This is a genomic window from Actinomyces gaoshouyii (genome assembly GCF_002072175.1).
Taxonomy (GTDB): domain Bacteria; phylum Actinomycetota; class Actinomycetes; order Actinomycetales; family Actinomycetaceae; genus Actinomyces; species Actinomyces gaoshouyii.
Genome location: NZ_MVIV01000003.1, coordinates 57,672 through 173,014, shown reverse-complemented (window position 1 = coordinate 173,014; position 115,343 = coordinate 57,672). Strand labels below are relative to the sequence as shown.

84 protein-coding genes, 2 tRNA genes and 3 pseudogenes (2 of these 89 cut by a window edge) are annotated in these 115,343 nt (G+C 70.5%); 46 read left to right on the top strand and 43 right to left on the bottom strand.

The window, feature by feature from the left end; all coding sequences use genetic code 11:
- Window positions 1-1,884: the 3' portion of a transcription termination factor Rho gene (gene rho, locus B1H50_RS04055; protein ID WP_080462502.1), read on the top strand. Its footprint begins 72 nt before the window's first position; 1,884 of the gene's 1,956 nt are visible here — the last part of the coding sequence; the start codon falls outside the window, past its left edge; its stop codon occupies window positions 1,882-1,884.
- Between the two features lie 152 nt (window positions 1,885-2,036).
- Here the strand turns inward: rho and B1H50_RS04050 are convergent, their stop codons facing one another.
- Window positions 2,037-2,243, bottom strand: a complete 207-nt coding sequence (locus B1H50_RS04050) for a hypothetical protein (protein ID WP_125898868.1) — start codon at window positions 2,241-2,243, stop codon at window positions 2,037-2,039.
- A 731-nt stretch (window positions 2,244-2,974) separates the two neighbouring features.
- Here B1H50_RS04050 and rpmE point away from each other — a divergent pair.
- From rpmE to prmC, 3 genes are all read left to right on the top strand, one after another.
- A complete protein-coding gene (gene rpmE / locus B1H50_RS04045) occupies window positions 2,975-3,187 on the top strand; it encodes a 50S ribosomal protein L31 (RefSeq protein ID WP_080462500.1) in 213 nt (70 codons plus the stop codon).
- 114 nt (window positions 3,188-3,301) lie between these two features.
- On the top strand, window positions 3,302-4,402 hold the full coding sequence (gene prfA, locus B1H50_RS04040; protein ID WP_080462499.1) for a peptide chain release factor 1: 1,101 nt from the start codon (window positions 3,302-3,304) through the stop codon (window positions 4,400-4,402).
- Window positions 4,403-4,494: 92 nt separating this feature from the next.
- Window positions 4,495-5,370 carry a peptide chain release factor N(5)-glutamine methyltransferase gene (prmC, locus tag B1H50_RS04035; RefSeq protein ID WP_080462498.1) on the top strand — a complete coding sequence of 292 codons (876 nt, stop codon included), beginning with the start codon at window positions 4,495-4,497 and terminating at the stop codon, window positions 5,368-5,370.
- 159 nt (window positions 5,371-5,529) lie between these two features.
- Here the strand turns inward: prmC and B1H50_RS04030 are convergent, their stop codons facing one another.
- The gene (locus tag B1H50_RS04030) at window positions 5,530-6,267 is read right to left on the bottom strand and encodes a formylglycine-generating enzyme family protein (RefSeq protein ID WP_229657946.1); all 738 of its coding nucleotides are present in this window, start codon (window positions 6,265-6,267) and stop codon (window positions 5,530-5,532) included.
- A gap of 267 nt (window positions 6,268-6,534) precedes the next feature.
- Between B1H50_RS04030 and B1H50_RS04025 the strand changes: the two genes are divergently transcribed.
- Window positions 6,535-7,281 (top strand): NAD(P)H-binding protein, encoded by a 747-nt coding sequence (locus tag B1H50_RS04025; protein ID WP_080462497.1) that lies wholly within the window; start codon window positions 6,535-6,537, stop codon window positions 7,279-7,281.
- A 42-nt stretch (window positions 7,282-7,323) separates the two neighbouring features.
- Here B1H50_RS04025 and B1H50_RS09810 read toward each other — a convergent pair whose 3' ends face one another.
- From B1H50_RS09810 to B1H50_RS04015, 3 genes are all read right to left on the bottom strand, one after another.
- Window positions 7,324-7,995 (bottom strand): fructosamine kinase family protein, encoded by a 672-nt coding sequence (locus tag B1H50_RS09810; protein ID WP_308421836.1) that lies wholly within the window; start codon window positions 7,993-7,995, stop codon window positions 7,324-7,326.
- Window positions 7,992-8,261 (bottom strand): hypothetical protein, encoded by a 270-nt coding sequence (locus B1H50_RS10100; protein WP_095532475.1) that lies wholly within the window; start codon window positions 8,259-8,261, stop codon window positions 7,992-7,994. The genes B1H50_RS09810 and B1H50_RS10100 overlap by 4 nt, the downstream gene beginning before the upstream one ends.
- Window positions 8,262-8,397: 136 nt before the next feature.
- Window positions 8,398-8,631 carry a YlcI/YnfO family protein gene (locus tag B1H50_RS04015; protein WP_080462496.1) on the bottom strand — a complete coding sequence of 78 codons (234 nt, stop codon included), beginning with the start codon at window positions 8,629-8,631 and terminating at the stop codon, window positions 8,398-8,400.
- 102 nt (window positions 8,632-8,733) lie between these two features.
- Between B1H50_RS04015 and B1H50_RS09715 the strand changes: the two genes are divergently transcribed.
- From B1H50_RS09715 to B1H50_RS04005, 3 genes are all read left to right on the top strand, one after another.
- Window positions 8,734-8,874 carry a hypothetical protein gene (locus B1H50_RS09715; protein ID WP_158082823.1) on the top strand — a complete coding sequence of 47 codons (141 nt, stop codon included), beginning with the start codon at window positions 8,734-8,736 and terminating at the stop codon, window positions 8,872-8,874.
- Between the two features lie 324 nt (window positions 8,875-9,198).
- Window positions 9,199-9,552, top strand: a complete 354-nt coding sequence (locus B1H50_RS09710; protein WP_080462495.1) for a hypothetical protein — start codon at window positions 9,199-9,201, stop codon at window positions 9,550-9,552.
- A gap of 197 nt (window positions 9,553-9,749) precedes the next feature.
- On the top strand, window positions 9,750-12,677 hold the full coding sequence (locus tag B1H50_RS04005; protein ID WP_229657945.1) for a UvrD-helicase domain-containing protein: 2,928 nt from the start codon (window positions 9,750-9,752) through the stop codon (window positions 12,675-12,677).
- A 118-nt stretch (window positions 12,678-12,795) separates the two neighbouring features.
- On the opposite strand, the gene B1H50_RS04000 is transcribed toward B1H50_RS04005, so the two are convergent.
- Complete coding sequence (locus B1H50_RS04000; protein ID WP_080462494.1) at window positions 12,796-13,713, bottom strand: cation diffusion facilitator family transporter; 918 nt, start codon at window positions 13,711-13,713, stop codon at window positions 12,796-12,798.
- A gap of 280 nt (window positions 13,714-13,993) precedes the next feature.
- Here B1H50_RS04000 and B1H50_RS03995 point away from each other — a divergent pair, with 280 nt between their 5' ends.
- Genes B1H50_RS03995 through B1H50_RS03985 form a run of 3 tightly spaced genes read left to right on the top strand, consistent with a single transcriptional unit; the run spans window position 13,994 to window position 17,227 of the window.
- Complete coding sequence (locus tag B1H50_RS03995; protein ID WP_080462493.1) at window positions 13,994-15,274, top strand: ABC transporter substrate-binding protein; 1,281 nt, start codon at window positions 13,994-13,996, stop codon at window positions 15,272-15,274.
- A 58-nt stretch (window positions 15,275-15,332) separates the two neighbouring features.
- Complete coding sequence (locus B1H50_RS03990; RefSeq protein ID WP_080462492.1) at window positions 15,333-16,355, top strand: carbohydrate ABC transporter permease; 1,023 nt, start codon at window positions 15,333-15,335, stop codon at window positions 16,353-16,355.
- Window positions 16,352-17,227, top strand: coding sequence for a carbohydrate ABC transporter permease (locus B1H50_RS03985; protein ID WP_080462491.1), 876 nt, complete (start codon window positions 16,352-16,354; stop codon window positions 17,225-17,227). The genes B1H50_RS03990 and B1H50_RS03985 overlap by 4 nt, the downstream gene beginning before the upstream one ends.
- Before the next feature lie 135 nt (window positions 17,228-17,362).
- Here B1H50_RS03985 and B1H50_RS03980 read toward each other — a convergent pair whose 3' ends face one another.
- Complete coding sequence (locus B1H50_RS03980; RefSeq protein WP_080462490.1) at window positions 17,363-18,040, bottom strand: sugar O-acetyltransferase; 678 nt, start codon at window positions 18,038-18,040, stop codon at window positions 17,363-17,365.
- A 230-nt stretch (window positions 18,041-18,270) separates the two neighbouring features.
- Between B1H50_RS03980 and B1H50_RS03975 the strand changes: the two genes are divergently transcribed.
- Window positions 18,271-20,127, top strand: coding sequence for an alpha-glucosidase (locus tag B1H50_RS03975; protein WP_080462489.1), 1,857 nt, complete (start codon window positions 18,271-18,273; stop codon window positions 20,125-20,127).
- 62 nt (window positions 20,128-20,189) lie between these two features.
- Here the strand turns inward: B1H50_RS03975 and B1H50_RS03970 are convergent, their stop codons facing one another.
- The gene (locus tag B1H50_RS03970; protein ID WP_268237221.1) at window positions 20,190-22,592 is read right to left on the bottom strand and encodes a 6-phosphofructokinase; all 2,403 of its coding nucleotides are present in this window, start codon (window positions 22,590-22,592) and stop codon (window positions 20,190-20,192) included.
- 275 nt (window positions 22,593-22,867) lie between these two features.
- Between B1H50_RS03970 and sucC the strand changes: the two genes are divergently transcribed.
- The 4 genes from sucC (at window position 22,868) to ettA (ending at window position 28,897) form a co-directional block, all read left to right on the top strand.
- Entirely contained in the window at window positions 22,868-24,124 is a 1,257-nt protein-coding gene (gene sucC / locus B1H50_RS03965; RefSeq protein WP_080462488.1) for an ADP-forming succinate--CoA ligase subunit beta, read from the top strand.
- Window positions 24,125-24,127: 3 nt separating this feature from the next.
- The gene (gene sucD / locus B1H50_RS03960) at window positions 24,128-25,060 is read left to right on the top strand and encodes a succinate--CoA ligase subunit alpha (RefSeq protein WP_080462487.1); all 933 of its coding nucleotides are present in this window, start codon (window positions 24,128-24,130) and stop codon (window positions 25,058-25,060) included.
- Complete coding sequence (purN, locus tag B1H50_RS09925; protein ID WP_229657944.1) at window positions 25,057-27,033, top strand: phosphoribosylglycinamide formyltransferase; 1,977 nt, start codon at window positions 25,057-25,059, stop codon at window positions 27,031-27,033. Before sucD ends, purN begins: the two co-directional genes overlap by 4 nt.
- 181 nt (window positions 27,034-27,214) lie before the next feature.
- Complete coding sequence (gene ettA / locus B1H50_RS03950) at window positions 27,215-28,897, top strand: energy-dependent translational throttle protein EttA (RefSeq protein ID WP_080462486.1); 1,683 nt, start codon at window positions 27,215-27,217, stop codon at window positions 28,895-28,897.
- Window positions 28,898-29,077: 180 nt separating this feature from the next.
- On the opposite strand, the gene B1H50_RS03945 is transcribed toward ettA, so the two are convergent.
- Window positions 29,078-30,034: an acyl-CoA thioesterase gene (locus tag B1H50_RS03945; protein ID WP_080462485.1), complete on the bottom strand. Its 957-nt coding sequence runs from the start codon at window positions 30,032-30,034 to the stop codon at window positions 29,078-29,080.
- Window positions 30,031-31,728 carry a phosphoenolpyruvate--protein phosphotransferase gene (ptsP, locus tag B1H50_RS03940; RefSeq protein ID WP_080462484.1) on the bottom strand — a complete coding sequence of 566 codons (1,698 nt, stop codon included), beginning with the start codon at window positions 31,726-31,728 and terminating at the stop codon, window positions 30,031-30,033. Before ptsP ends, B1H50_RS03945 begins: the two co-directional genes overlap by 4 nt.
- Before the next feature lie 237 nt (window positions 31,729-31,965).
- Between ptsP and B1H50_RS03935 the strand changes: the two are divergent.
- Together B1H50_RS03935 and malQ are read left to right on the top strand one after the other, a co-directional pair.
- Window positions 31,966-32,223: pseudogene (locus tag B1H50_RS03935) on the top strand (glucose PTS transporter subunit EIIB); the annotation flags it as partial.
- A gap of 248 nt (window positions 32,224-32,471) precedes the next feature.
- Window positions 32,472-34,658, top strand: a complete 2,187-nt coding sequence (gene malQ / locus B1H50_RS03930) for a 4-alpha-glucanotransferase (RefSeq protein ID WP_080462482.1) — start codon at window positions 32,472-32,474, stop codon at window positions 34,656-34,658.
- Window positions 34,659-34,739: 81 nt separating this feature from the next.
- Here malQ and B1H50_RS03925 read toward each other — a convergent pair whose 3' ends face one another.
- From B1H50_RS03925 to B1H50_RS03895, 7 genes are all read right to left on the bottom strand, one after another.
- On the bottom strand, window positions 34,740-35,198 hold the full coding sequence (locus B1H50_RS03925; protein WP_080462481.1) for a PTS sugar transporter subunit IIA: 459 nt from the start codon (window positions 35,196-35,198) through the stop codon (window positions 34,740-34,742).
- Entirely contained in the window at window positions 35,195-35,476 is a 282-nt protein-coding gene (locus B1H50_RS03920; RefSeq protein ID WP_268237223.1) for a glucose PTS transporter subunit EIIB, read from the bottom strand. Before B1H50_RS03920 ends, B1H50_RS03925 begins: the two co-directional genes overlap by 4 nt.
- A 71-nt stretch (window positions 35,477-35,547) precedes the next feature.
- Complete coding sequence (locus B1H50_RS03915; protein WP_080462479.1) at window positions 35,548-36,357, bottom strand: GntR family transcriptional regulator; 810 nt, start codon at window positions 36,355-36,357, stop codon at window positions 35,548-35,550.
- 119 nt (window positions 36,358-36,476) lie between these two features.
- On the bottom strand, window positions 36,477-39,056 hold the full coding sequence (pepN, locus tag B1H50_RS03910; protein WP_080462478.1) for an aminopeptidase N: 2,580 nt from the start codon (window positions 39,054-39,056) through the stop codon (window positions 36,477-36,479).
- A 123-nt stretch (window positions 39,057-39,179) separates the two neighbouring features.
- Window positions 39,180-40,265 (bottom strand): LCP family protein, encoded by a 1,086-nt coding sequence (locus B1H50_RS03905; RefSeq protein WP_229657943.1) that lies wholly within the window; start codon window positions 40,263-40,265, stop codon window positions 39,180-39,182.
- Window positions 40,266-40,285: 20 nt separating this feature from the next.
- Complete coding sequence (locus B1H50_RS03900) at window positions 40,286-41,290, bottom strand: LPXTG cell wall anchor domain-containing protein (protein WP_080462477.1); 1,005 nt, start codon at window positions 41,288-41,290, stop codon at window positions 40,286-40,288.
- Window positions 41,291-41,579: 289 nt separating this feature from the next.
- Window positions 41,580-43,700 carry a M13 family metallopeptidase gene (locus tag B1H50_RS03895; protein ID WP_080462476.1) on the bottom strand — a complete coding sequence of 707 codons (2,121 nt, stop codon included), beginning with the start codon at window positions 43,698-43,700 and terminating at the stop codon, window positions 41,580-41,582.
- Window positions 43,701-43,792: 92 nt separating this feature from the next.
- Between B1H50_RS03895 and B1H50_RS03890 the strand changes: the two genes are divergently transcribed.
- The 3 genes from B1H50_RS03890 to B1H50_RS03880 are packed head-to-tail and all read left to right on the top strand — an operon-like array spanning window position 43,793 to window position 46,485.
- Window positions 43,793-44,254, top strand: a complete 462-nt coding sequence (locus tag B1H50_RS03890; protein WP_080462475.1) for a ribose-5-phosphate isomerase — start codon at window positions 43,793-43,795, stop codon at window positions 44,252-44,254.
- Between the two features lie 52 nt (window positions 44,255-44,306).
- A complete protein-coding gene (locus B1H50_RS03885) occupies window positions 44,307-45,416 on the top strand; it encodes a glycerate kinase (protein ID WP_080462474.1) in 1,110 nt (369 codons plus the stop codon).
- Between the two features lie 58 nt (window positions 45,417-45,474).
- Entirely contained in the window at window positions 45,475-46,485 is a 1,011-nt protein-coding gene (locus B1H50_RS03880; RefSeq protein WP_080462473.1) for an Fpg/Nei family DNA glycosylase, read from the top strand.
- A 60-nt stretch (window positions 46,486-46,545) separates the two neighbouring features.
- On the opposite strand, the gene epsC is transcribed toward B1H50_RS03880, so the two are convergent.
- The 3 genes from epsC to B1H50_RS03865 form a co-directional block, all read right to left on the bottom strand.
- The gene (gene epsC, locus B1H50_RS03875) at window positions 46,546-47,121 is read right to left on the bottom strand and encodes a serine O-acetyltransferase EpsC (protein WP_080462472.1); all 576 of its coding nucleotides are present in this window, start codon (window positions 47,119-47,121) and stop codon (window positions 46,546-46,548) included.
- 153 nt (window positions 47,122-47,274) lie between these two features.
- Window positions 47,275-48,210: a cysteine synthase A gene (gene cysK / locus B1H50_RS03870; RefSeq protein WP_080462471.1), complete on the bottom strand. Its 936-nt coding sequence runs from the start codon at window positions 48,208-48,210 to the stop codon at window positions 47,275-47,277.
- Window positions 48,211-48,640: 430 nt separating this feature from the next.
- Window positions 48,641-49,372 (bottom strand): IMPACT family protein, encoded by a 732-nt coding sequence (locus B1H50_RS03865; protein WP_080462470.1) that lies wholly within the window; start codon window positions 49,370-49,372, stop codon window positions 48,641-48,643.
- 241 nt (window positions 49,373-49,613) lie between these two features.
- Between B1H50_RS03865 and rpmF the strand changes: the two genes are divergently transcribed.
- The 7 genes from rpmF to B1H50_RS10075 all read left to right on the top strand — a co-directional run bounded on the left by rpmF (window position 49,614) and on the right by B1H50_RS10075 (window position 54,909).
- Window positions 49,614-49,778, top strand: coding sequence for a 50S ribosomal protein L32 (rpmF, locus tag B1H50_RS03860; protein WP_073451189.1), 165 nt, complete (start codon window positions 49,614-49,616; stop codon window positions 49,776-49,778).
- Window positions 49,779-49,814: 36 nt separating this feature from the next.
- Window positions 49,815-49,885: transfer RNA gene (locus tag B1H50_RS03855), tRNA-Gly, on the top strand.
- Between the two features lie 53 nt (window positions 49,886-49,938).
- A tRNA-Pro gene (locus tag B1H50_RS03850) sits at window positions 49,939-50,012 on the top strand.
- Between the two features lie 615 nt (window positions 50,013-50,627).
- Window positions 50,628-51,050, top strand: a complete 423-nt coding sequence (locus B1H50_RS03845; protein WP_080462469.1) for an Hsp20/alpha crystallin family protein — start codon at window positions 50,628-50,630, stop codon at window positions 51,048-51,050.
- A 207-nt stretch (window positions 51,051-51,257) separates the two neighbouring features.
- Window positions 51,258-51,416: a nitroreductase family protein gene (locus tag B1H50_RS03840; RefSeq protein WP_229657941.1), complete on the top strand. Its 159-nt coding sequence runs from the start codon at window positions 51,258-51,260 to the stop codon at window positions 51,414-51,416.
- A 68-nt stretch (window positions 51,417-51,484) separates the two neighbouring features.
- Entirely contained in the window at window positions 51,485-54,751 is a 3,267-nt protein-coding gene (locus tag B1H50_RS03835; protein WP_080462595.1) for a DEAD/DEAH box helicase, read from the top strand.
- Window positions 54,752-54,786: 35 nt separating this feature from the next.
- Window positions 54,787-54,909 (top strand): hypothetical protein, encoded by a 123-nt coding sequence (locus B1H50_RS10075; protein ID WP_268237220.1) that lies wholly within the window; start codon window positions 54,787-54,789, stop codon window positions 54,907-54,909.
- Between the two features lie 85 nt (window positions 54,910-54,994).
- On the opposite strand, the gene B1H50_RS03825 is transcribed toward B1H50_RS10075, so the two are convergent.
- Genes B1H50_RS03825 through B1H50_RS03815 form a run of 3 tightly spaced genes read right to left on the bottom strand, consistent with a single transcriptional unit; the run spans window position 54,995 to window position 64,286 of the window.
- Window positions 54,995-55,264: a ribbon-helix-helix domain-containing protein gene (locus tag B1H50_RS03825; RefSeq protein ID WP_080462467.1), complete on the bottom strand. Its 270-nt coding sequence runs from the start codon at window positions 55,262-55,264 to the stop codon at window positions 54,995-54,997.
- 51 nt (window positions 55,265-55,315) lie between these two features.
- Window positions 55,316-57,811 carry a 3'-5' exonuclease gene (locus B1H50_RS03820; RefSeq protein WP_080462466.1) on the bottom strand — a complete coding sequence of 832 codons (2,496 nt, stop codon included), beginning with the start codon at window positions 57,809-57,811 and terminating at the stop codon, window positions 55,316-55,318.
- 1 nt (window position 57,812) lies between these two features.
- The gene (locus tag B1H50_RS03815; protein ID WP_080462465.1) at window positions 57,813-64,286 is read right to left on the bottom strand and encodes a DEAD/DEAH box helicase; all 6,474 of its coding nucleotides are present in this window, start codon (window positions 64,284-64,286) and stop codon (window positions 57,813-57,815) included.
- Window positions 64,287-64,391: 105 nt separating this feature from the next.
- Here B1H50_RS03815 and B1H50_RS03810 point away from each other — a divergent pair, with 105 nt between their 5' ends.
- Complete coding sequence (locus B1H50_RS03810) at window positions 64,392-65,411, top strand: ATP-binding protein (RefSeq protein WP_080462464.1); 1,020 nt, start codon at window positions 64,392-64,394, stop codon at window positions 65,409-65,411.
- A 105-nt stretch (window positions 65,412-65,516) separates the two neighbouring features.
- Here the strand turns inward: B1H50_RS03810 and B1H50_RS03805 are convergent, their stop codons facing one another.
- Window positions 65,517-67,031 carry an ATP-binding protein gene (locus B1H50_RS03805; RefSeq protein WP_229657940.1) on the bottom strand — a complete coding sequence of 505 codons (1,515 nt, stop codon included), beginning with the start codon at window positions 67,029-67,031 and terminating at the stop codon, window positions 65,517-65,519.
- Between the two features lie 314 nt (window positions 67,032-67,345).
- Here B1H50_RS03805 and B1H50_RS09920 point away from each other — a divergent pair.
- A pseudogene (locus B1H50_RS09920) lies at window positions 67,346-68,141 on the top strand (transposase); the annotation flags it as partial.
- 84 nt (window positions 68,142-68,225) lie between these two features.
- The gene (locus tag B1H50_RS09700; RefSeq protein ID WP_158082821.1) at window positions 68,226-68,381 is read left to right on the top strand and encodes a hypothetical protein; all 156 of its coding nucleotides are present in this window, start codon (window positions 68,226-68,228) and stop codon (window positions 68,379-68,381) included.
- Window positions 68,382-68,551: 170 nt separating this feature from the next.
- On the opposite strand, the gene B1H50_RS03795 is transcribed toward B1H50_RS09700, so the two are convergent.
- Genes B1H50_RS03795 through B1H50_RS10070 form a run of 4 tightly spaced genes read right to left on the bottom strand, consistent with a single transcriptional unit; the run spans window position 68,552 to window position 78,210 of the window.
- Window positions 68,552-70,273 (bottom strand): ATP-dependent nuclease, encoded by a 1,722-nt coding sequence (locus B1H50_RS03795; RefSeq protein ID WP_080462594.1) that lies wholly within the window; start codon window positions 70,271-70,273, stop codon window positions 68,552-68,554.
- The gene (locus B1H50_RS03790) at window positions 70,222-75,042 is read right to left on the bottom strand and encodes a class I SAM-dependent DNA methyltransferase (RefSeq protein WP_229657939.1); all 4,821 of its coding nucleotides are present in this window, start codon (window positions 75,040-75,042) and stop codon (window positions 70,222-70,224) included. Before B1H50_RS03790 ends, B1H50_RS03795 begins: the two co-directional genes overlap by 52 nt.
- Window positions 75,042-75,578 carry a hypothetical protein gene (locus B1H50_RS09915; protein ID WP_229657966.1) on the bottom strand — a complete coding sequence of 179 codons (537 nt, stop codon included), beginning with the start codon at window positions 75,576-75,578 and terminating at the stop codon, window positions 75,042-75,044. Before B1H50_RS09915 ends, B1H50_RS03790 begins: the two co-directional genes overlap by 1 nt.
- 52 nt (window positions 75,579-75,630) lie before the next feature.
- A complete protein-coding gene (locus B1H50_RS10070) occupies window positions 75,631-78,210 on the bottom strand; it encodes a helicase-related protein (protein ID WP_268237219.1) in 2,580 nt (859 codons plus the stop codon).
- Window positions 78,211-78,375: 165 nt separating this feature from the next.
- On the opposite strand from B1H50_RS10070, the gene B1H50_RS03780 reads away from it, so the two are divergent.
- The gene (locus B1H50_RS03780; RefSeq protein WP_143231758.1) at window positions 78,376-79,821 is read left to right on the top strand and encodes a L,D-transpeptidase family protein; all 1,446 of its coding nucleotides are present in this window, start codon (window positions 78,376-78,378) and stop codon (window positions 79,819-79,821) included.
- A 178-nt stretch (window positions 79,822-79,999) separates the two neighbouring features.
- Complete coding sequence (gene tig, locus B1H50_RS03775) at window positions 80,000-81,427, top strand: trigger factor (RefSeq protein ID WP_080462460.1); 1,428 nt, start codon at window positions 80,000-80,002, stop codon at window positions 81,425-81,427.
- Window positions 81,428-81,636: 209 nt separating this feature from the next.
- Here the strand turns inward: tig and B1H50_RS03770 are convergent, their stop codons facing one another.
- Together B1H50_RS03770 and B1H50_RS03765 are read right to left on the bottom strand one after the other, a co-directional pair.
- The gene (locus tag B1H50_RS03770) at window positions 81,637-81,978 is read right to left on the bottom strand and encodes a cupin domain-containing protein (RefSeq protein ID WP_080462459.1); all 342 of its coding nucleotides are present in this window, start codon (window positions 81,976-81,978) and stop codon (window positions 81,637-81,639) included.
- Window positions 81,979-82,057: 79 nt separating this feature from the next.
- On the bottom strand, window positions 82,058-82,819 hold the full coding sequence (locus tag B1H50_RS03765) for a class I SAM-dependent methyltransferase (protein ID WP_080462458.1): 762 nt from the start codon (window positions 82,817-82,819) through the stop codon (window positions 82,058-82,060).
- Window positions 82,820-83,100: 281 nt separating this feature from the next.
- Here B1H50_RS03765 and B1H50_RS03760 point away from each other — a divergent pair, with 281 nt between their 5' ends.
- On the top strand, window positions 83,101-83,742 hold the full coding sequence (locus B1H50_RS03760) for an ATP-dependent Clp protease proteolytic subunit (RefSeq protein WP_080462457.1): 642 nt from the start codon (window positions 83,101-83,103) through the stop codon (window positions 83,740-83,742).
- Window position 83,743: 1 nt separating this feature from the next.
- Window positions 83,744-84,433, top strand: a complete 690-nt coding sequence (locus B1H50_RS03755; protein ID WP_080462456.1) for an ATP-dependent Clp protease proteolytic subunit — start codon at window positions 83,744-83,746, stop codon at window positions 84,431-84,433.
- A 233-nt stretch (window positions 84,434-84,666) separates the two neighbouring features.
- Here B1H50_RS03755 and B1H50_RS03750 read toward each other — a convergent pair whose 3' ends face one another.
- Both B1H50_RS03750 and B1H50_RS03745 read right to left on the bottom strand, forming a co-directional pair.
- Window positions 84,667-85,059, bottom strand: coding sequence for a type II toxin-antitoxin system VapC family toxin (locus B1H50_RS03750; RefSeq protein WP_080462455.1), 393 nt, complete (start codon window positions 85,057-85,059; stop codon window positions 84,667-84,669).
- A gap of 46 nt (window positions 85,060-85,105) precedes the next feature.
- A complete protein-coding gene (locus B1H50_RS03745) occupies window positions 85,106-85,333 on the bottom strand; it encodes a FitA-like ribbon-helix-helix domain-containing protein (protein WP_080462454.1) in 228 nt (75 codons plus the stop codon).
- A 223-nt stretch (window positions 85,334-85,556) separates the two neighbouring features.
- Between B1H50_RS03745 and clpX the strand changes: the two genes are divergently transcribed.
- Together clpX and B1H50_RS03735 are read left to right on the top strand one after the other, a co-directional pair.
- Window positions 85,557-86,858, top strand: coding sequence for an ATP-dependent Clp protease ATP-binding subunit ClpX (gene clpX / locus B1H50_RS03740; RefSeq protein ID WP_080462453.1), 1,302 nt, complete (start codon window positions 85,557-85,559; stop codon window positions 86,856-86,858).
- A complete protein-coding gene (locus B1H50_RS03735; RefSeq protein WP_080462452.1) occupies window positions 86,855-87,181 on the top strand; it encodes a chorismate mutase in 327 nt (108 codons plus the stop codon). Before clpX ends, B1H50_RS03735 begins: the two co-directional genes overlap by 4 nt.
- Window positions 87,182-87,219: 38 nt before the next feature.
- On the opposite strand, the gene B1H50_RS03730 is transcribed toward B1H50_RS03735, so the two are convergent.
- The 4 genes from B1H50_RS03730 to proC form a co-directional block, all read right to left on the bottom strand.
- A complete protein-coding gene (locus tag B1H50_RS03730; RefSeq protein WP_080462451.1) occupies window positions 87,220-89,103 on the bottom strand; it encodes an AMP-dependent synthetase/ligase in 1,884 nt (627 codons plus the stop codon).
- Window positions 89,104-89,226: 123 nt separating this feature from the next.
- On the bottom strand, window positions 89,227-91,065 hold the full coding sequence (locus tag B1H50_RS03725; RefSeq protein WP_229657956.1) for an AMP-dependent synthetase/ligase: 1,839 nt from the start codon (window positions 91,063-91,065) through the stop codon (window positions 89,227-89,229).
- Between the two features lie 101 nt (window positions 91,066-91,166).
- Window positions 91,167-93,968: a valine--tRNA ligase gene (gene valS, locus B1H50_RS03720; protein WP_080462449.1), complete on the bottom strand. Its 2,802-nt coding sequence runs from the start codon at window positions 93,966-93,968 to the stop codon at window positions 91,167-91,169.
- A 193-nt stretch (window positions 93,969-94,161) separates the two neighbouring features.
- Entirely contained in the window at window positions 94,162-94,986 is an 825-nt protein-coding gene (gene proC, locus B1H50_RS03715; RefSeq protein ID WP_080462448.1) for a pyrroline-5-carboxylate reductase, read from the bottom strand.
- A 129-nt stretch (window positions 94,987-95,115) separates the two neighbouring features.
- Between proC and B1H50_RS03710 the strand changes: the two genes are divergently transcribed.
- On the top strand, window positions 95,116-95,940 hold the full coding sequence (locus B1H50_RS03710; RefSeq protein ID WP_080462593.1) for an SDR family oxidoreductase: 825 nt from the start codon (window positions 95,116-95,118) through the stop codon (window positions 95,938-95,940).
- 664 nt (window positions 95,941-96,604) lie between these two features.
- Window positions 96,605-97,156: a hypothetical protein gene (locus tag B1H50_RS09615; RefSeq protein WP_143231757.1), complete on the top strand. Its 552-nt coding sequence runs from the start codon at window positions 96,605-96,607 to the stop codon at window positions 97,154-97,156.
- 158 nt (window positions 97,157-97,314) lie between these two features.
- On the opposite strand, the gene B1H50_RS03705 is transcribed toward B1H50_RS09615, so the two are convergent.
- The 7 genes and pseudogenes from B1H50_RS03705 to B1H50_RS03675 all read right to left on the bottom strand — a co-directional run bounded on the left by B1H50_RS03705 (window position 97,315) and on the right by B1H50_RS03675 (window position 104,706).
- Entirely contained in the window at window positions 97,315-98,037 is a 723-nt protein-coding gene (locus tag B1H50_RS03705) for a sirohydrochlorin chelatase (RefSeq protein WP_080462447.1), read from the bottom strand.
- Window positions 98,034-98,996, bottom strand: coding sequence for a sulfite exporter TauE/SafE family protein (locus B1H50_RS03700; protein WP_080462446.1), 963 nt, complete (start codon window positions 98,994-98,996; stop codon window positions 98,034-98,036). The genes B1H50_RS03705 and B1H50_RS03700 overlap by 4 nt, the downstream gene beginning before the upstream one ends.
- Before the next feature lie 51 nt (window positions 98,997-99,047).
- Window positions 99,048-99,863 carry a uroporphyrinogen-III C-methyltransferase gene (gene cobA, locus B1H50_RS03695; protein WP_080462445.1) on the bottom strand — a complete coding sequence of 272 codons (816 nt, stop codon included), beginning with the start codon at window positions 99,861-99,863 and terminating at the stop codon, window positions 99,048-99,050.
- Window positions 99,860-101,218 (bottom strand): sulfate adenylyltransferase subunit 1, encoded by a 1,359-nt coding sequence (locus B1H50_RS03690; protein WP_080462444.1) that lies wholly within the window; start codon window positions 101,216-101,218, stop codon window positions 99,860-99,862. The genes cobA and B1H50_RS03690 overlap by 4 nt, the downstream gene beginning before the upstream one ends.
- 54 nt (window positions 101,219-101,272) lie before the next feature.
- A pseudogene (gene cysD / locus B1H50_RS03685) lies at window positions 101,273-102,206 on the bottom strand (sulfate adenylyltransferase subunit CysD).
- On the bottom strand, window positions 102,188-102,991 hold the full coding sequence (locus B1H50_RS03680) for a phosphoadenylyl-sulfate reductase (protein WP_080462443.1): 804 nt from the start codon (window positions 102,989-102,991) through the stop codon (window positions 102,188-102,190). The pseudogene cysD and the gene B1H50_RS03680 overlap by 19 nt, the downstream one beginning before the upstream one ends.
- Entirely contained in the window at window positions 102,988-104,706 is a 1,719-nt protein-coding gene (locus B1H50_RS03675) for a nitrite/sulfite reductase (protein ID WP_080462442.1), read from the bottom strand. The genes B1H50_RS03680 and B1H50_RS03675 overlap by 4 nt, the downstream gene beginning before the upstream one ends.
- Window positions 104,707-105,492: 786 nt before the next feature.
- Between B1H50_RS03675 and ileS the strand changes: the two genes are divergently transcribed.
- The 7 genes from ileS to B1H50_RS03640 form a co-directional block, all read left to right on the top strand.
- Entirely contained in the window at window positions 105,493-108,861 is a 3,369-nt protein-coding gene (gene ileS, locus B1H50_RS03670; RefSeq protein WP_080462441.1) for an isoleucine--tRNA ligase, read from the top strand.
- 558 nt (window positions 108,862-109,419) lie between these two features.
- Window positions 109,420-110,169, top strand: coding sequence for a glycosyltransferase family 2 protein (locus tag B1H50_RS03665; protein ID WP_233129474.1), 750 nt, complete (start codon window positions 109,420-109,422; stop codon window positions 110,167-110,169).
- Window positions 110,169-111,338 carry a glycosyltransferase family 4 protein gene (locus tag B1H50_RS03660; protein ID WP_080462439.1) on the top strand — a complete coding sequence of 390 codons (1,170 nt, stop codon included), beginning with the start codon at window positions 110,169-110,171 and terminating at the stop codon, window positions 111,336-111,338. Before B1H50_RS03665 ends, B1H50_RS03660 begins: the two co-directional genes overlap by 1 nt.
- 56 nt (window positions 111,339-111,394) lie before the next feature.
- Window positions 111,395-112,546, top strand: coding sequence for a glycosyltransferase (locus tag B1H50_RS03655; RefSeq protein WP_080462438.1), 1,152 nt, complete (start codon window positions 111,395-111,397; stop codon window positions 112,544-112,546).
- Entirely contained in the window at window positions 112,530-113,870 is a 1,341-nt protein-coding gene (locus B1H50_RS03650; protein WP_143231756.1) for an O-antigen ligase family protein, read from the top strand. The genes B1H50_RS03655 and B1H50_RS03650 overlap by 17 nt, the downstream gene beginning before the upstream one ends.
- A complete protein-coding gene (locus tag B1H50_RS03645) occupies window positions 113,867-114,466 on the top strand; it encodes an acyltransferase (RefSeq protein ID WP_080462436.1) in 600 nt (199 codons plus the stop codon). Before B1H50_RS03650 ends, B1H50_RS03645 begins: the two co-directional genes overlap by 4 nt.
- Window positions 114,463-115,343, top strand: the 5' portion of a protein-coding gene (locus B1H50_RS03640; protein WP_080462435.1) for a lipopolysaccharide biosynthesis protein. Its footprint extends 598 nt past the window's final position; the window shows 881 of its 1,479 coding nt (coding positions 1-881); its start codon is at window positions 114,463-114,465; its stop codon lies off the right edge, out of view. Before B1H50_RS03645 ends, B1H50_RS03640 begins: the two co-directional genes overlap by 4 nt.

Here is a 115,343-nt window from a genome sequence, read left to right as displayed (position 1 = left end):
ATGGGCCTCAAGGGCACCTCCCGTATGCGCAAGAGCGAGCTCATCGCTGCGATCCGCGACGGCGATCCCTCAACGTCGCGAGGATCGACCGCGCCCGGCGCCAAGGACGGTGCGGCCCCTGCTCCCGAGCCCGCCGGTGCCCCCGCCCAGACTCCCGCGCCCACTGAGGCCCCCGCGCAGGGCGCCTCCCGCCCGCGCCGTCGTCGCGCCACAGCCGCCGCCGGTGCCCCGAGCGATGTCCCCGCATCCCTCGAGCTCGACCTCCCCGCCCGATCGGAGCACGGTGAGGATGCCCCCGCTCAGGGCTCCGACAGTGGGTTCCGTCCTCGTCGCGAGCGCACCGACCGTTCTGACCGGTCCGAGGAGGGCGTGCGCCGCCGCCGCCGCGCCGAGCGCGACTACCGCCCCGCCGACGCCCCCGATTCCCCCGAGGACCACCTCGACGCCAAGGCCGCCCTCATGCGGGACCTGGCCGACGTCACCGGCACTGCTGCCGTCGAGCCCGCTGAGCGCGGCCGCCGCGACGATCGCCCTGAGCGCGAGGGCCGCGATGGGGAGGACGAGGGCCGCCCCGGGCGCCGTCGTCGGGGCCGCAAGCGCGGCCGCGACCGCTACGACGACGAGGGGGACAACCGCAACCAGCAGCAGGGCAGGCAGCGCGCCCCCCGCGAGGACGAGGTCCTGCTCCCCGTGGCCGGCATCCTCGACGCCTCCGACCCCAACCACGCCTACCTGCGCACCTCCGGCTACCTGCCCGGCCCGAAGGATGTCTACGTCTCAGCCGCCCAGGTCAAGGAGCACGGCCTGCGCCCGGGCGACGCCGTCTCGGGCTGGGTCCGCGAGGGCGGCGAGTCGGCTCAGTTCGCGGGTGGTCACGGCGGGCGCCAGAATCGGCGGCAGAACCGTGCGGGTCGCGTCAAGTACAACCCCCTGGTCTCCGTGGAGACGATCAACGGCATGGACTCCGAGCGATCCAAGCGCCGCCCGGAGTTCGCCAAGCTGACCCCCCTCTACCCGCAGGAGCAACTGCGCCTGGAGACCACGCCGAAGGCCGTCACACCGCGCGTGATCGATCTCGTCTCCCCGATCGGGAAGGGCCAGCGCGGGCTCATTGTCTCCCCGCCCAAGGCCGGTAAGACGATCGTCCTCCAGCAGATCGCCAACGCCATCGCGGTGAACAACCCGGAGGCCCACCTCATGGTCGTGCTCGTCGATGAGCGCCCCGAGGAGGTCACCGACATGCAGCGCACGGTCAAGGGCGAGGTCATCGCCTCCACCTTCGACCGCCCCGCCTCGGATCACACGATCGTCGCCGAGCTGGCCATCGAGCGCGCCAAGCGCCTTGTGGAGCTCGGGCAGGACGTCGTCGTGCTCCTGGACTCCATCACCCGCCTGGGCCGCGCCTACAACCTCGCCGCCCCCGTCTCCGGGCGCATCCTGTCCGGTGGTGTGGACGCCGCGGCGCTCTACCCGCCCAAGCGCTTCTTCGGCGCCGCGCGCAATGTTGAGAACGGCGGGAGCCTGACGATCCTGGCCACTGCCCTGGTGGAGACCGGCTCGAAGATGGACGAGGTCATCTTCGAGGAGTTCAAGGGCACCGGAAACATGGAGCTCAAGCTCTCCCGCCAGCTCGCCGATAAGCGCATCTTCCCGGCCGTGGATGTGGCCGCCTCGGGCACGCGCCGCGAGGAGCTGCTCATCGACCCGGCCCAGCTGAAGATCATGTGGCGCCTGCGCCGCCTCTTCGCGGGCCTGGAGCAGCAGCAGGCCCTCGAGCTCGTGCTCTCCAAGCTCAAGGACACCCAGTCCAACGCCGAGTTCCTCATGGTCATCTCCAAGACGACGCCGTCGGGCACCTCCCTGGCGGACGCCGACGACGAGTGACGCACTGACGAGTCCCCCCGGCGATGGCGTGCGCGGATGGGCCGGCAGCCTCGACATGGAGGCTGCCGGCCCATCCGCGCACGCGCCATGCGGGCGCCGCGCTCGGGCATCGCGGAGGGAGCTCGGATACGAACCGTCCCGTGGGCCTTGCCTCACCGCTTCTCAACGCGCTGCGAGGGGGGTGCCGGTGTCCGGGGATCATCCCGTAGCGCGAAGGAGGGTGGGAGCCTCACCCCCTCGGCGGCGAGGTGGCGCCGTAGGGCGATCTCGCCACCGAGGATCACGATGACGCCCGCCACTCTGATGATGATGTTGACGACCCCCGCGGTCCCGAGCTTGGCCAGCTCACTCAGGTTCATGAGGAACGCGATGCAAACGCCCAGCGTGAACGGGAATCGAGATCGCAGGAACCACCTCAGTAGCATCCGTTCCTCCCGTATTCGACTTCAGTCGGGTACAGCCAATAGTGAATCTTGATGCGATTTCCATGGTCGTAATAACTGGAAGCCGCAGCGGCCCAGCTCCCCTCGATAAAGCTACCTACCGTTGCGACGCTCACTCCCATTGCTGTTGCGAGCGGCCGGCAAGACATAATCCCTCCCGAGATGAAGCGCCTCTGCTCACACCTTATATTATACGACCGACCTGCGGATTCATCAAGGGGTGCGGAGGGAGGTCGAGAAGCGAGACTCTGTCGAGCGGTTCCAAGGAAAAGTCCCAATGGCGTTGTGGTGATAGTGGAGATGTGGTTAGGGGGCGATGGGGCCTTCCCGAGGATCGCTTGGCCGTCTACCGCGCGCTCACCACGAAGCGGCGTCAAAGGCGGCGGGCGACGCGGATGCGGATGAGCGCCGCCCTGAACGCGATCAGCTGCCGGATCGCCCGCCCGGCGCACCGGGGACCCGGCCATGGACGAGCATGGTCAACCGCCCGAGAGGAGCGTTGCAGAACCGTCGGCTCCGGGTGCCCGGCGTCACTGGCCGCCGCGTTGTGCCGCCGGGGCTCGCGGCGGCATAATCGCTCACGGCCTCCGGTTCACCTCCGCGCCCGCGGGGGACCCGGGACCCTCTGATCGCTGAAGGAGATTCCTATGAAGCAGGGCATCCACCCCGATTACGTGGACACCACGGTCACCTGCACCTGCGGCAACACCTTCGAGACCCGCTCCACCGTCACCTCCGGTGAGATCCGCGTCGATGTGTGCTCCGCCTGCCACCCGTTCTACACGGGCAAGCAGAAGATCCTCGACACCGGCGGCCGCGTCGCCCGCTTCGAGGCCCGCTACGGCAAGCGCAAGAAGTAAGCATCCTGACCGGCGCCGGCGCCCGGCTCCCCGAGAGCCCGGCGCCGGCGCTGCCGCATTCCAGCAACCGCCACCAGGCCGGCCCGTCAGCGCGAGCCCCACGAGAGGACCACTATGAGCGAGGACTTCAGCGCCGTCGAGCCGCTGCTCGCCGAGTACGCCCAGTTGGAGGCGGAGATGGCCGGGCCGGCCGCGGCCGATCCCGCCGTCATGCGGCGCCTCGGGCGGCGCTACGCCGAGCTCGGGCGGATCGTCGCAGCGCACCGCGCCTGGGCGGGCGCGCGGGCTGACCTGGACGATGCCGTCGAGCTCGCCGCCGCAGACCCCGACTTCGCCACCGAGATCGCCGATGAGCTGCCCGCGCTGGAGGTTGGAGAGGCCGAGGCCGCCGACCGCCTGCGCCAGGTCCTCGTTCCCCGCGACCCCGATGACGCCCGCGACGTCATCATCGAGGTCAAGGCCGGTGAGGGCGGGGAGGAATCCGCTCTCTTCGCCGCCGACCTCGCCCGCATGTACACCCGCTACGCCGAGCGCATGGGGTGGAGCGTCACCATCATGGACGCCACCGACTCCGAGCTCGGCGGCTACAAGGACGTGCGCCTGGCTGTCAAGGCGCGCGGCGCCGTCGAGCCAGCCGACGGGGTATGGGCCCGCCTGAAGTACGAGGGCGGCGTCCACCGCGTCCAGCGCGTCCCCGTCACTGAGAGTCAGGGCCGCATCCATACCTCCGCTGCCGGCGTGCTCGTCATGCCCGAGTCCGATGACCCCGGTGAGCTCGAGATCGACCCCGCCGATCTGCGCATCGACGTCTTCCGCTCCTCCGGCCCCGGCGGTCAGTCCGTCAACACCACCGACTCCGCCGTGCGCCTGACCCACCTGCCCACCGGCATCGTCGTGTCCATGCAGAACGAGAAGTCCCAGTTGCAGAACAAGGAGGCGGCGCTGCGGGTCTTGCGCTCGCGACTGCTCGCCGAGCGCGCCGCCGCGGCCGCCGCCGAGGCCGCTGAGGCCCGCCGCTCCCAGGTGCGCACCGTGGACCGCTCCGAGCGCATCCGCACCTACAACTTCCCCGAGAACCGCATCGCCGACCACCGTACCGGCTACAAGGCCTACAACCTCGACGCCGTCCTCGACGGCGACCTGGGGCCTGTCATCGCCTCGGCGATCGCCATGGACGAGGCCGAGCGCCTGGCAGTCGTCGGGGACCGGGAGTGAAAGGCAGCTCGGGGGGCGGCTCGGGGGCGGGGGGCCCCCTCAACTGGTCGCAGGCTCCTTCACGCCTGCGGGGCGAATCCCCCCAGGAGCCGTTGGACCGCTTCCGGTTCCGCCGCTTGGTCCGCGAGGCGGGCCGGAGGCTGGAGGAGGCGGGGGTGAGCTCGCCGGAGCATGACGCCCGCCTCCTGGCCGAGCACGTGGTGGGGACCCCACTGGTCATGTGCGAGGGGGCCGACGGCGGGCAGGTCGCGCACTACCTGAGCCTCATCGAGCAGCGGGCGGCCCGCGTGCCGCTCCAGCACCTCACGGGCGTCATGTGGTTCCGAGGGCTGGAGCTGGAGTGCCGACCGGGCGTGTTTATCGTCCGCCCCGAGACCGAGGTCGTGGCCGGCGCCGCCATCGAGGCGGCTCGGCACATGAGCGCCGACGGCGTCGCCGCGCCCCTCGTCGTGGACCTGTGCACCGGCAGCGGGGCCATCGCGCTCGCCGTCGCCGCCGAGGTGCCGCGCTCGCGCGTCGTCGCTGTCGAGGTGGCCGACGACGCCGTGGACCTGGCACGCGACAACTGCGAGCGCCACGCACCCGGGCGGGTACGACTCGTCCAGGCTGACGCCGCCGCCCCCACCACGCTCGCCGAGCTCGACGGGCAGGTCGACGTCGTCGTCTCCAACCCGCCGTACGTGCCCGACGGCGCGCTCGAGGATGCCGAGACCGCGGACCACGACCCCCACCGCGCGCTCTTCGGTGGGGGAGGGGACGGCCTTGCGCTGCCCACCGCGCTCGTGCGCCGGGCCGTGGCGCTGCTGCGGCCCGCGGGCGTGCTCGTCATGGAGCACGACGCCGGGCAGGGGGCCGCGCTGCGGGCGGCCGCCCTCGGTGCCGGCTTCACCGAGGCGGTCACCGGCCAGGACCTCGCCGGTCGCGACCGCTACCTACGGGCCGTCACCGAGCGAGCCTCACGGGCTTGAACCGTCCCTTCGGTGCCTCCGACCCCGCGGCTGTTCGACTCGGTCGCGCGGGGCGATGCCGGTCAACAGTCGGCCATCGACATCCTCGTTGACCTTGAGAGTGCCATGTCCGGCAGGCGGAACATCGTCAGATCCACCTCCCGCCGTTGGTCCTGTCAATCATCTGGCCGCCAGCGCGCGCAGCGGCGTCCAACCCGCGGGTAACGGACCGCCGATGGAGGCCCTGGCACGATCCTGGTCCGCTGACCATCCCTGCGCTTCATCCACACCACTCGTGCCGACAGGGCCTTGCGCGAGCCTCAGCCCCGTGCCGTCGACGACGGCGTCGGGTGCACTGCCCCGGCGCGCTGAAGCCCTGACGCTCCACGGAGGGTCCGCCCAGCTTCCGCCGCGGAAAACCATGTAGTCGCCATAGCGGCCGGGGTCAAGATAGTCCCAGCACCACTCCCACACATTGCCGAGCATGTCGTACATGCCGAAGGCGTTGGGTTGCTTCTGCCTCACGGGTTGCGGCTCGTCGACGTTATCGAGCGAGGTCCACGCGATCTTCCGCAGGTCTCCGTAATGAGCGCCGGTCGTTCCCGCGCGGCATGCATACTCCCACTCGGCCTCGGTCGGCAGCCTGAACCCGTTCGCCCGCACACTCCAGTGCACCTGTTGATCGTTAATGGCGTATGTGGGTTGCAGACCATGGGCAGCGGACAATCGGTTGCACAGTCGAATGGCTTCCAGCCAGGTCACGCTGCTGACTGGCCGGTCAACCCCGTCTGAAACAAGCGCGGAGCAGGAGATGGCGAAGGACTCCAGAGTGACAGTGCGGCGGGTGCCGCGACGCGCATCGTGGAGCTCAACGGCTCCATGGGGAAGGCGCCGCATCTCACCTATCGTGTATCCCACGGCTGGATCCTACTGCTCGCCTCCTGGACGTGGGGCAAGGTCCCTCAGTCCTGTGCCAGCAGGCGACCAGGAGTGCACGTCAGTTCCACGTCCTCGCCCAAGTCGCCGCGCCGAAGCAGACCGGCCCTGGCATCGGGGTACCGGTGGGCCCTGGCTGATTCCGCGGCCACCGGGCAGACTTCTTGCGCAGCGGACGACGGCTGACCCGCGTGATCGATCAGTACCGCCGTCGCTACCCAGCCGAACCCTTCTGAACGGAGCTGCCACATGACCACTGTCCTGGTGATCGGATCAACCGGAAAAGTCGGACGCGTCGTCGTCGACGAGGCCCTCCAACGCGGCCACACCGTCAAGGCCCAGACCCGCAACGCCCAGCGGGCGCGCCGATCCCTGCCTGACGGCGCCGAGATCGTCGAGGCGGCGCCCGCCGACGCCGACGCGCTGCGTCCGCTCGTCGCGGACGTGGACGCCGTCATCCTCACCCACGGCGGCGACAGTGACGGCGAGAACAACTTCTACGCCGTCATCCCGGCGCTGCTGGAGGCGCTCGGGGACTGCGACACCCACATCAGCCTCATGACGGCGATGAACACAAGCCACTCCGCCGGCGCCAGCGCCAGCAACTACGAGTTCGTGGAGTGGAAGCGCCGCGCCGAGCGGCTCGTGCGCGCCTCCGGCCACCCCTACACAATCGTGCGCCCCGGCTGGTTCGACTACCAGGGTCCCGCCGACCACCAGATCGACCTGCGGCAGGGCGACCTGGTCACCGGGCAGCCCGGAGTCGACCGGCGCCACATCGCCCAGGTGCTCCTGGAGGGAGCGCTCAATCCCTCCGGCGCCCGTCGCACCGTGGAGGTCTTCAGCAGGGCCGGAGCCCCCGTCACCGACTTCGAGGCCCTGTTCGCCGCGACGCGCGCGGACGAGGCCGGCGGCCTCGACGGCGTGCTCGACACCAACAACGTGCCGCTGGCCCAGGAGCCGCAGCGCGTCCAGGACGACCTCGCCCGACGCTGAGCGCCGGCGCTGAGCAATGGCGCCGGCACTCAGCCCTGGACGTCAGGCGTAGCGGCGTGCGAGTGCGGCCGCCTGGGGCCCGTAGTCGCCGCCGAAGAGGAAGACGTGGATCATGAGCATGTGCAGCTGGTGCAGCCCCACCCTCTCCCGCCAGCCGTCGGCCAGGGCGGAGACCTCGTCGTAACCGGCGTAGATCTGGTCCAGGTGCGGCTGGCTGAAGACCCCCAGCGCCGCCAGGTCCGTCTCGGCGTGGGCACCGTGCGCCATCGGGTCGATGAGCACGCCGACGACGTCGAGCCCCCGTTGCGCGCCAGCGCCCGGGCGCTCACCGACCTCACCGCACGGTCCGCGACCCGCTGAGGCGGGCGCCCAGGAGGCCACCTGGACGGCTGGCGCCCACAGGACGTTGCCGGTCCACAGGTCCCCGTGGGTGCGGGCGACGGCGATCCGCTGCCCGCGCTGCTCGGCCCGGCGGCGGGTGAGCTCGGGCTGCGGGGCATCGAAGTCGCCTTCGGCCAGGCGCGCATAAACCCGCTCAATGAGCCCGGCCTCGTTGTGGGGAGCGAACCCGCATCCCGCCCCGGGCCGATGTAGGGCGCGATGCGGTCCTCGGCGTAGAACACGCCCCAGGGGCGGGGCTCGTCCCGCGGTGCCTCGGGGGCGTGCGGGCGCAGGCGGATGTCGGAGCGCCCCATGCGGGTGCTCCTGTCTCAACCGGGAGGGGCCGCCCCGAAGGCAGGCGCACCGGCGGCGTGCGTGACCGCCAGTGCCCGCCCGAAAGCCCTGGCCGCGCCGGGTGTCACCCGCCCAGCGCTCAGACGGGGCTCCTCGATCCAGCCGTCGCCGACCCTGACCGGCACGACGTGCGCACCGCCGTCGGGCATGGCCTCGGCCGGCCAGTCAAGACACTGCGCCTCCAGGCGGGTGGCCCCGGCGAAGGAGTCGGGCTTGCGGACGACGGCGTCGGACCGGCTGCTCATGGGGGCAAGCCTCGCACGGGTGCGGGTGCGTCGGGTTGCTGTCAGGTCAGATGCGTCCTGGGAGGGAGATGTCGAGATCGAAGGCGAGGATGAGAGCCTGGGCGAGTGCCGGTTCCTTATCGATGGTGAGAAAGGCTCAGTCCTCGACATGAGTGGTCCTGGCGGTGCACTCGACGAGGTTGTCCAGGTCGTCCTGTGGGCCGATCTCCGTGAGGATGCGCGCGTCCTCGGCCGCGGCTCGCTCTCGGCGCTCGCGCTCGAGCGCCTGGATGACCACGGCGGCTCGACTCGGTGCCTCACCCCGGGCGACAGCCTCGTCGAGGAATGAGACGACGTCATCAGGCAGTCGGACAGCGATCTGAATGGTCATGATATGAGTCAATCCGGTTGAATCCTAGAGCGGGATGCGGTCGCCCGCGCCGGGCCGTTCCATCCAAGATGAGCTCCGACCCGCCTATGTAGCGTTCTGCCCGTGGCACTGACAATCGGCATGCTCAACATCTCGCGTGGAGACGGGCAATCGCATGATTTCAAGGCTTTGCTTCTCGCAGCCGACGTCGATTCTGGAAAACGATGGAATCATGCAGAACTGGATGGGTGCGTCGCGTTCTGAGCGTGCTGAGACGCGATCCGGGTCGGGCTCACGCCCACCAGGGGCGCGAATTCCCGACGCATATGGGCCTGATCGGCGTAGCCCGCCTCGGCCGCCGCTCAAGCGGCCGATGAAGCCTTGGTCAAGGAGCTCCTCGAGGTCCTCGAGTCCCTGGGAACCCGGGCGCGCGAGCACCTGTGACCCGGGCCCGTCGCGGCGAGTCAGCGCGCGCCGCAGGTGACGTCTTGGCATCAATGATGGCCGCGGGCGCACGAGCGGGCCGGCGGGGCTCGGACGGCCGTAGGATGCTGCTACCCTATATTCCCTGAATCGAAGGATCCCAGAATGAGCAAGCCTTCCCGTCTTGCCGCCGGTGGTGCCGCCGCCATCCTCTCCCTCGGCCTCATGGCCGCTCCGAGCATCGCTGCCCCGTCCGCGGAGCCCTCCGCCTCGGCGACGCCGAGCGCCTCCACCGTCCCCAGCGCGACCCCCGCGGCCACTGCCACTCAAGCGGCCACGTCCGCCACAGCCGTCGCCTCGGCCCTGAGCCCCACCGCCAGCGCCGGTGTCCCGGCCGGCTCCGCCGCTTCCCAGTCCGGTTCCCTGGCCAGGACGGGCGCTTCCACGATCCTCGGCATCCTCGCCATCGGGCTCGTGACAGCCGGCATCGTCCTGCGGGCCGCCTCCCGCCGCGCCTGAGCGCGGCGACCCGGTTGACCATCGCCGCTCATCCCTGATCAGTCGGCTCTCGTCGGGGGCGGGGCCATCACGGCCCCACCCCCGCAGCCTCGCCGCCGTCGACGACGGAGCGCCGAGCACCGCCGTGGCCCTGAGAGGCCGACCGCGGCGGGCGCGCCCGATTCATGCCAGTGCCCTGGCCTAGGCTAGTGCCCACGATGAGCTACGCGACGAACACCCTCTTCTCCGGCCTGGCTATGCCCGGCGCCACGGCGGGTCCCGGGCGGGGCCCCCGCCCCCCGGCCGAGGCCGCCCTGCCCTCCCTCACCCCCAGCGCCTCGGGCTGGGACGGCTGGGATGGCGATGCCTCCTGGGTCGGCGTCGAACCCCCTGACGACGCCGCGCCGGACCCCGAGGAGGCCATCCCTCCGGAGGATGCCGACGCCGTCGCCCCCACCTGGGAGGATCGCCAGGCCGAGATCACCGACCTCGTCGCCCGCGCCCAGGCGGGCGCCGAGGACGCCCGCGCGGCCGCTGAGGGCGGGCTCACCTCCGCTTCCCGCGCCCGGGGCGCCCGGGCCTGGGACTCCCCCCTCGCCGTCGGAAGCCCGGACGGGCTCATCGCGGGCCTCAACCCCGCCCAGGCGGCCGCTGTTACCCACGCCGGCGCCCCTCTGCTCATCATTGCCGGCGCCGGGAGCGGCAAGACCCGCGTCCTGACCCACCGCATCGCCCACCTGCTGGCCACCGGCCGGGCCCGCCCCGGCGAGATCCTCGCGATCACCTTCACCAACAAGGCCGCGGCTGAGATGCGCGAGCGGGTCACCGCGCTCGTCGGACCCGCCGGAGGGCGCATGTGGGTCTCCACCTTCCACTCCGCCTGCGTGCGCATCCTGCGCCGCGAGCACGAGGCCGCCGGCCTGCGCTCCACCTTCTCCATCTACGACGCCGCCGACTCCACGCGGCTGGTCACCCTCATCGTGCGCGAGCTGGGCATCGACCCCAAGCGCTTCACCCCCAAGGCCTTCGCCCACCGCATCTCCGACCTCAAGAACGAGCTCGTCACCCCCGCGGAGTACGCGGAGAAGGCGGTGACCACCAATCCCTTCGAGCGCTATCTCGCCGAGGTCTACACCGCCTACGCCTCGCGCCTGGCCGCCGCCAACGCCCTGGACTTCGACGACCTCATCATGCGCACGGTCCAGCTGTTCCAGGCCAAGCCCGCGGTGGCGGAGATGTACCGGCGCCGTTTCCGCCACATCCTCGTCGACGAGTACCAGGACACCAATCACGCCCAGTACGTCCTCGTGCGCGAGCTCGTCGGCGGCCCCGGCACCTCCGGGGAGGGCTCGGCGCTCCCGCCGGCCGAGCTGACCGTCGTGGGGGACTCCGACCAGTCCATCTACGCCTTCCGCGGCGCCACCATCCGCAACATCGAGGAGTTCGAGCAGGACTACCCGTCCGCCCGCACCATCCTGCTGGAGCAGAACTACCGCTCCACCCAGAACATCCTCGACGCCGCCAACGCCGTCATCTCGCGCAACACCGGGCGCCGCCCCAAGAATCTCTTCACCGACTCCGGCCCCGGCGCCCCCATCACCGGCTACGTGGCCGACTCCGAGCACGACGAGGCCCGCTGGATCTCCTCCGAGATCGACCGCCTCGCCGACGAGCACGGGGTGAGGCCCCGGGACATCGCGGTCTTCTACCGCACCAACGCCCAGTCCCGCGCCCTGGAGGAGGTCTTCATCCGTGCCGGCCAGCCCTACAAGGTCATCGGCGGCACTCGCTTTTACGAGCGACGCGAGATCAAGGACGCCATCGCCTACCTGCGCGCCGTGGACAACCCGGACGACGACGTCTCCCTGCGCCGCATCCTCAACGTCCCCAAGCGCGGGCTGGGGGAGAAGGCCGAGGCAGCTCTCGCCGAGCACGGCGCCCGCCATCACGTGTCCTTCTCCGACGCCATCGCCGACGCGGCCGGAGCGCCCCGCCCGGGCCAGAGCGAGACCGAGGCGCAGGGAGCCCCGGAGGTCGAGGGTCTGGCCACCCGCGCCCGAGCCCAGGTCACCCGCTTCCACGAGCTCCTCGAGGGCCTGCGCCATCAGCAGGCCTCGGGCGATGGCGTCGCCGATGTCCTCGACTCCGCCCTCGACGCCTCCGGATACCTCGCCGAGCTGCGCGCCTCCGACGATCCCCAGGACGCCACCCGCGTGGAGAACCTCGCCGAGCTCCACTCCGTGGCCGCCGATTTCCAGGCCGCGAATCCCGAGGGGAGCCTCGCCGACTTCCTGGAGCGCGTCAGCCTCGTCGCCGATTCCGACCAGCTTCCCTCCGCCGGGGGCGCCGTCGGCGAGGAGGAGGCGGCGCAGGCCCATGAGGCCGCCGAGGCCGGCCAGATCACCCTCATGACTGTCCACACCGCCAAGGGCCTGGAGTTCCCGGTCGTCTTCGTCACCGGCATGGAGGACGGCACCTTCCCGCACTCCCGGGCCCTGGCCGAGGACTCCGAGCTCGCCGAGGAGCGGCGCCTGGCCTACGTTGCCCTCACCCGCGCGCGTGAGCGGCTCTACGTCACCCGCGCCGCCGTGCGCTCCGCCTGGGGGCAGGCCACCGCCATGCCCGCCTCCCGCTTCCTCGACGACATCCCGCCCGAGACCATGGACTGGAAGCGCCTGGCATCCTCCATGGAAGCCCTGCGCGGGGGCGGCACCGGCTGGGGGAGCAGTTGGGGGGATGAGGGGAGCGGCCGCAGGGGCTCCCGCTCTCGAGGCTCCTGGCACTCCGACGACGACGATTTCGCGCCCCCGATCGGTGCCCGTCCCGCGCGTACCGGCAAGATCGGGCGCGTGGAGACCGCCAAGGACCGGGCCGCCAAGCGCGCCGCCGCGAAGAAGGGATCCGCTCCGGTCCGCCTGGATGGCAGCGGGAGGTCCTCGGGCAGTGGCGGGGAGGAGGAACTGCCCGCGGCCGTCCAGGGCCTGCGCGTGGGAGACAGCGTGCGCCACGACTCCTACGGCGTCGGCACCGTGGTCGCCCTGGAGGGCAAGGGGCGTTCGAAGGTCGCCCGCGTCGAGTTCACCATTGACGGCGCCCGCGCCGTCAAGCGCCTCATGCTGCGCCTGGCGCCCCTGGCCAAGGCCTGATCGGATCCCCATCCCGCCTCTGCTCATGGCTCACCGCCGGGGCCGCCCGGTTCGCGCCGAGTCGGAGCAGCGAGCCGCCGAGGGGCGGCCCTTCCCATCGCGGCCCGGGGCGCGCGGCTCAGGCGCGGCGGATGTCGGGCTCGAGGAAGATCGTGGCGCTCAGACCCGGTAGTGCCTCGCGCACCCGTGCCTCGGCGGCGTCGATCGACTCTGCGATCTCCATGCCCGTCGCCTCGGTGGGCACGGCCACCTTGGCCGCCACGAGGAGGGTCTCAGGCCCCGTGTGGATGGTGCGCAGGTAGACCACGGAGTCCAGGGCCCCGCCAGGGATCGCCGCGAGGATGGCGTCGCGGTGCTCGGGCGCCGCCGACTCCCCCAGCAGCAGGGAGGACATCTCGAGAGCCAGGAACAGGGCGATGACGACGAGCAGCAGGCCGATGGATGCCGATCCGATCGCATCCCACCGCCCGTCACCGGTCAGCAGCGTCATCGACACGCCCCCCAGGGCGAGGACGAGGCCGACCAGCGCGCCGATGTCCTCCAGGAGGACCAGGGGGACCTCCGGGGAGCGGGAATCGCGGATGTAGCCGAGCAGGCTGCGCCTCCCGCGGGCGGCGTGCGCCTCGTGCAGCGCGGTGCGCAGGCTGAAGCTCTCCAGGCCGATCGACACCACGAGGACGGCCACCGGCACCCAGAGCCAGGAGTCGATGGCGTGCGGATGACTGAACTTCTCCCAGGCTTCGTACAGGGCGAACAGGCCGCCCAGGGTGAACAGGACGATCGAGACGATGAACGCCGCGAGGTAGCGGGAGCGCCCGTAGCCGAACTGGTGCTGCTCATCGGCCTGCCGCTTGGCCCGCCTGCCGCCGAGGAGGAGGATCGCCTGATTGCCGGAGTCCGCCAGGGAGTGGACCGACTCGGCGAGCATCGACGATGAGCCGGTGAGCAGCCAGGCGACGGCCTTGGTGACGGCGATGCCGACGTTGGCGGCCAGCGCCGCGATGATCGCCTTGCCGCCAGAATGGTCGTGGGCCATGGGGCCTCCTTGGATCGAGTGGGCGCGCCGCCGAGCGCGCATCACGGCGAGGCTACCGCGAGCGAGGGTCGGAACTGCCGTCATCCCACGTGAGAGGGGCCGCCATCAGCATGAACATCGGATGTCTGTTGAGTTGAAGATCACAGACAGGTCGCTTGCAAGGTGACGGAAGTCGCTTGCCGACCGATCTACTGTTGCCTGGGTCATAGTCGTCGATGTCTGTGGCCGATGCGCGGGCGCTCGCAGCCCGCCACCGATGAGGTTCAAGGAGGAGGCTCATATGACGAGCTCGCTACCCCGCCGCCGATTCATCCAGGGTTCCGCCCTGGCGGCGGCCGGCGCCGCCGTCGCGGCCTGCAGCGGAGGAGCAGGTGCCAGCACTGAGATCACCGGGACCGGGCCGATCACCTGGGTCCAGGGCAAGGACAACTCCGGTGGGATGGTCAAGAAGCGGATCGATCAGTGGAACGTCGAGAACCCGGGCGAGGAGGTTACGCTCATCGAGCTCTCCTCCGAGGCGGACCAGCAGCGCCAGTCCATGATCAACAACGCCCAGACGAAGTCCGACGCCTACGACGTCATCTCCGTGGACCTCGTGTGGATCGCCGAGTTCGCCGCCCACCGCTGGATCATTGAGCTGCCTCAGGAGCAGCTCGCCAGCCCCGATGTCATCGAGTCGGTGTGGGACACCGGAATCTACCGGGACAGGCTCTTCGCGATGCCCTTCGCCACCGACTCCTCGATGATGTACTACCGCAAGGACTTCCTCGCCGAGGCCGGGATCAAGGAGCCGCCCAAGGACTGGGAGGGGATCAAGAAGGCGATCGACGCCGTGCGCGCGCTGCCCGGGCGCTCGTCCATCGGGGGCTTCGGCGGCCAGTACGCCAAGTACGAGGGCCTGACCTGCTGCTCATCGGAGTTCATCAACACCGCCGGGGGCTCCTTCTACGACGACCAGGGGCAGGTCACGATCAACTCCCCCGAGGCCGTCGCCGGGCTCCAGAACCTCATGGACGCCTTCACCGACCGCTACATCCCCAAGGAGTCCCTGGAGTGGAAGGAGGAGGACGGCCGCAACGCCTTCGAGTCCGGCGAGCTCCTCTTCTACCGGCAGTGGGCCTACCAGTACAAGAACGACATGGAGTCCCTGGGCGAGGACAAGTTCGCCGTCGCGCCCCTGCCGATGATCGACGGCAAGAAGTTCGTGCCCACCCTCGGCGGCCACAACTGCGCGATCTCCGCCTACTCGAAGAACAAGGCCACCGCGCTGAGATTCATCCAGTGGTTCACCTCCCTGGACTCCGAGCGCTACGCGCTGGAGACCCAGACGCTGGCGCCCATCGTCGGCTCCCTCTACGAGGACCCCGCGCAGCTGGAGACCTTCCCCTTCCTGCCGACGCTCAGGGAGTCCCTCGACTCCGCCAGGAGCCGCCCCAAGGCCGTCTACTACGGCGATGTCACCGCCGCGATCCAGGACGCCTTCTACCCGGCGATCACGGGCGCGACCACCGCGCAGGCCGCGATCTCCGGTCTGGAGGCGACGCTCAAGAGCCTGTCCTGAGCGCCCGGCGGCGATCCACTAGTCGTACAAAGTCCTCAGAAGGAAACGAGAAGAGCCTATGAGCACGGATATGCAGGCGGCGCTCAAGCACCGCTCCCAGGCGAGCCGGGCGCAATCGCGCCTCGCCTGGCTCCTCATCACCCCGACGATCCTCATCCTGGGCGTTGTCATCGTCATCCCCGTCATCCAATCCCTGTACCAGTCCTTCTTCGCCCCGCCCGAGCTGAACAAGTCGACGGGTTTCTTCGATGAGGCCGAGCGCTTCGTCGGGTTCGAGAACTACACCAGGATCTTCACCGGCTCCGGGGACCGGTTCTGGAATGCGGTCTACAACACCACCCTGTTCGGAGTCGTCACCGTCGTCCTGGAGACCCTCCTGGGCGTGGCCATGGCGATCATCATGCACAGGGCCATGAGGGGGCGCGGCATCGTGCGCGCCTCGATCCTCGTGCCCTGGGCCATCCCGACCGCCGTGTCCTCCATCCTGTGGGCCTGGATCTTCAACCAGAACGGCGTCGCCAACGCCATCCTCGGCCATCACATCATGTGGGCGTCCGGCGACCTGACGGCGAAGATGGCCATCATCATCACCGACGTGTGGAAGACCGCCCCCTACATCGGACTGCTCACGCTCGCCGGCCTCCAGGTCATCCCCGACGAGGTCTACGAGGCCGCCAAGATCGACGGCGCCACCACCTGGCAGCGCTTCACCCGCATCACACTGCCGCTGGTCAAGCCCGCCCTGGCCGTGGCCATCCTCTTCCGCGCGCTGGATGCCCTGAGGATGTTCGACCTGCCCTACATCCTCATCGGGCCGCGCAAGGAGAGCGTGGAGACCATCTCAATGCTCGTCCAGGACGAGGCCTCCAACCTGCGTTACGGCTCGGGCGCGGTCTACGCGCTCATCCTCTTCCTCTACGTCTTCGCCTTCGCCCTTGCCTTCACCAAGATCACCCACGCCGACCTGGGTACGGGACCGGAGAAGAGACGCAGGAGGAAGAGGAGCGATGGAAGGCTCCCAGCTTCGGCCTTCCTGCCCAAGCGCGCCGCATCCGCCTCGGCCGACAGGAGTGACTCATGAGCGCCTCAGCATCACCGACGCCCGCGATCGAGCGGCCGAGCAAGAAGCATTCCTGGGGGGAGATCGCCTCGACCTTCGGCATCATCCTCATCGTCATCTACTGCCTGGCGCCCTTCTACTGGATGCTCGTCTCCTCCCTGCGCCCGGACACCGAGATCTTCGACAACTCCTGGTGGCCCACCCACCCCTCCCTGGAGAACTACAAATCGGTCTTCTCCTCGGGGAACTACTTCGGGCAGGGTTTGCTCAACTCGCTCATCGTGTCCGTCGTCGTCACGATCGTCGCACTGGCCGTGGCCACGTTCGCCTCCTACGCCCTGGCCCGCCTGGACTTCCGGGGCAAGGGAATGCTCCTCATCGTCGTGCTGGCGACCTCCATGTTCCCCCTCGTGGCGATCATGGTGCCGCTGCTGAAGAATTTCACCGACTGGGGCTGGATCAACACCTACCAGGCGATGATCGTCCCCGACCTCTCCTTCTCACTGCCCCTGGCGGTGTGGAACCTGACGAGCTTCTTCCGCCAGATGCCCCAGGAGCTCGAGCAGTCCGCCATGGTGGACGGCTGCACCCCTGGCCAGGCCTTCCGCAAGGTCATCCTGCCGATCGCGGCCCCGGGCATCTTCACCACCGCGATCATCATCTTCATCGGCGCGTGGAACGAGTTCCTCGTGGCCGTCACGATGATCAACAGGCCGACCATGCAGCCCGCCACGGTGCTGCTGTCCAAGTTCACCGGTGACTCGCAGTTCAACACGCCCTTCGGCTCCCAGATGGCCGCCGGCGTCATCATGACGATCCCGCTGATCATCATGGTGCTGCTCTTCCAGCGTCGCATCGTCGCCGGCCTGGCCGCGGGCGGCCTCAAGCAGTGAGCGAGTGACCCCGGCCAAAACGACGTCCGGCCCGCCCGCCCGCTGGCGGAGGCGGGCCGGACGGCTACCCGGGCCCATCACTCGTGCCCGGCCCGGCGGCTCTCGACGGCGCCGCCCGCGGCGCAGCGGGGGACCTCAGCGGCGCGGCGCGAAGGTGGAGTCGTCGAGGGAGCGGATGACGCGCGCGGGATTGCCCACCGCCAGCGAGTAGGGCGGCAGGTCCCGGGTGACGACGGCTCCCGCCCCCACCACGCAGCCCTCGCCGATCGTCACGCCCGGGCAGACGATGACGCCGCCGCCCAGCCACACGTTGTCCCCGATGCTGATCGGGTCGGCCGACTCCAGGCCCGCCCTGCGGGCCGTCGGCTCCAGGGGGTGGACCGGGGTGAGCAGCTGGACGCCCGGACCGATCTGGCAATGCGCGCCGATGCGGATCTCGGCGACGTCGAGGGCCACGAGCCCGTAGTTCGCGAAGGTTCCCTCGCCGACCGTGATCCGGTCGCCGTAGTCCACGCGCACCGGCGGCCGCAGCGTGCAGCCGGGGCCCAGATGCGGGATCGCCGCGCGCAGGTGCTCCTCGGCCCCCGGCTCGCCGAGGTTGAAGGCCTCCTCGTAGAGGTGGAGGGCGCGGCGCGCGGCCGCGGAGATGCGGGAGTTCTCCGGATCATCGGCCACATACCAGTCCCCGGCGATCATGCGCTCGCGGTTGGAGCGGTCGTCCCCGGCGAGGAAGGGGGCGGCCTCGGGGAAGCGCTCGGAAGTCCCGGCGCGGTCGGGGGCGCCGGTCGGCGCGGTGCTCTGGGTGTCCGGCATGGGTCCGAGCCTAGCGAACGGCGGCCCGGTCCCACCTGGGCGGGCGAGGGCGGAGCCGCGAAGGATGTCTGGAAGACCATCGTCCGCCCCTCGGCGATGAATTCCGCGTTGAGATTCCCCGAGCACAGGCAGCCCCGCGATCGACGGCGAGCGGGGAGCGATGCGGCGCTCACGCCGGCCCACTGCCCGAAACGCTGCGCCTCGGCACTGATCACGGCAGAATCGCCTCCATGAGATTCCCCCCGATCGTCACCTCCCCACGGCATGTCGGCATGGACGCCGACTGGTGGCGCCACGCCGTCGTCTACCAGGTCTACCCCCGCTCCTTCCAGGACACCAATGGCGACGGCGTCGGGGACATCCCCGGAATCACCGAGCGCCTGGACTACCTCGACGCCCTGGGCGTCGACGTCGTCTGGCTCAGCCCCGTCTACCGCTCCCCGCAGGATGACAACGGCTACGACATCTCCGACTACTATGACATCGACCCGGCCTTCGGCGCGCTGGCCGACCTCGACGCGCTCATCGCCGGCCTGCACTCCCGCGGGATGAGGCTCGTCATGGACCTCGTCGTCAACCACACGAGCGACGAGCACCCCTGGTTCGTCGACTCCCGCAGCGCAGTCGGCTCAGCCAAGCGCGACTGGTACATCTGGCGGCCGCCCCGCCAGGTGCCGGGGCTGGATCCCGGCCGGCCCGGCACCGAGCCCACCAACTGGGGATCCTTCTTCTCAGGGCCCGCCTGGGAGTGGGATGAGGAGACGGGTGAGTTCTACCTGCACCTGTTCTCACGCAAGCAGCCGGACCTCAACTGGGAGAACCCCGAGGTGCGCCGCGCCGTCCACGACATGATGACCTGGTGGCTCGACCGCGGTGTCGACGGCTTCCGCATGGACGTCATCAACCTCATCTCCAAGACCTACCCGCTGGCCGATGGGGCCCAGGGGCCGGGCGACCTGTTCGGGGACGGATTCCACGCCGTCGCCAACGGACCGAGGATCCACGAGTTCCTCGCCGAGATGAACCGCGAGGTCCTCGCCCCGCGCCCCGGCCGCATCATCACCGTGGGGGAGACCCCCGGGGTGCGCCCGTCCGACGGGCCCCTGTACACGGGCCCCGATCGGGGCGAGCTCGATATGGTGTTCCAGTTCGAGCACGTGGGGCTCGCCGACGGCCCCGGCGGGAAGTTCGACCCGATCCCCGTGGACCATGTGGCGCTCAAGGCCAACCTCGCCTCCTGGCAGGACGCCCTCGCCCCGCAGGCCGACCCGGATGGCTCGCTGACGGAGCGCGGTTGGAACTCGAACTATTGGGATAATCACGACCAGCCCCGCGCCGTCTCCCGCTTCGGGGACAACCATCATCATCTTCGGGCGATGAGCGCCAAGACCCTGGCCTCCATCCTGCACATGCACCGCGGCACGCCCTACATCTACCAGGGCGAGGAGCTGGGCATGACGAACACCGTCTTCCCGGACATCTCCTCCTTCCGCGACCTGGAGTCCCTCAACCACTACCGGGAGCGCGTCGCCGCGGGGGACGACCCCGGCGCCGTCGTCAACAGCCTGCGCACGAACTCCCGCGACAACGCCCGCACACCCGTGCAGTGGGAGCCGCGCCCCGGCGCTGGATTCACCACGGGGACGCCATGGATCCCCATCGCCCCCAATGCCGACGAGGTCAACGCCGCCAGCCAGGTAGGGGTCCCCGGCAGTGTCTTCGAGCACCACCGGGCGCTCATCTCCCTGCGGCACGCCGAGCCCGCGATGGCGCTGGGCACCTTCCGGCTCCTCGACGCCACCAGCCCCGACACCTGGATCATTCTGCGCTCGTGGAAGGGCGTCGACGGCGCCGCGCGTCAGCTCCTCCTCCTGGCCGCCTACGGGCGCACACCTCTGGACCTGACCGAGGGGGGCGCCCTGCGGGCGCGGCTCGCGGCGGAGGGCCTCGACCTGGGCGAGTGGGCCGACGCCGAGCGCGTGCTCTTCGCCTCCCTGCCCGCGGATCAGGCCGGCGTCCTGGGCCGGGGAGCTCCCGACCGCCTGGAGGCATGGGACTCCCTCATCCTGCGCCGCACCGGTCGCTGAGGAGATCCGCCCCGCGAAGCGAGGGCTCGGCCCGCAGATACCGCGGAGGAACGGCCCGGCCCTCAGTCCTCGGCGGTGGCCGCGGCGTCCACGGCCTCGCCGAAGTCGGGGACATCGGCCATGGACAGCGGGCCGAGGTCCGAGGAGACCAGGTCCAGGGCCGGGCGCATCCCCAGCCACCACTGATGGCGGGGACGGCGGTTGGCCATGTCCAGGTCATCCTCCATGCGCTCCAGGCGGTGGTGGGTGATGCGCCCACCGGTCAGGCCCACGTAACTGGAGTGGTCCGTGCCCTTCACGAGCTGGTCGGCGAGCAGGTCCAGGGCATGCGCGACGAGCTTGGTGGCCATGAGGCGGTCGAAGGCCGTGGGGTCACCGCCCTGCTGGAGGTGCCCGATGACGGCCTCGCGCACGTCGTACAGGCCCACGCCCTCGGCGGCGAAGATCTTGGCCAGCACATCCGTGGTGTAGTACTCGCTGGCCCGCTCATTGCGGATGAGCAGGTGGAGCTTCCGACCGTTCTTGAAGGCCTCCACCATCCGCCTGGAGTCCTCCGCCAGGCGCGCCAGCCCGATGCCGCCCTCGTGGAGGTAGACGCCCTCGGCGCCCGTGGCCAGGCCGCTCATGAAGGACAGGTATCCGCACTTGCGGCCCATCACCTCCGCCACGAAGCAGCGGTGCGAGGCCGCCGCCGATTGCTTGATCGAGTCCAGGGCGCTGATCGTCGCGTTGAGCGCCGTGTCCGTGCCGATCGACAGCTCGGAGCCGGGCAGGTTGTTGTCGATCGACGCCGGGACGCACAGGATGGGGATCTGGAACGCGGGGTAGCGGCCCTTCTCCGTGACCAGGCGGTGCGCGGCCAGGTAGGCGTTGTAGCCGCCGATGACGAGCAGGGCGTCGATCTCATGCTTCTCGATGGCCCGGCCCAGGGCGTAGAGCTGCTCGACCTCGGGGACCTCCCGGCGCGTGCCGAGCTCGGCCCCGCCGTCGCCGACCCAGCCCTCGACGCCGTCCCAGCTGAGCTCGCGCACCTCGCCGTCGAGAAGGCCCGGGAAACCACCCGTCACGCCCAGCATGGTGAAGCCGTGGTCCAGGCCGAGGCGGACTGCGGCGCGGGCCGCCGTGTTCATTCCCGGAGCGAGCCCGCCGGCATGGATGATGGCCACCCTCCTGCTGGGGGCGGCCCCGGCGGCGGTGGGCTCGGGGGGAGTGGACATGGTCTCGAAGATCCGCAGCATCTCGCCGAAACTGCGCCCCCGGGCGGCCACGGCGCCCTCCCAGTCCCCGGCCGCTACCAGGTCCTTGACCGCGCGCGTGGCCTCGACCTGCTCCATCATCGGCACCGAGCGGATGCGGTTGTGCCGCTCGACGACGATCACCGGTACCGTCTCCGGGCAGGCCTGAAGGACCTCGCGCGCCGCCTGGCATCCCAGCAGGGTGGACATCCAGCGGTCGTAGGCGCTGGGCTTGCCGCCTCGCTGGACGTGCCCGAGGATCGTCACCCGGGCGTCCTCGCCGAGGCGCTCGGACAGGACCCGCTTGACGTCGTCGGCCGTGATCCGATTGCCGGAGCGGTCAGTGGCCCCCTCGGCGATGATGACCATGGACTCGCGCCGCCCGGCCCGCCGGCCCTTGGCGAGCTTGGCGCACATGTCCTCCTCCCAGCCCTCGGCCGGCGGGATCTCGGGCACGAGCACGTAGTCGCAGCCGCCGGCCACCGCCGCCATGAGCGCCAGGTAGCCGCAGTGGCGGCCCATGACCTCCACCACGAAGGTGCGCTGGTGGGAGGCAGCGGTGGAGGAGATGTCGTCGATGGCTTCCAGGATGCGGTGCAGGGCCGAATCGGTGCCGATCGTCATGTCCGCGCCGACGAGGTCGTTGTCGATCGAGCCGACGATCCCCGCCACCATGAGCGCCGGATGCGCCTGGGCCGTCCGGGCGGTGATGCGCCCGGTCTCAACGAGCTCGGCCACCAGGCCCGGCCAGTTCTTCCGGAACTCGTTGGTGCCGGTCAGGGAGCCGTCCCCGCCGATCACGATGAGCCGGTTGATGCCGTGCTCCAGGAGATTGGCGGCGGCGTCGAGCTGCCCGGAGCGCTCGCGGAACTCCGCGGAGCGGGCCGTGCCGATGATCGTCCCGCCCCGGTGGAGGATCGCGCCCACGGAGTCCCATTCCAGGGGGCGGATCCCCTCGCCCCCAGCGACGGCCCCGGCCCACCCCTCCATGACGGCGAAGGGCTGGGCGCCCAGGCGCAGCAGCGTGCGCACGGCGGCCCGCACCGCGGCGTTCATGCCCTGGGCGTCGCCGCCCGAGGTGAGCACACCGACCCGGATCGGCTCCCCGGCTGGGCTGGTGGGCGCCGCGCCATCGGCCGTATCGCAGGCCAAGGAGGCGAAGGCGTCGATCACGGCCTCCTGGGAGGCGCTGGACAGCGGGTGCGGAGCGGTGTTGCCTGCGGCGGTCATGGGACTCCCTCTCATGCGGTCCGGCTGCGGCCCGGTCCTGTCCGGCCCAGTCCGGTCGGCTCCTATTGTGTCCCGCCCGAGGGGCCCGCGTCACACCGATGACGCGGCGTTCTCATCGCCGGGACGCGAGCCGTTCGCCAACCCGCCCCCAAGACTCGCGGTCGATCCTCAGCCGCGGCGCCCCGCCCCGCGATACCCTCGGCCCAGGGCCCGCCGGGCCCTGGGCGGGCCAGCGCCCGATGAGAGCCGACACCCGCGTGAAAGGACACAGCCTCATGGACCTCTATGAGTACCAGGCCCGGGACCTCTTCCGCCGCCACGGCGTCCCCGTCCTGCCCGGCATCATCGCCACCACCCCCGAGGAGGCGCGCGCCGCCGCCCAGGACCTTCTCGACGGCGGGGCCGGGCTGCTCGTCGTCAAGGCCCAGGTCAAGACCGGTGGGCGCGGCAAGGCCGGTGGTGTCAAGCTCGCCCGCAGCGCTGAGGAGGCCGCTGAGCGCGCCGCCGCCATCCTCGGCATGAGCATCAAGGGGCACACCGTGCGCTCCGTCCTCATCTCCGAGGGGGCCGACATCGCCGAGGAGTACTACTTCGCGATCCTTCTGGACCGCGCCGAGCGCGGCTACCTGGCGATGTGCTCGCGCGAGGGCGGCATGGACATCGAAGCCCTCGCCGCTGAGCGCCCCGAGGCCTTGGCCCGCGTCCCCATCGACCCCCTGGCCGGCCTGACCGCCGAGGCCGCGCGACGGATCGTGGCCGCCGCGGGCTTCGAGCCCGGGCGGACCGCCGACGGAGTCGCCGCCGTCATCGAGCGCCTCTGGGAGGCGCTGGTGACCGAGGACGCCACCCTCGTGGAGGTCAACCCCCTCGTTCTGGCCGATGACGGGCGGATCATCGCCCTGGACGGCAAGGTGACCCTCGACGACAATGCCCGCTTCCGCCACCGGGACCACGAGGGCCTCGCCGACGCCTCCTCGGTGGATCCCCTCGAGGCCCGCGCCAAGGAGGCCGGACTCAACTACGTGCGCCTGAGCGGCGAGGTCGGCGTCCTGGGCAACGGCGCGGGCCTGGTCATGTCCACGCTCGACATCGTCGCCGGGGCGGGGGAGAGACACGGGGGCATGCGTCCCGCCAATTTCCTCGACCTGGGCGGCGGCTCATCGGCCCGGGCCATGGCCGACGCCCTGAGTATCGTGGCCTCCGACGCGCAGGTGCAGGCCATCCTCGTCAACGTCTTCGGCGGCATCACCTCCTGCGACACCGTCGCCGAGGGCATCGTGGCCGCGATGGGCGCCCTTACCGGACCCGCCAAGCCCATCGTGGTGCGCCTGGACGGCAACAGCGCCGAGCTCGGCCGCCGCATCCTCCACCAGGCCGATCTGCCCGGTGTCACCATCGTGGAGACCATGGAAGGCGCCGCCGACGCCGTCACCGCCATCGCCGAGCAGGTCGCGCGCGGCGCGCTGGAGGGGCGGCGGGTCCCGTCCCTCCCCGTCCCGCCCACCGCTGCCCCGACCCCCCAGGAGGCCTGAGCCATGAGCGTTTTCCTCACCGACTCCGACCGCGTCGTCGTCCAGGGGATGACCGGATCGGAGGGCCGCAAGCACACCCGGCGCATGCTCTGCGCCGGCACGCGGGTCGTTGCCGGCGTCAACCCCCGCAAGGCGGGCACCGCAGTCGCCTTCGACGTCGAGCCTATCGGGCCGGGCGCCGGCGGCGTGCCCACCGGGACCGTGGAGGTCCCCGTCCATGGCAGCGTCGCCGAGGCCAGGGCGGCCACCGGGGCAGAGGTCTCCGTGGTCTTCGTGCCGCCGGCATTCGCCAAGGACGCCGTCATCGAGGCCGTCGACGCCGGGATGCGCCTCATCGTCGTCATCACCGAGGGCATCCCCGTGGCCGACGCCGTCGCCCTGCGCGCCCACGCCGCTGCCCACGGGGCGCGCGTCATCGGCCCCAACTGCCCCGGCATCATCTCGCCCGGCCGCTCCAACGTGGGCATCACCCCGCCGGACATCACCGGCCCGGGCCCCATCGGACTGGTCTCCAAGTCCGGGACCCTCACCTACCAGCTCATGCACGAGCTGCGCGACCTCGGCTTCACCACCTGCATCGGCATCGGGGGGGACCCCGTCATCGGCACCACACATATCGACGCTCTCGCCGCCTTCGAGGCCGACCCCGACACCGAGCTCATCGTCATGATCGGCGAGATCGGTGGCGACGCCGAGGAGCGCGCCGCCACCTACATCGCCGAGCACGTGACCAAGCCAGTGGTCGCCTACGTCGCCGGCTTCACCGCCCCCGAGGGCAAGACCATGGGCCACGCGGGCGCCATCGTCTCCGGCTCCGCAGGCACCGCCGCCGCCAAGAAGGAGGCCCTCGAAGCCGTGGGAGTCGCCGTGGGCCGCACCCCGAGCCAGACCGCGGAGCTCGTGCGCCGCATCCACCGCGATCTCGCGCGCGCGTGAGCGGGCCCGCCCAGCGCCGGCCGGCGCCGCGCCGACGCGCCGCCCTGCCCGACGACTGGCCCTTCGCGCTGCGCGCGGGGATCGAGGCCGTCCTGCTGGCCTGGTTCCTCGTCGTCGGCGCGACCACCGCCGTCATGATGACCTCGGCCCCGATAAGCGCCGCCACCGCTCTGACTCTGGGCTCCACGATCCGCACGGGCACAGGCCTGTGGGCCCTCGGCCTGGGCGGGCGCCTCGGCGACGCCGGGGGCCCCAGCGGTGCCCTCGGCCTGCCGCTCCTGGGCGTCACCATCCTCCAGGCGCTGCTCCTGCGCTCCTCCGCCCGGCGGGCCCGCCTCTCCGGCCCGGCGGCCGGGGGCGTGGCCGTCGCCTCCGCGGCCCTGACCGGGGCCGTCCTCCTGCTGCTGTCCGCGCCCGGCGGCGGGGCCTGGCCGGCCCTGCCGGGACTCATGGTCCTGGCGACGGCCGTCATCGGCGTCCGGCTCCACTGCCGGGGGCGGGGCATCCCGGCCCTGGAGCGCTCGTGGCGCGCTCGCCCCGACTGGGTGGGCCCAGCGCTGGGCCTGGCACGCGACTGCTCGATCGGACTGCTCGGGCTCTCCCTCGCGGCCCTCCTGGCGGCCGTCGTCGCCGGGGCGGGGAGGATCTCGCTCCTCCACGACTCCATCGCCGGGGGCGGCATCATCTCCTCGGCCGGACTCGTCCTCTTCCAGGCAGCCTGGGTCCCCACGGGGCTCATCTGGGCGATGTCCTGGGTGCTCGGCCCCGGTTTCAGCGTGGGGAGCGGGACTCTCTTCGCCCCCAGCGCGATCATCGCCGACACGGTGCCGTCCCTGCCGATCCTCGGCGCCCTCCCCGCCGGCACCTGGGGGCCCGCTCGCTTCCTGCCTTTTCTCATCGTCCTGGGTGCGATCGCCGTCGGCTGGCGCCACCGGGGCGAGCTGACCTCCCTGAGCCTCGGAGGGGCCCTCGCCGCCGCTGCCGGCGGGACGTTTCTCCTCTCCATCGGGGTGGCTGCCCTATGCCTGGGCGCCACCGGTCCCATCGGGCCCGCGCGCATGGCGCACGCCGGCCCGACGACCTCCTCCGTCATCATCCTGTGCCTGATCGAGGTCGGCCTCGGACTGCTCACCGCCGCCCTCATGCTCCACCCCTGGACCCACCGGATGACGCGGCGCGGCGTGAGCGCGGCCAGTCAGGCGGCCGGGAGCACGGCCCAGGGCCTGCGCGAGCGGCGCGCCGCCCATAGCGTCCGCAGCGCCCGCAGTCCCCAGGAGGCCGACGACGCCGTCTCGGGGGATCCGTGGGAGGACGAGCCGGAGGATGCTTCCGGGGGCCAGTTCCAGTCCGCCTCCGCCCCCAGCCCCGAGGACGGCGGGGCCCCGGGGGAGGAGGGCGCTGAGCCCGCCGCACTCGTCGTGCTCGTCTCGGGGACGGGCTCGAACCTCGCCGCCCTCATCGAGGCCTGTGAGGACCCCGCCTACGGTGCCGAGGTCGTCGGCGTCGTCGCGGACAAGGAGTGCGCGGGGCTGGAGCGCGCTCGCGCGGCGGGCATCCCCGCCGAGGTCGTCGCCCTGACCGATTACCCGGACCGCGTCGCCTGGGACGAGGCCCTGGCCCGTTCGGTGGGCGGCTATGCGCCGGACCTCGTTGTCTGCGCCGGGTTCATGCGCCTGCTGGGGGACGCCTTCCTCGCCCGCTTCGGCGGGCGCGTCCTCAACACCCACCCCTCGCTCCTGCCCGACTTCCCGGGCGCCCACGCCGTGCGCGACGCCCTGGCCGCCGAGGCCACGCGGGCCGGAGCCACCCTGTTCTGGGTCGACGCCGGCGTGGACACCGGGGAGATCATCGCCCAGGTGGAGGTCCCTGTCCTGGCCGATGACGACGAGGCCGCGCTCACCGAGCGCATCAAGGCCGTCGAGACTCCTCAGCTCGTTGCGCAGATCCACCTGCTCGTCGCCACCGGGCGCTGAGGAGCCCGGCCCATCAGAGTTCCGCGTGCGCGGGGTCATGCGCCGCGTCGTCGCCGATGGGCTGCGACTGCTCTAGGCTGGGCCACGGCGCGCGTCGTCGGCCCCGGAGGACCACCGGCGGGCCCATCACGAGCGCGAGCCCACCAGACCTCCCCGTATTCGACGAAAGGCGCACCGCACAGTGGCTGAGTACATCTATCAGATGATCAAGGCGCGCAAGGCCCATGGAGACAAGGTCATCCTCGACGACGTCACCATGGCCTTCCTGCCCGGTGCCAAGATCGGCATGGTCGGTCCCAACGGCGCCGGCAAGTCCTCGATCCTCAAGATCATGGCCGGCATCGACCAGCCCTCCAACGGCGAGGCGCGGCTCAGCCCCGGCTACAGCGTCGGCATCCTCATGCAGGAGCCGCCCCTCAACGAGGACAAGACCGTCCTGGGCAACGTCGAGGAGGGCGTGGCCGAGATCAAGGGCAAGCTCGACCGTTTCAACGAGATCTCCGCCGCCATGGCGGACCCGGACGCCGACTTCGACGCCCTCATGGAGGAGATGGGCAAGCTCCAGACGGAGATCGACGCCGCGAACGCCTGGGACCTCGACTCCCAGCTCGAGCAGGCCATGGACGCCCTGCGCTGCCCGCCGCCGAACGCCGAGGTCAAGCACCTCTCCGGTGGTGAGCGCCGCCGAGTCGCCCTGTGCAAGCTCCTCCTGGAGGCCCCCGACCTACTCCTCCTCGACGAGCCCACCAACCACCTCGACGCCGAGTCCGTCCTGTGGCTGGAGCAGCACCTGAGCACCTACAAGGGCGCCGTCATCGCGGTCACCCACGACCGCTACTTCCTCGACCACGTCGCCCAGTGGATCGCGGAGGTCGACCGCGGGCACCTCTACCCCTACGAGGGCAACTACTCCACCTACCTGGAGACCAAGGAGAAGCGCCTGGAGGTCCAGGGCAAGAAGGACGCCAAGCTCGCCAAGCGCCTCAAGGACGAGCTGGAGTGGGTGCGCTCCTCCGCCAAGGGCCGCCAGGCCAAGTCCAAGGCCCGCCTGGCCCGCTACGAGGAGATGGCCGCTGAGGCCGAGCGCACCCGCAAGCTCGACTTCGAGGAGATCCAGATCCCGCCGGGCCCGCGCCTGGGCAACCAGGTCCTCGAGGCCAGCCACCTGAGCAAGGGATTCGACGGGCGCACCCTCATCGACGACCTGTCCTTCACGCTGCCGCGCAATGGCATCGTGGGCATCGTGGGCCCCAACGGCGTCGGCAAGACCACGCTGTTCAAGACCATCGTGGGGCTGGAGGAGCTCGACGGCGGCAGCCTCAAGATCGGCCAGACCGTCAAGCTGTCCTACGTGGACCAGTCCCGCGCCGGCATCGACCCCGCCAAGACCCTCTGGGAGGTCGTCTCCGACGGCCTGGACTACATCCAGGTCGGGGGCGTGGAGATGCCGTCCCGCGCCTACGTGGCCTCCTTCGGCTTCAAGGGCGCGGACCAGCAGAAGCCCGCGGGAGTGCTCTCCGGTGGCGAGCGCAACCGCCTGAACCTGGCGCTGACCCTCAAGCAGGGAGGCAACCTCATCCTCCTGGACGAGCCCACGAACGACCTCGACGTCGAGACCCTGGGCTCCTTGGAGAACGCGCTGCTGGAGTTCCCCGGCTGCGCCGTCGTCATCACCCACGACCGCTGGTTCCTCGACCGAGTTGCGACCCACATCCTGGCCTGGGAGGGCACGGAGGAGAACCCGGCGAGCTGGTACTGGTTCGAGGGCAACTTCGCCTCCTACGAGGAGAACAAGGTCGCGCGCCTGGGCGCCGAGGCCGCCCGCCCCCACCGCGTCACCTACCGCAAGCTCACACGCGACTGAGCCGAGCGACGCCGAGCTTGCTCGAGCGTCCGAGGCGATTGAGCGTGTCGGAGGCCGTAGGTCGAGCACACGCGATTGAGCCGAGCGACGCCGAGCTTGCTCGAGCGTCCGAGGCGATTGAGTGGTGTTGCAGGCCGTAGGCCGATCACACGCGACTGGGGCGACCCGCGCGCTGAGGGCTCAGACGTCGAAGCGGACGGCCCAGTCGCCGCTGCCGCGCGAGGTGGCCGTGGGCATGCGGATCATGCCCTCCTGGGCGATCGTGGAGACCAGGCGGCCGGCGGAGTCGAAGACCTCCGCCCGCGCCACCGCGCGCCCGCCCTGCGAGGTGGGGGAGTCCTGGACGAACAGCAGCCAGTCCGAGGCATCGACATCCCGGTGGAACCACTGGGCGTGGTCGAGCGTGGCCAGGCTCATCCCCTCGCTGCGCCAGCTCAGCCCCTGGCTGCGCAGCGCCGGCTCCAGCATCACCTGGTCGCACACGTAGGTCAGCAGCGCCCGGTGCACCGTCTGCGAGGCCTTGGCCGGGATGCGCCCGCGCGAGCGCAGCCAGAGACGCTGCCTGTTGGTGACCTCGGCGCCCGGACCGAGGTAGATGTTCCCCTCCACATGGCGGATGTCGAAGGGAGCGGTGCGCCCGAGGAACTTGGCCGCCGGGTCGTCCAGCGTCCGGAAGATCTCCAGTGCGCTCACCAACTCCTCGGGGCCGGGCACCGACGGCGCGGCGACCTGGGCCTGCGAGCCCTCCTGATCGATCTGGAAGGAGGCGATCATGGCCAGGATCGCCCGGCCCGCCTGTAGGGCGGTGGTGCGGCGCTGGGAGAAGGAGCGCCCGTCGTGGAGGCGCTCCACCTCGTAGACCACGGGCTGCTTGGGATCCCCGCCCCGCATGAAGTACGCGTGGAGCGAGTGCGGCAGGCGCGGCTCCAGGGCCTCGTCGGCCGCCTCCGGAAGGGTGGCGGCGGCCGCCAGGAGCCCCTGGGCGATGACCTGCCCGCCGTAGATGCGCCCGGAGAGGTGGGGGAGGGAGTCGCCGAGGAACGAGTCGGTCCCGTCACCCTCCGCCAGTGCCAGGATGCGGGTGAGGGAGCCGAGCGGCTCCTCGCTGGCGGAGGGGACGGGATACGGCGTCGTCACAGGCCGAGTTCCTCCAGGATCGGCAGCTTGGCGCGCACGGCCGCGCGCGCGTCTTCGGCGGTGGCCGAGTCGATGGCGAGGCGCGCCAACTCCTGGCACTCCTCGAAGGTCACCGACTTCATGACGGCGTCCACGTCCGGCAGGGCGCGCGCGGTCATGGACAGGCTCGCCACGCCGAGGCCCACGAGGACGGTGGCCAGGGCCGGGTCCGCGGCGGCCTCGCCGCACACGCCCACTGGGCGCCCGTGCGGGGCCGCGCCGTCGCAGGCCTGCTTGATGAGCCGCAGCACGGCCGGCTGCCAGGCGGTGGACAGGTCCGCCAGGGAGGACAGGAGACGGTCCGCCGCCATGACGTACTGGGTGAGGTCATTGGTGCCCACCGAGGCGAAGTCGGCGTACTCGAAGAGCTTGTCCGCCATGAGGGCGGCCGAGGGGACCTCGATCATCATGCCGGCCGTCTTGAGGCCGTAGGAGCGCGCCTTGTCCGTGAAGGCCTTGGCCTCCTCGGCGGTGGAGATCATGGGGGCCATGACCCACACCTTGGCGTCCGTGGCCGCCTCGGCCTTGGCCAGCGCCTCGAGCTGATGCTCGAGCACATCGGGGTCGCGGCGGGCGGTCCGGTAGGCGCGCACGCCGAGGGCGGGGTTGGCCTCCGTCGCGTCGGTGAGGAAGGGCAGGGGCTTGTCGGCGCCCGCGTCCAGGGTCCGCACGACGACCTTCTTGCCGGGGAAGGCGGCCAGGACGCCGGTGTAGGCCTCCACCTGAGCCTCGATGGTGGGCTCATCGGGCTGGTCGAGGAAGCAGAACTCCGTGCGGAACAGGCCCACGCCCATGGCTCCCGCCTCAGCGGCGCTGCGGGCGCCGGCGGCGTCGCCCACATTGGCGAGCAGCTGGACCTCCCGGCCGTCCTTCGTGGCGCCGTCGCCGTTGAAGACGCGCACCCGGCTGGCGAGCTCCTTGGCCCGGCGCAGCGCTCCCTCGTCGGGGTTGAGCGTGATGACGCCCTTCGTGCCGTCCACCAGGACGATGTCCCCATCATGGAGCTGGTCGACGACCTCGGCGCCGGTGCCCACGATGGCGGGCATGCCCAGGGCCCGGGCGAGGATGGCCGTGTGCGAGGTGGGGCCGCCCTCGGAGGTGATGAAGGCGATGACCTTCTCCGGGTCCAGCAGGGCGGTGTCCGCCGGTGCCAGGTCCTCGGCCACCAGGATGAAGGGCTCGGGCAGCATCGGGATGCCGGGCATGGGGGAGTCGGTCAGGACGGCGACGATGCGGTCGCGCACGTCGGCGACGTCGCGCGTGCGCTCAGCCATGTAGCCGCCGAGCGACGCGAGCATCGAGGCGAGGGTGCCGGCGGCCTCCCAGACGGCCCGCTCGGGCACGAGCCTGCGCTCGCGGACCATGGCCTGCGCGGAGGAGGTGAGGGTGGGGTCGGCGGCCATCTGCGCCGTCGTCTCCAGGAGGGTGCGGCCCTCGCCCTTGGCCTGGGCGGCGGAGAGCTCCAGGCCCTTCTTGACGGTCTGAGCCGCGGCCTCGATCCGCTCGCACTCCTTGTCGAGGTCGCGGGAGGCGTCGATCAGCGCGAGCTCGGGCTCGGGGATGCCCGGTGCCATGCGGGCAACGGGCCCGGCGACGAGGCCGGGGCTCACGCCGATACCGGACAGGGAAGTGGGAGATGCATCGGACAGCGCCATGAGTGCTCCTCGTCAGTGATGGAGGCGGTCGTAGGGCCCATTGTGCACGCCTGGGGGCGCTTTCGGGAGGGAAACCGGAGTATGAATCACGATTGGCACACGACTCCGCCCATAAGGGAGCCCAGCGCTCCAGGGAAGTGATGGAGGACACATGATGGCGAGCCGTGCCCGGTTGCGGCGGGGGCGGCCTGATAATTAGATCTCGGATCACTCTCGCGCCGGTGGGCGCGGGGGCAGTGCATGAAGACGAGCGAAGGAGTAGCGATGAGCGCGACTGCGGAGAGCATTGTCGCCGGCCTCGGTGGCAGCGAGAACATCATGGTCCTCGAGCCCTGCATCACCCGGCTCAGGGTCGAGGTCGTCGATCAGGGGAAGGTCGATGAGGAGGCCCTGAGGGCCGCAGGGGCCTTCGGCGTGGTCCGCTCCGGCTCCGTCGTGCAGGTCGTCGTCGGCCCGACGGCGGACGCCCTCGCCGATGAGATAGCGGCCCTCTGAGCCGCACTCCCATGCCGCCCATCCGCTGTCGCCCCTGCGGGCGCGACTCGCCGACGGGCGGCTTTGGCGCTCCGGCCCAGACTATGCAAGGCTTGCAGCAACACGCGGACCCCATCCTGTTCCTACGACCGCGACTGACTACGGCGTCACCCCGGCGGGAGGGTCCGTATCCGATCAATCCCGAGCGCGACGGCATCGTACGAGCGCTCCCGGCGTGAGAGCGCTCACGAGAACAGGCGGCACTGCCCATGACTGAGTCGACCCCCGTTGGAACCGCCCCTGACGAGCCCGCGGACGAGGACCTCAAGCGCCTCGCGGAGATGCACGGCGTGTCCACCGAGTACTGGGATTACCACGGCAACCGCGCCGCCCCCGGCCGCGCCACCCTCGTGGCGGTCCTCGCCGCACTCGGAGTGGCGGCCGCGACCGATGCCCAGATCAAGGCATCCCTGGCCGACGCCGAGCTCGCGCCCTGGAGGCGCATCCTCCCCCCGACCGTCGTGCGCCGCCAGGGATGGGAGGCCCCCGTGGCGGTCCACGTCCCCGACGGCGCGACGGTCACCGTGCGCGTCGAACTCGAGTCCGGGGGCTCCGTCGAGCTGGAGCAGGCCGAGGACTGGGAGCGCCCCCGGGAGGTCGACGGCGTCCTCACCGGCCGCGCCTCCTTCCGCATCCCCGGGGACCTGCCGCTGGGCTGGCATACCCTCGTGGCCGAGATCGAGGCCGTCGAGGGCCGCCCCGCCACCACCGCCACGGCGGCGCTGGCGATGACCCCGGACCGCCTGGAACTCCCCGCGAGCCTGGGCGAGCGAGGCTGGGGCGTCATGGCGCAGCTCTACTCGGCGCGCTCGGCCGACTCCTGGGGCATCGGGGACGCGGACGATCTCACCGAGCTCGCCTCCTTCTTCGGCGACGAGGGCGCTGACTTCCTGCTCATCAACCCCCTGCACGCGGCCGAGCCCTCGGGGGAGATGACGCCGTCGCCCTACCTCCCGGTCACCCGGCGCTTCGTCAACCCGATCTACATCCGGCCCGAGGCGATCCCGGAGATGACCCGACTGTCCGGGCCGCGCCGCTCTCTCATCCAGTGGTCCCTGGAGGAGCTCGCAGCGACCAACCGCACCGTCGCCCCGATCGATCGGGACACCATCTGGAAGCTCAAGCGCGATGCCCTCGAGGTCGTCTTCTCCGCGGGGCGCTCGCGCTCCCGGCGCCGGGACTTCGAGCGCTTCCGCGCCGAGGCCGGCGAGGGCCTGGAGCGTTTCGCCCTGTGGTGCGCGCTCACCGAGGAGCACGGTGAGATGGCCGACTGGCCCGAGAACCTCAAGGACCCCTCATCCGCCTTCGTGGCCGATGAAGCCCGCGCCCTGACCGATCGCATCGACTTCTACGCCTGGCTCCAGTGGATCGTCGATGAGCAGCTGGCCCGGGCCCAGGAGCAGGCCAAGGCCTCCGGCATGGCACTGGGGATCATGGACGACCTCGCCGTGGGCGTCCATGCCCGGGGCGCGGATGTCTGGTCCGAGCCCGAGGCCTTCGCCTCCGGCATCGAGGTGGGCGCCCCGCCGGACATGTACAACCAGTTGGGGCAGAACTGGTCTCAGCCGCCGTGGAGCCCCGTCTACCTGGCGGAGACCGCCTTCCAGCCACTGCGGGACATGGTGCGCACGGTCCTGCGTCATGCCGGCGCGCTGCGCGTCGACCATATCATCGGCCTGTTCCGCCTGTGGTGGATCCCCGAGGGCATGGGCGCCGCCTCCGGCGCCTACGTGCGCTACGACCACGAGGCGATGGTCGGCGTGGTCCTGTTGGAGGCCTACCGGGCCGGCGCCGTCATCATCGGCGAGGACCTGGGGACCGTGGAGCCCTGGGCCCGCGACTACCTGGCCAGCCGCGGCGTGCTGGGCACCTCCGTGCTCTGGTTCGAGAAGCAGGGCGATGGCTGGCCGCTCCAGCCGCAGGACTACCGGCGCCTCGCGCTGTCCACGGTCAACACCCACGATCTGCCGCCCACCGCGGGGTATCTCGCCGACGAGCACGTCACCCTGCGCGAGCGCCTCGGCCTGCTGGCGGACCCGGTCGAGCAGGTGCGCGCCGAGGCGGGCGCGGAGCGCGACCGGATGATCGAGCGCCTGCGCGAGCATCGCCTGCTGGGCGCCAACCCCTCCGAGCGCGAGATCGTCGAGGCCCTCCACCGGTACATCGCGCGCACTGCCTCGGCTCTCATCGGCGTCGCCCTCGTGGACTGTGTCGGCGAGCGCAGGACGCAGAACCAGCCGGGCACGGACCAGGAGTACCCGAACTGGAGGATCCCCCTGGCGGATAGCTCGGGCGAGCCGGTCCTCATCGAGGACTTGCCGGGCAATGCGCGGCTGGCGAGCCTGTTCCAGGCGATCCGCCAGGAGATGGGCCAGCGCCGCACGCCCCGGGACTGAACGCTGTGAGTGCGAGGCGGGGCCCCGGCCGATCCGACCGGGGCCCCGCCTCGTTGGTCTCTGGGGACGCCGACCGTCCGCCTAGGACCAGGCGATGAGCGCGTTGCCGGGGGCGACGGCGGTGCCGGGGGCGGTGAGGGCGAGGTCGGCCTCGCCGGCGTCGAGGGCGATGATCGGGACGACCGGGTTGAACCCATCCCCCTCGATCCGGGCCGGGCTCCAGGTGATGATCGGGTCGCCCGCGCGGACCCTCGCCCCCTCCTCCCGATGGACGGTGAATCCCCTGCCCTCCAGGCCCAGGGTGTCCAAGCCCAGGTGGACGAGCACGCTCCTGCCGTCATCGGCGGCGATGACGAAGGCGTGCGGGTGGATCTTGGCCACGCGCCCGGGGATCGGCGCCAGCGTGACGACCTGTCCGGGGGCGCGGGGCGGATCGACGGCGATCCCCGGCCCGATCAGCCGGCCGGAGAAGACCGGGTCCGGGACATCCTCGAGGGCGATGACGGTCCCGGAAAGGGGAGAGAGGACCTCCAGGGTCATCGGAGGTCCTCAATCTGCTCGTAGAGCGCGTCCGCGGTGGGTCCGATGATGACCTGAACGACGTCGCCGACGGTGACGACGCCGTGGGCGCCGGCGGCCCTGAGCGCGGCCTCGTCGACAGCGGAGACGCTCTCCAGCTCGCAGCGCAACCGGGTGATGCAGGGCTCGATCTCGACGATGTTGTCGAAGCCGCCGAGGGCGTCGACGATCTGGCGTGCCTGGGACATGGTTGCTCCTCCTGGATGCGGTGGACGCGGCTGCGGTGCGCTGCCGGATATAGGGGCTGGATGTGAACAATACCGCTGATTGAGAGCGTGATCACTCCCGCTTCACCGGATGGGGGCGCCGTTCACCCGGTGGAGCGGGCGCTCCGCGGCGCTCGGGTCGTGGGCGAGCGGCGCGCCGCCGCGGGCTGAGGGGCCGCGACAGGCACCCACAGGGTGTAGCGGTCCGCGCGGTACAGCGAGCGGGAGTAGTCCACAGCGACGTCGTTGTGGAAGGCTCGGCGGGTGATGCCGAGGGCCGGTGCGCCCTCGGGCACGCCCAGGAGAATCGCCTCCTCCGAGGAGACGACATGCCCCTGGATGACGTCCTCGCCCCAATCCGGCTCCAGGCCGGCCTCCCCCAGGCGCCGGTAGACGGAGAAGTCGAGCGCTCCTTCGAGCAGGTCGGGCAGCAGCGAGGCGGTCAGCCAGTTCTCCTCGATCGCTATCGGGGTCGAGTCCGCCGTGCGCAGGCGCCTCAAGTGGTGCACCTCATCCCCTGTGGAGATCTCGAGGGCCTGGGCCACCTGAGGGGTGGCACGCGTGGTCTCAGCGGTCAGGAAGACGGATCCCGGCTCCATGCCGCGCCGGCGCATCTCATCGGTGAAGGAGGACAGGCGAAGTTGGAGGTCGAGCTTGGGCTGGGACACGAAGGTCCCCCGGCCCTGGTGGCGCTCCAGGGCGCCGTCGACGACGAGGGTGTCGATCGCCTGGCGCACCGTCATCCGGGACACGGAGAAGGTTTCGCACAACTCCCTCTCGGAGGGGATGAGCGAGCCCGGCTCGAGGCCATCGGCGATGAGGGCGAGGAGGTGGTCCCTCACGACGACGTACTTTGCAGGGGCGCGGGCGCCTGAGCGCGCGCGGCGGCTCGATGGGGAAGATGACGTGGTCATGGCGCTCTCGGGAAGGGGGCCAGGGGCGGGTCCCATTGTGCCCTGCCCCGTGACGACAATGTGCGCTCTTGGACGGGCGAGAGCCGCGAGGGGCCGTGAGAGGCCACGGCCCCTCGGGCTCAAATCGCCGATTGCGCCGCCTGGGCGCGGACCGCCCGGCGAGCGTCGTCGAGGTTCTCCGCCACGATCCGGCGCAGCGCGGCCGGGGCGTCGGCGTGGGCGTCCAGCCAGCCCTCGAGCGCCCCGATTGGATCGGCACCCGGAAGGCCGACGGTCGCGCAGGACCACAGCCCCTCCAGCAGGGCCTCGGCCATGTGGAAGGTCCGCGATGACCAGACGGACTCGATGGCGGCCACGTACTCCTCGACGAAGGGCACCATGAGCTCGGGGGCGCGCTCAACGCGGCCGAATCCGGCCAGCGCCTGGCGCTGCGTCTCATTGGGCATCGAGGAGTCCTCCACGAGCGCCCGCCAGGCCGCCGCCTTCGCCTCGGCGGTGGGGATCGAGGCGCGGGCGCCGGCCGCCCGCTCGCGGCCCGTGGTCGTGCGGTCATGGGCCTCCTCGGCGGCGATCTCTGCCTCGCCGGCGCGGCCGGCCGCCACCAGACCGGTGAGGAGCTCCCAGCGCATATCGGCGTCCACCGCCAGTCCCGGCAGGGCGGCGGAGCCATCGAGCCAGCCGGCGACGGCGTCGATCTGCTCCTCGCTCACGGCGTGAGCGGCCACGGCGCGCACGAGCTGGAGCTGGCGGTCGCTGCCCGGCTCGGCGCCGCGGGCCAGGGCCAGCAGGGCGGCGGCCGCCTCGGGGGCGGCCTCGCGGCGCGCTGCGGGGGGCAGGTAGAGGGCAAGGCAGGTGCCGATCCGCGCCAGGAGGCCCTGAACCACGCTCGAGTGGGGCTCCACCTTCAGCGCCTCCAGGGCGGCGCAGAGGTAGTGGGAGGCGGGCAGCTCGCCGTCGCGCACCATGTCCCAGGCCGAGGCCAGGACGAGCGAGCGAGCCAGCGAATCGGTGAAGTCGCCGATCCCCTCCAGCGCGGCGGACAGGGAGGCCTCGTCGAGGCGGTGCTTGGCATAGGTGAGGTCGTCGTCGTTGACGAGCAGGACCTCGGGGCGGGGCAGGCCGACCAGGCCCGGCACCGGCGTGCGCGCGCCGGCGATGTCCAGCTCGACGCGCTCGACCCGCGCCAGCGCGCCGGAGTCATCGTGGCTGTAGGCGCCGATCGCCAAGCGGTGCGGGCGAAGCGTCGCCGGTGAGCCCTCCGGGATCTCCTGGACGACGGCGGCGGAGGCGATGCGGCCCGCCTCATCCGTGGTGGTCTCCAAGCGCAGAGCCGTTACCCCGGCCTCCTGCAGCCACACCCGCGTCCAGGCCCCGAGATCCCGCCCGGAGACGGCTTCGAGCTCGCTCAGCAGGTCGGCCAGCGTCGCGTTGCCGAAGGCGTGCGCCTCCAGGTAGCGGGCGATGCCCGCGAAGAACCGCTCGCGGCCCACATAGGCCACGAGGGCGGTGAGCACCGAGGCGCCCTTGGCGTAGGTGATGCCGTCGAAGTTCACCTCGACGTCGTGAAGATCCCTGATCTCGGCGGCGATCGGGTGGGTGGAGGAGAGCTGGTCCTGGTTGTAGGCCCAGGCCTTCTCCAAGGTCTGGAAGGTGGTCCAGGCGTCGGTGAAGCGCGTCGTCTCGGCCGTGGCCAGGGTGGAGGTGTACTCGGCGAAGGACTCGTTGAGCCACAGGTCGTTCCACCACTCCATGGTCACCAGGTCCCCGAACCACATGTGTGCCAGCTCGTGGAGGATCGTCACCGCGCGCCGCTCGACGCGGGCCTCCACCGGGCGGGAGCGGAAGACGTAGTCGTCCCGGTGGGTGACGATCCCGGCGTTCTCCATGGCGCCGGCGTTGAACTCGGGGACGAAGACCTGGTCGTACTTCGGGAAGGCGTAGGGCGTGCCGAACAGCTCCTCGTAGAAGGCGAAGCCGCCCTTGGTCAGCGCCAGGATCTCGTCGGCGTCGAGGTGCTCGGCCAGCGAGGCGCGGCAGTACACGCCCAGCGGCACCACGCGGCCGTCGTCAGCGCGGTACTCATCGCTGGCCCCCACGTACGGCCCGGCGACGATCGCCGTGATGTAGGAGCTCATGCGCTCGCTCGGCGCGAAGGAGAAGACCCGCGCCCCAGCGCCCGCGGGGCTCGGCGCGGGGGTGGGGGAGTTGGAGAAGACGGTCCAGCCATCGGGCACCGTGACGGTGAAGGTGAAGGAGGCCTTGAGATCGGGCTGCTCGAAGACCGCGAAGACGCGCCGGGAGTCGGGCACCTCGAACTGCGTGTAGAGGTAGGTGGCGCCATCGGCGGGGTCGGTGAAGCGGTGCAGGCCCTCACCGGTGCGCATGTAGGCGCAGTCGGCGGCGACGACGAGCTCGTTGGACTCCGCCAGCCCCTCCAGGGCGATCCGGGAGTCCGCGTAGACCTCGGCCGGGTCGAGAGCGGTCCCGTTGAGGCGGACCTCGCGCACCCGCGGGGCGATGAGGTCGATGAAGGTCGAGGAGCCCGGCGTCGCGCGGAACCGTGCGGTGGTCACCGATCGGAAGGTCGCCTGGTCGGGGTCCGCCGCCCCGGACAGGTCCAGGACGACGTCGTAGCTCTCGGCGGTCACGAGCGAGGCGCGCTCGCGGGCCTCGGCGCGGGTCAGGTTGATTCCGGGCATCTGCGCTCCTGTCATCATGGCGGGGCTCGCTCGCCCCGCGGGGCTTCGCCCGATCCTCTCATCGCCGCGCCGGCGCGGCCCCCTCATGCGCGGCGCGTGAACAGCGCTGGGTCGCCCGGGGCGTCAGGGCGCGCAGGTGCCGGGGGCGTAGCCCCGGGCCGAGAGCGCGGAGTAGGTCTCCGGCGTGGGCAGCGCGATGAAGCCGCCGCTCTGGGTGGGGGCCGGGACGGTGGTGACCTCCACCGCCCGGGAGTCCTGGGCGCCCTCGACCCCGTCGGCCAGGTCCCAGCCGAGCCGGGCGAGATCGATCAGCCCCGTGCCCTCGTCGGTGGTGAGGGCGCCGGCCACGGCGTGCGCCAGGGAGCGCGCGCCCCACGGGGTTGAGGCCTCCTGGGCGAGGGCCGTGATGAGGGCGCTCATGACGAGGCCGGTGGATTCGCTGCGGCGCTGGGCCCCCTCGGCCTCGCTCAGGGCGGTCCACTGCCCGTCGCGCAGAATCTGCGGGTGGCGGGAGCGCACGAGCGCAAGGGCGTCGATCCCGCTGAGGGTGTGCGCGCCGGAGGCGGGGATGTCGAGCCCCGCCATCTCGTCGCGGACGGGCTCGGGGATGTCGAGCGTGAGCCCGCCGACGGCGTCGACGAGGCTCGCGAAGCCCCCCATATCGACGGTCACCAGGTGCGCGGTGGGCACGCCCAGGGCGGAGCACAGCAGGTCGACGGTGCTCTGCGGGCCCTGGAGGTAGGAGGTCGTCAGGCGCTCGCGCTGAAGGCCGCCGGCGGTCAGGGTGAGGTCGCGGGGCAGGACGATCGCGCGTGGGATCCCGGGGCCGGGCTGGAGGAGGACGACGACGTCGGCCCGAGCGCCCGACCGATCCTCGGAGGCGTCCCCGTAGCGGTCCGGCCCGCCCGGCACGCTGAGCCGGGAGTCGGTGCCGATGATGAGCCAGGTCTCGCCCTGGTAGGGGACGGTGGCGTCGCCCTCGGCCAGGGCGCTCGCGGGGCGGGGCATCGCGACGGGCACGTGCCTGATGCGGTGGGCGAGGAGCCCGAGGTCGCCGAGCGCCAGGGCGAGGACGAGCACGAGGCCGGCGATGAGAATGGTCAGGGCGCGATGAGCACGGGCGGAACGGCGCGCCCGGGCCCCGAACGCGATGAGCGCTTTCGGGGCCCGGGCGGGCGCGGGGTCAGGAGCGGCGGGTGAGCTGCTCACTCGACCGACCCGATGAGGCGTCAGGCGCGACGATGACGGGCCGCCAGGAGCAGGCCGCCGGCGGTGGCGAGGCTGCCGCCGATGATGATGAAGGTCATCGCGTCAGCACCGGTGCTGGCCAGGTCCTCCTTGCCCTCCTTCGCGGGGGCGGTGTTCTGCGCCGCGGCGGGAGTAGCGGTGTTCTGCGCCGCGGCGGGAGCAGGGGCGTTCTGCGCCGCGGCCGGGGCGGCCGGGGCGGCCGGGGCAGCAGTGGCAGTGGCGTCGGGGGAGCCCATGAGCTCGCTGCCGTCCTTGCCCTCGTAGGAGAACACGCCGCCGGAGACGGCCACCTTGCGCTCGAGAGTGCCGCCCTCGCCGTAGCGGGAGCCCTCGACGACGGCGTCGTAGGAGCCGTCGGCGATGCCGGTCGGGGCCGGGAAGGAGGCGGCGATCCTGCCCTCGGCGTCGGCGGTCATGGTGGCCAGGGTGGCCACGACGTCGCCGTTGCCGTCCCTGAGGGTCAGCGTGACGGTCTCATCGGGGGTGAAGCCGGAGCCGGAGAACTCGAAGCTCTGGGCGTCGCCGTCGTCCTTGAGGGTCAGCGCGGCCTCGGCCTTGGTGGCGTCCAGGATGAGGCGCTGGGCGGTGATCGTGCCATCGTCCTTGCCGTACTGGACGCACTGGGCCGCGAGGACCCAGGGCTCGGTGGTCGGGGCGACGCCGACCTGCCCCACGGCGTCGGCCAGGTCGATGGTGCCGGACCAGGTGCTGTTACCGGGCGCGACGTTGATGGTGGTGGGGGTCGCGGCCTTGATGTTGTCGTCCGAGTCGCCTTGGGCGAGGGTCACCAGGACGGTGGCGGGGTTCTCGGCGGTGCTGGCGCAGCCGGTGCCGCTGACGGGGAAGGCGGTGCTGGCGGGGTCGGCGGTGTCGGCGACGTCGTCGCTGAACGCGAAGTCGGGCTCGTCGGCGGTCGCGGTGGTGGTGACGGCGCCGGCGGCGAGAAGGGCCGCGGCGGTGATGGCGAAGGGGCGTCCAAGACGCATCTGTGTCCTCCTTGAGGTCGGGGTGCGCCATGGGGCGCCTGGGGACGGTCACGATCTTGCACCGATCCGATTGCGGTCGCAAGGGCGCATCGCCCGTATGACGAGCCCGTTTCACGTCCCGGGGGCTTGCGCGCCGTACACGGTCCCGTCCGTTCCGACGACCGCCCATGGCCCGCAATGGCGCTCATTGGCGGTGACCGGCCGGCTCCCAGGAATCATCGGAGCCCATGGGACGCGACGGGGGCGGTGGGGAGTGCTCCCCGCCGCCCCCTGTCGGTGAGCCGCGGTCTTACCAAATGGACACGCGCTGCTCCGGGTCGAGCCACATGCCGTCGCCGGGGGACACGTCGAAGGCCTCGTAGAAGGCGTCGACATTGCTGGCGATCCCGTTGCAGCGGAACTCTGCCGGCGAGTGCGGGTCGATCGTCAGCAGCAGCTCGGCGTAATCGTCGCGGTTCTTCGTCCGCCAGATCCTCGCCCACGAGTAGAAGAAGCGCTGAAGGCCCGTCAGGCCGTCGATGACGGGTGCCCCCTCGAAGCCCTCGATGCCGGCGCGGGCCAGGGCCAGACGGTAGGCCTTGAGGGCGATGCCCACGCCCCCGAGGTCGCCGATGTTCTCCCCGATCGTCAGCGCGCCGTTGACATGGGGGATGTCGTCGGCAGGGGTGCCGGCCTGCTCGTGCCTGGCGGCGACGGCGGCCGGGATCAGGGCGTCGTACTGGGAGATGAGCGCGGAGGTGCGCGCGGAGAAGGCCTGACGGTCCTCGGGAGTCCACCAGTCGGCGACCTTCCCCGTGCCGTCGAAGGTCGAGCCCTGGTCGTCGAAGCCATGGCCGATCTCATGGCCGATGACGGCGCCGATGCCCGCGTAGTTGACGGCGTCATCGGCCCCGGGGTCGAAGAACGGGGGCTGGAGGATCGCGGCGGGGAAGACGATCTCGTTCATCGCCGGGTTGTAATAGGCGTTGACGGTCTGCGGGGTCATATGCCACTCGGCGCGGTCGATCGGCTCGCCCAGCTTGCGCAGGGCCCGGGCGTTCTCGTAGGCCTCCACCGAGCGGATGGAGGCCAGCAGATCCCCGGGGGTGATGTCGACGGCGGAGTAGTCCCGCCAGGTGTCCGGATACCCGATCTTGGGGGTGAACTGGTCGAGCTTGGCCAGGGCGCGCTCGCGGGTGGCCGGGCTCATCCACTCCAGGGAGGAGATGGAGTCCCGGTAGGCCTCGATGAGGTCGGCCACGAGCCGCTCCATGGCGGCCTTGTGCTCGGGTGGGAAGTGCTCAGCCACGTAGATCTCGCCCAGAGCCTCCCCGAGGCTCGACTCGACCAGGCCCACGCCGCGCTTCCAGCGCGGCCGCAGCTCATCGGTGCCCTGCAGGGTCCTGCCGTAGAAGTCGAAGCTGGCGCTCACGAAGTCGCTGGACAGCAGCGTGGCCCGGCTCTGGACGATATGCCAGCAGGCCCACGCCCGCAGGTCCTCCACGGGGGTGGACTGCCAGCAGCCGGCCATATGGGTGAGGTAGTCGGGCTGGTTGACGATCGTCTCGTCCAGGTAGGTGGTCCCCTCCACCCCCGCCGCGGCGGCGGCCGCCCGCGCGCCCTCGCGCCAGGCCTCCCAGGGGAAGGCGGGGGAGGAGCCCACGATCTGCTCCCAGGTCATCGGGTTGTTCGTCCTGTCGATATCCCGGCAGGCCACGCGGTCCCAGTGGCCCTTGGCCAGGGAGGTCTCGAGGGCCATGATCCGCTCGGCCAGGTCCTGCGCGAGCGCGCCGAGGCGCTCGGGCAGCCCGGCGAGCTCCAGCATCCTGGCCACGTGCGCGACATAGGCGGTGCGCAGGGCCTGGCGTCCCTCCTCGCGGTAGTAGGACTCATCGGGCAGGCCGAGGCCGGCCTGGTCCATCCAGGTGGTGTAGCGGTCCGGATCATTGATGTCGTTGTAGACGCCGGCGTCGATGGGTCCGGTGAAGTGCGCGCCCGCCCCCAGGGCCCGCGCGAGGGCCTCCTTGGTGGGGGCCTCCAGGACGGGGGCGAGCTCGGGGGTCAGGGGCGCTGCGCCCAAGGCCTCGATGCGCTCCTCATCCATGAAGGTCGCGAACAGGGCCCCGATCTTGCCCGCCGACGTGGTGGGGCGGGGCTGGGCCGCCTCCTCGCCCGCCGCGGCGTCGCGCAGGATCTCGTGGCAGGCCTCCTCGGCGGCGTCGCGAAGGAGCGTGAAGGAGCCCGTGCCCGGGCGGTCGGCGGGGATCTCGGCGGAGGCGAGCCAGGAGCCGTTGGCGTACCGGAACAGGTCGTCCTGCGGGCGCAGTCCGGCGTCGACGGCGTCGAGCTCGAGGACTCCCGCGCGGACACGGCCGGCATCGGGTGATTCAGGGGCGCTGGCTGTGCTGCCTGTGCTGGCTGTGGTGGTCATGCGCCCAACCTAACCCGGGGTCCATGCCGCTTCGCACATCTGTGGGCCGGCGGGGGTGGGCGCGCGCCGCGGCGCTGGGGCAGAATCGACCCATGCGCATCCATATCGCCACGGACCACGCCGCCTACGAGATCAAAGAGGCCCTCGTCGCTCACCTTCAGGATGCCGGCCATGAGGTCATCGACCACGGCGCCTTCTCCTACGACCCCGACGACGACTACCCCGCCTTCTGCCTGGCGGCGGCCCAGGCCGTCGTCGACGAGCCCGGCAGTCTCGGAGTGGTGCTGGGCGGCAGTGGGAACGGCGAGCAGATGGCCGCCAACCTCGTCGACGGCGCGCGCTGCGCCCTGGCCTGGAACCTGGAGACGGCGCGTCTGACCCGCGCCCACAATGACGCGAATATGGTGAGCGTGGGCGGGCGCATGCATTCGCTGGACGAGGCCCTGGCGATCGTCGACGCCTTCATCGCCGAGCCCTTCAGCGGGGCGGCGCGCCACCAGCGCCGCATCGACCAGCTGGCCGCCTACGAGGCGGCGCGCTGCGGGCGCGCCTGAGGCGAGCGCGGGGCGAGCCATTGACTGAGGAGAACATGAGAGGGGAGCGGCGATGCGGATCGTGCTCGCACCGGACTCATTCAAGGAGAACATGACGGCCCTCCGGGCCGCCAGGGCCATGGACGAGGGCGTGCGCGACGCCGTCCCCGGGGCCCGCACCGTCCTGATGCCCATGTCCGACGGCGGGGAGGGGTTCGTCGACGCGGTCGCCGCGTCCTGGGGCGCCGACATGATCAGCGCGCCCAGCGCCGACGCGCTCGGGCGCCCCATCGAGGCCGTCTACGGCCTGGCCGGCGACCGCGCCGTCATGGACGTCGCCGGCAGCGCCGGGCTGGAGCGAGTCGCCCCGGGCGAGCGGGACGTCCTGCGCTCCAGCACGCGCGGCCTGGGCATGCTCATGGCGCACGCACTGGAGGGCGGCGCCCGCACCCTCGTCATCGGCCTGGGCGGGTCGGCGACGAACGACGGCGGGCTGGGCATGCTCACCGAGCTCGGCGTCCGCCTCCTCGACGCCTCGGACGAGCCGGTCGGTCCTGAGCCGGCGCGGATGGGGCGCATCGAGCGCATCGATCTCGCGGGCCTGTCCGCCGCCGCCTGCGGGGCGACCATCCTCGTGGCCTGCGACGTCACCAACCCGCTGACCGGACCGAATGGCGCGACGGCGGTGTTCGGGCCCCAGAAGGGCGTCAGCGCCGACATGGTGGGAATCCTCGACGCCCGCCTCGCCCGGCTCGCCGAGCTCACCGGCACGCGGGCCGAGGCGGCGCAGCCGGGGGCCGGGGCGGCCGGGGGGCTCGGCTTCGCGCTGAGCGCCTTCCTCGGCGCGCGCATGCGCCCCGGTGTCGAGCTCGTCGCCGAGGCCATCGGGCTGCGCGACGCGATCGAGCGGGCCGACCTCGTCCTGACGGGGGAGGGCTCCGTCGACGAGCAGACCCTCAATGGCAAGACGCCCGCGGGCGTGGCCCGCCTGGCCCGGGAGGCGGGCGCGCCGTGCGTCGTCTTTGCCGGACGGATCAAGCCCGGCGCGGAGATCCTCCTCGACCACGGCGTGCGCGACCTCGTCAAGGTGGGGTCCCCCGACGAGCCGCTGGCCCAAGCCCTGGCCCGAGGCCCGCAGAACATGCGCGAGGCGGTCGCCGGCTACCTGCGGGCTCGCCTCTGACGCCCGCCCTTCACCGCCGGTGCGCGGGCGCGGGCCGCGCACCGGGTACCGTCGGCCCATGCCCGAAGGACATACCATCCACCGACTCGCCGCCGCCCTCACCGAGCTCTACGGCGGGCGGGCACTGAGGGTCTCCTCGCCCCAGGGCCGCTTCGCCGCCGGGGCCGCCCTCCTCGATGGCCAGGTCCTCCTGGAGGCGCAGGCCCATGGCAAGCACCTCTTCACAGCTTTCGCGCCCCGCGCCGATATGCCGGTGGACGACAGCGCCGTCGTGTGGCTGCGCATCCACCTGGGGCTGTACGGCTCATGGACCTTCGACGGCGACTCCCGCTTCACCGCCCCGCACGCCATCGGGGCGCCGCGACGGAAGGTGGGGGAGCGCGGGGAGCACGCCCTGTGCGGCGGCGGTGGCTCGGCGCTGGCGGGCCTGACGGGAGGCGCCGAGGATACGGATGGCGGCGCGGGCCATGGGGCCGGCGCGCCCAGCGTCCGGCCCGGGGCGTGGGTGCCGCCCGAGCCGAGCGGCGCAGTCCGGCTGCGCCTGCTCGGCGAGCACGGGGTGGCGGACCTGACCGGGCCGAACGCCTGCGAGGTGCTCGACGCCGAGGGCGTGGCGGCGGTTCGCCGTCGCCTCGGCCCCGACCCGCTTCGCGCCGACGGGGATCGGGAGGCCTTCGTGGCCTCGGCCCGGGTGCGCCGCAAGGCGATCGGCGAGCTGCTCATGGACCAGTCGGTGCTGGCCGGGGCGGGCAACATCTACCGCGCCGAGACGCTCTTCCGCTGCGGCATCAGCCCCTTCAGGGCGGGCAACCGGGTGAGCCGGGCCCGCCTGAGGGCGGTGTGGGACGATCTGGTCCCCCTTATGGAGTACGGGGTGGCCACGGGGTTCATCACGACCGTCGACCTCGACGACGTCCCCGTTCCGCTGCCCGAGGACGATCCGGAGGCCGCCCGCTGGTATGTGTATCACCGCGCCGGGCGCCCCTGCCTGCGTTGCGGAACGCCGATTGCGGAGCGGGAGGTCGCCGGGCGCCGTCTCTTCTGGTGCCCGGCCTGCCAGCGCGCCTGACGCCGCCCGCGCTCTCCGCGGGCGACCGGCGGCCCGGAGGGCGCCCGGGGCGGGTGCCGGTCAGATGTAGATGGTGGGATCGGTCATGAGCTCGGGATCGACCTTGGGGTCGCGCACGCGGCTGGGCACGCCGACCGCGACATGCCCCTGGGGGACGTTCTTGATGAGCACCGCGTTGGCGCCGATCTTCGCGCCGTCCTCCACCGTGACCGGCCCCAGCACCTTCGCGCCGGCCCCGATCTGCACATTGTTGCCGATCGTGGGGTGGCGCTTGCCGGGGTTCATGGAGACCCCGCCGAGCGTGACCCCGTGGAACATGAGGACGTCGTCGCCCACCTCCGCGGTCTCACCGATGACGACCCCCATGCCGTGGTCGATGAAGAAGCGCTCGCCGATCTCGGCGGCGGGGTGGATCTCGATGCCGGTGAGGTTGCGGGCGGCCTGGGACAGGGCGCGGGCGGCGAAGCGGTGACCGCCGTTCCACAGCCGGTGCGCGGCCCGGTAGGCCCACACGGCGTGAACACCGGGGTAGAGGAGGGCGACCTCGGCGCTCGTCCGGGCGGCCGGGTCCCGGCGCCGCGCGGTGGCGAGGTCCTCCTTGGCCTGCGCCAGTAGGGAGCGGTGGCTGTGGGACATGACTCTCCTCGGTCGGTGGGGCGCTCTGATCGGGCGCGGGGAGCGGCTCGCGCCGTCGCCCCATGCCCCAACGCCGACGGCGGCGATCCTGTTCCCGGGACCACCGCCGTCGGCCCGGGGCGAGCCCTCAGGCGCCGTGGGGCGACTAGCGGCTCAGTTGAGGTAGTCGGAGTACAACGGCGTGGAGAGGTAGCGCTCGCCGGTGTCCGGCAGGACGGTGACGATCGTCCTGCCCTCCAGCTCCGGGCGCTGGGAGAGCAGGTCGGCGCCCGCCAGGGCGGCGCCGGAGGAGATGCCCACGAGCAGGCCCTCCTCACGCGCGGCGCGGCGGGCGTAGGCGATGGCGTCGTCGGAGGTGATGTGCAGCAGCTCGTCCCAGATGCCCTGGTCGAGGACTTCGGGGACGATGTTGGGACCGATGCCCTGGATCTTGTGAGGGGCGGCGGTGCCCTCGCTCAGCAGCGGGGACTCGCTGGGCTCGATGCCGTAGATCCTCACGCCAGGGACCTTGTCGCGCAGGACGGTGCCGACGCCGGTGAGGGTGCCGCCTGTGCCGATGCCGGCGACGAAGGCGTCGACCTTCCCGGCCTGCTCGAGGATCTCCAGCGCGGTGGTCTCGCGGTGGATCCGGGGGTTGGCCGGGTTGGTGAACTGGGAGGCGAGGATCGAGTTGGGGGTGGAGGCCTGGATCTCCTCGGCGCGCCTGACGGCTCCGGCGACGCCGCCCTCGGTCGTCAGGACGAGCTCGGCGCCGAAGGCGCGCATGAGCGCTCGGCGCTCCTTGGACATCGTCTCGGGCATCGTGATGATGACCTTGTAGCCCAGGGCGGCGCCGACCATGGCCAGGCCGACGCCGGTGTTGCCGCTCGTGGCCTCGACGATGGTGCCGCCGGGCGCGAGCGCGCCGGAGTCCTCGGCGGCGCGCACGATCGACAGGGCGATGCGGTCCTTGACGCTGCTGGCGGGCTCGAAGGCCTCGACCTTGGCCAGGACGGTGGCGGGGCCGGAGATGATGCGGTTGATGCGGACCAGCGGGGTGGAGCCGACGAGGTCGGTGACGTTCGCGGCAATGGGGGATGCGTGGGACATGGGTTCTCCTTGAGGTGTGAATGGCGCTCCGGGCCCACCGCGCTGATGCGCACAGGGGCGTCCGGGAGACGGAGGAGTATGAGAGGGGGCGGTTCGCGGCCGCGATGGTGCAGGGGTGGTCGAGGGGCCTGCGGTCCCGGAGCGCCGGGCATGCGCGCAGCGACGCGCGCACGTCTTGAGGAGCCTGGCGCTCTAGCGACACAGGCTGCAGGAGGCGGACATCTCGCGCATGAGGCACGTGGCCGGCACGGGCATCATGGGGTCCTCCTCTCGCGAATGGCGTCGTGACCGGGAAATGGTGACAGGCGCTGTGGGACAGACCCTAATGCCGCCCCGGTGGGTGACGTCAAGCGGCTCGGATCGTGAGCCGGCCCGATCCGCCGTCAGCGGAGAGGGGGGAAGGTGGGAGAGGGGGAGTCCCGGGCCCCGCTCAGGCCGGTGACCGGAGAGGCGATTCGACCAGCCTCGTGCCGACCGGGGCGGGCCTGGCGCCCCCCGCGGTGAGCGAGGCGATGAGCTCATCGGGGGAGGGGCCGCCGACCGGCGTGGACAGGAGGACGACGGCGTCGCTCGCCCCCCAGGACATCCCCTCCACTGCCAGCGCGCCGTCGGCCGCCCCCGCGGCGCGCAGCTCGGCCTCCAGGCGGCCGGCCCGCGCCACCGGCACCCGAACCTCCCACAGCGCCCGCTCACTGATGCTCACGCGCGAGGCGGCGGCGAGGGCCCGGGAGGCGGCCTCGGAGTAGGCGCGCACGAGCCCGCCGGTGCCCAGCAGGGTCCCCCCGAAGTAGCGGGTGACGACGATGACCGCGCTGGTGAGCCCGCTGCCCCGCAGGACCTCCAGGATCGGCTGGCCGGCTGTGCCCGAGGGCTCGCCGTCGTCGCTGGAGCGCTCGATCGCGGGGGAGCCGGGGGCGGCGCCCGGCTGGGGGACGATGAAGGCGGAGCAGTGGTGGCGGGCGTCGGGATAGCGGGAGCGGATGCGGGCGATGAAGGAGCGGGCGGCGTCCTCGTCGTCGGCTCGCTCGGCGCGCGCCAGGAAGTGGGATCGCTTGACCTCCAGGTCCGTCTCGGGCTGCTCGCCCGGCGCGAGCGTCAGCCGACAGGGCGCGGCACCGCCGGCGGGGGCGGGGGAAGCGGGCTCGGGGCGCTCGGCGGGCATGACGGTATGCTCCCATGAGTGCCCCGGCGATCGCCGGGCCGGTGGCGGGCTCGTGGTGGAGTGCCGTGCAAGGGTCGTGCAAGGGCCGTGGAGCTGCGGCGGTAGGGGGTGACGGGACCGATGTCACAGCTCTGGGTGCCATCGCCAACTGGAAGCGGCTTGTGCTGACTGGCTATGGTGTCCCCTGGTCCTGTTCGCCGGGATCGGAAGATCCCAAGGAGACTTTGAGAGGAGCGGGCCCATGGCAGTGCCGAAGCGGAAGATGTCCCGCAGCAACACCCGCAACCGCCGCTCGCAGTGGAAGGCCGAGCTCCCCCAGCTCGACACCATCAAGGTGAACGGCCGTGAGATCAGCGTGCCCCGTCGTCTGGTGAAGGCCTACAAGACCGGTCTTCTCGAGCACTGACGTGCGCGGCGCGGGCGGCGGCGCCGTCCGCCTTCTGCGGGTGTAGCTCAATGGTAGAGCCTCTGCCTTCCAAGCAGATTGCGCGGGTTCGATTCCCGTCACCCGCTCGATGGGGCCAGCGGGGCGCCCTCCACGGAGGGCCGCCCCGCTGCCGCATCCTCGGGCTGTAGCGCAGCTTGGTAGCGCGCCTGCTTTGGGAGCAGGAGATCGCGGGTTCAAATCCCGCCAGCCCGACTCGCATGCCGCCCCGCGCTTGCGGGTGCGCGGCGCAGTCGTCGGCTCACGGGGCGCCATCCGTTCGTTGGAGTCGTATTTTTCATCGGTATCGCGGGGTTTTCTCGTATCCGGGTCAGCTCGCCCCGGGGTTGTGGACGCTCCCTGGGGTTGTGGACTGGCGGCGGGGTTGTGGATGTGCCCCGGGGACGCGTCCACGACCCCCGCGCACGTCGGCAACCAGGCCACGATCAATCCGGCCAAGACACCCCCGACCAACAGGCAACGCCCGGCGGGCCCAACGCTTGAGCGGCGGCTGTTCGGGGCGTCGTGGATTACTCGCCCCACTCATCCGTGGACGTCCCTTCTCGCCGCCCGCTCGGTGGGTGCTGGGCTCGTGGATGGCCCTGCCATGAATGTCGAAGGCGTTCCCGGAGCGCGTCCTGGGCTCCTCCGACCCGTCGCACAACCTTGAGTGAGTTGGACTCAACTTCTGGGAATAGGTGTCCGGGTGCTCCTGTTGTCACGGGTGTCATCGGCCAAGGAACCGGCCGGAGGCCCTTAGCGACCCCCGGGCCGGCCCGAGGCCGTACGAACCATCCGACAACAACCGTGAGCAACCGCAGGAGGAACATCATGGCTCGCACCCTTAACCCCTTCCAGGACATGGACCGTCTCTTCACCGACCTCACCCGCAGCCCCGCTGCCGTCGGCATGCCGATGGACCTGTTCCGCGAGGGCGACACGTTCTACGCGGAGATCGACCTGCCCGGAGTCGACCCCGCCAGCGTGGACGTCGACGTCGATGACCGCACGCTCACCGTGCGCGCCGAGCGCAAGACCACCGCGGGCGAGGGGGAGCGCTCCTGGCTGACCCGTGAGCGCCCGACGGGCACCTTCGCCCGCCAGCTCACCCTGGGCAGTCGAGTGGCCCTCGACCGCATCGAGGCCGAGTACTCCGACGGCGTGCTCCGCCTGACCATCCCCATGGCCGAGGACGCCAAGCCCCGCAAGATCAGCGTCGCCCACGGCGACAGCTCGAAGGTCATCGAGGCCTGAACGGCGAGCGATCCGTCGGGCCCGGCCGAGCCCTGGGCCGATAGTGGGCCGCGCCCCCGCGCAGGGGCGCGGCCCATGTCCTCGCGCATCGCCCAGGGGGTTCGGTCGGCGGGTGAATGACCGAACGGGTCCTCGCCCCATCTGGCCGGTGCTAAGTTGAGGCGCGGATGTCCTGTCCATCCCTCCACCCGTGTCAGGAGCCCTGCCATGGCCACTGAGACCGAGCGCCGGTCCGTTATCGCCACCGCCCACCGCCGCTACGCCACCAAGGCCTTCGACCCCGACCGCCGCGTCTCACCGGAGGACCTGCGCGCGATCCTGGAGGCCGGGCGCCCGGCCCCCTCGTCCTTCGGGTATGAGCCGTGAGCCTGCCTGGTGAGATGACCAGCGGGGGGCCGGTGCGCGGCGCAGGCCCGGCAGTGCGGGCTGCGGGCATGACTCCGAGTTCCCCGACTGCCCATCGCCTGCGGTTGCTCGACTACTGGTGGCTGCTGGAGCTGTTCAGCCCCCAGAAGGTGCCCAATCGCACCGAGCCCGCCGGATCGGAGGGCTGGTACCAGGTCGTCGAGTGGAGACCGGGGCAGCGATTGCCCTGGGAGGTGCTCGCACCCAAGAAGGAGGATGGCACGAAGTTCGTGTGGAGGCACACCCTCTACCTGGGGGTCTACGACCTGGAGAACGCCTACCAGTATCTGCATCGCGCCTTCACTGACGACCGCGATGCCTTCGATGAGCGGCGCGGCGGCATGAGTGCCTGCGCGGGCGTGCAGGTCGATGACAAGGGGCACCTTGTGCCCGGGTCGGCGGTGCTGTCCTCCTCCCTGTGGGCCGTCGCCAGACTCGCCGCGCACCTGCACGCGCCGGCCCCGTCATGGGTCACCGAGTTCGACGCCGCTCAGCGGAGCTTCGCCGAGATGGCCGAGTGCGGTGATGCCGCGCCGGCCCTGCTCACCGCTCTCGCGCACAGCGTGTCGGGGATCGACGCCGTGGCCGAGCTCGCGAGCAGGCGCGTGCTGATCAAATCCGTCCTCGTGCGCGCGGGCAGTGCCGGGGAAGCGGATATCGACTTCCTCAACAGCTTCTTCCTCAAGGACCTCGCCGCCGTGCGCGCTGATGTCGCTACTGGGCGGTGCCCGGTAGCGCTGGCCTCCTACCTGGCCGACGGTGGCCCACAGGTCCCGGCATCGCCCGTCGGCCCGCGGATCGATGTCATGAAGGATGACGACCGCGTCAACGCGGGAGTTGGAGCGGACCGGATTCCCGCGGGCCGGTGGCCCTCAGCGCCGCAGCACACTCTTGCTCTGCGGCAGCAGTTCGCCGTCAACCAGGCGCTGGCCGATCTCGGTCCGACGCGCGGCCTCATGGGGGTCAACGGCCCTCCGGGGACGGGGAAGACGACCATGCTGCGCGACATCGTGGCGGGCAACGTCGTCGAGAGGGCGAGACGCCTGGCTGCGCTGGAACGTGCGGACGATGCCTTCGTCGAAGAATCAATGCGGTGGGGGGACGATCGCTTCGACTGGAGCGTTCCCAGGCTGCGCGAGGAGCTGACCGGTTTCGAGATGGTGGTGGCCTCGGCGAACAACACTGCCGTGGAGAATATCAGTACCGAGATTCCCGGCGCCGCTGCCATCGACGAGCGGTGGCGGGGGCGAGCCGACTACTTCTCGGATATCGCGTCGGCGCTCCTGACGGCCTCTGCACCCCGGCGCGAGAACGATGGCAGGAGATCAAGACCTCTTGATAGCGCTAAGGAGGCAGGCAGGAGTCGCCCGAACGGCAGGGGATGGGAAGACAGGAGCGGCGGTGGGGGCGCCGGCGGACCGTCCAGTGGCAAACCCGCCTGGGGGCTCGTGGCCGCACGACTGGGCAGCAAGAGGAACCGGACGGTGTTCCGAAACGAGTTCTGGTTCGACAAGATCGACCCGAGAACGGGGCGGCGCCAGCTCGGCACCGCCCCGCGCATGCTGTCACGGCTCCAGGAATGGAAGAGCGGAGCGGCGCCTCATCCGATCTGGTCGCAGGCGTGCGCCTCGTTCAGGCGGGCGGAGCGGCGAGTGGCCGACCTGGTGGACGTGCGACGCGAGGCGCAGGTATGCCTTGAGCGCCTCAAGCAGGCCGGCCACGATCGGGCATGGGCGGACGACGAGGTGGAGCGCCAGAGCGTTCTCCTGGCGGAGGTCATTCAGGAGCTACGCGGGTGCGAGCAGGCCCGCGGCGAGGCTCAGGAGCAGTGCGAAGCGGCGGAGCGGGCCCGCAACCGGCACGTGGAGATCCGACCCGGTGCCCTCGAGACACTGCTGACCCTGGGGCGCGCAACCCGCGAGTGGCGCAGTGCCCTGGCTCCGCTCGAGCAGCGTCTGCGGGACGCCGAGGAGGCCGAGCGGGGCCTGCGGGAGCAGGCAGCGCGCCTGAGCGGGCGGGAGGAGGTGCAGCGGCACGCGGTGATGGTTGCCCGGGACGCCGCCGAGCGGGCCCACCGCGAGGAGGATGAGTTGCTTGCCCGGTCGGCAGACTACCGTGAGCGCCTGGGTCAGGCGCATCCCGGACCGCAGTGGTCAGGGGAACTGCGCGAGCTGCGCGCCCCCTGGCTCGACGCCGAGCTCGACGAGGCCAGGTCGGAGCTGTTCCTCGCGGCGCTGCGCCTGCACGAGGACTTTCTGGCGAACGCGGCCGATAAGATGCTCAGAGGGCTGCGTGCCGCGATGCGCGTCGTGAGCGGTGATGCCCTTAAGGATCCGGAGGAGAACCGTGCCGCCTGGCAGATCCTGTTCCTCGTCGTCCCAGTGCTCTCAACGACGTTCGCCTCCTACGGCCGTATGTTCGCGAGGCTCGAAGCGGAGAGCCTCGGGTGGCTGCTGATCGACGAGGCGGGCCAGGCCGCCCCGCAGTACGCCGTCGGGGCGATCTGGCGATCGAAGCGTGTGGTGGCCGTCGGCGACCCCCTTCAGCTCGAGCCCGTTGTCACGATGCCGCGCAAGGCCATGCTCGATATTGCTGCGGCGTACGGTGTTGACCCGTCGTGGATCCCGCCGCGGGCGTCGGTGCAGACTCTCACCGACCGGGGCTCTCACTTCGGGACAACCCTCCACCAGGATGGGCGCCCCGTATGGGTCAGCGCCCCGTTGACCGTGCACCGGCGGTGCGATCCACCCATGTTCGGCCTGTGCAACAGCATCGCCTACGACGGCATCATGATCAACGGGCTCGAGCCCCGCGCGAGTCAGAACGACCTCTTCGACGGCCCCGATGGCCCCCGCGTACTGCCCAGCCAGTGGATCGACGTCCCCGCGGGCGTACAGGGATCGCATATGCAGCCCGGGCAGGTCGAGAAACTGCGCGAGTTCATCTCCGTGCTCAAGGATGGACATGTGAGCCCGTCCCGGATCATCGCGATATCTCCGTTCCGGGAGATGGCGAATGCGCTGAAGGCGCTGGAGCGCGACTACCCGGGCCTTCGCGCCGGCACGATCCACACTGCGCAGGGCAGGGAGGCCGACGTCGTCTTCCTGGTCCTGGGAGGCAATCCTCAGCGACCGGGGGCGAAGGCGTGGGCGGCGCAGACGGTTAATCTCGTCAATGTCGCCGCGAGTCGTGCTAAGCGCCGGCTGTACGTCATCGGGGATCGGGCCTCGTGGGTGCAGTACAACTACTTCTCCCAGTTGTCAGCTGTGCTGTCAGAGTGCGGGGACGATGACTGAAACTCGTTGAGATAGTGGGGGCGAGCCTTCATCGCATGAATGATCAGCTCATAGCCGTCGTCGTAGATGAGGGCTACGAGCTCCAGGAGGCGACCAGCCGGATCGATGGCGATCATGAGCCAGCGCCGCGGGTCGTCCTCGTCGTCAAGCGGGCGTGAGCTCAACACGTGGGAGGCCGCGTAGCGAACGGCGTCGTCATCGAGATGATCGCGGCGGTAGTGCTTGCGAGCCGAAGAATGCAAGTCAGGCACTGTGTGCCCATTCGCGCACGGCTGCTCGGACTGCGTCTGAGCGAGTGGCCAGGCCCTCGGCCTCGGCTCTGGCCATCAGTGCCGCGAGGGTGGCCTCGTCGAGTCGGACCGGAACCACCACACCAGGCCCCTCGCCCACCGGCGGGCGGCCGCGACGCGCCCTGGGCAACTGGGACAGGTCATAGCCGGCCTCGGCCTCGTCAGCCCAGGCCTGAATCTGCTCGTCGTTCACGATCCTGCCGTGAAGGAGGTGCTCACCCACACCTATAGCGTATACGAAATACCTTCGAGGTGCGGTGTGTGGGCGCGCACGTCATCCCTTCCGCGCGAGCCCCTCCAGCAGCGGGCTGGCCTGCCCGCTCCAGGAGATGGCGAGCTGGTCGCGGGCGCGGGTGGCTGCCACGTACAGCAGGGAGCGCTCACGCAGGAGGGCGTCAGCGTAGTCGGCATCCGAGTACTGCTGGTCGCGCAGTGCACGGGGGATCGAGGCCTCCGAGACGTCGAAGAGCAGGACCTTGCGGAACTCCAGGCCCTTGGCGCGATGCATGGTCATCACCACCGGGCGCCCCCGGCCCATCGCCTCCCTATCCACCGGGCGCACGTCGATGCCCCGCTCAGCCAGGCCAGTGACAACCGCATCGCGCCGATAGCGGTCGCGGACGAGGACAGCGATGGTCTCCGCGCCCGCCTCGCGCTGCTCGCTGTCCTCCGACAACCAACCGCGAAGCAGCTGCGCCGCGAGGTCGAGTTCCTCGGCTCGGGACCCTGCGTGCAGCAGAACCGGTTCGGGCCCGGATCGCGGTGAGATGTACCGGTGCTCTTCGGCGCGCCCCTCCATGTCCTCGTATGACCCGGCATCGAGGATCTCGAAAGCGGCGCGCAGATTCTGGCGGGTCGTGCGGTAATTGCGGGTCAGTCGTCGTGACCGGCCCCGGATGTTGATCCCGTAGTGGCTCAGCGTGATCTTCTTTCCATAGATCCGCTGGTGGGAGTCCTCGGCCAGGAAGAGGTCGTCTGGCCCAGGCTCGACGAGCGCGCGCAGGAGCAGCAAGTGCGCTGGGGTGAGGTCTTGCGCCTCGTCAACGAGCACATGATCGAAGGGCCGCGCCCTGTCCTGCTTCGCCTCGGCGTCGAGCCAAGCGGCGGCTAGGGCGAGCTGCTCGGCGAAGGAAGTGACGTCCAGCTCCGCGCTGCGGTCCCGGTAGCGCTCCATGGCCGCCCACACCTCAGCGCGTTTGCGACGATCAAGCGCCACACCCCTGCCCGGACGGCGCACGCGCAGATACTGCTGGAGGGTCGTCACGTGTTGCGGCAGTACGACGAGTTCGTACTCGGAGGCAAGGAAGTCTGCTGACTGGAGATTGGCGGGCAATCCCTCACCCGTCAATGCGAGAACGTCACCCCATAAGTCATTCTTGGCGTAAGCGAGGATTCGGGTGCGGCGCCGGCCCAGAACGCGCTCGGCGACCGGCGCGATGCTCTCCCCAGCCCGCTGGAGGATGGCCCGAGCCACCCTGTCCAGGCCGGAGACGAGCACACCCGGCTCATCGACCTTTTCCGCGAAGGCGATGCCCGGGGCCAGCTGCGCCAGCTGACGGCTCAGGTCGTCGGCGAGGTTGCGCGTGTAAGTGGTCAGGAGGATGCGCGCCGTGCCCGTTCGTTGGCCCCCGCGCCCGCGCCTAGCAGTGTGGGAGCGAGCCGATCCCTGCTCCATTTCGGTCATTCGTCTGGCCAGGGCGGCCGTCCGGTGCACAGTGACAACGGTCTTACCCGTTCCCGCCCCGCCGGAGATCCTCATGGGACCGTTGGAATGCCGCTCCACCAGATGGCGCTGCTGGGGGTGGAGGAAGAGCTGCCACTGCGCGAAGGTGAGGCCCTCGATGGCGCGGCGCAGGTCTTCATCGGTCTCCAGCCACGTGAAGTCAGCGCGAGAGGCCCTGCGACGCAGGCCCGAGATGACCTCAGCGTCAGTGGGCTCAGCTTTGACCTCCTGCGGGTGGAGGAGCTCGAAGTCCTCACGCACGCCCTCGATGCTCGTTCCCGTGGCCAGCGCCAGCAGCGCCTCGCCCTGCCAGGAGGGGGAGGCGGTGGCCGCCAGGTCGAGCAGCTCGGACTCGCAGGTGGCGGCGAGCGCTGCGGCGGCGAGGCGGACGTCGATGCCCAGCTCGTCGCGCAGGGACTCCACTGTCAGACCATCCGGCCATACCGGACGATCGTCACGCGTTGTCACGACGACGCCGGGCCTCGCCGCCTCAGCCCTGGGTGCCGGCGCCCTACTCTCAGCCCCAGGCCGCGGGGGGAGAGAGATCGCAGAACCAGCCTCCACACGGCGGCGCGCCTCGGCATTGCCGGCCTCGAGGCGCGCGGCCTCGCGGGCGATCTCCTCAGCCTCCCTCCGCGCCGCGTCCAGTCGCCGGCGAGCATCGCGCCTGGCCTTATCGACGGCGTGCGCGTCCTGGCCGGTGGCGTCACGGACGTCGAAGACCTGGGCGATGCCGTTGTACGGGTTGATGCCGACGGTCACGCTCCGGGCGATCTCAATGGCCTCGTCGTGTGGCCAGATCCCGTGGATGACGTAGACGAGCTGTCCGTCGCCGTCGAGTTCGAAGAGCACGGCCCGGTAGAAGTCGGTGACTCGGGCAGTGCGCACCCTGCGGTCCACCGACTCCCGGATGGGCTCCACATGGAGCCCGGCGCTCGTAGTTCCGGCGGAGAGCTTGGTGAGGAAGGGGCCGATTTTCGAGCGCAGGGAAGGGTCTTTGCGAGTGGCGTCCTTGGGCTTGTTACTGGGCCACACAATCGTGGGCATATCAGCGTCCTTCCAGAAGCGTGCGGATCTCGTCGGCGGTGACGGCAGCATCATGCCCCACCCTTACGACACGCCAATCGGCCGCGGTTAAGGCTGTGACCTCATCGCTGTGGGGATCGACGACGACGGCGACGCGCTTGTCCGGCCACGACAGATCGGTCATGATGCCGTCGGCCTCCTCCTGGCCCTCCCGTCCGAAGCGCACGCCGGCGGCCGCGAGATAGGGCAGGAGCGTGAGGACCTGTGGGGCGGCAAGTTCCCGGTCGATGCCGTCCCAGCCGAGATCCCTCATCGCCGAGGCGTCAGAGCCTGGCCCGTCGGCGACGGTGGCGCGATCGCCCAGTTCCTCGAGGGCGCGGCTCGTCGTCGTAATCGTCACGGGGACACCGGACAAAGGGAGGACGTTGCTCAGGCGCAGCCAGCTCAGCCAGGCGTCCCGGTGCTCGGGTGAGGCCAGCGCTTCCTCGGAGTCATCGATGACGAGCGCCATGCCGGTCGTGCTCGTTCCGCTGATCTGGATCGCCAGGGCCAGGTGCGGCCCGTAGAAGACTGCTCCTGAGACTGTCGTCGTGGGGGCGAGAGGGGCGGGTAGGGCCTGGGAAGGCAGGAGCGCGTGGACCGCCTCCCAGGTCGGATCCGCTTCTGGGCGCGTGGCCTTTGCGTAGTTGAGCGTGGCGTCGCCGAAGAAGGCGCTGTGCTCGGCGGCGCCGTGGATGAGTGGCACCCCGACCGAGGCTGCGAGGGCGGATAGCGCAGTGGACCGGGTGTCAACGCCGCCGTCCTCATCACGCAGCATGGCTGCCAGCAGAGCCATGGGCCCGCCCCGCCAGACCTCGATCGCTTCGTCGGTGATGGCCGCGGCGCGGGCCGCGACCAGGTGGGCGTTCATCAGGGAAGTAGCCGCCTCTTTGCCGAGCCACTGCGGGTTCCATGCGCCGTCGAGATCCTCCTTGGCCACGGAGATGACCCGGTAACCATGGTCGCGCAGCTCGGCGCGTTTGGCGGCGTCGTCGGCGAGGCGATTGTGCTTTCGGCTCGCGTGATACCTCAGACCGTCGGTGTAGATGGCGATGGGGGCGCGCCCGCTGACGTGCAGCGCTGTGAAGTCGGGACGAGTGCGCCCCACGTCGAGCTGAGGGCGCAGCCGCCAACGACCGCCGTCGAGCTCGAGGGCTGGCGCCCCGGAGGCGTCGCCGATGACGCGCACGCTCATCCGGGCGGAGAGCAGCTCCTTGAGCTCGGTGCGGAAGCGCGCCTCCAGGGGGCTCTCACCGTGGCCGGCGCGCACGGGCTCGTCGGTCACCGTCCACCGGGGCTCGGCCGGGTCGAGGTCGCCGGCCGTCTCGTGGGTGTCGAGGCCGAGGATGAGCCTTAGGGCGTGCAGGGCCGAGGCGCGGGAAACCTCCCTGGTGGCCGTGTCGACGGTGTAGCGCTGGAGGCAGTGGTGGCACAGGTCCTTGCCCTCGGCTGCGCAGCGGCAGGTCTCGAGGCGCTGGGCGGTGCTCACGAGCAGGCCCCACATGACGGTGGGCTCGTCGAGACCGGTGAGGTAGCCGGTGCCGCCGGGAACTGTGTCGTGGAGGAGGAGTGCCGGGCGGGTCTCGCCGGGACCGCCCTGACCCACCGGGTAGGTCACGGCCATAACGCCCAGGTGGTCGGGGGTGCCGCCGGTGGCGATCTCCAGCCCGAGCATGAGGGCACTGGCCAGAGAGGCCACCCCGATCGGGTCAGAGGCGAACTCCTGGGGAAGGATAATCGCGAGAGCCTCAGTGACGAGGTCGCGCATGAGGTCCATCTGGATGACGTGCTCGCGCGGGTCGCCGCGGTGCGCGCACCAGGCGCGATGCTCTCCCGGGGAGGAGACCCCGGTGCTGGAATCGAGCTTGCCGCAGGCCTCGCACAGCCGGAAGCCGCGGGCACGGACCGGTGTGCTGCCGACCTGGTCGACGGACTGTCCCGGTAGGGCCCGCCCGGTGTTGAGCCATCGCAGGGGCAGGTTCCGGAACCGGCTGAGCCCGAGCCCGGTGGCCTTGACGCTCCACTGCCGCTCGGCGCGTGTGGGGTCGAGGTCGGCCAGGGGGAGGACCTCGAAGCTGACGGAGGCCCGCTCGTCCCGGGTGTCGCTGATGCGGGCATCGTCCCGGGCGACGTCGGCGAAGACGCGGGTCAGGCGCAGGACGCGTCGCGCCCGCCCGACGTCGGCGATGCTCGTGTCCCCACAGCGTGGGCACTGGCTCGGGGCCGCGGGCGGTGTGTCGGAGGGGGCATCGTCCTGGACGTAGCCGCAGGAGGCGCAGGTCAGCCACCAGCGCGCCTGCGCGGCCAGGTTGGAGGAGTCCACCCCGTCGATGCGCATCTCCATGCCGTGGGTGTAGAAGGCAGCCCCTGGGGCCAGTTCGCGCAGGGCATGGGCGGAAGCGCGGTCGAGGTCGTAGGGCTCGGTGGTGAACTCGTCAGTCTCCGGGTCGCGCCAGGACACGCGGGCGGATAGCCGGACGGAGTCATCGATGAGGGCGTAGTTGGGAAGGACGCCATGGCGCTCCAGGGCGGCGATCCAGGGCTCGTTATTCAGCCTGATGAGTTGGGAATCGATGGCCTTGTGAGCGCTCTCGGCTCCGCGCCAAGCGCGCCGATCCTCCTCGGTGGCGTTGGGGCGCTCGGTGGCGGCGATGAGCTCGGGCAGGGCCGCGTCGATCTGCTCGCGCTGGTGGTGGAGCTGCTTGATCTCGGCCCGGTACTCGGCAGCGGCCTGCTCAAGCATGAGGCGTGGGCCGGCCCCGTCGTCGGCGCTCACCCAGTGCGCCAGCCGGCCCAGCGCGGGTGTGCGGTTGGTGAAGGTAGCGGTGAAGGCGGCGGCGAGCACGGCGCCGTCGCGGGCGATCCGCTCGATGACGGCAGCGAGGAAGGTGCCCTGACCGCGCGTGTCGAAGACGGTTCGGGCATTGGCCCGACCCCTGCCTCCACCCGGGACGGCGGGGTGGCCCTCACGGGTGAGAGTGTCGATGACGTAAGCGAGGAACTGGCGGCGCAGGATCTCCTCGGCGCCCAGATAGGTGGACGGTGGGGCAACGGCACCGTCGAGCAGGTGGGCGGGGTCCTCCAGGAGACGGATCTGGTTGGGGCGCCCGCGAACGTAGGCCAATGCGAGGGCAGAGCCGCTGCGGCGGCCAGCGCGGCCAACCCGTTGCACGTAGGAGGCGACCGCGTCCGGCAGGGAGTCGAGCATGACGGTGGACAGATCCCCGATGTCGATTCCCATCTCCAGGGTGGGGGTGGCCACGAGGACGTTGGGGTCGGCGGGGCGCTGGACGGGACGCTTGAAACCCTCTTCGACGGCGGCCCGTTTGGCGGCACTGAGCAGTGAGGTGTGCTCGTGGGCATCCACCCGCCGTACATGAGAGGCCGTGTACATGCTGCGGTAGAAGCTGTCGGCGGGGTGCCGGGTGGCGGCCAGGCGCCCGGGGCAGCGCGCGACCAGGCAAGGGGCTCCGGCGAGCTGGTCGACGGTGGCGGGCGCGGCGGGCAACTGGCTGCGGCAGACGTCGCAGACGAGGAGTAGCTTGTCTGTGCTTCCGGCCCCCAGGGGAGTGACGAAAACCCGGTCGGTGGGCAGGCCGTAGACGGTGCCACCCGAGACGGTCGGGGTGGCGGAGAGGATGTCGGCCTCGGCGAGCTGGGCGAGCAGGGCGACGGCGAGGCGCGCGGCGTGCGTGGGGGCGACGCCCAGGCACGCGCGGGCCCAGATGGCGTACCAGGACTTCGGGGAGAGGACCGGTGTGAAAGCCGAGTAGCGAGTATTGATATTCCCCTTGACTTGAGGGAAGGAAGGCGCGGAGCGTCCGGCAGGGAAGGCGGGCTGGCCCTGGTCGCGGCGGCGCTTGTACCAGATCCACAGGCGCTTGCCGTCCTCCTCCTTGTAGCGCTTGAGCCACTCGTGATCGATGGCGCCGTCGCGGCGCATGCGCTCCACCGTTCCGCGCACCCAGGCGAGCAGGCCAGCCTCGGTGAGAGACTCCAGGCCGGGCAGGGCGTCGGGCGCGCCGCCCTCACCGAGAGCCTCTCGGGCAATCCGGATCAGGTCCATGGACTGGCCAGCGTCCACGTGGACGGTCAGGGATCCGGTGGCCTCCAGGGTGCGGCCGTAAGTGGACTGGAGACCGATCTCCAGGGCGATGTCGAACAGGAGTCGACGGCGCACGTAGACGGCCGCCTTGCGGCGCTCGCTCGCGGTGGCATCGGGTTCCCAGTAGGGCTTGAACTGCGGGTGCTCGGCGAGGGCGGCGGGGACCAGGCGGTAGCGGTCGAAGGCGTCGTTCGCCGCGGCGTCGAGGGTGGTATCGGCCCAGTCGGATAGGGTCGTCTCGGCATTGAGAACGTCGCGCAGTGCGGAGCGCAGGCTCATCGTGTGGGAGCGCTGGTCGATGAAGCCGGCCCGGTGGGCGGCATCCTGGACGGAGTCGGTGAAGATGAGGGCGCGCTTGTCGGCGTCGTCGAGGGCGTCGTCGCCGAAGAGGGTAGTGAGGCTGACGGACAGGAGGGTGGCGACGGCGGAGCCAAGGAAACGGATGGAGTCCGCGGCTCCGCAGGAGGGGCAGACGTCGTGGGTGGTGTCCTCGGCGATGGCGCGATCGTCGCCGGTGAGGACGAGCACCGGTAGGTAGCGGCCCTCGCGGGTCTCTAGAGAGCCCTCCTCGGGGATGCGGGTGAGGAGCTCTCGGTCGGCGACGGAGTACCAGCGAAGCCCGGGGTGGTGGCGGGCCGGATCCGGCTCACCGGTCTCGACCCGGCGACGGTAGTCGGCCTCCTCACCGGGGGCGGCGAGCAGCGCGCGGAAGCGGGTGTCGCCGAGGACGCGGTCGCGGCGGACCTCGCTCTGGTCGGCCTTCTCACCCTGCCCGGTGGGGGCGAGGCTGATGCCCCATCCGGAGCGGCCGCAGGAGCGGCAGTACAGGGCGGGCCGTGCGGGGACATCCTGGGATGATCGGTCGGCGGTGTCCGACCAGCGGAAGGCGGGGCGGGCATCGAGGAGGCGGTCCACACGGGTGACCTCGCGAATCCAGAGGGTGACCTCGACGCCGATGGCACTGCGGTCAGGGGCTCCGTCCAGTCCCGCCCGGATGGTGGACAGAGCGGCGAGGAGGACGGCCAGGGCTTGGCGACTGACGGCGGGGTCTGTCAGCTGGGCGGGAGAGAGGACGGAGGCGGCAAGGCCAGCCAGGGGCGCGGCCCGGTTAGCGCGGCTGATGAGGTCGATGATGTCGGGGTGGGACTGGATGGCGTGGGCGAGGTTGGGGGCGATCAGGTCTGTGACGCGGTCGGCGGGCTGGTCGTCCTGGGGCTGGTAGAGGATGGAGACGACGTCGGCCAGGAGCTGTGCGGAGTCGGTGACAGGCTGGTCGGCGAGGTCGGCCAGGTGGGCGAGGTCAGTGGGGGACAGCGCGGTGAGGCGGCGGGCCTTCAGGCCGAGGCGCGCGGTGGCCGCCCGGTGGGGCTTGGCCCACGTGTCAAGGTCCGTGCGGGTCTCGGTCACGATGGCCTCGACGGGCAGATCGGCGCCGAACACATCGCGGGCGAAGGCGAGCATGTGGGTGGGGTCCCCGCCGTCGCCGAGGGTAGCGGAGGTGGCCACGGGGCAGACGGGACCCAGTGGGGAGCGCTCGTAGTCGGCCTGGCGGGGGTCGTCATCGGCCAGGTGGGCGCGCAGGGCGAGGCCGAGGCGTCGCAGGAGCATGGCGACGTCGGTGCCCTGGGCGCCGTCGTAGGTGTGGAATTCGTCGAGGATGAGGTAGGTGAGGGAGGAAGCGGATGTGCTCCACAGGGCCCGGTCCTCTGGGCGCAGGAGGAGCTGGTCGAGCATCTTGTAGTTGGTCAGGAGGATGTCCGGCGGGTCGGCGCGGATGGCGTGGCGGTCGGTGATGAGGGAGGACGGGCTGACACTCGCGGTCGGGGTGGCCGAGGCGTCTCCGGTGTAGAGGGCGGCGCGGATGCCGGCGAGCGAGGAGTCGGAGGTGAGCAGGCGGGCGAGGCGACCGGCCTGGTCGGAGGCCAGGGCGTTCATGGGGTAGAGGATGAGGGCCTTGAGTCCGGTGACACCTTCGGCCCGGGCGCGCAGCACGTGGTCGAGGACAGGGTGGAGGAAGGCCTCGGTCTTACCGGAGCCGGTGCCCGTGGTGATGAGGGTGGGCTGGGGGCGGTGGCCGCCCTTGGTGGTGAGGCGCTGGTAGGCCTGTTCCTGGTGGCGGTAGGGCGTGAGCCCGGGGTCCCAGTCGAGGACCTCGGAGCGGGCGCTCGCGGGGACGTAGGGCAGGCGAAGGCGGACGAAGGGGCCGACGAAGACACCGTTGTGCTCGTTCTGGAGGAAGTCGGTGAGGGCGCGCCGGGGCTCGGCATCCGTCAGCGCGAAGGTCGTTGACAGGTAGTCGACGATGGCGGCGCGGATGCGTTCGGCCTGGAGGCTGGGGAGCAGGAGAGTCATGGTGCTGTGGTTAAGGGCGGAGAAAGGTGTGGCTAGTGCTGGGCTCGTGGGCCTGAGATGAGGCTAGCGCAGTGACGTGAAGCTGTAGGCCTGGCAGGCGAGAGGGTGTCTGTGCTGGAGGCGTTGCGGGGCCTCGTCCTCGAGGCGCGGACCGTCGGGGTGATGCTGCGGCTGCCCCCCCATCTGCTCAAGGGGGCGGACGAGCCGACGTCGTTCACCATCGAGTTCGTTGTCGGCCGCCCCCGGCCGGATGGCTTGGTTGAGGACCGCGTGTTCCTGTATGAGGTCGTTGCCGACCGGCGCCGCATCCACCGTGAGTCCCTTGTTGAGGTGCGCACGCGTACCGAGGAGGTGCTCTTTGAGCGTGACGAGAACGGGATCGAGCTGTATGGGGACCTCGACGAGAATGAGAGGGCGAACGCGCACAAGACGGTGATCGCGGACAACGAGACCTTCCTCGGTGTGCTGGGCGCAGACACCGAGAGCGCCGTGGCTCTCGCCTACGGATGGTTCGACCGGCATCTCGCGGTGATCCACCCGGGGGCCGAGTATGTGCACCTGCCGAGCCGGTTGGACGTCGACGCCGTCTTCACCAACGCGATGAACGCCGGTCTGACGCGAGCAGACACGGGCATCTCGAGACTAGACTTCGAGGACATGCGCGTTGGAGCCCTGTCGATACCCAGTGATGTGGTGGATGAACTGGTTGAGACGCTGCGGAAGACGGGTGGCACCGTCATGCTCTCAACGCGCAACGGCGACCATGCTCTCCTGACCCTCGACGATGATGGGGAGCCGGTGGTGCGGCGGCTGGTCGCACACCACGAGGTGGAGACGGGACCGGGTGCGGAGGACCGGCGCTCCTTCAGTCTGCGTCTGCGTGAGGAGTCCGACGGGACTCGGCGCTTCATGAACCTCCTGCCGATCCTCTTCCAGCTGCGGGGGCAGTGGATGAGCGCAGCGTCTTCGTCGTGGAGGAGTTGGAGAACTCCATGCACCCCAGGCTCACGGAGGAGCTCGTCATCGGCGGGGTCCCCCGGGTCTGAGGGGCAGCCGTGGTCAAGAAGTGCAAGACGTCGCGGAAGGATGAGCGACGAGGCTCGCGTCGAACGGGTACGAGGCTAAGTGCCCGGCATCGGGGGCCTGGCGCCGCTGGCATTCAACGGGTGACGAGCGCAGTGAGACTGTAAGTCATAGTCATAGTCGCACTTTCATACTGTGAGAGTGCGACTATTGGGGCGTCCGGCTGGTGCGGCGGTACGTCGTCTGCCGGTCTCCCCGGCCTCCGACCATCTCGACGAGCCCGGCGGTGAGCAGGCTGTTGAGCGCGTAGCGCGTCTGTGCCCGAGACATGCCTGTGCGTCGGCGCAGCTCGTCGAAGGTGCGTGGTGCGCCGAGCTGGTCCCAGACCGCAGGCGCGTTCTTCGAGGGGAAGGACGCGGGCCGGTTGCTTGGTGGGCGTGTCTGAGTGATGGCCTCGCGTGGTCGGGGAGGTGGAACGGGTGTGGTGCCTGCGTGACGCCACCTGAGGATCGCGGTGAAGGAGACGCCGCTGTCGCGGAAGACCGGCGCAGGCAGGCCTGCGGCGGCCGCGGCCTCGCGGATCTCCTTGATGCCACCGCCCTCTCCCTCGATCAGCCGGCTGCCGTCCTCCGTTCTGACGTCCTTGCAGATGTCATAGAGCGTGGGGTTGACGGCGGCCTTGCCGCCCGGTGTGCCGAGCTGGTCGACGGTGATCGCGCGTAGACCTCCGGGGCTCGTGACGATGAGCGTGTCGGCCTTGATGCGGACCTCCACCCGCTTGCCGTCAGTGACGCCGTCGAGGTTGCGGTGGACGAGTGCGTTGGCGATGAGCTCTCTCACCGCACGATTCGGCAGGGCCGAGATATCGCGGCCATGACCGGCGGTGTCGTATCCCATGTCAGTGGGGGTGTTGCGGGCGATCCACTGCATGACGTCCTGAAGGAGGTCCGGGATCGGGCCGGTGAAGTGGGCGAGGTCCTGCGTGCGGGTCTCGGCGCCTGACGGCATGAGAACCGCAGCGGTCACGCCGAGAGAAGGGCGTAGACCCTGTGGGTAGGTGCCGAGTGCGTAGAGGCCGGCGAGGGTGGCCTCGCCGGTGGTCGTGAGGACGCCGGTGGCGGTGAGGAGGGAGTCGGTGTCAAGCGGGGCAAGCCGGCGCGATCGAGTGCGCGCCTGACTGACGTAGGCCTCAACGAGCGATGTATCGAGCGAGCTCAAGGAGGTACTGGGGACGGCTGCGAGGTCCGGGTGCGTGGGGTTGGTCTGCTGGATCTTGAGCAGCTCGATTTGTGCGATCTCAAGATCGCTCATGCGGTAGTCGCCGTCGGACTGACGCAGGTAAGCGTTGCCGCGGTAGAACGCGGGCCGGTGCTGCAGCGGGAGACTGTTGACCCGGATGACGAGCACCTCGTTGCCGTCGACCTCCTCGATGGTGAAGTTGCAGGTGACAGGTGGGCTGACGGCCTCCCTGGCCTGCGCAGCGACGCCCTGCTCAAGCGTGGCGATGTTGGTCAGGCTGACGGGGGAGAAGCCGTCGTTCTCGTCCAGGCCGAGGATGATGAGACCGCCGCCTGGTGTGTTGGCGAAGGCGCAGAGCGTCTCGCCGAGGGCGGGACAACCGCCGCGAGAGGCCTTGACCTCGATGTCGGCCGAGTCTCCTCCACGCCGACGCAGGCGAGAGACAATCCCCGGCAGGTCTACCGAGCTCACAGTCATAGTCATAGTGCGAGATTAGCACTATGACTATGGCTATGACTGTGAGTGGTGCTCCGTGTGGGAGTGCGCTCAGTGTCTGGCTTGCCAGAAGATCTACTGGGACACGGAGATGCTGAGGGCCAGCGCGACCACCGACGCGGTCATCCGGCGTTGAACAGGTGGCACGTTGAGGTGCTGGCCATCGTCCTGCGATCTCCATCGTGAACATCCGTCGAGTCCAGATGGTTATAGACTCTTCGCAGTTGAGAGGGTGGGTGGCTGAGCGTGTCGGAGTCTTCCGATGATGGAAGTTGCTGCACGCCCATCTGGAAGGCCTCGACGTGCTTGATGCTACCTTCGCGGCCTCTGATCTGACGGTCTTGTGCCGTCTGGACGGGCCCGGTGTGGTGCCCTGTCGGCCAGCGTGTGGAAGCGGATCGGGCGGTGCAGCGAGTGCTGGGCCGCTCAACTAGGTCCTTGGTGCCGGGGTTGGGCCAGCAGGGCGCTGTCGCGTGGAACCGACGCGCGACAGCTCGCGCACGAGCCGTTGGGTCACCGCTCGACCACGCTGCTGGCGCGCGTGCGGCGCTACAGGTGTTGCGGATGGGGGCGCGCCTGGTGTGAGGACCTGACCCGTGCGGCGGCGCAGCGGGCGGGGCTGTCGCGTCGCGCGATGCGCTGGGCGTTGGAGACGCTGGCGATCGATCCCCTGACCGTTTCGCGCATCGCCGAAGGTCTTGGGGCCTCCTGGTGCACGGTCGATGACGCGGTCCTGGCCGAGGGCGAGCGCGAGTTGATCGATGACCCGGGCCGGTTCGACGGCGTGAGGGTCATCGGGGTCGACGATTCCCCCGCGCGCTACGCTCTCAAGCGGGTACCCCCCTGTGTGGCGTCACACGAGGTCTGGTGACAAGTACGCCACCGTGGTCATCGACCTGACCCCGGTGCACGACGGCGCCGGCCCGGCCCGTCTGCTTGACATGGTCCCCGGACGCTCCAAGCAGGTGTTCAAGACCTGGCTGGCCGAGCGCCCCAGGCCTGGAGGCAAGGTATCGAGATGGTCGCCATGGACGGCTTCACGGGGTGCGCCTGGCCGGTGACGCGCTCGACGGGTGCCACCGGCGCGTGTGGAAGGCCGCCACCGACACGAACGACCATTCCTTGTCGACCACCTCGCGAACCTCCTGCTCTTTGAACTCCTCAGAGTACTTCACCCTTGACATGCCTCCATCCTATCGAATCAAAGGAGGACGAAAATCCTCCTCTGTCCGAGAAGCACCACTCACCCCTCTGGCCGACAAGGGCTACACCGGCGCCGGCATCGGCGTCCTCGCCCCCGTCAAGGGCACCAACCTGCGCCCTGACGACCAGACCTAAAACAACCTCCACGCCGCTCTACGCTCGCCCGCCGAGACGGCACACGCGATGCTCAAGCACTTCAAAGCTCCCCAACGCGTCACCCTCGACCCACAGACCATCATCCATATCACCGCAACCGCGCTCGTCATCATCAACCTCAACAAGCACACCCGGTCAGAAAAGCTCATTCATGTCGAAATTTCATCGAGAAAGGAATTGAGTTCGTTAAGTAGTTTCGAACTGGGCTCGGATTCAAGTTTTACCTTCCGCTCATTCATGACTTTACTGTTGATTAGCTTGAGTAGTGCCTTTCCGCAAATGTTTCGCCAAGGCCGAGCCTTGTCTTGCTGCCAAGAATTCCACAACTCACCCGCTTCGGGGCCACCTCCCGTGGCGTGAAACTGTGATACGGCGTCCTTTCGTTTAGCGTCGAACTTGGCGCGTAGTTGTTGAATGTTTTCAGTTAGGATTGAGTCAAGAAGTTCTTGAGCCTCATGCTCGCTCTTCTCAAGCACTTTGGATACGTGTTCCGGCAGGCAGTAATATGCTTCCGTATCGGACAATGACGGAATAAACACGCACATCCCTGCATCTTCGTAAGGCTTTGACCATTGCTTGATCTCATCGTCGGTCAAGCAATCGCGATCACGATGGATGACAATCCTCGGTGTTATGTTAAGTTCATTCACGAGCGCGCTAAGCTGAGCCACTTTCGGTGCATTTTTAATCCCATCATATGAAAGGCAGGAAATCTGCGACGTTTCGGGCGTGGCCTCGATGCACTGCGTGAGTGATGAGCTACCCGAGTCTTCAGTATATAAGATGATCTTTGAACGACAGTCGAAGGAATCAAGGGCTCCGAGATCCAAGAGAACCTCGCTGATGTCGCGAGCGTCACAGTTTTCGACCTTGCCATCTTTCATCCAAACGACCCTGGTCCCTTCAGGTGCAGCGGTGATCATATGCCGAGAGTGGGTGGTTAGGACGATCTGGCAACCGATCGTATCTACAATCTCTTTTAAGGCGCTAATGAGTGTCTTTTGAAGGTCAGGGTGGAGGTGGCTGTCAGGTTCGTCGACAAGGAGTAGTGTCGGGCGGAATAGTAGTGCGTATGCTGCGATCTGAGTTGCTTGGAGAACACCTGTTCCCCAGAGGTCTATCGGAAGTGGTCTGTTGTTACCTACGCTTAGCCTGACGTAAATGTAACGATCGACCTCTTTGTCGAACTTTACTTCGAACTTAGCGTCAACGCCAACGATCTTGCTGAGAATCGCTTCAAGTGTGCGAATATTGCTTTCTTTGGGCCTATTCGATTCTGCGAGCTGGAGTAAGATGTTTCGAAATACAAGATTAGCTTCACCTCCTGCTGCGGTCCGAAGAATTGCGCCTCTACTCTTGTATTCTTCTCGCAACGGTATTCCGGTCAGGCCTGGCACGTATACGCTAAACAGAGTTCTTTTGTCGTCGATAGCTTTGCGGATTGGGTCAGAATCCTTTCCGGTTAGCTTGACTTTGACGTTGTTCTTATTGCTTGCCTTTCTCATGGTTATTCCGTAGGTGGATTCAGATGAAGCGTCGTCGGCCGTGCGATACGTGAATACTACCTCTCCGCCTTTCCCGTGTGCTTTGTAATCTTTCCCATGGCCTAGTTCGGGAAAGTTCTCTGTTGGAGAGTAGAATAGGTCGGCTTCGGGGATATTTCCTTTTCCTCCTTCATTTGAGTGCAATTGGGCGCAGCTAAAGGCTGTGTGGATGGCTTGTAGTACGCTACTCTTGCCAGAATTGTTGCCGCCGATCAGATAGGTGATGTTGTTTAGTGGAATCCCTGCTTGGGCGATTTTTTTGAAGTTTGAGACGGTCACCTTTGTAATGAAAATATCCGGAGCGCTTGCAGTTGTGCTTTCTGACATGATGTGTGCCCTTTTCGGGAAAGGTGACTATGAATGTGGTGGAAGTCGGATTCTCGGTCGCGGGTGCGGAAGGGGAGGGAATAGACATAGTTTACGCCCGAGCCGGGGTGGGGGTGGGTGCGCTCCGATAACGGCATGGCGTCGTTCGAGTCCGGACGGCCGCGCTTGGCCCAGGCCTGGCGCACCGGAGTTGGCACCTGCCGGCCGTTCGCGTCATAGATGTACGCGCCCTGGCCACGGCCATGATCGTAGTCGTACAGCACAGCGAACTGCGTCCGATAGATCGTGCACAGATCCTCCACCGGTACACCCAGCATCATTGCCACCATCACATCGATCTCCGCCTGGGCGTTCCGACGATCCTCAGCCCGACGCAACGGCACATCAGGCGTCCACACCGGACCCACCGGGCGCTCGTCATAACGCTCCAAGATCGGTGCATCATCGAGGAAGGACTCATCCCAGCACTCAACCCACAAGTCCGCATAGGCCTCGGTCATACAGTTGAGACGTAGGGCGCGGAATGCGACTCTGTGAGCTAACGGATTGTCGAGTGGAAGGGCAGGCAGCAGGTTGAAATCGTTGCCGCGGATGTCGTTGCGTGCACGGGAGCGAACCTGGAAGTCAGCGAGAAGGGATGACGCGAGTGCGGCCATGGTCGGTGCGGCTGATGATGCGGTATGTGGCATTGCGGCAGAGAACACTCCGTCCACATGGGCTGCGCCGGGAGGGATAATCGCGGGGATGAGGGTGCGCTCGCCGGTGTTAGCTGCCATGCGGCGCCAGGCGATGCGGTAGTGGTCGCGGGCGGAGGACTCGCCCCAGTGGGTGTACAGGCGGTCGTACGTGGCGCGGTCGCCCGCAGGCTTGTACTGAGTCACCGGCAGAGCGCGTGTAGGAAGAGCCTCAAAATCGGTCGCGGTCCAGTCCTGGTTATGCTTCATCGTCGCATTCGGACTCTTGTACAGAGGAGTGGAGACGTGAAGGTGTGGCCCCTGAAGGATGGCGTCCTCCCATGACGCCTTGCCCCAGGCCTTGGTGAATCGACCGCTGTTGAAGTCAGTGGTCTCGTTCCAGCCGCTTGAGAACCGGAGACCGAGGCTGCTGATGCGTGGATACGACGCGAGGGTCGATAGCGTGCGCGCTGCTGCGGAGTTGACGGTCGAGACCATGGGGGTCGATCTCCAGTCCTCTGCTTCGGTCACAGCCTGCCAGGTCCGCAGGACCGACCCGTCCACCCGCTGGATACGTGACGCATGCGGGCGCAGGTCCCACGTGCCCGTGTGCGGATCCTTGAAACCAGGCTCCTCACCACTGCCGTCATGGACGAGTGACCGCAGAACCGTGTCCGGATGGTAGAGCGACGTCGCATGAACGAAGGAGGGGGTGCGCTCCGACCCGTAGACGTGGATGCCATAGGCGTTGTGGTGGTCGATGTCGAACAGCTGGAGCTCATTGATGAACTGCCAGTGCCGGCGCAGGTGCCGGTAGGTGGCCGCCCTGAGAGCGGGTGTCTTGGCGTCGGTGAAGTGCGTCTCCATATGGATGAGACTGGAGATGCCCCGCTCACTCTGGTGCTCCCACACTTGGCACATGAAGGCTCGATAGAGGTCGGGGCGACCCTCCATCACCGGGTAGACGGTGGCGTCGCTGATGAACTCGCCGAGGACCTGGGTCTCGCTCGCACCGTCCACCACTATGTTCCGGATGCCGCGGCGGTCCAAGGTGAGGGGGAGACGCACTTTCCGCTCAGCCAGTGAGGGCTTGGAGGTGAGCACCCACCACGGGTCGCCGTCGGCAAGCAGCGTCTCCACCTCAACGTTGGGGCGCACCCACGGCGGGTTGCCCACCTGGAGGTCGAAACCGCCACGGGCGAAGACAGTGGCGAAGTCAAGCTCCCAGTGGAAGAAGCCCTGCTCGGCCGCCGCCGCCCGCACCACCTCCAGCCAGCGGTTCTCCGGGTCGGCGACGACAGCCGCAACCGGGCGGGCGCCCGCGAAACCGAGCTCTACCGCCTCCACGTCCTGAAGCTCCGCCCAGGTCGAGGCCTCAGCCAACGTCCTGTTAGTGCCCTTGGCGTCCTTGGGTGCCGTCCCGAGGATCCCCTCCAAAGCGTTTAGCCAGTGCTCCAGCGTCGGCGGGGTCACATCCGTCGTCAGCGGCCAGTACCACAGGGCGCACCACGCATCCATCACCAGGCGCAGGCGCCGGTAGGCCGAGTCCTCATCAGCCAGGTAGGCCTCGATCTCCTCACGGCTCACCGTCGAACCGGCGTCAGGCGCCACCTGGCGCCCCCACAGGTCGATGCGCCGGGAGGCCTCCGCCTCCGCCACCCGCAAGCGCCGCAGGCTCAGCTCCCACAGCACCTCCACGCGCCGCGCCAGCGCCGTCAGCCGCCGCACCTGCACCTTCGTCGGCGCCTTCGTCACCTCCCTGCGCCAGGTCTTGAGAGCCCTCAGGCGCTCAGCGTCCACAAGGCCCCGCACCTGCGTGGGCACCTCCACCGCGCTGCCCCAACCCTTGGCCGGCAGGAGAAAGTGGTGGACGCGATCCGATACGTCCACGGCCCCACCCAGGCGGCGGGCACCGTCGTCGTCCAGGGCCTCGGCAACGGCACTCAGCGGCTCGGCTACCGGTGCGTTCCTCAGCCACGCCCCCTTCTTCAGCTGTGAGACCGAGTACAGGGCGCGCTTAGCGCCCACGAGCGAGTTGCCGCGGCGCAGCCGCAGACCGAACCACGGCGCCGCCAGGCCCTCCACCATCGTGTCCAGCCATAGGGAGACCTCCGCCAGCTCCACCGCCGTCGCATTGAGGTCCACCCCATACACCTGGTGCAGCGCCAGGTACGCCCTCACCTTCGCCAGCTCGCGGGGACGCTCCTGCGGGTCAACCCGCTCACCCAGCTCACGCTCCCGGCGCGACAGGTACTGCTCCGCCAGCTGGCGCACCGCCTCGATGGCGAAGGCCCCCGAGCCCAGCGCCGGCTCGCACACCGTCAAGCCCAGCACCTCCTCAGCCGTCGTCGTGCGCCCATCGCAGTCCAGCAGCTCGGCCAGTGCCTGCTGCACCGTGAAGCGGGTAAGCACCTCCGGGGTGTAGAAGGAGGCCGAGCGCTGCCGGTCCCGGCCCGAGAGCCTAAAGACGAACTCGCCCGCCTCATAGGTCACATTTCGGCGCTCCCCGGTGGCCTCGTCGGTCACCGTCACGAAGTCCCGCTCCTCCAGGCCCTCCATGACGTCACGCGCCACCACCCACGAGCCCTTCGAGGCATCCCCGCCCGGGGCCACCTCCCACAGGCGCTCCGCAGCGAAGGAACCCGTGTAGCTCATGAGGCCCTCGTAGACCGCGCCCAGCTGGTTGATGCCCAGTTCCACGTAGGAGATGAAGCCGCGACCCGCCTTGCCGCCCTCCGTCGTCAGCAGCAGGCTGCGCAGCACCCGCAGCAACGCCGCGTTGCCCAGGCCCACCTCGTCGATGAGCGCCGTCGCCTCAGGGCGGAAGAGGTCCGCGCGCATCGGCTGGAACACCAGGCCGTCCACTGGCTCGTCGGCCCTCTCGCCCGCCGCCCGGGCGTTGTGCCCCTGGTCCACCAGGGCGAACAGCAGGCTCAAGGACTCATAGATGTGCGTGCCCGACTGGGAGGACTCCTCATGCAGCTCGCGCAGGCACAGCTCGCGCAGACGCTCCAGGCCGTAGCCGGCGTCGTACTCCGCGGCCCCCACCGGCAGCACACCCAGCTCCGGGCTCGCCTCCGCGTACAGCAGGAAGATGATCCGGTAGATGAACCGCAGTGACTGCAACGCCAGAGGCTGCGCCTGGGACTGGGGGAGCGGGGCCAGCCCCGCCGCCGCGCGACGGCGCACCACCTCGTTCGCGATGACCTCGATCGAGGAGCGCACCCCCTCACGCAGGTCCTTCGAGACCCCCACCGTGTGCGCCGCCGACTCCGCCAGCGTCGCCGTCCACCACGTCTCACCCTCCGGGCCGGGCACGAGGGAGGCAGCTTCCAGGCAGGCCAGGGCCCGTTCCACCTCACCGCCGCGCCTGACGTCATGGCGCTCGACGACGATCTGGACATCCACCGCCAGCCACCGGCCCTCCGGCCAGCGCTCCTTCTCCGCGATAAGCGCCCACCGCCCCGCCAGGACGAGGGCGAAAGTCGGGCCGTGCTCGTCCGTCATGAGTGTGGACAGCGCCCGGGATACCGACTCCACCGGCTCAGCGCCCTCTATGGGCGCGGCGGCCGGTTCGGCCAGGTCCACCGGCTCCCACGGCCCCGCCAGAGTCCGGCCGTCCTTGACCAGCAGGTCCTCCACCGCGGCCGCAGGGCGCGCCCGCAGCAGGGCCAGCGGGGCCGGGCCCTCGTCGCCGACAGTGCGCACCAGCGTCACCGGGCCGCAGTCGGTCAGCCGGTACTCGGCCGAGGCGAACCCCAGGACCTCGCGCAGCAGGGCGTCCAGCTCGGCGGACGCCTCCAGGGTGGCGGCGGTCAGGGCCAGCGTCCCGTCTGCCACGTTGCTGTCGGACGCGCCAGCGCCGTCAGGCGCGGGAAGCGCCGCCAGCAGCTCCTCCAGCCGAGGCCTGGCGGAGCGCAGACGCGTGCGCGGCGTCTGCACAGGCGCCGCGCCGTCGGCCGGCTTCTCCAGGTCCTCCCACTCCTTGCGGCGCTCCAGGACCCGCGCCAGGAAGGATCCCTTGGCGGCGTCGGTGGTGAAGTAGTGCTCACTGATCCAGTCCTCGCCCACGACGAGCGCGTCCGACACCGCCATCAGCGGCCTCCTTCCTCAGTGGTCTGCCGCGGCACGACGACGAGCAGCGGCCGGATGAGCGTATGGGCGGGCGAGTGCTGCGCGATGAGCTCACGCTCCTGGCCCACCGTGCGGCGCTGGGACCGCAGCTGGCGGTTCTGTAGGAGCCGGCCGGCGTCGTCATCCCACGAGTCCACTCGCGCCGCCCAGGCGCTCACCCGTCCCTCGGCGTCCGACGTGGCCGCATCGACCACTGTCTTCATCTGCGTGTGGGCTGCATCCACCGCCGGGGCGATAAGTGCGCTCAGCAGGTCCAGGTCTGCGGGTGCTCCCGGATTCGTCTGCCCCGGCCCGACCCCGACCGCAGTGAACATGGCCGCCGGTGAGGTGTGCGGTGTGGTTACGGCGGTAGGCGTGAGCGCGCGTCCTACCGCCACATCCGCGCGGGCCACCTCCACGTCCAGGAAGGGGAAGGCCACGCTCGCGCTCACCATCGACACCGTCCGACCCGCCCGGTTCGTCAGCGTCCCCAGGAGCAGGACGGTCGGAGCGTCCACCTCGCCATGGACAGCGAAAATCGAGGAGCGTCCCAGGCGCGCCAGCACCCGGTCACCCGCCCACTCCAGCACCGGGTGCAAGGGCCCCAGGTAGTGGGCCTCCGGCCAGGAGGAGTGACGAGTCGTCCCGCAGCGCCTGAGCCAGCAGCTGCGCGCCCTTACGGGCCGTAGTCGCCAACAGAAGGCGCTCGCGCACCCGGCGCTCCTGCAGGTAGGACTGCGGCAGGACCGCCAGACGGGCGCGCAGCCCCGGTGGGGGCACGAGCTCGGCCACGTGCTCGACGCCGTGCTCACGCCACGACACCCCGCCCCCGCCTGTCACCGGGTCGGCCTTCTCCTCCGGGCGCTCATAGAGCTCGGTGAGGGCCTGGCGCAGGTAGTCCACCTGCGAGGCGTACAAGGGGTGCTGGTCGGACGCAGGAGGCTGCCCGGACGCCGCCGTCGACGCGGGGGAGGAGAGGGGGCCGGCTAGCGGGGTGGTGCTGGCCGGTGGGGTGGTGCTGGAAGGCCGGGCCTCGCCGTCGGCAGGCGGAATACCGCCGACGCCGTGGGTTGCCGTGGTGGAGGGGACGACGCCGTCGGAGCGAGCTTCGCCGTCGGAGGGTGCCCCGCCCACAGCCGGCGCCGCCCCCGTCAGACGCGCGAACAGGGCCGCCATCGGGTCGCGCTCCAGAGCCTCCTCCACATCCGGCACGACGGCGTCGATATCCGTGCCCGCGGCCAGCGCCTCACGGATCGCCTTCTCCTCCTTCTCACCGGAGTACAAGCCCATAAGGGAGGCGGCGTCGCCCAGCGCCCGGTGCGCCTGGTCCTCCTTCTCCATCAGGCGGGTCAGCACCCGCACATCGCCGGAAAAGCCCGGGTCCGCCGGGCTGAGCAGCAGGGTCGTGATCTGGGGAGAGACCTCCTGGCCGTAACGGTCGATCCGGCCATTGCGCTGCTCGATGCGGATGAGTGACCAGGGGATGTCGTAGTGGATGAGCTCATGGCACTGGGCGTGCAGGTTGACGCCCTCCGAGGCCACATCGCCGGTCACCAGGACGCGCACCGGCGTATGCGACTGGCGGAAAGCCTCGACGATCTCCTGCTGCTCGACGTCCGACAGGCTGCCGTGCATGACCCGCACCGCCTCCTCCGGCAGACCCAGGTCCTCACGCAGGTGCTCCGCCAGCCAGGTCAGGGTGGCGATGCGCTCGGCGAACACGACGACCCGCTGCGGCGAGCGGCGCCCGATGCCGATCCGCTCCAGCTCTTCCACCAGCGCCCGGTACTTGCCCGAGTCCGTCGTACTCGCGACCACCGCCAGCTCGCGCAACCGGGTGAGGGCCCGCGCCTGCTCCGAGGAGGCCAGCGCCTCCTCGCTCGCCGCGCGGGACCGGCGCCGCGCCATGCGCTCATCAATCGTCTGGATAAGAGCCGCCGGGGAAGACAGGAAGGCCTTCGCCAGCGTCCACGAGAAGAGGGCTTCGCCACCCCGGCCCGTGCCAGGGACCAGTCCGGGAGCCGCGGCGCCGTCGGGCCGGTGCAGCCAGGAGCGGGACAGCTCCGCGGCCACCGCCTCCTCCGCCGGGGACGGCTCCACCAGCCGGTTGACCGGGGTGAGCCGCTCCTTCCACCGGCCGCCCACGACGTCGCGCACCTGAGGAGAATGACGGTGACGGCGGATGACGAGCCGGCGCACGGCCTCCTCGTCGAGGGCGCCATCCGGGCGCACCGCCGTCGGCTCCAGCAGCCGGATGAGCTCGGCGAAGGACGCGGGATCTCCATTGTGTGGGGTCGCGGAGGCCAGGATGAGGGCGTCGGTCTGACGGGCCAGGACGTCAGCCAGACGGTTGTTGAGCGTGCCCCGGTTCGTCACGTTGTGCGACTCGTCGATGACGACGGCGTCCCAGTGCTGGCGGCGCAGGTGGCTGAGGTAGCGGTCGGACTTGAGCGTGTCGATCGAGATGATCGCGCGGTGGTAGACGGAGAAAGGATTGCGGGTGGCCGGCACCGAGCGCCGCACCCGCTGGATGCCCAGCGAGTCCAGGCGCACGAAGGGCAGGGCGAAACGCGACCACATCTCGTGCTGCATCTGCTCCAGCACATGGCGCGGAGTGACGATGAGGATGCGCTGGCCACGGCCCCGGCGCACGAGCTCGGCCAGGATCATGCCGATCTCCAGGGTCTTGCCCAGCCCGACGGCGTCGGCCAGCAGGATCCGCGGGCGCAGGTTCGCCGGGTCCAGGGCCTGGCGAACCGCGGTGAGCTGATAGGGCAGGGGGTCAGCCAGCATGCCGCCGACCACCGCCAGGTCCGTGGAGACCGCGGGCAGCGGGGTCTTGCGCAGCGTCGCCTCCAGCCACAGGCGTGACAGGCGATAGCCGGGCGAGGGGTCCGCCACTACGCGGGTACGGCGAGGATCCACCGGGGTGATGCGGTCCAGGCTGGCGCTGAACTGGGCGGTCGTGTCCTGCACCAGCTCGGACAAGCCCTGGACGGACACGAGCATGCCGTCGGCGTTGTGTGAGACCTGGGTGACCAGCCACTCCTCATCGCGCACGCGCACCACCGAGCCGGGCGAGACGTCGAGGGAGGCGGGGGCGGTGCCTGGAGAACCGGATGGAGGAGGGGCGGGGACGGACGTGGTCACGGGTATGATCCTAGGCAGCGGAGAACGCCTCCGGGGCCCTGCCAGGGCGTGCGCTGTACTTCACCGGTGCTCGGGCCCCACCCCTCCCCACCGGCGCCGCTCCGGGCCGTCGCGCTTGAGCAGGCCGAATATGTCGCGCTCGGGCGAGGCGTTTACTCTGTGGTGATGCGGCACGGCGCGGGGAACGCACGAAGGCCGGGGCGGTGGCAGATCGCCCCTGCCTGCGCGCTCGTGCTCAGCGGGGCCGCGATGGTCGGCGGCTACGCGCAGGCCCACGACGACGTCGCCCTGCCCGGCACCACCATCGCGGGGTGCGATGTCAGCGGCCTCGACCACGACCAGATCGTCGGCCTCATCTCCAACCGCTTCAATGATGCCCGGGTGACCATCCGCGTCGGGGAGTCCAGCCAGACGGCCACCCTCGCCCAGGCCGGGGTCGTCCTCGACGCCGACGCCACCGCCAGGGCCGCCGTCGATGGCGCGGGCTCCTTCGGCCCCACCCTGCGATCGATCATCGGGCCCCGCGAGGTCATCCCCGCGGTCGCCCTCGACGAGGATGTCTTCGCCGGCTTCCTCGCCTCCGCCCAGGCCCTCGCCGGCACCGCCCCCGTGCCCGCGCGGATCCAGCTCAGCGCCGACGGGACCGCCTTCGAGGTCGTCCCCGACTCCTCCGGCACCGGCGTCGACGGCGCCGCCATCCGCGCCTCCCTGACTACCTCTGCCCGCTCGCTGAGCGGCGGCGACATCACCGTGGCCGCGGCCCCGCAGGAGGCCCCGACCACCACCTCCCACGCCGAGGCCGCCGTCACCGAGGCCAACGCGCTCATCGTCGGAGGCGTCACCCTCACCGGCGCCGGCTCCTCCTGGACGGCGACCACCGCCGAGAAGGCCTCCTGGGTCACCACCACCGCCACCGATGAGGGGATGACCGCCCGGATCGACCCCGCCAGGGTCCGCGCCTGGGTGGACTCTCACCGAGCCGAGGTGGACAGGGCGCCGGTCGATGCGATCACCAACGTCGACGCCGCCGGTAACGACCTCGGCCTGGCCCGCCCCGGCCGGCCCGGCACGCGCACCACCAACGCCCAGGAGATCGTCGACGGCATCGCCTCGGCCCTGAGCGCCGGGACCGACTACTCCGGTGCCCTCGCCTCCGAGCCCGTCGCCCCCTCCACTCGGACCCGCACCGTCCCCTCGGGCCCCGAGCGCTTCGCCTACCGGGCCGCCGACGGTGAGAAATGGGTTGATGTCAACCTCACCGACGACACGATGACCGCCTATGTCGGCACCACCGCCGTCCACGGCCCCGTGAGCATCAACCACGGCGAGGAGTCCGGCGAGTGGGCCACCGAGCTCGGCACCCACCACGTCTACCTCAAGAACGAGTCCCAGGACCTCGGCTGCACCCCCGGATTCCCCTACTGCCAGAAGGGCGTCCCCTGGATCGCTTACTGGGATGGCAACTTCGCCATCCACGGCGCCCCCTGGGTCAGCGAGTTCGGCTACAACTCCGGTCAGACCAGCCACGGCTGCATCAACGCCCCCGTCGAGGAGGCCCACTGGTTCTACGACTTCGTCGAGATCGGCACCACCGTCGTCACCCATGAATGAGGCCGCCGCGGTCGGCGGGCGGGCCCTCTGCCGGTTGTGCCCAGCGCCATAGGCGGGGGCTCCCGGCTGTTTTCACCGCTCACCGGCGAGTGCCATAGGATGACCGGGATTGACGCCGTCCATGGGCGTCCGCCGGACGACGGCGCACCTGCAACCCAGCATTCGGAGTAGATCCCCCGTGAAGAGCACTGTCGAGAACCTAGACCCCGCGCGCATCAAGCTGACCGTGGAGGTCCCCTACGAGGAGCTCAAGCCCAGCCTCGACGCCGCCTACAAGGAGATCGGCTCGCAGGTCCAGGTCCCCGGCTTCCGCCGCGGCCACGTCCCCGCCCGCATCATCGACCAGCGCATCGGCCGCGCCTCCGTCATCCAGGAGGCCGTCAACAGCGAGCTGCCCGACCGCTACCGCGACGCCATCGCGGAATCCGGCCGCGTGCCGCTTCTCCAGCCCGAGGTCGAGGTCACCGAGCTGCCCAACGTCACTGGCGAGAACGGCGGCCAGCTCGTCTTCACCGCCGAGGTCACCGTGCGCCCCGAGTTCGACCTGCCCGAGCTCGAGGGCGTCGAGCTGACCGTCGACGCCGTCGAGGTGGGCGAGCAGGACATCGACGCCGAACTCGACTCCCTGCGCGCCCGCTTCGGCTCGCTGAAGTCCGTGGGCCGCAAGGCCAAGACCGGCGACTTCGTCACCATCGACCTGACGGCCGTCATCGACGGCGAGGAGGTCGACTCGGTCTCCGGGGTCTCCTACGAGATCGGCAAGGGCAACATGCTCAAGGGCCTGGACACGGCCCTGCGCGGCCTCAAGGCCGAGGAGTCCGCCACCTTCACCACCGAGCTCGCCGGTGGCGAGCACGCCGGCGAGCAGGCCGAGGTCACCGTCACCGCCTCCGCCGTCAAGCAGCGCGAGCTGCCCGAGGCGGACGACGAGTTCGCCCAGATGGCCTCCGAGTTCGACACCATCGCCGAGCTGCGCGAGGACCTCGCCAAGCAGGCCACCGACCGCAAGACCGCCGAGCAGGCCGTCGCCGCCCGCGACGCCCTGCTCGACCTGCTGCGCGACAGGATCGACTTCGAGGTCCCCCAGGCCGTCATCGACAACGAGATCACCCAGCACCTGGCCGCCGAGGGCAAGGAGGACGACGAGGAGCACGCCGCCGAGATCCGTGACGACGTCACCGGCGGCGTGCGTGACCAGATCATCCTCGACGTCCTGGCCGAGACCCTCGACGTGCGCGTCGACCAGAACGAGCTCATGGACTTCCTCTTCCAGACCGCCCAGCAGTACGGCATGGAGCCCGGCCAGTTCATCCAGGGCGCTCAGCAGGCCGGCCAGATCCCGGCCTTCGTCTCCGAACTCGCCCGCAACAAGTCCCTCGCCCTGGCCCTGCGCCAGGTGACCGTCAAGGATTCGGCGGGCAAGGAACTCGACCTCAGCGAGTTCATCGGCTCCGATGAGGCCGACGCCGCCGCCATCGTCGACGAGGTCGAGCGCGTCTCCACCCCGGCCGACACCGACGAGAAGAACGGCTCGGCCTCCTCCTCGCCGTCCAGCCCGTCCTCGGCCTCCTCCGCCAGCGCCCCGAGCGCCGACAGCGCCAAGTGAGCTGAGTCCGCCTCCCCGTGGGGCCCGCCACCGTCTCGGTGGCGGGCCCCACGACTGCGCTCGGGCACCGCCCGGGCGGTCGTCCCTGGCCGGGGGACCGCCCTCGTGGCGGGGCGCCTGCGGTGGGCGGGGCGTTTCCGCGCCGCAGCGCACGGCCCGGTGAGGCCTTTCCAGGCGGCCCTCACGGGACCGTTCCGGGTGGGGCTCGCTTACTGGCCGCCGACGTCGACCATGACGAGCTGCATGCGGCAGGCGGTGATGGCGGTGAGGGCATGGCGGTCGCCCGGGGCCAGGTAGACGACGTCGCCAGCGGCGAGGCGCTCGGTCCGCTCGCCGATGGAGAAGTCCATCTCGCCCTCCAGGAGCGTGACGACCACCGCCTTGGGGGAGGCGTGCTCGGTGAGCAGCTGGCCGGCGTCGAAGGTGAAGATCACGGTGCGCAGGACGTCGTTGTTGACGACGACCCGCGACGTCGTGGCCTCCTCGCTCACGGGAAGGGCCTCATTGAGGCCCAGGCGGAACAGGGACTCGGTGATGGGTGTGGTGGGCATGGTGCTCCTTTCACGGTCGGGTGCTGACGGATGGGCGGATGGGGCCGTGCCGGGTCGCCGTGGCTGACTCGGCTCGCCCTCAGGCCGGAGCGGGCTTGCGAGCGACGATACCGACGGCGCTCAGCAGCTCTTCCTGCGCCCGGAAGGTCTCGCGCATCGCCCTGATGCGCTCCAGGGCGCCGGGCGTGCGCCGCACGGCGCGCCAGAAGCGGAGGGCCCCGAGAATCCCCTCGTCGGCGATGAGGCGGCGGGGCTCGAGCAGGCGCATCGGGGCCGTCCCGGTCCACACGACCTCCAGTCCCGCCCCCGTCAGGAGGGCGCGCCACTCCTCCTCGGGCAGGGGCCTGGCCCCGACCCTGATGATCCGGGACAGGCGCTTGCGCGCGGCCTCCCTCTCCTCCTCTCCGCGATCGGCGCGCAGGGCGAGCTCGTGGATCGCGTACCGGCCCCCGGGGGCCAGGAGCCTGGCGGCCTCGGCGATGATCGCCCTCTTGCCCTCCTGCGACTGCATGGTCAGCATCGCCTCGCCGACGACGAGATCGGCCTCGCCCGTGGGCAGCCCCGTGTCGGCGGCATCGGCGATGACGTACTCGGCCCGCGGGTGCCCCGCGAGGACGGCGGCGACCCGCTCGCGGCCTTCCGGGTTGGGATCGACGGCCCGGTAGGAGGCGGGGGAGGAGCCCAGGAGGAGCTCGGCGGTGCGCCCGACGCCCGGCCCCAGCTCGACGATGCGCTGCCCCGGGCGGATGTCGACCGCCTCGAGGAGACGGCGGGTGAGCTCGATGCCGCCGGGGCGCAGCACCCGCTTGCCGAGCTTGGCGAGCAGCCAGTGCCCCTGCATGCGCGAGGCCTCCGGTCCCCGGCGCCGGCCGCGGCCCGCAGAGGCACTCATCGCCTCGTCCCGGGCTGGGTGATGCGCCGCCGCCATGATTCATTCCTGTCGCAGTCGAGAAAAACAAGGATAAGGTCAGGCTAACCCGATCCCCGCGTCCGTGCCACCCCTCCGGTGAGGGGGGGCGGCCGCCCGGCGGACCCTGTGCCGTGAGCGAAAAGGCGACGAGGGCGGGCGTAGAGCTCAGCCGCCTCGCGCTAGCGTTGACCCACCGATACGAGAGGACAGACGTGAGCGAGTTCCACACGCGCCCCGGCGCAGTCGCCGCCCCCAGTGCCCACGAGGGCCAGGGCGCCGGGCTGGGCCTGACCGACTCCATCTACAACAGGCTCCTCAAGGAGCGCATCATCTGGCTGGGATCGGAGGTGCGCGACGACAACGCCAACGCCATCTGCGCCCAGATGCTGCTGCTGGCCGCCGAGGACCCCGAGCGGGACATCTACCTGTACATCAACAGCCCCGGTGGCTCCGTGACCGCCGGCATGGCCATCTACGACACCATGCAGTACGTCCAGCCCGACGTCGTCACCGTCGCCACCGGCATGGCCGCCTCCATGGGCCAGTTCCTGCTCAGCGCCGGGGCCAAGGGCAAGCGATACCTGACCCCGCACGCCCGAGTCCTCATGCACCAGCCCTCCGGAGGCGCGGGCGGATCGGCCACGGACATCCGCATCAACGCCGACCTCATCATCAAGATGAAGCAGGAGCTCGCCGAGATCACGGCCGCCAACACCGGCCACTCCGTCGAGCAGATCATCGCCGACTCGGACCGCGACCACTGGTTCAGCGCCCCCGAGGCCCTCGACTACGGCTTCGTCGACCACATCGTGCGCTCCAGCCGGGAGATCGGCCAGCAGAACGGGGAGAACTGATATGAGCACTCGTCCCTACTTCGAGGCCGTCGCGCGCCAGATGGCCCCCGTCGGCGCTGCCGCCGCCATGCCGCAGTCCCGCTACGTGCTGCCCCAATTCGAGGAGCGCACCGCCTACGGCTTCAAGCGCCAGGACCCCTACGCCAAGCTCTTCGAGGACCGCATCGTCTTCATGGGCGTCCAGGTGGACGACGCCTCCGCCGATGACATCATGGCCCAGCTCCTCGTCCTGGAGTCCCAAGACCCCGATGGGCTCATCACCATGTACATCAACAGCCCCGGCGGCTCCTTCACGGCCCTGACCGCCATCTACGACACGATGCAGTACATCAAGCCGCAGGTGCAGACCGTCTGCCTGGGGCAGGCCGCCTCCGCCGCCGCCGTGCTGCTGGCCGCGGGCAGCCCGGGCAAGCGCCTGGCCCTGCCCAACGCCCGCGTGCTCATTCATCAGCCCGCCATGGAGGGCATGCACGGCCAGGCCAGCGATATCGAGATCATCGCCGACGAGATCGACCGCATGCGCGCCTGGCTGGAGGACACCCTGGCCGCGCACACCGGCCGGGACCGCGATCGGATCCACAACGATCTGGAGCGCGACAAGATCCTCACCGCCACCGCCGCCCGGGACTACGGGATCGTCGACCAGGTGCTCAGCCCGCGCAAGGCCGCACCCTCCCCGCACTCCTCCTGACATCTCATGGCGCCGATCGGTGCCATCCGCCCAGCGGTGCCGATTCCACCCACCGGTGCGTCCTGACCACCAGTGGGTGCGCAGGGTACCGCTCAGTGCGGAGGGCATCGATCGGGGTGGAGTGCGCCGACCGGTGCGGGGAGAGCGCAATTCAAGGCGCCGGAGGCGACACCGGTGCCAGTGGCAGCCGTCGGCGCGGCATGGCCCCCTCCGTGGCCGTTCCGCGAGCTCTGTCAGTTGGAGCGGGGCAGGAGCAGGACCTCGGCGCGGTGGCCTCCGGCGTCGAGTTTGCGATCGCAGGTCACCACGGGGGAGTCGAGGCTTTCCGCGAGAGCGAGATAGGCGGCGTCGTGCGCGGTGTACTGGTGCCGCAGTTCCCAGATCCTCTCGGCGAGGGGAGCTCCTTCGTATCGCCAGATCGTGAGCTCGTAGAAGAAGCGCCGGGCCTCCTGCGCCTCATCGAGGGACAGGAGGCCGCCGAGCACCATGCCGCGCAGGGCGGAGAGCACCTCGAAGTCGATGACCTGAGGAGCCGCGAGCTCCCCCGCGAGCAGGTCAAGGAGCCGGACGCTGGGCGTGCGCCCCACAAGTCCCTCGATGAGTGCCGAGGTATCGATGACGATCACCGGGCCTGCCCCCGCACTGGCCGAGTGGGATGAACGGAGGCCCTACTCACTCCCGACCCTCGCGCACTGCGGAGACGATCTGCTGCGCCGTCGGCCCGTCGCGGCGATCGCGCCGGCGAAGGCGCGCGACCACCTGGGCGTTCGTGGGCCGTGAGGCGATCACTGCCAACTGGGCGGCCGCATAGGCGGACAGGGACATCCCCTCGGCCGCCGCGCGGAGCTTGAGCTCCTCGGCGACTCCCTCATCGACGTCGCGGATGTACAAAGTGGTCACGCGTCTATGCTAGCAGTCTGCTTGCATGATTGAGAATGCCTTGCGCAGCCGTCGGCGCGGCGCTCGGGGCCCCACCACCGGGCGGGCGATCGCTCAGGGGCTCGCCGGGCCCGGCCCTCGCGCCAGGGCGCTCGACCTAATAGGCTGGCGGCACCCCGTTCCCTGATTCCAGCGGCGCTCCCCGCGTCGCCCGGGAGCGGACCCGACCACACAAGGGGGACACGTGCCACGCAATGCCGAGAGCGTCGATCTGCTCAAGTGCTCCTTCTGCGGTAAGAGCCAGAAGCAGGTCAAGAAGCTCATCGCCGGTCCCGGGGTCTACATCTGCGACGAGTGCATCGAGCTGTGCAACGAGATCGTCGACGAGGAGCTCGGCTCCGGCTCCGTCGGCGTTCCCCTCGAGCTGCCCAAGCCGCAGGAGATCTTCGACTTCCTCAATAGCTACGTGATCGGCCAGGAGGGCGCCAAGCGCGCCATGAGCGTGGCCGTCTACAACCACTACAAGCGCGTCCAGGTGCGCGAGCGCGCCGTCGCCGAGGGCGACGGCCTGGAGCTCGGCAAGTCCAACATCCTCCTGCTCGGCCCCACCGGCACCGGCAAGACGCATCTGGCCCGCACCCTGGCCAAGCTCCTGGACGTCCCCTTCTCCATCGTCGACGCCACCGCGCTCACCGAGGCCGGCTACGTGGGCGAGGACGTGGAGAACATCCTCCTCAAGCTCATCCAGGCCGCCGACGGCGACGTCAAGCGCGCCGAGAAGGGCATCATCTACATCGACGAGATCGACAAGATCGGCCGCAAGGCCGAGAACCCCTCGATCACCCGCGACGTCTCCGGCGAGGGCGTGCAGCAGGCGCTGCTCAAGATCATCGAGGGCACCACCGCCTCCGTCCCACCGGGGGGCGGACGCAAGCACCCCCACCAGGAATTCCTCGAGATCGACACGACGAACATCCTGTTCATCGCCGCCGGCGCCTTCGCCGGCATCGAGGAGATCGTGCGCGCCCGCCAGCGCAAGGAGGCCGGCGCCCAGCTCGTCGGCTTCGGCGCGACGCTGGCCAAGGACCAGGCCAAGGACGTCTTCACCTCCCCGGTGCGCCCCGAGGACCTGCACACCTTCGGCCTCATCCCCGAGTTCATCGGCCGTCTGCCCGTCATCGCCACCGTGCAGGACCTCGGCGTGCCCGAGCTCGTGCGCGTCATGACCGAGCCCAAGAACGCCCTCGTCTCCCAGTACCAGTACCTTTTCGGGCTCGACGGCGTCGAGCTCGTCTTCACCGACGAGGCCATCGAGGCCATCGCCGCCAAGGCCCTGGAGCGCAAGACCGGCGCGAGAGGCCTGACCTCCATCGTCGAGGAGGTCCTGGGCGAGGCCATGTTCGAAGTTCCCTCCATGCCCGAGGTCGGATGCGTCGTCGTCGACGCCGACGCCGTGCGCGGCACCGCCCTGCCCCGCTACGAGGCCGGTACCGGCTCGCTCAGCTCCACCCGCAAGGCCGAGCAGTCCAGGAGCCGGACCGCATGAGCGCTTCCGTGGCCGTTGAGCGGGACATCCCCGGGGTACCTGCCGATCTCGCGCGCTACCGCGTCACCATCGACAACCTCGACGCAGCCCTCGTCCACCTCCTCGCCGAGCGCTTCCGCTGCACCCAGCAGGTCGGCGAGCTCAAGGCGCGCCTCGATCTGCCGCCGTCGGACCCCGAGCGGGAGGCCCGCCAGGTGGCCCGCCTGCGGGCGCTGGCCGAGGACTCCGGGCTCGACCCCGTCTTCGCGGAGAAGTTCTTCGCCTTCATCGTCGCGGAGGTCATCCACCACCACGAGGCGATCCGCGACGAGCTCTCCGCCTGAGGGGCCCTCCCGGAAGCCCGCGGCCCGGGACGCCCCCCTCAGGCCACCGGCCTGCTGTAGAGCGCGTCGATCTCATCGGCGAAGCGCTCCAGCGCCTCCGTCCGGCGCACCTTGAACGAGGGCGTGAGCAGGCCGTTGTCGATCGTGAAATCGCCCGGCAACACTGTGAAGGTCCGGATCGACTCCGCCCGGGAGACAGTCTCATTGGCCCGGGCCACCGCCCGCTCCAGAGCCGCGCGCACGCGCGGGTCGCTCACCGCCGACACGGGGTCGAGATCCTCGATCCCGTGGGAGGCGAGCCACAGCGGCAGCATCTCCGCGTCCAGCGTCACCAGGGCGCCGATGCAGGGGCGGTTGTCGCCCACGACGAGCACCTGGCTGACCAGCGGGTGGCCGCGCAGACGGTCCTCCAGGACCGCGGGGGCCACGTTCTTGCCCCCGGCGGTGACGATGAGCTCCTTCTTGCGGCCAGTGATGCGCAGCGAGCCGTCATCCTCGAACGCGCCGACATCGCCCGTGCGCAGCCAGCCATCGGCGGTGAGCGCCTCGGCCGTGGCCTCGGGGTTGGCGTGGTAGCCGCGGAACAGGCCGATACCGCGCACGAGGATCTCGCCGTCGTCGGCCAGGCGCAGTTCAGTGCCCGGCATGGGGCCGCCCACCGTGCCGATCCGCATGCTCGCAGGCAGGGTGACGGCGCAGGGCGCGGAGGTCTCGGTCAGGCCGTAGCCCTCCAGGACGGTCACCCCCGCGCCCCGGTAGTAGTGGCCGAGTCTCTCCCCCAGGGGACCGCCGCCGCTGATGACATGCGTGACCCTCCCGCCCAGGACGGCGCGCAGCTTGGAGAACACGAGCCGGTCGAAGACCCTCATCTGCGCCCGCAGGCCGCGACCGGGCCCTTGCGGGGTGTCCAGGGCGCGCGAGTAGGCGATCGCCGTCTTGGCGGCCAGGCGGAAGACCTTCTGCCTGTTGCCGGTCGAGCGCGCGTCCGCGGCGTTGTAGATCTTCTCGAAGACCCTCGGCACGGCGACGACGAAGGTGGGCGAGAAGGTCGCCAGGTCGTCCACGAGGTGCTTGACATCCGGGGCGTGGCCCATGACGCCGCGCTCGGAGCACACGATGGCGATCTCGATGAACCGCCCCAGCACATGGGCCAGGGGGAGGAATATGAGGGCGCGCACCTCTTCGGCGCCGAGGATCTCGGGAACGTGCTCGCAGGTGTTGACGCCCAACTGGATGAGATTGCCGTGAGTGAGCTCCACCCCCTTGGGGCGCCCCGTGGTGCCCGAGGTGTAGACGATCGTCGCCAGGTCCGCGCTGGTGAGCGCGCAGGCGCGGGCGTCGAGCCCGGCGCGGTCCACGCTTTTGCCCGCGGCGATGAGGTCCGTGATCGCGCCGCGGGACAGGCACATGACCCGCAGCTCCGCCAGAGTCGCCTGATCGGCACCGTGGGTGCGGATCGCTTCCACCATCTGCTCCATGCCGGCGTTCTCGACGACCACCAGCCTCACGGAGGCGTCGGTGAGGATCCACTCGGCCTGCTGGGCGGAGGAGGTCTCATAGATCGGCACGACGACGAGGCCCGCCTCCCAGGCGGCGAAGTCCAGGAGGGTCCACTCGAAGCAGGTGTGGGACATGATCGCGATCGCGTCCCCGGGGCGCAGCCCGAGCGACATGAACCCGGCCGCCACCTCTCGGACCTGGGCGTGGAAAGCCGTCGCGCTCATGGGGATCCAGCGGCGCCCGACCGAGGGCTTGCGGGCGACGAGCGGGGCGGACGGCGAGCGGCGCACGCGCTCGGCCAGCGCCCACGGGGCCGTCATCCCATCATGGACGGGGACCGCCAGCGGGGTGGAGCGGGTGGTGCTGTCAGCGTGCTGCTGGAGGGCCGCCGGCTCGGTGCCGGGCTGTGCGGGGCTCGTCATGACCCCATCATCGCCCGCCGATGCGTCCGGCGGGGCCCGAATACGGCCACCTGTGGCTGCGGCGCCCCGCCGGCGACCCCAAAGAGGGTCTCTGACCTGCGACTTCCGCTGATCGTGAGCGTGTCAGGCCTCCGGGCCCCGGCGTTTGCCGGCGTAGATGGAGGTGATGGCGTCGGCGTAGGCCTCCATGACGGCGGCCCGCTTGACCTTCAGCGAGGGCGTGAGCAGGCCGTTCGCCTCCGTGAAATCCGTGGTGAGCACGCGGAACTCGCGGATCGACTCGGCCCGGGAGACCGCCTCGTTGGTGCGGGCAACGGCGCGCTCCAGCGCGGCGAGCACCTGCGGGTGGGACGAGGCCTCGACCACGCCCATCTCCGGCAGGCCGTGGTTGCGCAGCCACAGGGGCAGCATCTCCGCGTCCAGCGTGATGAGCGCGGAGATGAAGGGCTCATCGTCCCCCAGGACGAGGACCTGGCTGACCAGGGGGTGGCCGCGCAGGCGGTCCTCGAGGACCGCGGGGGCCACGTTCTTGCCGCCGGCGGTGACGATGAGGTCCTTCTTGCGGCCGGTGATGCGCACCCAGCCGTCCTCATCGATGGCCCCGATGTCACCGGTGCGGAACCACCCATCGGGGGTGAAGGACTCGGCGGTGGCGGCGGGGTTGTTGTGGTAGTTGCGGAACACGCCCAGGCCCCGCACGAGGATCTCCCCGGTCTCATCCACCCGGAGCTCGTTGCCGCACACGGGCGGGCCCACAGTGCCGATCCTGTTGCGCGCGTCGAGGTTGACGCAGGTGGGGCCGATCGTCTCAGTGAGCCCGTAGCCCTCGAGGATCTCCAGGCCCATGCCCCGGTAGAAGTGCCCGAGGCGCTCGCCCAGCGGCCCGCCGCCGGAGATCGCGAAACGGGCGTTGGGACCCAGCAGGGCGCGGATCGTGCGGTAGACGAGGCGGTCGGCCAGCGCGTGCCAGGCGGTCAGCGACGTCGAGGGCCCGGCCGGGGCGTCCAGTGCCCGCGAGTACTCGACGGCGACCTTCGCCGCCCAGCGGAAGGTCCGCAGCCGCATGCCGCTGCCCGCCTTGGCGTCGGCGGCGTTGTAGATCTTCTCCAGCACGCGCGGCACGGCCAGCACATAGGAGGGGCCGAAGGCCTGAAGGTCCGGCAGGAGGGTCTTGACATCCGGGGTGTGCCCGAGCACGCCCTGGCCCGCCAGGGACAGCAGCTCCAGGCAGCGCGCGTAGGAGTGCGCCAGCGGCAGGAAGAGCAGCAGGCGCGTGTCCGCGCGGTAGAGGAGGTCCGGGATCCAGCGGACGCCGTTGTGCGCCAGGCCCGCCGCGTTGCGGTGGGTGATCTCGACGCCCCTGGGGCGGCCCGTCGTGCCGGAGGTGTAGATGATGGAGAAGATGTCCTCGGGGCGCACCGCGGCCGAGCGATCCTCGACGACGGCCCGCGAGATCGCGCGCCCGGCCGTCGTCAGCTCGGTGAGGGCGTCGCGGTCCAGGGACAGGACCCGGGGGCCCGCGGCGTCGGGGCCGGCGGCCGAGCGGGCCTTGATGGCGGCGTCCACGACGAGCGCGTGGCCGGAGGTCTCGGTGATGACGAGGCGGACGTCGGCGTCGTCGAGGATCCACTCGATCTGCTCGGCCGAATCGGTCTCGTAGATGGGCACGGAGACCAGCCCGGCGCGGGCGATCGCCATGTCCAGGAGCGTCCACTCGTAGCAGGTGCGGGACATGAGCGCCACGCTCGTGCCCGCCTCCAGGCCCAGGCCGATGAGCCCCGCGGCGATCCGGGCGACCTCCTCGCCGAAGGCCCGGGCGGTGATCGGCGTCCATGAGCCCAGTGAGCTGCGCCGCTCGATGATGGGGCGCTCCGAGGTGCGCGCGATGCGGTCGGCCAGCAGCCAGGGGACGGTCCACTGCGACTCAGTGTCGCTGTTGTCACAGATGCCGGACGCGCCCATGGTCGGGGGGCTGGAGGCGACGCCGTCGACGACGGTCGTGGCCCCCAGGGACGGGTGGGGCGCGGTGCCGGCAGGGACAGGGCTCCGTTGCGGCACAGTCCTCAGCCTTTCTTCGGCCTGGCCGGGGCCTCGCCGAGCTCGACGGCGGTGACGGTCACGGCCGGGGCCTCGCCGTCGTCGCCCGCGCGCGGCTCGGCCACGGCCAGGGTCATCGGGCCCGTCACCTTCGCGGCCTCGAGGAGGTCGGCGCGAACCGCCTCCACGCTCGCCTCGGCCTCGGGGGCCACGGCCAGCGCCACGGACAGGATCGGCGTCCTCTGGCTCGTCTTGGCCTCCGACTTGACCTTGCGCAGCGCCGCCAGCGCCTGGCCGGCGCGGACCACGAGGGCGGCGTCGGCGCCGGCGGAGGCCTCGCGCAGGGGCGCGGCCTCGGGCCAGGCGGCGCGGTGGACGCTGCCGGTGCGGTACCAGCTCCACACCTCCTCCGTGGCGAAGGGCAGGAAGGGCGCGAAGAGGCGCACGAAGGTGTCCACGGCGATGGCCAGGGCGGTGCGGGCGCTCGTGACGGCGGCCGGGTCGTGGGAGCCGTCCAGGTCATTGGCCCGGTCCTTGACGAGCTCGATGTAGTCGTCGCAGAAGGTCCAGAAGAAGGACTCTGCGGCCTCCAGGGCGCGGGCGTGCTCGAAGCCCTCGAAGGCGATGGTCGCGGCATCCACGACATCCGCCAGGGCCGCCAGAACGGCCCGGTCGATCGGCTCGGTGACGGCGGTGGCGTCCAGGTGCGGCGCGGGGGCGGCCGCGAGGGCCTCCTCGTCCGCATCCCAGGGCAGGCCCATGGACAGGGCGAACTTGGAGGCGTTGAGGAGCTTGATGGCCAGGCGGCGGCCGATCTTGATCTGCTGCTCCTCGAAGGCCGCGTCCAGGCCCAGGCGGGCCGAGGCCGCCCAGTAGCGCACGGCGTCGGCCCCGAACTTCTCCAGCAGGCCCATGGGGGTCTCGGCGTTGCCCTTGGACTTGCTCATCTTCTTGTGGTCCGAGTCCAGGATCCATCCGGAGATGCCCGCGTGCCTCCAGGGCAGGGCGCCGAACTCCAGGTCCGCGCGCACCACGGAGGAGAACAGCCAGGTGCGGATGATGTCCTGGCCCTGAGGGCGCAGGTCCATGGGGTAGACGCGGTTGAAGAGGTCCTCGTCCGTCAGCCAGCCGGAGACCAGCTGGGGGGACAGGGAGGAGGTCGCCCAGGTGTCCATGATGTCGAGCTCGGCAGTGAAGCCGCCCGGCCGGTCGCGCTGGTCCTCGGTATAGCCGGCCGGGATATCCGAGGAGGGATCGATCGGCAGCTCGGCCTCGGCAGGGGTCAGGACGCGGGAGTGGTCCACCTCTCCGTCGTCGTCGATCGCGTACCAGACGGGGAAAGGCACCCCGAAGAAGCGCTGACGGGAGATGAGCCAGTCGTTGTTGAGGCCCTTGACCCAGTTCTCATAGCGCACCCGCATGAAATCGGGGTGGAAGTCGAGCTCGGCGCCACGAGCGAGCAGGTCGGCGCGAAGATCGGAGCCCGTGGCCGGATTCGTCCAGTCCTTCCCGCCGTTGCGCAGGTACCACTGGCGGGAGGTGACGATCTCCAGGGGCTTGTCGCCCTTCTCGAAGAAGTTCGTCTGGCGGGTGGTCGCGGTCGGCTCGCCGCGCATCTCGCCGCTGGCGGCCAGGGCGGCAACGATGGTCTCCCGCGCCGAATAGGTGGTCTTGCCGGCCATGGCCGCGTAGGCCTCACGGCCCGCCCCGGTGGTGATCCAGTCGGGGGTCTCGGCCTCGATGCGCCCGTCCTTGCGCAGGATGGCGCGCAGCGGCAGGCCGAGGTCCCGCCACCACTCGATGTCCGTGGTGTCGCCGAAGGTGCAGCACATGGCGATGCCGGCGCCCTTGTCCCTCTCCGCCGCTGGGTGGGCCAGGACCGGGACCTCGACGCCGAAGACGGGGGAGGCCACGGTCGTGCCCAGCAGCGGCCGGTAGCGCTCGTCATCGGGATGCGCGATGAGCGCCACGCAGGCAGCGAGCAGCTCGGGGCGCGTGGTCTCGATGCACACGTCATGGGTGCCGGCCGGGCCGGTCTCGATGGGGGCGCCCGCCGCGGCCGCGCGCTCGGCGGCGTCGGCGTCGACGATGTGGAAGGCCAGGCGGTGGTAGAAGCCCGGGTACTCGCGGGACTCGAGCTCCGCCTGGGCGACGGCGGTCTGGAAGGTGACGTCCCACAGGCCCGGGGCCGCCGCCTGGTAGGCCTCGCCGCGCTCCAGGTTGCGCAGGAAGGCGGCCTGGGCGACCTTGCGGGCGCGCTCGCCGATGGTCTGGTAGGTCTGCTTCCAGTCCACGCTCAGCCCGAGCCGGCGCCACAGGGCCTCGAACTGGGCCTCGTCGATGGCAGTCAGGCGCTCGCAGAGCTCGACGAAGTTGCGCCGCGAGATCGGCTTCTGGTCCCTGGCCTTGATGGACTTGCCCTCACCGCCGGTGCGCGGGGGGGTGAAGTCGGGGTCGTAGGGCAGGCAGGGGTCGCAGCGCACGCCGTAGTAGTTCTGGACGCGGCGCTCGGTGGGCAGGCCGTTGTCATCCCAGCCCATGGGGTAGAAGACCGCCTTGCCGCGCATCCGCTGGTAGCGGGCGAGGGCATCCGTGTGCGTGTAGGAGAAGACGTGCCCCACGTGCAGCGAGCCCGACGCCGTCGGGGGAGGGGTGTCGATGGAGAAGACCTCGGGGCGCTCGGCGGAGCGGTCGAAGGCGTAGGTTCCGTCCTCCTCCCAGCGCTGCCCCCAGGTGGACTCCAGGCCGTCGGCGCTCACCTTGGCCGGCACGCGCGGGCTGCGGAGCTGCGAGGGGATGAAACGGGATGAGTTGCTGGGCTGCGACATGCCGCTGATTCTGTCACGGTGCCGCCTCGGCGCTCCAAGTAGGTGGGATGACGCGCCTGTGAGGTGGGCTACCAGGCCGCGAGGTTCGGGACCGGGCTCCCATCGGCCGGCCCCAGCCCCTCTTCTCGGCCCGAGGACCGGTTTCGATGCCGTTTTCGACCGGTCTCGCTCCTGTTTTCGACCGGTCTCGCTCCTAGGATCCCAGCTCGCGGTCCCTGGTGACCGTGGCCTCGAAAGCCCGCACGACGGCATCGGAGAATCCCGCGCGCTCCATCGCCGTCAGCCCGGCGATCGTCGTGCCGCCCGGCGAGCAGATGGCGTCGATGAGATCCGCCGGGGTGCGGGGCGGCTCGGCGGCGCTGCCCGCCCGGGCGGCCAGCGCCGAGCCCAGCACGGCCTGGGTGACGATCTCGACCGCCGTGCTCTTGGGGATCCCGCCCAGAACGCCCGCCCGGGACAGCGCCTCGATGAAGGCCAGGACGAAGGCGGGGGAGGATCCCGCCAAGCCCACGAAGGCGGAGAAGTCCTTGTCCTCCAGTTCCACGGTGCGCCCGACGGCGCCCATGAGCGCGCGCACCGGCGCCATGGCAGTCTCATCCACACCCGGGCCCGCCGCCAGCGCCGTCATCGAGGCGCCCACCCCGGCGGCCATGTTCGGCATCGCCCGCACCACCCGGGCGCCGGCGGGCAGGAGGGCACTCAGACGCGAGAGGGTGAGCCCCGCGGCAATGGACAGCACGAGTGGTGATCGCTCGGCCAGTACGGGGGCGATCCCCTCCACGACCCCGGGCAGCACCTGCGGCTTGACCGCGAGGATGAGGACGTCGCCCGCCCCCAGGCGGCGCAGGAGGGCGGCGGAGTCGGGCACGTGCTCAGCGCCCGTCTCCTCGGCCAGGGCCCTGGCCGAGCCATGGGCGCTTGTGATGAGGAGGGAAGCAGGGGCGATGCCCGCGCCGATCGCCCCTCGAACGATCGCGCCCGCCATGTTCCCCGCGCCGATGAAACCGTAGATCGTCATCGCCCCAGGCTACTCGCCCGGTGAGCGATGGCACCGGGGGGAGGGCGATCTCATCCGGCCCTCTTCGATCTCTGCCCACCTCGGATGATCCATATGGCGCAGGCCCGGGAGGCGGTCCACAATGGCCGTATGAGCACCCCAGACCCCGCACGACCAGCGCCCGCCGGGCCCACCGCCGATCCCGCCATCGAGTCCGCCACTGAGTCCGTCCCGGTGCGCCGCGCGCTCGTCACCGGCGCCTCCACCGGGATCGGGGCCGCCACCGTCCGTCTCCTGCGGGCCCACGGATGGGAGGTCGTCGCCACCGCCCGGCGCATTGAGCGCCTGGCCGCCCTGGCCGCCGAGACCGGCTGCGCCTGGATCACCGCCGATCTGCAGAGGCCGGGGGACATCGAGCGCCTGGCCCGTCAGGCCCAGGCGGCCGGTCCCATCGACGCCGTGGTCAACAACGCCGGCGGCGCGATCGGCGTCGACCCCGTGGCCGAGGGCAAGCCCGAGGAATGGCTGACCATGTACGAGCGCAACGTCCTGGGGGCGCTGCGCGTGAGCCAGGCCTTCCTGCCCGCGATGCGCGAGCGCGGCGGCGACCTCCTCTTCCTCACCTCCACGGCCGGCCAGGCCACCTACCCCGGGGGCGCGGGCTACGTGGCCGCCAAGCATGCCGAGCGCATCATCGCCAACACCCTGCGCCTCGAGCTCGTCGGCGAGCCCGTGCGGGTCATCGAGATCGCCCCGGGGCTGGTGGCCACGGAGGAGTTCTCCCTCAACCGCCTCCACGGCGACGCCGCCGCGGCCGCGCGCGTCTACGAGGGCGTCGCGGCCCCGCTGACGGCCGACGACGTCGCCGAGTGCATTGTGTGGGCCCTGGAGCGCCCCGCCCACGTCAATATCGATTCCCTCACCGTGCGCCCCCGCGCCCAGGCCTCCAACACTGTCATCGCGCGCGACAGTTGAGCGGCGCCGCCCGCCCCGACAGGTGCGGTTCGCTCCCACAGGCGCGGGCGGGACGCGCCTCTCGGGGCGGGTGGCACCGGCCGCACCTGAAGGCGAGGATCGCCATAGGGATTCTTCTGGTTCGGAGCGGTCGGCCAGGACGTGGACGTCCCTGAATTCCCCGTGCTTGTCCGAGTCTCCCAGGGCTCTTCGGGGGCGCCGATCGGGGTGAGTGGGCTCCTGCCTGCGGCTCCCAGCGCCTCATGCGGGCATCTGTCAGCAGTGGCGGGATGCCGGTGTTCGAAAACGAGGTAACACCGCCACTCCAGAGGAGTGATTTTTATCACATAATAGCATATGACCTGGAGGTTTGTGACACACTTTCATCGAGTGGAGTTCCGCTCAAACCTCGGGGAGGTGCGATGAAGGGATTGCATATCTGTGCTCTGAAGGCGCTCACTGTAGGGGCGTGCCTTCTCGCTTCGATGTGGACTATGCGAGATGAGGGCCTGTCATTGAGATCATTTCTCGTGCTGATGCTCACGCTGCTGCTCTTCTCGATGTACGTGCTCCCGTCTCGGATGAAGCGGCATCGGGGTGATCGCCTCTCGTGTCGCGCTGATGGTTATCCGTTCAACAATGGCTCTTGGAGGGATGATTGATCATGGCCTCTCAAGGCTCGAACATGAAGATGGTCCGAAGTCTCTCCCTTGTGTCGCTAACTGCGGTATTGGCACTGAGCGCCTCCGGGAGTGCGAGTGCATCCACTGTTGGCGAGGGATGGTCTGTGCCTGCCCCAGGGATCTCCTCGAGTTCATCTGGCGCACCCTTGTCGCTATCTGGTGGTGATAATAGTGATCTTATCGTTACTGCCGAAGTTGGTGGTTTCTATTCATGGGACGGGGTTGTGCATTACGTATCTCCCTTGGGTGAATCGATTCCTGTTTCATTGACGTTCTCTTATGGTGGCAGAACGGGGGAGCTGAGTTTTGAGCCTGTGAATTCGACGTCCCTCAAGATTACTGGCGTCAAATCGATTGACATGATTTATTCCGTGAATTCCAGTGGCCTTGGTGGTCCGGGGGTGTCAACGGCTCAAGCTACCCGCTCATGCTGGGCCGCCTATATCGCCATGGTCGGGGCAGGGATTATCAGCGTTTCCAATCCGATGTCATTCGCAGCATTTGTGAGCCTCATTGCTTCAGGTGCTATCACTGGTGTCGAGTGCTGGCCGTGATCGATGAAGGACGAGGCCGCTGAGTGCATCGTATGGGCCCCAGAGGCGCTGCCCGCTCCGACAGGTGCGGTTCGCTCCCACAGGTGCGGGCGGGACGCGCCTCTCGGGGCGGGTGGCACCGGCCGATGGGCAGGGGCGCGCTCAGTGCGCGGCGATGCTCAGGCGGCGCGCAGGTAGCGCTCGACGACGACCTCGGCCAGGGCGGCATGGTGGCCGATCGGCGGGGCGAGGACCTCGGCACCGCTGGAGCGCAGGGCCGCTGAGAAGCGCCCCTCGGCCAGCAGGTAGCTGGCCACCGCGATCGAGCGCGCCCCCTCGGCGCGCCATGCCGCCACCGCCTCGCTCACGCTCGGCGCGCCCCCGGACAGGTAGGCGGCGCGCACCGGCGGGCCGACCCTCGACTCCATCTCGCGGGCCGCCCTCTCCGCCTCCCGCACCGGCGCGGCCCGTCGTGATCCCGCTGCGGCCAGGACGATCCCATCCAGATCGCCCCAGTGGGCGCCCCGCTCCTCGAGCCGCGCGCCGAGCCGGTCGACGACGGCGCCGATGAGCGCCGGGTGCGGGCCCAGGTGCTCGGTGATCCTGGCCGGGCCATGCTCGCCCACCATGGCCGGCAAGTCCTTCTCCACGTGATGCCCCGATCCGAGGAAGACCGGCACCACCACCGGGTTCGCTCCGCCCCGAAGAGCCTCAACCGCGCTGGGCGACTGGAACTCGACATACCCGTGACCCACGTCCACCCCGGGCAACCGCGCCGCGACGTCCTGGGCCACGCGCTCCAGGAAGGGCACCGGCCCGGGCCGGCGCGTCCCATGGGCCAGGAGCACGAGGCGGCGGAACCGCTCGGGCGGGTTCCGGCCGGTGATCGCGCCCCCGCTCATAGCCCGGCGCCCACCCGTGCTCCCACGCCCGCCGGCCCGCAGGGCGAGGCCGTGCGGAGCGCCGACTCCCCGGTTCCCGGAGCCGCCGCGGCAAGGCGGCGCGCGCGCCGCGCTCCACGCGCGCTGATGGCGATCAGCGCCGCCAGGACCGGCGCGAGCGCGCCGGTGATCCCGATGGAGAGCGGTGCCGGGGCGCCGAGCCAATGGAGGATCGTCATCAGATTCGTGCACACGATGAGAGCGCCGACACCGCTGCCCAGCACCGGCCCGGGCAGGCGGGAGACCGCCCAGGCGGCCAGCGGGGCCGCGATCGCGCCCCCGGTGAGCACCGCCAGGACCACGCCGATCTCGATCCCGGCCGTCCCCAGACCCGCCAGGAAGCCCGCCGAGGCCGCCACGCTCACGAGGAATTCCGCCGTGTCGACACTTCCGACCACCGTGCGCGGGGCCGTGCGCCCCCGGCTGAGCAGTGTCGTCGTCGCCACGGGCCCCCAGCCGCCCCCGCCGGTGGCGTCGATGAAGCCCGCCAGGAGCCCCAGGGGCGCCAGGGAGCGCGTCGAGTGTGGGCTCCGGCGGGCCGTGGGGGCCGCGAGTGGGCGGATGGCGAAGCGCGCCAGCACGTAGAGCCCGAGCACCAGAAGGATCGTGGAGCTGATCGGAGTGGCCGCCTCGCCGGGCAGATGCGACAGGGCCGTGGCGCCGAGGAACGCTCCCACCGCGCCGGGACCTGCCAGCCGGGCGGTGAGCCGCCAGTCCGTATTGCCCAGCCGGTGGTGGGAGGCCCCCGAGACAACGGTCGTGCCGATCTCGGCCAGGTGTACCGAGGCGCTGGCCAGGGCCGGGCTGAGGCCGGCCAGCAGCAGGAGGGAGGAGCTCGTGACGCCGTAGCCCATGCCGAGGGCGCCGTCGACGAGCTGGGCGATGAGGCCGGCGAGGGCCAGGATGATGAGTCTGCGCATGATGTCCTCCGCGTGTGCGTGGTCCCCGGTTCGGGATGGGGCGGGTGGCGCTCAGGCCCCGGGGATGAGCCGGCGCTCCCAGTCGGGGCTGAGGGTGACGACGTCGCCGAGCACGATGACCGCCGGCGCGGCCACGCCGAGAGAGAAGGCGACCTCGGGCAGGCATCGCAGGATCGTCGTCGTCACCCGCTGATCGGGGCGCAGGCCGCTCTCGACGGCAGCCGCCGGGGTGAGGGGATCTGCGCCGCGACCCAGCAGGATCGACACTGAGCGGGCCAGATGAGTGACCCCCATGAGCAGCACGAGCGTGTGGTCCCGGCGCGCGGGCACGGTGGAGATGAGGTCCTCGTGGGCGCTGACCACGGAGAATCCGCGGGCCAGGCCCCGGTGGGTGACGGGGATGCCCGCCGCCGCCGGCACGGCCACGGCCGAGGTGACGCCCGGGACGACCTCCACATCGACGCCGGCCGCCCGGCAGGCCTGGACCTCCTCGCCGCCCCGCCCGAGGACGAAGGGGTCCCCGCCCTTGAGGCGCACGACCCGCGCCCCGCCCCGGGCGCGCTCGACGAGCAGGGCGTCGATGCCGTCCTGGGGGACGAGGTGGCGCCCAGGGCGCTTGGAGACGTCGATGACCTCCGCGCCCGGCGGGCAGTGCTCGAGGAGCTCGTGCGGCGCCAGCCGGTCGATGACGACGACATCGGCCGCTTCCAGCAGCTCCAGTCCTCGTACGGTGATGAGTGAGGCATCCCCGGGTCCGGCGCCCACGAGGGCGACTGAGCCCGCGCCCGGAGTGCTGCCGCCGGGATCGCCGGGATCCGTGGGGGAACCGGGGCCCGGGGGCGCGAGCGCCGTGCGCCGCCCGCTCATGCCCGCTCCCCGGACGGCGCGGGAGCGGACTCAGCAGCGCGCGCCATGCCCGCCGCCAGTGTCCAGCCGTCATGGGCGTCGATGACGAGGAAGGCGCCATCGGTGCGGGAACGCTCGTAGGGGGCCGCCGGGATGGCCTCGGCCAGACGCAGGTGAGCCCGTCCGATGTCGTTGAGGGCGAGGCCGTCCGCGTCCACGAGCGCGAGGCCGTCCAAGTCCAGGCGCCCGGCGATACTCGTGACCACCGCGTGGACGGTCCTCGTGCCGTGCTTGACCAGGACGCGGTCGCGCTCGCGCAGCGGCCGGTCGGACAGCCACGCCAGGCTCGCCTCGATCTCGCGGGTGGGCGCGGGCGCCCCATCGGGCGCGGCGAGCAGGTCCCCGCGTGAGAGGTCGATGTCATCGGCCAGCTCGAGCGTGACCGACTGGCCGGTGACGGCGCGCTCCAGCGGGCGATCGTCCAGGTGGATCCCCGTGACCCTCGTGGCGCGCCCCGAGGGCAGGGCGACGACCTCATCGCCGATCGCCACGGCGCCCGACGCGACCTGCCCGGCGTAGCCGCGGAAGTCCTCCAGGCCGCGAGGGGCGGCGCTCTGGGGACGGATGGCGCACTGCACCGGCAGGCGGAAGGGCCGGCCCGCCTCCGGCGGCTCCACAGGGACCGCCTCGAGCAGCTCCAGGAGCGCCGGGCCCGAGTAGAAGGGCGTGCGCGCGGAGCGGGTGACGATGTTGTCCCCCTCCAGCGCCGAGGTCGGCAGGGTCCTCGCGTCGGGCAGGCCCAGCCCCGCCGCGACGGCCTGGACATCGGCCGCCACCCGGGCGTAGACCTCGGCGGAGTAGCCGACGAGATCGATCTTGTTGACCGCGACGACGACGTGCGGCACCCGCAGCAGCGCCGCCACCGCCAGGTGGCGCCTCGTCTGCTCGACGACGCCGTGGCGGGCGTCGACCAGCAGGACGACGAGGTCCGCGGTGGACGCCCCCGTGACGGTATTGCGGGTGTACTGCACGTGCCCGGGGCAGTCGGCCAGGATGAACGAGCGTCCCGGGGTGGCGAAGTAGCGGTAGGCGACGTCGATCGTGATGCCCTGCTCGCGCTCGGCGCGCAGGCCGTCGGTGAGCAGGGCCAGGTCCGTGCGGGTCATGCCCTGGTCGAGGCTGACCCGCTCGACGGCGGCGAGCTGGTCGCGCAGGACCGACTTGGAATCGAACAGGAGGCGGCCCACGAGCGTGGACTTGCCGTCGTCGACGCTGCCGGCCGTGGCCAGGCGCAGCAGGCCCGTGGGCCGGCCCGCCGCGGGGGTGCTGGCCGTGAGGGGCGGGGCGGTGAGCGGGTGAGCGGTCGGGGTCATCATGCGTCCTCGGGGTCGTCGGTGGGGTGAGGGGGAGAGGATGAGGGCCGGGGCGGCTCAGAAGTAGCCCTCCTTCTTGCGGTCCTCCATCGCCGCCTCCGTCAGGCGGTCGTCGGCGCGCGTCGCGCTCGGTGAGTGCGGAGGCGGCCACCTCGATGGCGATCTCGTGGTTGGTGGCGGCGCCCGAGAGCACGGCGCCGGTGCAGGACATGTCCCCGACGGTGCGGTAGCGCACGGTGCGCCTCTCGGTCTCCTCACCCGGGCGGGGCCGGGTCACCGGGGTGACGGCGAGCCACATGCCGTCGCGGCGGAAGACCTCGCGCTCGTGGGCGTAGTACAGGCTCGGCAGGGCGATGTCCTCGCGCTCGATGTAGCGCCACACGTCCAGCTCGGTCCAGTTGGACAGGGGGAAGACCCGCACGTGCTCGCCCGGGGCGTGCCGGGGGTTGAACAGCGTCCACAGCTCGGGGCGCTGATTGCGCGGATCCCACTGCCCGAACTCATCGCGCAGGGAGAAGACGCGCTCCTTGGCCCGAGCCTTCTCCTCGTCGCGCCGGCCCCCGCCGAAGACGCCGTCGAAGCCGTCCGCGGCGATCGCGTCGAGCAGTGGGCGGGTCTGCAACGGGTTGCGGGTGCCGTCGGGGCGCTCGCGCAGCCGGCCGTCGTCGATGTAGTCCTGGACGGATACGACGACGAGCCGCATGCCGGCGGCCTCGGCGGTGGCGTCGCGGTAGGCCAGGACCTCGGGGAAGTTGTGCCCGGTATCGACGTGGAGCAGCGGGAAGGGCACGGGCCCCGGCCAGAAGGCCTTGCGCGCCAGGTGGAGCATCACCACCGAGTCCTTGCCGCCGCTGAACAGCAGGACGGGGCGGGCGCACTCGGCGACCGTCTCGCGGATGATGAGGATCGCCTCGGCCTCCAGCGCGTCGAGCTCGTCGAGCGCGGGGCGGGCAGCGGTGGCCGAGGTGGTGCTCATAGGTGGATCCCGCATTCGGTCTTGGTGAATCCGGCCCAGCGGCCGGAACGTGGGTCTTCTCCCGGGGCGACGCGCGCCGTGCAGGGCTCGCAGCCGATCGAGGGGTAACCGTCGGCCAGCAGCGGGTTGACGACGACGCCGTGCTCGGAGGCATAGGCGAGAAGCTCGTCGAAGCTCCAGGCGGCCAGCGGATTGATCTTGACGATCCGGTGCGCCTCGTCGAAGCCCACGAGCGGGGTGGAGGTGCGGGTGACGGCGTCCTCGCGGCGCAGGCCGGTGGCCCAGGCCTCGTAGCCGGACAGGGCCCTGGCCAGCGGCGCCACCTTGCGCAGGGCGCAACAGCGCGAGGGATCCCGGGAGTGGAGGGCCTGCCCGTAGCGCTCATCCTGCTCGGCGACCGTCAGCTCGGGCAGGACATCGATGACGGTGACGTCCATGGTCTCGGCGACGGCGTCGCGGGTCCCCTCCGTTTCGGCGAAGTGGTAGCCCGTCTCGAGGAAGAGCACGTCGACGCTGGGGATCCGCGCGGCGATGACATGCGGCAGCACGGCGTCGGCCATCGAGCAGGCGACGGCGAGGCTGTCGGGGAACGCCCTCGCGGCCCAGGCGACGACCTCCTCGGCGGGGGCGTCGTCGCCCAGCTCGGCGGCGCCCGCGGCCGCCAGGGCGCGCAGCTCGTCCTCGCCGCGCCTGGGGCGGCGGGGCGAGCGGGGGGCATTGGCGCCCCGGGCGCTCAGGTGGCCGAAGCGGCCCACGGGGGCGCCGGCGGCGCTGGTCGTGCCGGTCGTCGCGGTGGTCATGCGAGTCTCTCCTCATCCGCGCGCTGCGCCCATTGGGCGAAGCTCTCCTCGGGGTAGCGGTCGGCCAGGTAGGCCCGCACCACCCTCTCGATGTAGTCGGGCAGACCATCAGCGGCGACCTTGAGGCTGCGGACAGTGCGCCCCAGCTCGGCCTCCTCATGGCCGGGGGCGGCCAACCCTCCGCCCAGGTGGACCTGGAAGCCCGGAGCCCGTTCGCCGTCGACGGTGATGATCTGGCCCTTGAGGCCGATATCCGCCGTCTGGATGCGCGCGCAGGAGTTCGGGCAGCCGTTGATGTGCACGGTCAGGGGGCGCTCGAGGTCGGCGTCGGCCAGGCGCTCATCGAGCTCGGCGGCCACGCGCGCGGCGAGGGCCTTGGTCTCCACGATCGCGAATTTGCAGAACTCGATGCCGGTGCAGGCCAGCATCCCGCGAGTGAAGGTACCGGGATCGGGGTCGATGCCGAGAGCCACCAGGCCCTCGCGCGCCTCCTCGACGCGCTCGGCGGGAACATCGAGCAGGAGGATGTTCTGCAGGGGAGTGGTGCGCGCGCGGTCGGAGCCCACGCGCTCGGCGAGGTCGGCCAGGCCCAGCATGACGTCCCCTGACAGGCGGCCCACCGGGGGCTTGGCGCCGATCCAGTAGCGCCCATCGGCCTGGCGGTGCGTCCCGAGGTGGTCCCGGCAGCCGCGCGGCGGTCCCGGGGCCGGGCCATCGGCCAGGGCGTAACCGAGATAATCGGCCTCCAGGACCTCCCGGAACCGCTCCGGCCCCCACTGCGCCATGAGGAACTTCAACCGCGCCTTGTTGCGCAGGCGCCGGTAGCCGTAGTCGCGGAAGATGCGGATGACCCCCCACCACACCTCGGGCACCTGCTCGGGCCGCACGAATGCGCCCAGGCGCTTGCCGAGGAAGGGCGCGGTGGACAGGGCGCCCGCGATCCACAGGTCGTACCCGGGGCCGAGCTCGGGGTGCTCGACGCCGACGAAGGAGATGTCGTTGATCTCGTGGAGCACGTCCAGGCTCGGTGAGCCGGTGAACGCGGTCTTGAACTTGCGCGGCAGGTTCACGATCTCGGGGTCGCCCAGGCAGGTGTCGTGCAGGTGGCGCGCCGCCTCGGAGGGGTCGATGATCTCCTCGGGGTCGATCCCGGCCACGGGGGAGACGAGGAAGCCGCGGGGCGTGTCCCCGCAGGCCTCGATCGTGGTCAGTCCCACCTCCTCCAGACGGCGCCACATCTCGGGCACGTCCTCGATCCGGATCCAGTGGAGCTGGAGGTTCTGCCTGTCGGTGATGTCGAGAGTGCCGCGGGCGAATTCGTTCGAGATGGCGCCGATGACGCGCATCTGCTCCACCGACAGCGACGCGCCGTCCATGCGGATGCGCTGCATGAAGTAGCGGTCGGAGAGCTCGGAGGCGCTCAACTGGGCGGTCCGGCCGCCGTCGATCCCCTGCTTGCGCTGCGTGTAGAGCGCCCACCAGCGGAAGCGGTTGTGGAGGTCGTCGTCGGGGATCGCGTCGTAGCCGGCGGACGCGTAGGCGTCGATGATGCGCTGGCGCGCGCCGAGCGGGTCCCCGTCCTGCTTGAAGGCCTCATTGGGGTTCAGGGGCGCGCGGCCGTCCACCAGCCACTGGCCGTTGGACCGCCCCGAGCGCGGGGGCCGCAGGTCGCGGCCCCCCGCGGGGCCCGCCGCGCTGCTCGTCGTGGTGCTCATGTCTCCTCCAGGTGGGCGGCGCCGGGCGTCTGAAGGGGAGTCGGATCAAGAGGCTCCCCGCGGTGCCGCTCCCGTGCGGGCGGTCTGCCGCTGGGGGGAGTTGTGCTCGGCTCCGGACGCCTCATCGCGCCGGAATCCGATGATCGCGGTATCAACCGCTGCGGTCAGGCGCTCGTCAGGCCTGACAACACATGACCCAGCCGTGCCCACGCGGCGTCGACGCGGGGCGTGCCCAGCGGGTTGTGACGCGGCGTGCTGTGGTCATATGCCGGAGTGTAAGTCCCGGTCTGCGCTGATGCGATGGGGTGCTTGCATGGTGAGACCGGGCCCCAGCAGGGGCACGGCGACGCGGAGACGGGCGGCGCGCCTCCCCCGCGCCGCCCGCTGCGGGAAGGCCGGGGGCGGACCGAGGGATGTGTCGAGGACGACGCCGCGCGGGCCCGATCCCCGCTGGCCGCTCCCGGCGCCGCTGGCTACACTCCTGCGCTATCAGGCAGCGACCCGGCCGATCCGCCACGCGGCGATCGGGCATCACCGGCGAGCCTCCGGCAGAACAGCGCCGGGCCCCTGGGCCCGTCCGCCCAGTAGACCCGGACGGGACAGCCCGTCACAGCTGATGATGAAGCGGTCGCACCGCGCGCAGCCCTCGGGCGAGGCGCGGCGCGGCAAGCGAGGTGGTACCGCGGTGCGGCCCCGCCGGCCAGGGAACTCCCGGGCGGTGAGCGTCGGCGTCGTCCTCGTGAGTCCCGTCCACCCGGATGTTCACGAGCGAAAGACGCGAGGCACATGGCTGAGCAGACCCAGCGGAGCACCGCTGCCCACACCGGCGCCGCCTTCTACCCCCTGCACCGAGACGGCGAGCGGGTCGACCCCTCCCCGTCCTTCCCCGCCCTGGAGCAGGAGACCCTGGCCTACTGGAGGGCGGACGGCACCTTCGCCGCCTCCGTCGAGGCCCGCCCCGCCCACGATGCGGGTGGGCGCTCCAACGAGTTCGTCTTCTACGACGGCCCGCCCTTCGCCAACGGCCTGCCCCACTACGGGCACCTGCTGACCGGATACGTCAAGGACGCCGTCGGCCGCTTCCAGACCCAGATGGGCCGCCGCGTCGAGCGCCGCTTCGGCTGGGACACTCACGGCCTGCCCGCCGAACTCGAGGCCCAGCGCCTGCTCGGCATCGACGACGTCTCCGAGATCACGCGCCCCGGCGGCCTCGGCATCGAGGCCTTCAACGCCGAGTGCCGCACCTCCGTGCTGCGCTACACCAAGGAATGGGAGGACTACGTCACCCGCCAGGCGCGCTGGGTCGACTTCGAGGGCGACTACAAGACCCTCGACCCCACCTACATGGAGAGCGTCCTGTGGGCCTTCAAGAGCCTCTACGACAAGGGCCTGGCCTACCAGGGATACCGCGTGCTGCCCTACTGCTGGCACGACCGCACGCCCCTGAGCAACCACGAGCTCAAGATGGACGACGACGTCTACCAGGACCGCCAGGACAACACGGTCACCGTGGGCATGCCGCTGACCGAGGCTATCCTCGACGGCGCCCCCGAGCTCATCCTCATCTGGACGACGACCCCCTGGACCCTGCCGTCCAACCTCGCCGTCGCCGTGGGGCCGGACGTCGACTACGCCGTCGTCGAGGTGCCCGCGGGGCTCGACTCCCCCCTGGCCGGCCGCCGCGTCATCCTGGCCGAGGCGCTCGTGGGCTCCTACGCCAAGGAGCTGGCCGCCGAGGGCTCCGAGCCCGCCGTCCTGGCCCACCTGAAGGGCTCCGAGCTGGTGGGGCGCCGCTACCACCCGATCTTCGACTACTTCGATGACGACGCCCACCGCGCCGAGGGCGCCGCCCCGGGCCCGAACGGCTGGACGATCATCGCCGGCGACTACGTCACCACCGAGGACGGCACCGGGCTGGTCCACATCGCCCCGGCCTTCGGTGAGGACGACATGCTCGTGTGCCAGGAGGCCGGGATCGGCGCCGTCATCCCCGTCGACGACGGCGGCGTGTTCACTTCCGAGGTCCCCGACTACGCCGGCCTGCAGGTCTTCGACGCCAACAAGCCGATCACCGTCGACCTGCGCGACGGCTCCGGGCCGCTGAAGGGCCGGGAGGAGGCCGCCCGGCCCGTCCTCGTGCGCCAGGCCTCCTACGTGCACAGCTACCCGCACTGCTGGCGCTGCCGCAAGCCGCTCATCTACAAGGCGGTCTCCTCCTGGTTCGTGCGGGTCACCGCCATCAGGGACCGCATGGTGGAGCTCAATCGGGAGATCACCTGGACTCCCGCCCATATCAAGGACGGCATCTTCGGCAACTGGCTCGCCGGGGCCCGCGACTGGTCGATCTCGCGCAACCGCTACTGGGGGGCCCCGATCCCCGTATGGGTCTCGGACGACCCCGCCTACCCGCGCACCGATGTCTACGGCTCCCTCGCCGAGCTGGAGGCCGACTTCGGCGTCGAGGTCACCGATCTGCACCGCCCCTTCATCGACACCCTGACGCGCCCCAACCCGGACGACCCCACGGGCAGGTCGATGATGCGCCGCATCCCCGATGTCCTGGACTGCTGGTTCGAGTCCGGCTCCATGCCCTTCGCCCAGGTCCACTACCCCTTCGAGAACGTCGACTGGTTCGAGTCGCACAACCCCGGCGACTTCATCGTGGAGTACATCGGGCAGACCCGTGGCTGGTTCTACACCCTCCACGTGCTGGCCACCGCCCTGTTCGACCGCCCCGCCTTCACCTCCTGCGTCTCTCACGGCATCCTCCTGGGCGACGACGGCGCGAAGATGAGCAAGTCCCTGCGCAACTACCCCGACGTCTCCATGGTCTTCGACCGTGACGGCGCCGACGCCATGCGCTGGTTCCTGCTGTCCAGCCCCGTCGTGCGAGGAGGCAACCTCGCGGTGACCGACAAGGCCATCCGCGACACCGTGCGCCAGGTTCTCCTGCCCCTGTGGAACACCTGGCACTTCTTCGCCCTGTACGCCGGGCAGATGAACGACGGCGAGGGCTACGTCAGCCCCGGCGTGGACCTGTCCGACGCCGCCCTGTTCGGCCGCAAGGGCTCCCTGCACGTCATGGACCGCTACATCCTGGCCCGGGCGCGCGACCTGGCCGACACCGTGGGCGCCCAGATGAGCTCCTACGAGATCACCGGCGCCACGGTGACCATCCGCGACTTCCTCGACGTGCTCACCAACTGGTACCTGCGCACCTCGCGCTCGCGGTTCACCGACGACGATCCCGCCGTCGCCAGGCCCGCCTTCGACACCCTGGCCACCGTGCTGCGCGTCCTGACGGAGGTCATGGCGCCGCTCGCCCCGCTGGTGAGCGAGGAGATCTGGCGGGGGCTGACCGGTGGGCGCTCGGTCCACCTGACCGACTGGCCCGTCCTGCCCGCACACGTCGCCGACCCGGCCCTCGTGACCGCCATGGACGAGGCCCGCGAGGCCGTTTCCGCCGCTCTCAGCCTGCGCAAGGCCGAGAAGCTGCGCGTGCGTCAGCCGCTGCGCTCCCTGCTCATCGCCACCGCGCAGCCGGGCGGCCTGGCGCCCTTCGCCGATCTCATCGCCGAGGAGGTCAACGTCAAGGAGGTCCGCGTCCTCGACGCCGCCAACGCCGGCTACGAGCTGCGCGAGGAGCTCTCCCTCAACCCGAGGGCCTTCGCCCCCGAGGTCCGCAAGCTCACCTCCAAGCTCTTTGATGCCGTCAAGGCGGGGCAGTGGGCCCTCACTGAGGACGGCGACGCGCGCTTCGACGGTGTGACGATCGACGGCGCGCCCGTGGTCCTGGAGGCGGAGGAGGGCTCCTTCACCCTCACCCAGCGCATCGAGGTCGATGACGACGCCTTGAGCGCCACCGTCCTGGCCTCCGGCGCCTTCGTGGTCCTGGACACCGCCCTCGACGAGGAGCTCGAGGCCGAGGGCTGGGCGCGCGACCTCATCCGTCTCGTCCAGGACGAGCGCAAGGCCGCCGGTCTCCACGTGGGCGACCGGATCCGCCTGACCCTCACGGTCCCCGAGGACCGGGGCGCCTGGACGGGGGCGCACCTCGCCCTCATCAAGGCCGAGACCGGCTGTGCGGACGCCTCGGTCGTCGCCAGCGCCTCGGTGGGTCAGCCCAGTGCCGCCGTCGTCCGGAGCGAGGGCTAGCGACGACTGAGAGGGCGGCCCGCTTCCCGGAGCCGGGCCGCGCCATAATGAGCCGCGGGGGCGGCCGACCGCATGATCGCGGCCGGCCGCCCCCGCAGCATTCAACGAGCGTGGGGGATTGCGGCCAATTCTGAGAAAACCCTGGGAGCTCCTTCGAAGGTGGCATGACGTTCGACATGCATTCGGAGTGACCTATCTCCCGAAGTTCCGTCGAAAGTCGATATTCTGTTGACACCTTTGGGTGGTCTCACTAGCCTGACAAGGGTGTTCACTTCAGTTGTGATTGTTTCGTGATTGAAGTGTTCGACTCGGCGCACCTCGGTGATACGGCGCTCGTCCTGGCTGATTCACTGTGCTCGGCACAGGTGATTCGGGAGTCCCTCAAACCCTGCTGAGCTGAGTCAGTCGAAATCCCGTCTTCGTACTCAAAGGAAATCGATGACCCAGGAGAACTCCACCGGTATCCATGCTCATACTGGCGCGGAGCGGCGCATAGCAGGGTCGGATGCCCTCCCCGAAGGGCGCCCGGCGGGCTCAGCGGCAGGGGATGCCCCGCTGGTGTCCGTGATCGTCCCCTCGTTCAACTCCGAGGACCATGTCGCCGAGACGATCCGCAGCGTTCTGGACCAGACCATGGCAGACCTGGAGGTCATCGCCGTCGACGACGCCTCGACGGACTCCACCGTTCCGATCCTCACCGATTTCGCGGCGCAGGACTCCCGGATCACCGTTCTCGTGCAAGGCGAGAACCAGGGCGTCGCCAAGGCGAGGAACCGCGGACTCGAGGCCGCCCGGGGGCGCTACATCGCCTACCTCGACTCCGACGACCTGTGGGCGCCGGCCAAGCTGGAGCGGCAGATCGCCTTCATGAGGCGGACCAAGGCCGGGGTCTGCGTCACCTCCTACGAGACCATCGAGGAGGATGGCGAGCACCGGAATTACGTCCACGCGCCCCGTTCGTTCACGTACAAGCAGTTCCTCAAGAACACGATGACCTGCACGCTCTCAGTGGTTTTCGATACCACGATCGTCGATCGCTCCCTCCTGGTCATGCCGGACCTGCGCCGCGGGCAGGACGCCGCCACCTGGCTGCAGGTGATGAAGCGCGGCCACCGCTTCCACGGTCTGGACGAATGCCTCGCCAAGTACAGGAAGACCGTGGGGTCCCTGTCCTCCAACAAGGTCAAGGCGGTCAAGCGCACCTGGCGCCTCTACAGGGATGTCGAGCGCCTGCCCCGTCCCTACGCCGCCTACTGCCTGGCATGGCAGTTGTCCCACGCGATGATGCGACGCCGGAGGAGCTCCTGATGAGAACACGGACGGCAGCGCTGCTCTCCCTCACAGGCGCTGCCATCGCAGTCACGGGCATCAGTGCGCTCCGGGGCCGCGCCGCCCACCGGTCCGACGAGGTCGGCGAGGGCCGCCGCATCGGGGTCATGGGCAGGATCGACCTCGGCGAGACGATGGTCGACGGCCAGACCGTCAAGACCCGGGTGGTCTACCGCCATCTCGCCCATCGATTCGGCGCCGACGCCATCCGCACCGTCGACACCCTCGACTACCGCCACCACCCCCTGCGGGTGGTCAAGGACGCGGCGCGCTGCCTGGCCGTGTGCGACGACGTCGTGGTGCTCCTGTCCGACAACGGCCGCCGCTTCTTCTTCCCCGTGCTCGCCCTGGCCGCCTCCATGCGCGGCACGCGCGTCTTCCACAACCTCATCGGAGGCCGCCTCGCCGACGATATCGAGCGCGATCCCTCGGGCCGCCTGGTGCGCTGCCTCAACGCCTTCCAGGTCAACTGGGTGGAGAGCCGGGCCCTCGTGGCCCGCCTGGCTGAGCTCGGCGTGCGCAACGCCGCCTACCTGCCCAACTTCAAGGACTTCGATCCCGCTGCCGCCCGCCTCGACGCGCCCGAGGCCCGCCCCGCGCGCCTGTGCATGTTCAGCAGGGTGGTCCCGGGCAAGGGCATTGAGAACGCCGTGCGAGCCGTGGCCTCCCTCAACGGGGACGCGTGCCCGGGCGGCCCCGAGGCCGTGCTCGACATCTACGGGCCGATCGACGAGGACTACGAGGCTGAGTTCCGCGCCCTCATTGAGAGCGCACCACACACCCGGTACATGGGCGCCGTCAAGCCCGAGCGGGGCGTGGAGACCATCCGGGACTACTCCGCGCTGCTCTTCCCCACCGAGTTCTGGGGGGAGGGGATCCCAGGGACCATCGTCGACGCCATGGGCGCGGGCCTACCCGTTATCGCCAGTCGCTGGGCGTACTACTCCGAGATGCTCACCGACGGCGTGACAGGACTCGGCTACGACTTCGAGCGCCCCGAGGACCTCCGCCCGACCATCGAGGCCTTCCTCGCCCTGCCGCACCAGGAGGTCGAGGCCATGCGCCGCGCCATTCACGAGCGCGCCGAGGCCTACACCGCCGGCGCCGTCTTCGAGCGGATCGCCGAGGCCCTCACCGCCCGCCCCTGAGGCGGGCCCCGCCCCCCTTCCCCCGAACCACCCACGGATCACGAGGACAAGCGCCGATGACACGCACGCAGCCCAACGGCTCGCCGACGGCAACGCGATCGCAGCCCGCCATGCGCATCATGCTCGTCACCCACGGGCTGGGCACCGGAGGCGCCGAGATGATGGTCCTCAACCTCGCCCGCGAGCTGAAGCGCTCCGGGCATCCCGTGCTCGTGGCCTGCCTGGGCTCGGGGGACACCGACATCGCCGACGCCCTGCGCGATGCGGGCGTGCGCGTGGAGGCCCTGGGCAAGAGGAAGGGCCCGGACCCCCGCGCCACCGCCGGGCTGCGGCGCCTCATCCACGAATTCCGGCCCACCGTCATCCACACCCACCAGCCGGTGCTTGCCTACGTCCTGCCCGCCGTGCGCCTGAGCGGGGCCCGCCCCCGCCTCATCCACACCGTCCACTCCGTGGCCACCCATGAGACCCGCCTGCCCGTCCTGCGGCGCTTCAACCGCTACGCCTTCAGGCACGGGGTCGTGCCCGTCGCACTGGGCGAGGAGGTCCGCGACTCGATCTGCCGCGAGTACCGACTCGCCCCCGAGGGCGTTCCCGTGGTCCGCAACGGCGTGGACGTGGGCGCCTTCGCCTGCGAGCGCGACCTCGATTCCCCCGGCCCCGGTGCCCGGCGGCGCGCCCCGCGCCTGCTGTGCGTGGCCCGGCTCGCGCCGGTGAAGAACCACGCCCTCCTCCTCGACGCCGTCGCCGCCCTGGTCCGCGCCGGGCGCGACGCCAGCCTCACCATCGTGGGCGACGGCCCCCTCGTGGCCGATCTTGGACAGCGCGCGAGAACCCTCGGCATCGCCGATCGCGTCCGCTTCGCGGGTCCTCAGCGCAACCCCGCCCCCTTCTACGCCGAGGCGGACATCTTCGCGCTGGCCTCCGAGTACGAGGGCCTGCCCATGAGCGTCATCGAGGCCATGGCCGCCGGTCTGCCCGTCGTGGCCACGGCCGTCGGGGGAATGCCCAGCATCGTCGCCGACGGCCTCAATGGCGCTCTCATCAACCCCCGCGCTCCCCAGGCCGCCCAGGAGATCGCCGCGGCCGTCGCGCGCATCTGGGAGGACCCCGGGCGCTACAGCCGGCTCAGCCGCGCGGCACTCGCCACGGCGAGGGACCACTCCGCACGAGCCATGATGGAGGCCTACTGTGACCTCTACCGTTGAGATGAGTACGGGGACCGTGCCCCGGGGCCGTCTGAGCGCCCGACGGGGCGACGGCGCCGCGACCGGCACGGCCGGCGCCCTCAAGGAGGCCCTCGTCGGCTTCGCCCGGCGCTGCTACCCGCTGCGCTACCTCGGACTCATGATGATCTGCGGAATTCTCATGAAGCCGAGCCTGGTCGATGAGAGCGCGTCCCTGGCGCCCCTGGTCAAGGCCCTCACGGCCGTCGTCTTCCTCGGGCTCGTCCTGGCCTACCTCGCCCGCCGGGTGGCGCTGTCGGCCACGCTGACGCTCTTCATCCTCTACCGCCTCGCCTACCTGCTGCCCACCCTGTTGCACGACGGCGACCTGCTCAACTGGGGCTACGCCTCCATCGCCCAGGTGAGCGTCCTGATGGTCATCGAACTGCACGTCGGCGGCGAGGAGGACTCCCGCAGGCGGCTCCTGAGGGTCCTGACGGACCTCCTCCTGCTCTACCTCATGGTCAACGCCGCGATGATCCTGCTGGGGATCTCCAAGGACGCCGCCGCCGGCGCCCAGTTCTCCCAGCCCTCCTACCTCCTGGGCATCCGCACCAGGGTCACCGACACGATCTTCCCGGCCACGATGCTGGCCTTCCTCTACGACTCCACCTCGCCCAGGCGCTGGGGCTGGCGCTCGGTCATCGCCGTGGGCACCGGCCTGCTCCAGATCGCCTTCCTCCACGTGGCGACGGCGCTCGTCGGCACCGCCATCGCCGCCATCACCTACGTCATGGTCTCCCTGCGGCCCCATGGGCGGGGCCTGCTGTCCATGAGGGCCGTCACCGTGGGCGGGCTCGTCGTCACGCTGCTCGTCGTGGTGGTGCGGATCCACCTGCTGTTCGCCTCCCTCATCGAGAGCACCCTGGGCAAGTCGCTCACGCTGACGGGCCGCACCGACATCTGGGACGCCGCCCTGCCGATCGTCGCTGAATCGCCGTTGCTCGGCCACGGCATCAACCATGAGTTCGGCAGGTTCGCCCCCGGTCTCGACGGCGGGCTGTGGCAGGCCCACAACCAGTACCTCCAGATCATGCACGACGGCGGGCTCATCGCCGTGGGCCTCTTCGGCGCCCTGCTGTGGACGGCCAGCGCCCGGATAGACCGATCGGCCTGCGATCCCCGGGCCAGGGCGGCCCTGACCGCCGTCTACGCGGCGATGTCGGTGATGGCCGTCAGCGAGATCTACATCTACAACATGGCCCTGTTCATCCTCATCCCCTTCCTCGCCAGCCGGGTCGTGGAGCTGACGGGCGGCAGCCGCGCCGCCGGGACCAGCCCCCGTGAGAGGAGCGCCGACCGATGAGCCTGCCCTCACGAGTCATCCACGGCGCGCGCCGATCCCTGGTCGCCTCCCAGTTCCGCCGCGCCTCCTCGGCCGGGGTGCTCCGGACCGGCGAGGACCTGCGCCTGGGCTCCTACGCCCGCTGCTCCGCCGGCTCCACGCGCGCCCCGTCCGTGACCATCGGCGACCACGTCTTCCTCGACGCCACGCTCATGACGCGCGGCGCGGGAACCATCGCCATCGGCTCGCACTGCTGGATCGGGGGAGCGGGGGCCAGCCTCATCGGCGCCGTCGAGTCGATCAGCATCGGCTCCGACGTCATCATCTCCACCCACGCCCATATCTTCGACCACAACAGCCACCCTACCGACCCCGGGGCCCGCCTGCGCATGACGCGCGGCGAGCACGGCGGACCCCTGTGGGACTGGACCGAGGCCGAATCTGCCCCCGTGGTCATCGAGGACAACGTGTGGATCGGCGAGTACACGATGGTGCTCAAGGGCGTGACCATCGGGCACGGCTCGGTGGTGGCTGCACACGCCGTCGTCACCAAGGACGTGCCGTCCCACTCGATCGTCGCGGGCAACCCCGCCCGAGTCGTCAAGAGGCTGCAGTGAGAAGGAGCCCGTTCCGCCGCCCTACCGGCAGCGCCGTCGACTCCCTGCTGCTGGCCAGCGTCAAGATCGTGACGCTGGGCTCGACCATGGCCAATACGATGATCCTGTCGCACAGCCTGTCGCTGACCGACTACGGCACCTACGCCCAGGGCGTCCTACTGGTGACCATCTGCTCGGACTCCACCATCCTGGGGATGGCCGACGCCGTCAACTACTTCTTCAACCGCGGCGGGAAGCGGCGTCTCTCACGCGCCTACGTGCGCACCATCGTCATGATCCAGACGTTCGTCGGCCTGGTGACCGCCCTGGCGATGATCCTCGCCCGGGGCGCCATCGGCGACTACTTCTCCAACCCCCTGCTGCCCCCGCTCATCATCCTGCTCATGGCTCGGCCCATGCTCACGAATATGACCAGCGTCTTCCAGGTCCTCATCGTCTCGATCGGGCAGGCGCGGGTCATCGCGATCCGCAACCTTGTGCTGGCAGCGCTGAAGTTCATCGCCGTCCTCATCACGGCCACCATCACCTCCGACCTGGCAATCCTGTTCGCGATGCTCCTCGCTCTCGACGCGGCGTCCCTGCTGTGGTTCTGGGACAGCTTCCGGCGCTGGTGCTACCCCGTGTGGCCGTCACTGCCCAGCTGGCGCCGCATCCGCCAGATCCTGGGACTCGCTCTGCCCATGGGCGTATACGTGCTGACGGCCACTTTCATGAGGCAGATCGGCGCGCTCGTCATCGGCATGAACGAGCCCACTGAGCGCTACGCCGTCTACTCCAACGCCTCCATGGTCCTGCCCCTCGACCTCATCTCCGCCTCCTTCCTCACTGTCATCGTGCCGATCGTCACCCGCTACATCGGCGCCGACCAGAAGGAGCG

Bases quoted from the DNA above. Each gene is read 5' to 3' on its own strand.
- B1H50_RS04050 (WP_125898868.1), bottom strand. From the start codon at position 2,243: ATGAACCTGAGTGAGCTGGCCAAGCTCGGGACCGCGGGGGTCGTCAAC.
- rpmE (WP_080462500.1), top strand. From the start codon at position 2,975: ATGAAGCAGGGCATCCACCCCGATTACGTGGACACCACGGTCACCTGC.
- prfA (WP_080462499.1), top strand. From the start codon at position 3,302: ATGAGCGAGGACTTCAGCGCCGTCGAGCCGCTGCTCGCCGAGTACGCC.
- B1H50_RS04025 (WP_080462497.1), top strand. From the start codon at position 6,535: ATGACCACTGTCCTGGTGATCGGATCAACCGGAAAAGTCGGACGCGTC.
- B1H50_RS10100 (WP_095532475.1), bottom strand. From the start codon at position 8,261: ATGAGCAGCCGGTCCGACGCCGTCGTCCGCAAGCCCGACTCCTTCGCC.
- B1H50_RS04015 (WP_080462496.1), bottom strand. From the start codon at position 8,631: ATGACCATTCAGATCGCTGTCCGACTGCCTGATGACGTCGTCTCATTC.
- B1H50_RS09710 (WP_080462495.1), top strand. From the start codon at position 9,199: ATGAGCAAGCCTTCCCGTCTTGCCGCCGGTGGTGCCGCCGCCATCCTC.
- B1H50_RS04005 (WP_229657945.1), top strand. From the start codon at position 9,750: ATGAGCTACGCGACGAACACCCTCTTCTCCGGCCTGGCTATGCCCGGC.
- B1H50_RS04000 (WP_080462494.1), bottom strand. From the start codon at position 13,713: ATGGCCCACGACCATTCTGGCGGCAAGGCGATCATCGCGGCGCTGGCC.
- B1H50_RS03995 (WP_080462493.1), top strand. From the start codon at position 13,994: ATGACGAGCTCGCTACCCCGCCGCCGATTCATCCAGGGTTCCGCCCTG.
- B1H50_RS03990 (WP_080462492.1), top strand. From the start codon at position 15,333: ATGAGCACGGATATGCAGGCGGCGCTCAAGCACCGCTCCCAGGCGAGC.
- B1H50_RS03985 (WP_080462491.1), top strand. From the start codon at position 16,352: ATGAGCGCCTCAGCATCACCGACGCCCGCGATCGAGCGGCCGAGCAAG.
- B1H50_RS03980 (WP_080462490.1), bottom strand. From the start codon at position 18,040: ATGCCGGACACCCAGAGCACCGCGCCGACCGGCGCCCCCGACCGCGCC.
- B1H50_RS03975 (WP_080462489.1), top strand. From the start codon at position 18,271: ATGAGATTCCCCCCGATCGTCACCTCCCCACGGCATGTCGGCATGGAC.
- B1H50_RS03970 (WP_268237221.1), bottom strand. From the start codon at position 22,592: ATGACCGCCGCAGGCAACACCGCTCCGCACCCGCTGTCCAGCGCCTCC.
- sucC (WP_080462488.1), top strand. From the start codon at position 22,868: ATGGACCTCTATGAGTACCAGGCCCGGGACCTCTTCCGCCGCCACGGC.
- sucD (WP_080462487.1), top strand. From the start codon at position 24,128: ATGAGCGTTTTCCTCACCGACTCCGACCGCGTCGTCGTCCAGGGGATG.
- ptsP (WP_080462484.1), bottom strand. From the start codon at position 31,728: ATGGCGCTGTCCGATGCATCTCCCACTTCCCTGTCCGGTATCGGCGTG.
- malQ (WP_080462482.1), top strand. From the start codon at position 32,472: ATGACTGAGTCGACCCCCGTTGGAACCGCCCCTGACGAGCCCGCGGAC.
- B1H50_RS03925 (WP_080462481.1), bottom strand. From the start codon at position 35,198: ATGACCCTGGAGGTCCTCTCTCCCCTTTCCGGGACCGTCATCGCCCTC.
- B1H50_RS03915 (WP_080462479.1), bottom strand. From the start codon at position 36,357: ATGACCACGTCATCTTCCCCATCGAGCCGCCGCGCGCGCTCAGGCGCC.
- pepN (WP_080462478.1), bottom strand. From the start codon at position 39,056: ATGCCCGGAATCAACCTGACCCGCGCCGAGGCCCGCGAGCGCGCCTCG.
- B1H50_RS03900 (WP_080462477.1), bottom strand. From the start codon at position 41,290: ATGCGTCTTGGACGCCCCTTCGCCATCACCGCCGCGGCCCTTCTCGCC.
- B1H50_RS03895 (WP_080462476.1), bottom strand. From the start codon at position 43,700: ATGACCACCACAGCCAGCACAGGCAGCACAGCCAGCGCCCCTGAATCA.
- B1H50_RS03890 (WP_080462475.1), top strand. From the start codon at position 43,793: ATGCGCATCCATATCGCCACGGACCACGCCGCCTACGAGATCAAAGAG.
- B1H50_RS03885 (WP_080462474.1), top strand. From the start codon at position 44,307: ATGCGGATCGTGCTCGCACCGGACTCATTCAAGGAGAACATGACGGCC.
- B1H50_RS03880 (WP_080462473.1), top strand. From the start codon at position 45,475: ATGCCCGAAGGACATACCATCCACCGACTCGCCGCCGCCCTCACCGAG.
- epsC (WP_080462472.1), bottom strand. From the start codon at position 47,121: ATGTCCCACAGCCACCGCTCCCTACTGGCGCAGGCCAAGGAGGACCTC.
- cysK (WP_080462471.1), bottom strand. From the start codon at position 48,210: ATGTCCCACGCATCCCCCATTGCCGCGAACGTCACCGACCTCGTCGGC.
- B1H50_RS03865 (WP_080462470.1), bottom strand. From the start codon at position 49,372: ATGCCCGCCGAGCGCCCCGAGCCCGCTTCCCCCGCCCCCGCCGGCGGT.
- rpmF (WP_073451189.1), top strand. From the start codon at position 49,614: ATGGCAGTGCCGAAGCGGAAGATGTCCCGCAGCAACACCCGCAACCGC.
- B1H50_RS03845 (WP_080462469.1), top strand. From the start codon at position 50,628: ATGGCTCGCACCCTTAACCCCTTCCAGGACATGGACCGTCTCTTCACC.
- B1H50_RS03840 (WP_229657941.1), top strand. From the start codon at position 51,258: ATGGCCACTGAGACCGAGCGCCGGTCCGTTATCGCCACCGCCCACCGC.
- B1H50_RS03835 (WP_080462595.1), top strand. From the start codon at position 51,485: ATGACTCCGAGTTCCCCGACTGCCCATCGCCTGCGGTTGCTCGACTAC.
- B1H50_RS10075 (WP_268237220.1), top strand. From the start codon at position 54,787: ATGAATGATCAGCTCATAGCCGTCGTCGTAGATGAGGGCTACGAGCTC.
- B1H50_RS03820 (WP_080462466.1), bottom strand. From the start codon at position 57,811: ATGCCCACGATTGTGTGGCCCAGTAACAAGCCCAAGGACGCCACTCGC.
- B1H50_RS03815 (WP_080462465.1), bottom strand. From the start codon at position 64,286: ATGACTCTCCTGCTCCCCAGCCTCCAGGCCGAACGCATCCGCGCCGCC.
- B1H50_RS03805 (WP_229657940.1), bottom strand. From the start codon at position 67,031: ATGACTATGACTGTGAGCTCGGTAGACCTGCCGGGGATTGTCTCTCGC.
- B1H50_RS09700 (WP_158082821.1), top strand. From the start codon at position 68,226: ATGCCTCCATCCTATCGAATCAAAGGAGGACGAAAATCCTCCTCTGTC.
- B1H50_RS03795 (WP_080462594.1), bottom strand. From the start codon at position 70,273: ATGTCAGAAAGCACAACTGCAAGCGCTCCGGATATTTTCATTACAAAG.
- B1H50_RS03790 (WP_229657939.1), bottom strand. From the start codon at position 75,042: ATGGCGGTGTCGGACGCGCTCGTCGTGGGCGAGGACTGGATCAGTGAG.
- B1H50_RS03780 (WP_143231758.1), top strand. From the start codon at position 78,376: ATGCGGCACGGCGCGGGGAACGCACGAAGGCCGGGGCGGTGGCAGATC.
- B1H50_RS03770 (WP_080462459.1), bottom strand. From the start codon at position 81,978: ATGCCCACCACACCCATCACCGAGTCCCTGTTCCGCCTGGGCCTCAAT.
- B1H50_RS03765 (WP_080462458.1), bottom strand. From the start codon at position 82,819: ATGCAGGGGCACTGGCTGCTCGCCAAGCTCGGCAAGCGGGTGCTGCGC.
- B1H50_RS03755 (WP_080462456.1), top strand. From the start codon at position 83,744: ATGAGCACTCGTCCCTACTTCGAGGCCGTCGCGCGCCAGATGGCCCCC.
- B1H50_RS03735 (WP_080462452.1), top strand. From the start codon at position 86,855: ATGAGCGCTTCCGTGGCCGTTGAGCGGGACATCCCCGGGGTACCTGCC.
- B1H50_RS03730 (WP_080462451.1), bottom strand. From the start codon at position 89,103: ATGACGAGCCCCGCACAGCCCGGCACCGAGCCGGCGGCCCTCCAGCAG.
- B1H50_RS03725 (WP_229657956.1), bottom strand. From the start codon at position 91,065: ATGGGCGCGTCCGGCATCTGTGACAACAGCGACACTGAGTCGCAGTGG.
- valS (WP_080462449.1), bottom strand. From the start codon at position 93,968: ATGTCGCAGCCCAGCAACTCATCCCGTTTCATCCCCTCGCAGCTCCGC.
- proC (WP_080462448.1), bottom strand. From the start codon at position 94,986: ATGACGATCTACGGTTTCATCGGCGCGGGGAACATGGCGGGCGCGATC.
- B1H50_RS03710 (WP_080462593.1), top strand. From the start codon at position 95,116: ATGAGCACCCCAGACCCCGCACGACCAGCGCCCGCCGGGCCCACCGCC.
- B1H50_RS09615 (WP_143231757.1), top strand. From the start codon at position 96,605: ATGAAGATGGTCCGAAGTCTCTCCCTTGTGTCGCTAACTGCGGTATTG.
- B1H50_RS03705 (WP_080462447.1), bottom strand. From the start codon at position 98,037: ATGAGCGGGGGCGCGATCACCGGCCGGAACCCGCCCGAGCGGTTCCGC.
- B1H50_RS03700 (WP_080462446.1), bottom strand. From the start codon at position 98,996: ATGCGCAGACTCATCATCCTGGCCCTCGCCGGCCTCATCGCCCAGCTC.
- cobA (WP_080462445.1), bottom strand. From the start codon at position 99,863: ATGAGCGGGCGGCGCACGGCGCTCGCGCCCCCGGGCCCCGGTTCCCCC.
- B1H50_RS03690 (WP_080462444.1), bottom strand. From the start codon at position 101,218: ATGATGACCCCGACCGCTCACCCGCTCACCGCCCCGCCCCTCACGGCC.
- B1H50_RS03680 (WP_080462443.1), bottom strand. From the start codon at position 102,991: ATGACCACCGCGACGACCGGCACGACCAGCGCCGCCGGCGCCCCCGTG.
- B1H50_RS03675 (WP_080462442.1), bottom strand. From the start codon at position 104,706: ATGAGCACCACGACGAGCAGCGCGGCGGGCCCCGCGGGGGGCCGCGAC.
- ileS (WP_080462441.1), top strand. From the start codon at position 105,493: ATGGCTGAGCAGACCCAGCGGAGCACCGCTGCCCACACCGGCGCCGCC.
- B1H50_RS03660 (WP_080462439.1), top strand. From the start codon at position 110,169: ATGAGAACACGGACGGCAGCGCTGCTCTCCCTCACAGGCGCTGCCATC.
- B1H50_RS03655 (WP_080462438.1), top strand. From the start codon at position 111,395: ATGACACGCACGCAGCCCAACGGCTCGCCGACGGCAACGCGATCGCAG.
- B1H50_RS03645 (WP_080462436.1), top strand. From the start codon at position 113,867: ATGAGCCTGCCCTCACGAGTCATCCACGGCGCGCGCCGATCCCTGGTC.